94 protein-coding genes and 1 pseudogene (1 of these 95 running past the window's edge) are annotated in these 115,343 nt (G+C 75.2%); 56 read left to right on the plus strand and 39 right to left on the minus strand.

Going from position 1 to position 115,343, the window contains the following annotated elements:
* Positions 1-198 precede the first annotated feature (198 nt).
* From R3E88_11765 to R3E88_11775, 3 genes and pseudogenes are all read left to right on the plus strand, one after another.
* Positions 199-2,121: pseudogene (locus R3E88_11765) on the plus strand (DNA topoisomerase 3).
* A gap of 718 nt (positions 2,122-2,839) precedes the next feature.
* Positions 2,840-4,822 carry an ATP-dependent DNA helicase RecQ gene (locus R3E88_11770; protein ID MEZ4217148.1) on the plus strand — a complete coding sequence of 661 codons (1,983 nt, stop codon included), beginning with the start codon at positions 2,840-2,842 and terminating at the stop codon, positions 4,820-4,822.
* Between the two features lie 51 nt (positions 4,823-4,873).
* Positions 4,874-6,271, plus strand: coding sequence for an MATE family efflux transporter (locus R3E88_11775; protein MEZ4217149.1), 1,398 nt, complete (start codon positions 4,874-4,876; stop codon positions 6,269-6,271).
* 18 nt (positions 6,272-6,289) lie between these two features.
* Here the strand turns inward: R3E88_11775 and R3E88_11780 are convergent, their stop codons facing one another.
* From R3E88_11780 to R3E88_11815, 8 genes are all read right to left on the minus strand, one after another.
* Entirely contained in the window at positions 6,290-7,774 is a 1,485-nt protein-coding gene (locus R3E88_11780; protein MEZ4217150.1) for an alkyl sulfatase dimerization domain-containing protein, read from the minus strand.
* Between the two features lie 33 nt (positions 7,775-7,807).
* Positions 7,808-8,692 (minus strand): LLM class flavin-dependent oxidoreductase, encoded by an 885-nt coding sequence (locus R3E88_11785; GenBank protein MEZ4217151.1) that lies wholly within the window; start codon positions 8,690-8,692, stop codon positions 7,808-7,810.
* Between the two features lie 25 nt (positions 8,693-8,717).
* Positions 8,718-9,884, minus strand: coding sequence for a phosphoribosylaminoimidazolecarboxamide formyltransferase (locus R3E88_11790; GenBank protein ID MEZ4217152.1), 1,167 nt, complete (start codon positions 9,882-9,884; stop codon positions 8,718-8,720).
* Between the two features lie 96 nt (positions 9,885-9,980).
* Positions 9,981-10,970 (minus strand): glycosyltransferase, encoded by a 990-nt coding sequence (locus tag R3E88_11795; protein MEZ4217153.1) that lies wholly within the window; start codon positions 10,968-10,970, stop codon positions 9,981-9,983.
* Entirely contained in the window at positions 10,967-11,545 is a 579-nt protein-coding gene (locus tag R3E88_11800) for an NUDIX hydrolase (GenBank protein MEZ4217154.1), read from the minus strand. The genes R3E88_11795 and R3E88_11800 overlap by 4 nt, the downstream gene beginning before the upstream one ends.
* The gene (locus R3E88_11805; protein MEZ4217155.1) at positions 11,542-12,165 is read right to left on the minus strand and encodes a class I SAM-dependent methyltransferase; all 624 of its coding nucleotides are present in this window, start codon (positions 12,163-12,165) and stop codon (positions 11,542-11,544) included. The genes R3E88_11800 and R3E88_11805 overlap by 4 nt, the downstream gene beginning before the upstream one ends.
* A gap of 44 nt (positions 12,166-12,209) precedes the next feature.
* Entirely contained in the window at positions 12,210-13,559 is a 1,350-nt protein-coding gene (locus R3E88_11810; protein MEZ4217156.1) for a dihydroorotase, read from the minus strand.
* A 111-nt stretch (positions 13,560-13,670) separates the two neighbouring features.
* A complete protein-coding gene (locus tag R3E88_11815; GenBank protein MEZ4217157.1) occupies positions 13,671-13,958 on the minus strand; it encodes a hypothetical protein in 288 nt (95 codons plus the stop codon).
* A 562-nt stretch (positions 13,959-14,520) separates the two neighbouring features.
* Between R3E88_11815 and R3E88_11820 the strand changes: the two genes are divergently transcribed.
* Positions 14,521-15,612, plus strand: coding sequence for an ankyrin repeat domain-containing protein (locus R3E88_11820; GenBank protein ID MEZ4217158.1), 1,092 nt, complete (start codon positions 14,521-14,523; stop codon positions 15,610-15,612).
* A 22-nt stretch (positions 15,613-15,634) separates the two neighbouring features.
* On the opposite strand, the gene R3E88_11825 is transcribed toward R3E88_11820, so the two are convergent.
* Both R3E88_11825 and R3E88_11830 read right to left on the minus strand, forming a co-directional pair.
* Entirely contained in the window at positions 15,635-16,255 is a 621-nt protein-coding gene (locus R3E88_11825; protein ID MEZ4217159.1) for a hypothetical protein, read from the minus strand.
* A 142-nt stretch (positions 16,256-16,397) separates the two neighbouring features.
* Entirely contained in the window at positions 16,398-18,257 is a 1,860-nt protein-coding gene (locus R3E88_11830; GenBank protein MEZ4217160.1) for a hypothetical protein, read from the minus strand.
* 376 nt (positions 18,258-18,633) lie between these two features.
* On the opposite strand from R3E88_11830, the gene R3E88_11835 reads away from it, so the two are divergent.
* Positions 18,634-19,839: an FAD-dependent monooxygenase gene (locus R3E88_11835; GenBank protein MEZ4217161.1), complete on the plus strand. Its 1,206-nt coding sequence runs from the start codon at positions 18,634-18,636 to the stop codon at positions 19,837-19,839.
* A gap of 9 nt (positions 19,840-19,848) precedes the next feature.
* On the opposite strand, the gene R3E88_11840 is transcribed toward R3E88_11835, so the two are convergent.
* The 3 genes from R3E88_11840 to R3E88_11850 form a co-directional block, all read right to left on the minus strand.
* Positions 19,849-20,625: a DUF481 domain-containing protein gene (locus tag R3E88_11840; protein MEZ4217162.1), complete on the minus strand. Its 777-nt coding sequence runs from the start codon at positions 20,623-20,625 to the stop codon at positions 19,849-19,851.
* Positions 20,626-20,757: 132 nt separating this feature from the next.
* Positions 20,758-22,743 (minus strand): cation:proton antiporter, encoded by a 1,986-nt coding sequence (locus R3E88_11845; protein MEZ4217163.1) that lies wholly within the window; start codon positions 22,741-22,743, stop codon positions 20,758-20,760.
* Positions 22,744-22,762: 19 nt separating this feature from the next.
* Positions 22,763-23,674, minus strand: a complete 912-nt coding sequence (locus R3E88_11850) for a TIGR01777 family oxidoreductase (GenBank protein MEZ4217164.1) — start codon at positions 23,672-23,674, stop codon at positions 22,763-22,765.
* Between the two features lie 241 nt (positions 23,675-23,915).
* Here R3E88_11850 and R3E88_11855 point away from each other — a divergent pair, with 241 nt between their 5' ends.
* From R3E88_11855 to R3E88_11865, 3 genes are read left to right on the plus strand one after another with little or no spacing between them, the layout of a single operon-like run.
* Positions 23,916-24,920, plus strand: a complete 1,005-nt coding sequence (locus tag R3E88_11855; protein ID MEZ4217165.1) for a methyltransferase domain-containing protein — start codon at positions 23,916-23,918, stop codon at positions 24,918-24,920.
* 9 nt (positions 24,921-24,929) lie between these two features.
* Positions 24,930-27,110, plus strand: a complete 2,181-nt coding sequence (locus R3E88_11860) for a hypothetical protein (protein MEZ4217166.1) — start codon at positions 24,930-24,932, stop codon at positions 27,108-27,110.
* The gene (locus tag R3E88_11865; GenBank protein ID MEZ4217167.1) at positions 27,107-28,513 is read left to right on the plus strand and encodes a phospholipid carrier-dependent glycosyltransferase; all 1,407 of its coding nucleotides are present in this window, start codon (positions 27,107-27,109) and stop codon (positions 28,511-28,513) included. The genes R3E88_11860 and R3E88_11865 overlap by 4 nt, the downstream gene beginning before the upstream one ends.
* Positions 28,514-28,544: 31 nt before the next feature.
* On the opposite strand, the gene R3E88_11870 is transcribed toward R3E88_11865, so the two are convergent.
* Complete coding sequence (locus tag R3E88_11870; protein MEZ4217168.1) at positions 28,545-30,626, minus strand: hypothetical protein; 2,082 nt, start codon at positions 30,624-30,626, stop codon at positions 28,545-28,547.
* Positions 30,627-31,001: 375 nt separating this feature from the next.
* Here R3E88_11870 and R3E88_11875 point away from each other — a divergent pair, with 375 nt between their 5' ends.
* From R3E88_11875 to R3E88_11895, 5 genes are all read left to right on the plus strand, one after another.
* A complete protein-coding gene (locus tag R3E88_11875; protein ID MEZ4217169.1) occupies positions 31,002-31,517 on the plus strand; it encodes a cytochrome c in 516 nt (171 codons plus the stop codon).
* Positions 31,518-31,735: 218 nt separating this feature from the next.
* Positions 31,736-33,424 carry a glutamate synthase-related protein gene (locus R3E88_11880; protein ID MEZ4217170.1) on the plus strand — a complete coding sequence of 563 codons (1,689 nt, stop codon included), beginning with the start codon at positions 31,736-31,738 and terminating at the stop codon, positions 33,422-33,424.
* 128 nt (positions 33,425-33,552) lie between these two features.
* A complete protein-coding gene (locus R3E88_11885) occupies positions 33,553-34,614 on the plus strand; it encodes an AI-2E family transporter (GenBank protein MEZ4217171.1) in 1,062 nt (353 codons plus the stop codon).
* A 298-nt stretch (positions 34,615-34,912) separates the two neighbouring features.
* Positions 34,913-36,781, plus strand: a complete 1,869-nt coding sequence (locus R3E88_11890) for a hypothetical protein (GenBank protein MEZ4217172.1) — start codon at positions 34,913-34,915, stop codon at positions 36,779-36,781.
* 37 nt (positions 36,782-36,818) lie between these two features.
* Entirely contained in the window at positions 36,819-37,913 is a 1,095-nt protein-coding gene (locus R3E88_11895) for a hypothetical protein (GenBank protein MEZ4217173.1), read from the plus strand.
* Here R3E88_11895 and R3E88_11900 read toward each other — a convergent pair.
* Positions 37,838-38,437, minus strand: coding sequence for a methylated-DNA--[protein]-cysteine S-methyltransferase (locus R3E88_11900; protein ID MEZ4217174.1), 600 nt, complete (start codon positions 38,435-38,437; stop codon positions 37,838-37,840). The genes R3E88_11895 and R3E88_11900 overlap by 76 nt on opposite strands.
* Before the next feature lie 158 nt (positions 38,438-38,595).
* Between R3E88_11900 and R3E88_11905 the strand changes: the two genes are divergently transcribed.
* From R3E88_11905 to rarD, 13 genes are all read left to right on the plus strand, one after another.
* Positions 38,596-39,408, plus strand: coding sequence for an SIMPL domain-containing protein (locus R3E88_11905; GenBank protein MEZ4217175.1), 813 nt, complete (start codon positions 38,596-38,598; stop codon positions 39,406-39,408).
* A 32-nt stretch (positions 39,409-39,440) separates the two neighbouring features.
* Positions 39,441-39,902: a hypothetical protein gene (locus tag R3E88_11910; protein MEZ4217176.1), complete on the plus strand. Its 462-nt coding sequence runs from the start codon at positions 39,441-39,443 to the stop codon at positions 39,900-39,902.
* Positions 39,899-40,414, plus strand: coding sequence for a DUF1499 domain-containing protein (locus R3E88_11915; GenBank protein ID MEZ4217177.1), 516 nt, complete (start codon positions 39,899-39,901; stop codon positions 40,412-40,414). Before R3E88_11910 ends, R3E88_11915 begins: the two co-directional genes overlap by 4 nt.
* A gap of 70 nt (positions 40,415-40,484) precedes the next feature.
* Complete coding sequence (locus tag R3E88_11920) at positions 40,485-42,800, plus strand: carbohydrate binding family 9 domain-containing protein (GenBank protein MEZ4217178.1); 2,316 nt, start codon at positions 40,485-40,487, stop codon at positions 42,798-42,800.
* A gap of 81 nt (positions 42,801-42,881) precedes the next feature.
* A complete protein-coding gene (locus tag R3E88_11925; protein ID MEZ4217179.1) occupies positions 42,882-45,131 on the plus strand; it encodes a DUF3604 domain-containing protein in 2,250 nt (749 codons plus the stop codon).
* Positions 45,128-46,429, plus strand: a complete 1,302-nt coding sequence (locus R3E88_11930) for a hypothetical protein (GenBank protein ID MEZ4217180.1) — start codon at positions 45,128-45,130, stop codon at positions 46,427-46,429. Before R3E88_11925 ends, R3E88_11930 begins: the two co-directional genes overlap by 4 nt.
* Before the next feature lie 127 nt (positions 46,430-46,556).
* Entirely contained in the window at positions 46,557-47,576 is a 1,020-nt protein-coding gene (locus tag R3E88_11935; GenBank protein ID MEZ4217181.1) for an alcohol dehydrogenase catalytic domain-containing protein, read from the plus strand.
* Positions 47,577-48,027: 451 nt separating this feature from the next.
* Positions 48,028-48,771, plus strand: coding sequence for a TetR family transcriptional regulator (locus tag R3E88_11940; GenBank protein ID MEZ4217182.1), 744 nt, complete (start codon positions 48,028-48,030; stop codon positions 48,769-48,771).
* A 41-nt stretch (positions 48,772-48,812) separates the two neighbouring features.
* The gene (locus tag R3E88_11945) at positions 48,813-50,036 is read left to right on the plus strand and encodes an efflux RND transporter periplasmic adaptor subunit (GenBank protein ID MEZ4217183.1); all 1,224 of its coding nucleotides are present in this window, start codon (positions 48,813-48,815) and stop codon (positions 50,034-50,036) included.
* Positions 50,033-53,326: an efflux RND transporter permease subunit gene (locus tag R3E88_11950; GenBank protein ID MEZ4217184.1), complete on the plus strand. Its 3,294-nt coding sequence runs from the start codon at positions 50,033-50,035 to the stop codon at positions 53,324-53,326. Before R3E88_11945 ends, R3E88_11950 begins: the two co-directional genes overlap by 4 nt.
* The gene (locus tag R3E88_11955; GenBank protein MEZ4217185.1) at positions 53,323-54,054 is read left to right on the plus strand and encodes a glutathione S-transferase N-terminal domain-containing protein; all 732 of its coding nucleotides are present in this window, start codon (positions 53,323-53,325) and stop codon (positions 54,052-54,054) included. The genes R3E88_11950 and R3E88_11955 overlap by 4 nt, the downstream gene beginning before the upstream one ends.
* Complete coding sequence (locus tag R3E88_11960; protein ID MEZ4217186.1) at positions 54,051-54,437, plus strand: nuclear transport factor 2 family protein; 387 nt, start codon at positions 54,051-54,053, stop codon at positions 54,435-54,437. The genes R3E88_11955 and R3E88_11960 overlap by 4 nt, the downstream gene beginning before the upstream one ends.
* Positions 54,438-54,470: 33 nt before the next feature.
* Positions 54,471-55,409, plus strand: coding sequence for an EamA family transporter RarD (rarD, locus tag R3E88_11965; GenBank protein ID MEZ4217187.1), 939 nt, complete (start codon positions 54,471-54,473; stop codon positions 55,407-55,409).
* Here the strand turns inward: rarD and R3E88_11970 are convergent.
* From R3E88_11970 to R3E88_11980, 3 genes are all read right to left on the minus strand, one after another.
* The gene (locus R3E88_11970) at positions 55,393-56,166 is read right to left on the minus strand and encodes a sterol desaturase family protein (GenBank protein ID MEZ4217188.1); all 774 of its coding nucleotides are present in this window, start codon (positions 56,164-56,166) and stop codon (positions 55,393-55,395) included. The genes rarD and R3E88_11970 overlap by 17 nt on opposite strands.
* A gap of 96 nt (positions 56,167-56,262) precedes the next feature.
* Complete coding sequence (locus R3E88_11975; protein MEZ4217189.1) at positions 56,263-56,649, minus strand: hypothetical protein; 387 nt, start codon at positions 56,647-56,649, stop codon at positions 56,263-56,265.
* On the minus strand, positions 56,646-57,311 hold the full coding sequence (locus tag R3E88_11980) for a TetR/AcrR family transcriptional regulator (protein ID MEZ4217190.1): 666 nt from the start codon (positions 57,309-57,311) through the stop codon (positions 56,646-56,648). The genes R3E88_11975 and R3E88_11980 overlap by 4 nt, the downstream gene beginning before the upstream one ends.
* Positions 57,312-57,502: 191 nt before the next feature.
* Here R3E88_11980 and R3E88_11985 point away from each other — a divergent pair, with 191 nt between their 5' ends.
* Entirely contained in the window at positions 57,503-59,374 is a 1,872-nt protein-coding gene (locus R3E88_11985; protein ID MEZ4217191.1) for an ATP-binding protein, read from the plus strand.
* A gap of 10 nt (positions 59,375-59,384) precedes the next feature.
* Here the strand turns inward: R3E88_11985 and R3E88_11990 are convergent, their stop codons facing one another.
* The 3 genes from R3E88_11990 to R3E88_12000 are packed head-to-tail and all read right to left on the minus strand — an operon-like array spanning position 59,385 to position 61,750.
* Positions 59,385-60,104, minus strand: a complete 720-nt coding sequence (locus tag R3E88_11990) for a hypothetical protein (GenBank protein ID MEZ4217192.1) — start codon at positions 60,102-60,104, stop codon at positions 59,385-59,387.
* Between the two features lie 21 nt (positions 60,105-60,125).
* On the minus strand, positions 60,126-60,638 hold the full coding sequence (locus R3E88_11995) for a DUF2255 family protein (GenBank protein MEZ4217193.1): 513 nt from the start codon (positions 60,636-60,638) through the stop codon (positions 60,126-60,128).
* Positions 60,635-61,750, minus strand: a complete 1,116-nt coding sequence (locus R3E88_12000) for an MBL fold metallo-hydrolase (protein MEZ4217194.1) — start codon at positions 61,748-61,750, stop codon at positions 60,635-60,637. The genes R3E88_11995 and R3E88_12000 overlap by 4 nt, the downstream gene beginning before the upstream one ends.
* 229 nt (positions 61,751-61,979) lie before the next feature.
* On the opposite strand from R3E88_12000, the gene R3E88_12005 reads away from it, so the two are divergent.
* The 10 genes from R3E88_12005 to R3E88_12050 all read left to right on the plus strand — a co-directional run bounded on the left by R3E88_12005 (position 61,980) and on the right by R3E88_12050 (position 77,666).
* Positions 61,980-63,065, plus strand: a complete 1,086-nt coding sequence (locus R3E88_12005; GenBank protein MEZ4217195.1) for an alcohol dehydrogenase catalytic domain-containing protein — start codon at positions 61,980-61,982, stop codon at positions 63,063-63,065.
* A 267-nt stretch (positions 63,066-63,332) separates the two neighbouring features.
* Positions 63,333-63,806 (plus strand): hypothetical protein, encoded by a 474-nt coding sequence (locus R3E88_12010; GenBank protein ID MEZ4217196.1) that lies wholly within the window; start codon positions 63,333-63,335, stop codon positions 63,804-63,806.
* An 11-nt stretch (positions 63,807-63,817) separates the two neighbouring features.
* Positions 63,818-70,747 (plus strand): FG-GAP-like repeat-containing protein, encoded by a 6,930-nt coding sequence (locus tag R3E88_12015; GenBank protein ID MEZ4217197.1) that lies wholly within the window; start codon positions 63,818-63,820, stop codon positions 70,745-70,747.
* Between the two features lie 40 nt (positions 70,748-70,787).
* Entirely contained in the window at positions 70,788-71,537 is a 750-nt protein-coding gene (locus tag R3E88_12020) for a hypothetical protein (protein ID MEZ4217198.1), read from the plus strand.
* A gap of 114 nt (positions 71,538-71,651) precedes the next feature.
* Positions 71,652-72,554: an alpha/beta hydrolase gene (locus R3E88_12025; GenBank protein ID MEZ4217199.1), complete on the plus strand. Its 903-nt coding sequence runs from the start codon at positions 71,652-71,654 to the stop codon at positions 72,552-72,554.
* A 27-nt stretch (positions 72,555-72,581) separates the two neighbouring features.
* Positions 72,582-73,142, plus strand: coding sequence for a DUF2059 domain-containing protein (locus R3E88_12030; protein ID MEZ4217200.1), 561 nt, complete (start codon positions 72,582-72,584; stop codon positions 73,140-73,142).
* A gap of 54 nt (positions 73,143-73,196) precedes the next feature.
* Entirely contained in the window at positions 73,197-74,078 is an 882-nt protein-coding gene (locus R3E88_12035) for a GDSL-type esterase/lipase family protein (GenBank protein MEZ4217201.1), read from the plus strand.
* Positions 74,075-74,626: a GNAT family N-acetyltransferase gene (locus R3E88_12040; GenBank protein MEZ4217202.1), complete on the plus strand. Its 552-nt coding sequence runs from the start codon at positions 74,075-74,077 to the stop codon at positions 74,624-74,626. Before R3E88_12035 ends, R3E88_12040 begins: the two co-directional genes overlap by 4 nt.
* A gap of 151 nt (positions 74,627-74,777) precedes the next feature.
* Positions 74,778-75,932, plus strand: a complete 1,155-nt coding sequence (locus tag R3E88_12045) for a TIGR00730 family Rossman fold protein (protein MEZ4217203.1) — start codon at positions 74,778-74,780, stop codon at positions 75,930-75,932.
* 57 nt (positions 75,933-75,989) lie between these two features.
* On the plus strand, positions 75,990-77,666 hold the full coding sequence (locus R3E88_12050; protein MEZ4217204.1) for a SulP family inorganic anion transporter: 1,677 nt from the start codon (positions 75,990-75,992) through the stop codon (positions 77,664-77,666).
* Positions 77,667-77,694: 28 nt separating this feature from the next.
* On the opposite strand, the gene R3E88_12055 is transcribed toward R3E88_12050, so the two are convergent.
* Both R3E88_12055 and R3E88_12060 read right to left on the minus strand, forming a co-directional pair.
* The gene (locus tag R3E88_12055) at positions 77,695-78,093 is read right to left on the minus strand and encodes an MAPEG family protein (GenBank protein ID MEZ4217205.1); all 399 of its coding nucleotides are present in this window, start codon (positions 78,091-78,093) and stop codon (positions 77,695-77,697) included.
* A 95-nt stretch (positions 78,094-78,188) separates the two neighbouring features.
* Positions 78,189-79,379, minus strand: coding sequence for a GDSL-type esterase/lipase family protein (locus R3E88_12060; GenBank protein MEZ4217206.1), 1,191 nt, complete (start codon positions 79,377-79,379; stop codon positions 78,189-78,191).
* Positions 79,380-79,581: 202 nt separating this feature from the next.
* Here R3E88_12060 and R3E88_12065 point away from each other — a divergent pair, with 202 nt between their 5' ends.
* Positions 79,582-80,289 (plus strand): glutathione S-transferase family protein, encoded by a 708-nt coding sequence (locus R3E88_12065; GenBank protein MEZ4217207.1) that lies wholly within the window; start codon positions 79,582-79,584, stop codon positions 80,287-80,289.
* A gap of 46 nt (positions 80,290-80,335) precedes the next feature.
* Here the strand turns inward: R3E88_12065 and R3E88_12070 are convergent, their stop codons facing one another.
* Both R3E88_12070 and R3E88_12075 read right to left on the minus strand, forming a co-directional pair.
* On the minus strand, positions 80,336-81,778 hold the full coding sequence (locus R3E88_12070; GenBank protein ID MEZ4217208.1) for a LamG domain-containing protein: 1,443 nt from the start codon (positions 81,776-81,778) through the stop codon (positions 80,336-80,338).
* A 109-nt stretch (positions 81,779-81,887) separates the two neighbouring features.
* Entirely contained in the window at positions 81,888-83,282 is a 1,395-nt protein-coding gene (locus R3E88_12075; protein MEZ4217209.1) for a LamG domain-containing protein, read from the minus strand.
* Positions 83,283-83,415: 133 nt separating this feature from the next.
* Here R3E88_12075 and R3E88_12080 point away from each other — a divergent pair, with 133 nt between their 5' ends.
* The 4 genes from R3E88_12080 to R3E88_12095 all read left to right on the plus strand — a co-directional run bounded on the left by R3E88_12080 (position 83,416) and on the right by R3E88_12095 (position 87,101).
* A complete protein-coding gene (locus R3E88_12080; protein ID MEZ4217210.1) occupies positions 83,416-84,522 on the plus strand; it encodes a sterol desaturase family protein in 1,107 nt (368 codons plus the stop codon).
* Positions 84,523-84,602: 80 nt separating this feature from the next.
* Entirely contained in the window at positions 84,603-85,439 is an 837-nt protein-coding gene (locus R3E88_12085; protein MEZ4217211.1) for an SDR family oxidoreductase, read from the plus strand.
* A gap of 92 nt (positions 85,440-85,531) precedes the next feature.
* Positions 85,532-86,518, plus strand: coding sequence for an LLM class F420-dependent oxidoreductase (locus R3E88_12090; protein ID MEZ4217212.1), 987 nt, complete (start codon positions 85,532-85,534; stop codon positions 86,516-86,518).
* Between the two features lie 28 nt (positions 86,519-86,546).
* Positions 86,547-87,101 carry a nuclear transport factor 2 family protein gene (locus tag R3E88_12095; protein MEZ4217213.1) on the plus strand — a complete coding sequence of 185 codons (555 nt, stop codon included), beginning with the start codon at positions 86,547-86,549 and terminating at the stop codon, positions 87,099-87,101.
* Positions 87,102-87,118: 17 nt separating this feature from the next.
* Here R3E88_12095 and R3E88_12100 read toward each other — a convergent pair whose 3' ends face one another.
* Genes R3E88_12100 through R3E88_12110 form a run of 3 tightly spaced genes read right to left on the minus strand, consistent with a single transcriptional unit; the run spans position 87,119 to position 89,446 of the window.
* Positions 87,119-87,952 carry an SDR family NAD(P)-dependent oxidoreductase gene (locus R3E88_12100; GenBank protein MEZ4217214.1) on the minus strand — a complete coding sequence of 278 codons (834 nt, stop codon included), beginning with the start codon at positions 87,950-87,952 and terminating at the stop codon, positions 87,119-87,121.
* Positions 87,953-87,964: 12 nt separating this feature from the next.
* Positions 87,965-88,285, minus strand: coding sequence for a heavy metal-binding domain-containing protein (locus R3E88_12105; protein MEZ4217215.1), 321 nt, complete (start codon positions 88,283-88,285; stop codon positions 87,965-87,967).
* A gap of 39 nt (positions 88,286-88,324) precedes the next feature.
* Positions 88,325-89,446: an LLM class flavin-dependent oxidoreductase gene (locus R3E88_12110; GenBank protein MEZ4217216.1), complete on the minus strand. Its 1,122-nt coding sequence runs from the start codon at positions 89,444-89,446 to the stop codon at positions 88,325-88,327.
* 93 nt (positions 89,447-89,539) lie between these two features.
* On the opposite strand from R3E88_12110, the gene R3E88_12115 reads away from it, so the two are divergent.
* On the plus strand, positions 89,540-90,352 hold the full coding sequence (locus tag R3E88_12115; protein ID MEZ4217217.1) for an HAD family hydrolase: 813 nt from the start codon (positions 89,540-89,542) through the stop codon (positions 90,350-90,352).
* Here R3E88_12115 and R3E88_12120 read toward each other — a convergent pair.
* From R3E88_12120 to R3E88_12130, 3 genes are read right to left on the minus strand one after another with little or no spacing between them, the layout of a single operon-like run.
* The gene (locus R3E88_12120) at positions 90,349-90,975 is read right to left on the minus strand and encodes a YceI family protein (GenBank protein ID MEZ4217218.1); all 627 of its coding nucleotides are present in this window, start codon (positions 90,973-90,975) and stop codon (positions 90,349-90,351) included. The genes R3E88_12115 and R3E88_12120 overlap by 4 nt on opposite strands.
* A gap of 28 nt (positions 90,976-91,003) precedes the next feature.
* Complete coding sequence (locus R3E88_12125; protein ID MEZ4217219.1) at positions 91,004-92,458, minus strand: AMP-binding protein; 1,455 nt, start codon at positions 92,456-92,458, stop codon at positions 91,004-91,006.
* A gap of 14 nt (positions 92,459-92,472) precedes the next feature.
* Complete coding sequence (locus R3E88_12130) at positions 92,473-94,737, minus strand: DUF3604 domain-containing protein (protein MEZ4217220.1); 2,265 nt, start codon at positions 94,735-94,737, stop codon at positions 92,473-92,475.
* A 132-nt stretch (positions 94,738-94,869) separates the two neighbouring features.
* Between R3E88_12130 and R3E88_12135 the strand changes: the two genes are divergently transcribed.
* Positions 94,870-95,247, plus strand: coding sequence for a nuclear transport factor 2 family protein (locus R3E88_12135; GenBank protein MEZ4217221.1), 378 nt, complete (start codon positions 94,870-94,872; stop codon positions 95,245-95,247).
* Between the two features lie 23 nt (positions 95,248-95,270).
* On the opposite strand, the gene R3E88_12140 is transcribed toward R3E88_12135, so the two are convergent.
* On the minus strand, positions 95,271-96,446 hold the full coding sequence (locus R3E88_12140) for a CoA transferase (GenBank protein MEZ4217222.1): 1,176 nt from the start codon (positions 96,444-96,446) through the stop codon (positions 95,271-95,273).
* Positions 96,447-96,546: 100 nt separating this feature from the next.
* Between R3E88_12140 and surE the strand changes: the two genes are divergently transcribed.
* Positions 96,547-97,509: a 5'/3'-nucleotidase SurE gene (surE, locus tag R3E88_12145; protein MEZ4217223.1), complete on the plus strand. Its 963-nt coding sequence runs from the start codon at positions 96,547-96,549 to the stop codon at positions 97,507-97,509.
* A gap of 87 nt (positions 97,510-97,596) precedes the next feature.
* Here surE and R3E88_12150 read toward each other — a convergent pair whose 3' ends face one another.
* The gene (locus R3E88_12150) at positions 97,597-98,643 is read right to left on the minus strand and encodes an LLM class F420-dependent oxidoreductase (GenBank protein ID MEZ4217224.1); all 1,047 of its coding nucleotides are present in this window, start codon (positions 98,641-98,643) and stop codon (positions 97,597-97,599) included.
* A gap of 130 nt (positions 98,644-98,773) precedes the next feature.
* On the opposite strand from R3E88_12150, the gene R3E88_12155 reads away from it, so the two are divergent.
* The 6 genes from R3E88_12155 (at position 98,774) to R3E88_12180 (ending at position 103,924) form a co-directional block, all read left to right on the plus strand.
* Positions 98,774-99,604 carry an SDR family oxidoreductase gene (locus tag R3E88_12155; GenBank protein MEZ4217225.1) on the plus strand — a complete coding sequence of 277 codons (831 nt, stop codon included), beginning with the start codon at positions 98,774-98,776 and terminating at the stop codon, positions 99,602-99,604.
* A gap of 19 nt (positions 99,605-99,623) precedes the next feature.
* Positions 99,624-100,583, plus strand: coding sequence for an LLM class F420-dependent oxidoreductase (locus R3E88_12160; GenBank protein ID MEZ4217226.1), 960 nt, complete (start codon positions 99,624-99,626; stop codon positions 100,581-100,583).
* 21 nt (positions 100,584-100,604) lie between these two features.
* Complete coding sequence (locus R3E88_12165) at positions 100,605-101,570, plus strand: alcohol dehydrogenase catalytic domain-containing protein (protein MEZ4217227.1); 966 nt, start codon at positions 100,605-100,607, stop codon at positions 101,568-101,570.
* Complete coding sequence (locus R3E88_12170; GenBank protein ID MEZ4217228.1) at positions 101,567-102,427, plus strand: alpha/beta hydrolase; 861 nt, start codon at positions 101,567-101,569, stop codon at positions 102,425-102,427. The genes R3E88_12165 and R3E88_12170 overlap by 4 nt, the downstream gene beginning before the upstream one ends.
* Before the next feature lie 208 nt (positions 102,428-102,635).
* A complete protein-coding gene (locus R3E88_12175) occupies positions 102,636-103,400 on the plus strand; it encodes a DUF4336 domain-containing protein (GenBank protein ID MEZ4217229.1) in 765 nt (254 codons plus the stop codon).
* Positions 103,401-103,492: 92 nt separating this feature from the next.
* Positions 103,493-103,924 (plus strand): hypothetical protein, encoded by a 432-nt coding sequence (locus tag R3E88_12180; protein MEZ4217230.1) that lies wholly within the window; start codon positions 103,493-103,495, stop codon positions 103,922-103,924.
* Between the two features lie 18 nt (positions 103,925-103,942).
* Here R3E88_12180 and R3E88_12185 read toward each other — a convergent pair whose 3' ends face one another.
* Entirely contained in the window at positions 103,943-104,854 is a 912-nt protein-coding gene (locus R3E88_12185) for an alpha/beta hydrolase (GenBank protein ID MEZ4217231.1), read from the minus strand.
* A gap of 75 nt (positions 104,855-104,929) precedes the next feature.
* On the opposite strand from R3E88_12185, the gene R3E88_12190 reads away from it, so the two are divergent.
* From R3E88_12190 to R3E88_12200, 3 genes are all read left to right on the plus strand, one after another.
* Complete coding sequence (locus R3E88_12190; GenBank protein MEZ4217232.1) at positions 104,930-105,730, plus strand: SDR family oxidoreductase; 801 nt, start codon at positions 104,930-104,932, stop codon at positions 105,728-105,730.
* 130 nt (positions 105,731-105,860) lie between these two features.
* Positions 105,861-106,925 (plus strand): alkene reductase, encoded by a 1,065-nt coding sequence (locus R3E88_12195; GenBank protein ID MEZ4217233.1) that lies wholly within the window; start codon positions 105,861-105,863, stop codon positions 106,923-106,925.
* Positions 106,926-106,935: 10 nt separating this feature from the next.
* Positions 106,936-108,549, plus strand: a complete 1,614-nt coding sequence (locus R3E88_12200) for a tetratricopeptide repeat protein (protein MEZ4217234.1) — start codon at positions 106,936-106,938, stop codon at positions 108,547-108,549.
* On the opposite strand, the gene R3E88_12205 is transcribed toward R3E88_12200, so the two are convergent.
* Complete coding sequence (locus R3E88_12205; GenBank protein MEZ4217235.1) at positions 108,546-109,499, minus strand: alpha/beta hydrolase; 954 nt, start codon at positions 109,497-109,499, stop codon at positions 108,546-108,548. The genes R3E88_12200 and R3E88_12205 overlap by 4 nt on opposite strands.
* An 85-nt stretch (positions 109,500-109,584) precedes the next feature.
* Entirely contained in the window at positions 109,585-110,400 is an 816-nt protein-coding gene (locus R3E88_12210) for an enoyl-CoA hydratase (protein MEZ4217236.1), read from the minus strand.
* Between the two features lie 43 nt (positions 110,401-110,443).
* On the opposite strand from R3E88_12210, the gene R3E88_12215 reads away from it, so the two are divergent.
* Positions 110,444-112,384: an NAD(P)/FAD-dependent oxidoreductase gene (locus R3E88_12215; GenBank protein MEZ4217237.1), complete on the plus strand. Its 1,941-nt coding sequence runs from the start codon at positions 110,444-110,446 to the stop codon at positions 112,382-112,384.
* A gap of 10 nt (positions 112,385-112,394) precedes the next feature.
* Here R3E88_12215 and R3E88_12220 read toward each other — a convergent pair whose 3' ends face one another.
* Positions 112,395-113,687, minus strand: a complete 1,293-nt coding sequence (locus R3E88_12220; GenBank protein MEZ4217238.1) for a galactokinase family protein — start codon at positions 113,685-113,687, stop codon at positions 112,395-112,397.
* Positions 113,674-114,144: a nuclear transport factor 2 family protein gene (locus tag R3E88_12225; GenBank protein MEZ4217239.1), complete on the minus strand. Its 471-nt coding sequence runs from the start codon at positions 114,142-114,144 to the stop codon at positions 113,674-113,676. The genes R3E88_12220 and R3E88_12225 overlap by 14 nt, the downstream gene beginning before the upstream one ends.
* Positions 114,145-114,294: 150 nt before the next feature.
* Here R3E88_12225 and R3E88_12230 point away from each other — a divergent pair, with 150 nt between their 5' ends.
* The gene (locus R3E88_12230; protein ID MEZ4217240.1) at positions 114,295-115,146 is read left to right on the plus strand and encodes an SDR family oxidoreductase; all 852 of its coding nucleotides are present in this window, start codon (positions 114,295-114,297) and stop codon (positions 115,144-115,146) included.
* A gap of 30 nt (positions 115,147-115,176) precedes the next feature.
* Here R3E88_12230 and R3E88_12235 read toward each other — a convergent pair whose 3' ends face one another.
* A protein-coding gene (locus R3E88_12235) for an SDR family oxidoreductase (GenBank protein ID MEZ4217241.1) crosses the window boundary here: on the minus strand, positions 115,177-115,343 show its final stretch. 613 nt of this gene lie beyond the right edge of the window; only the last 167 of its 780 coding nucleotides appear in the window; the start codon falls outside the window, past its right edge; the stop codon is at positions 115,177-115,179.

Here is a 115,343-nt window from a genome sequence, read left to right on the forward strand (position 1 = left end):
TGCTCGGGACGCGCGCGCGGCGTTCGCGCCCGCGCGCGAGCGATCGCGCCGCGACGGCTCGCCGCGCCGCTCCTGCGTGTACCTTGCGGGCTCCATGCCCGCCACACCCACCGCCCGTCGACCGCGCGCGAGCGCCCCGCGGCGGCGCGCAGGCCCGCTCGGGCCCCGCCGCGCGCTCCGCCCGCCCGAGGCTGCGGCGTGACGGTCGCGATCGTCGCCGAGAAGCCCTCGGTCGCGCGCGACATCGCGCGCGTGCTCGGCGCGAAGCCGGCCGAGCGCGGCGTGCTGCGCGGCGGCGGCTTCGCGATCACGTGGGCCGTCGGGCACCTGGTCGGCCTGTGCGAGCCGCACGAGCTGCGCGCGGACTGGAAGCGCTGGCGCGCCGAGTCGCTCCCGATGATCCCCGAGAGCTGGAAGCTCAAGCCCGTCGGCAACGCGCGCGACCAGCTCGACGCGGTCGCGCGCCTGCTCCGCGAGCGCGACGTCGAGCGCATCGTGTGCGCGACGGACGCGGGCCGCGAGGGCGAGCTCATCTTCCGCTACGTCGTCGAGTATCTCGGCGTCGCGAAGCCCGTGCAGCGCCTGTGGATCTCGTCGCTCACGGAGGACGCGATCCGCGCGGGGTTCGCGCGCCTGCGCGACGGCGCCGCGTACGACGCGCTCGCCGACGCCGCGCGCGGGCGCAGCCGCGCCGACTGGCTCGTCGGCATGAACCTGACGCGCGCCTACACGGTCGCGCACGGCGACCTGCTCTCGGTGGGCCGCGTGCAGACGCCGACGCTCGCGATGCTCGCGGCGCGCGAGCGCGAGATCGAGGCGTTCGTTCCGCAGGACTACCTCGAGCTCGAGGCGACGTTCGAGCCCGCCGCGCCGCCGGACGGCACGCCGGCCGCCGCGCTCCGCTACGCCGGCACGTGGTTCCGCTCCGGGCCCGACGCGCCGGGCGCGCCCGATGCGCCGTCGACGCGCTCCGCGGCCGGCGACGGCGCCGATGCGGACGAGCGCCAGCGCGACGCGCAGCGCCTGCCCGCGGACGGCGAGGAGGCGGCGCGCATCGAGGCGCGCGTGCGCGCCGGCGCGGCGCGCGTCGAGTCGATCGAGTCGCGCGAGCGCCGCCTCGCGCCACCGCTCCTCTACGACCTGACCGAGCTGCAGCGACACGCGAACCGCCTGTTCGGCTTCTCCGCGAAGCGCACGCTCGAGGCCGCGCAGTCGCTCTACGAGCGGCACAAGCTGCTGAGCTATCCGCGCACCGACAGCCGCCACCTCTCCGCCGACGTCGCGAAGACGCTGCCGCGCATCGCGCGCGCCATCGCCGGCGCCTACGGCGACGCGGTCGCGCCGGGAACGGGCGAGCGCCCGCTCGGGCGGCGGTTCGTCGACGACGCGCGCGTGCGCGACCACCACGCGATCCTGCCGACCGACGTGTCGGCCGAGGGCCGGTCGCTCGGCGCCGACGAGGCGAAGCTCTACGACCTCGTGTGCCGCCGCCTGCTGTCCGCCTGGCACGACGACCACGTGTTCGAGTCGACCGTCGTCGTGACGCGTGTCGACGGCGCGGGCGGGACGGGCGAGCCGGCTTCGGTCGACCGCTTCCGCAGCCGCGGCACGCGCGTGCTGCGCGAGGGCTGGAAGCGGCTCGACCCCGTGCCCGCGCGCCGCGGTCGCGCGCGCGAGACCGAGGACGAGGCGCCGCGGATCCCGGCCGCGCTCACGCGCGGCCAGGCGCAGCGCGTCGTCGACGTCGAGGCGCTGCGCAAGCGCACGCAGCCGCCGCGCCGCTTCACGGAGGCGACGCTGCTCACGGCGATGGAGACGGCGGGTCGCACGCTCGACGACGAGGCGCTCGCGGAGGCGATGCGCGAGTCCGGCCTCGGAACTCCCGCGACGCGCGCGGCCATCATCGAGACGCTGCTCGAGCGCGGCTACGTCGAGCGCGACGCGAAGGCGCTGCGCGTCACGCCGAAGGGGCTCGCGCTCGTCGACGCCGTGCACGAGGACGTGAAGAGCCCGGCGCTCACGGGCCGCTTCGAGTCGCAGCTCGCCGCGGTCGAGCGCGGCGAGCTCGCGCTCGCCGACTTCATGCGCGGCATCGAGGCGTTCGTGACCGAGCGCTGTCGCGACGTGCGGCTCGCGGCGGGGCGGCGCGCGCGCCGAGGCGCCCGCCCGCACGCGGCCGCGGCGCGCTCGCGCGCCGACGGCCGCGCGCCCTCGCGTGCACCGGCGGCCACGGCGACCACGGCGACCGCTGCGGCGCGCGCGTCGGGGGCACCGCGGCGCGCCGCGCCGGCGCGCATCGGCGTCGCGTCGAACTCGCCGCCCGACGATCCCTTCGACGACGTGCCGCTGCCCGACGACGCGCACGCGCCGCGCGCGGACGACGACCCCGGCGCCGGCGAAGCGGGCTTCGCCGTGTTCGGCGACGACCTCCCGCCCGCGGCGCGGCCCCGCGCCGAAGCCGGCGCCGCAGGCGCGCCGCGCGCCCGCGCCGGACGAGCGCGGCGGCGCGCGCCCGGCCGCGGGCCGGCGCGCCCGTCCGGCGGCGACACGCTGCCGCTCTTCGACCTCGCGCCCGCATCCGCGCCCGCATCCGCATCCGCATCCGCGCCCGCATCCGCGCCCGCGCCCGCGGCGAGCGGCGACGCGCGTCGCGCGCCGAAGGCCGCGCGGGCCGCGCCCGCGGGCCGCGGCATCCGCGTCGTCGCCGGGCGGCGCGTCCGCGCCGCGCGCGCCCGACGCGCGGACGGGCTTCGCGCGCGCGCCGACGGGCGAGCGCGCGCTCGGCGCGCTGCTCGAGCGCACGTTCGGGTTCTCGGCGTTCCGCCCGCACCAGGAGGAGGTGTGTCGCGCGCTCGTGCGCGGCGAGGACGCGCTGCTCGTCATGCCGACGGGCGCGGGCAAGTCGCTCTGCTACCAGCTGCCCGGGCTCGCGCGCGCGGGCACGACGCTCGTCGTGAGCCCGCTGATCGCGCTGATGGAGGACCAGGTCGCGCAGCTGCGCGCGCGCGGGCTGCGCGCCGAGCGCGTGCACTCGGGGCGGCGCGGCGAGACGCGCGACGTGATGCGCGCGTACGCGGAGGGCGAGCTCGACTTCCTGTTCGTCGCCCCCGAGCGGCTCGCCGTGCCGGGCTTCGTCGACGAGCTCGCACGGCGCGCGCCCGCGCTCGTCGCGGTCGACGAGGCGCACTGCATCTCGCAGTGGGGACACGACTTCCGGCCCGACTACCGCATGCTCGGCGAGCGCCTGCCGCGGCTGCGCCCCGCACCCGTCGTCGCGCTCACCGCGACGGCGACGCCCGTCGTGCAGCGCGACATCGTCGAGCAGCTCGGGATGCCGGACGCGCACCGCTACATCCACGGCTTCCGGCGCACCAACATCGCGATCGAGCTCGTGCCGCTGCGCCCCGGCGCGCGCGACGCGGCCGCGGCGAAGCTGCTCGCCGATCCGCAGCGGCGCCCGGCGATCGTCTACGCGCCGACGCGCAAGAAGGCCGAGGCGCTCGCTGCGACGCTCGCGAAGCGGCTGCCGGCGGCCGTCTACCACGCGGGGCTCCCCGCGGCGAAGCGCGACGCCGTACAGGAGGCCTTCCTCGGCGGCGAGCTCGACGTGATCGTCGCGACGATCGCGTTCGGCATGGGCATCGACAAGGCCGACGTCCGCACCGTCGTGCACACGGCGCTGCCCGCGAGCATCGAGGGCTACTACCAGGAGATCGGCCGCGCGGGCCGCGACGGCGGGCCTTCGCGCGCCGTGCTCTTCCACGGCTGGAACGACCGCCGCACGCACGAGTGGTTCCTCGACCGCGACTATCCCGAGGAATCCGTGCTCGAGCGCGTGCACGCCGCGCTCGGCGACGCGCCCCAGTCGACGTCCGCGCTCGCGGCGCGCACGGGTCTCGACGGCGACCTGCTCGAGAAGGCGCTCGAGAAGCTCTGGGTGCACGGCGGCGCGAACGTCGACCCGGGCGAGGAGGCGACGCGCGGCGGTGCGACCGACTGGCGCGAGCGCTACCGCGAGCAGCGCGACCACAAGCGCGCGCAGCTCGACCTCGTGTCTCGTTATGCGGAGAGCCGCGGCTGCCGGATGCTCCACCTCGTGCGCCACTTCGGCGACCAGTCCGACGGCGGCGCGCCGTGCGGGACGTGCGACGTCTGCGATGCAGAGAGCGCGTCGGCGCTGCCGCTGCGCGACGCGACGGCGAGCGAGCGCGGCGCGATGGCGAGCGTGCTGAAGGCGCTCGCGGCCGCGCCGCGCGGGCTCGCCGCCGGGCGGCTCCTCGAGGAGTCGCTCGGGCGCGACTTCCCGCGGCGCGACTTCGACGCGCTCGTCGCCGCGCTCGCGCGCGCGGGGCTCGTCGAGGAGGAGGAGGCGAGCTTCGAGCGGGGCGGCGAGACGATCCGCTATCGCCGGCTCGCGCTCACCGAGGAGGGCGCGGGCGCGCAGGGCGGCGAGCTCGGCGCCCTGCGCGTCGTCGAGGAGGCGAAGCCCGCGCCCCGCCGGCGCAGGAGCGGCGCGTCGAGCGGCGGGTCGGGCGGCACGCGGGCGGCGCGCGGCGGGTCGGGCGGCGCGCGCGGCGGCGTCGAGCTCGACGGCGACTCGACGGCCGATCCGCGCGTCGTCGAGGCGCTGCGCGAGTGGCGGCTCGCGGAGGCGAAGGCGCGCCGGATTCCCGCCTTCCGGATCTTCCCCAACAGCGTGCTGCTCGCGCTCGCCGAGGCGCGGCCGTCCGACGAGGACGAGCTGCTCGCGGTGAAGGGGGTGGGCCCGGCGCTCGCGCGCAAGTATGCTGCGCGCCTCCTCTCGATCCTGAAGCGATCCTGAAGCGCCCCCGGAGTCGCACGCGCGCGCCGCGCGGGCGGCGAGTCGCACGCCATGCCGACGCCCGAACCCGTCGTGTTCGTCGCGCGCACGAACCGCGAGGAGCTGCGCCGCCTGCTGCAGCTCGCGCTGCCGACCGCGCTCGCCCAGCTGCTCGGCATGCTGATGGGCTTCGTCGACACGGTGATGCTCGGCCACTACTCGACGGACGCGATGGCGGCCGCCGTCACCGCGAACTCGATCGTGTTCGGCACGCTCATGTTCGCGAACGGCGTCCTGTTCGGGCTCGACCCGCTGATCGCGCAGGCGCACGGCGCGGGGCAGGGGTGGCGCGCGGGCCTCGCCGCGCAGCGCGGCGCGGTGCTCTCGCTCGTGCTGTCGGTTCCGATCGGCGTCGCGTGGCTCTTCATGGGCGACCTGTTCGTGCTGCTCGGGCAGGAGCCGCGGCTCGCGCCGCTCGCGCACACGTACGCGCTCGCGCTGATTCCCGGCATTCCCGCCTTCCTGCTCGCGAGCGTGGCGCGCTCCTTCCTGCAGGGGCGCGAGATCGTGCGCCCGGCGATGTACGCGACGGCGATCGCGAACCTCGTCAACGCGCTCGCGAACTGGGTGCTGATCTACGGGAACCTCGGCTTCCCCGAGCTCGGCATCCTCGGCGCCGGCATCGCGACGACGACGACGCGCATCTTCACGTTGCTGCTGCTCGTCGCGTGGATCCGCGGCTTCGACCTGCACGCGGGCGCGTGGGAGCCCTGGACGCGCCGCGCGCTCGACCCGGCGGGCCTGCGCGCGATCGTCGCGATCGGCGTGCCGATCGCGATCCAGGTCGGCACCGAGATGTGGGCCTTCAACCTGGCGATGCTGCTCGCGGGCACGATGGGGGCGACGTCGGCGGCCGCGCACGGCGTCGCGATCGGCATGGCGTCGCTCTCGTTCATGCTCGCGCTCGGCGTCGCGGTGGCGGCGACGACGCGCGTCGGCAACCTGCTCGGCGCCGGCCGGTCGCAGGAGGCGCAGCGATCGGCGCGCGTCGCGATGTCGATGGGTGCGGGCGTGATGACCGTCTCGGCCGTCGCGTTCGTCGCGCTGCGCGACGTGCTCCCGCTCCTCTACACCCGCGACGCCGAGGTCGTGGCGCTCGCCGCCGCCATCCTCCCGATCGCCGCGGCCTTCCAGGTGTTCGACGGCACGCAGGCCGTCGGCTGCGGCGTGCTGCGCGGCATGGGGCGGACGACGCCGGCCGCGGTGATCAACGGCATCGGCTACTGGCTGCTCGCCCTCCCGATCGCGTGGGTGCTCGGCGTGAAGCGCGACTCGCTCGAGGGCATCTGGTGGGGCATGGCGCTCGGCCTCGCCGTCGTCGCGGTGTCGCTCGTCGCGTGGATCCGCGTGCGCGGGCCGGCGAGCCTCGCGCCGGGCTCGCTGACGGTGCTCGAGGGCGAGCGCGCCTAGCGTCCGGCGACGGTGCGATCAGCGGCCCGCCGCGAGCTGCAGCTCGCGCGCGCGCGCCATGACGTCGAGGTAGGCGAGCATCTCCTGCGTGTTCGAGCGCGGGTCGACGATGCGCGCGAGATAGGCGTCGATCACGAGCTGCTGGACGCCGGGGTCGCCGGGCGCGGCGAGGAACGCCCAGTCCGCGAGGTGGCACGCCATGACGACGTCGCTCGCGACGAGCGCGTGGGCGCGCGCGACGAGCGCGTCGATGCCGCCGGCGAGCGACGCGATCTCCTCGGCCTGCGCCTCGAGCGGCGCGGGGCTCCAGTGGCTCGGGACGTCGTCCCACCAGCCCGTGTAGCGCTTGAGGATCATCTTCGAGACGTCCTTCGGCGTCACGTACTGCACGTGCAGCGTCGGGTGGTTCGCGAGCTCGGGCGGGAGCTCGACGCTCTGGAAGATCTGGTCCTTCCGGAGGCCTCGGTTCAACCCGTCGAGCGTGTGGTCCAGGATGTGCTCGAGCGCGTCGGCGAGCACGCCCAGGTTCTCGCGGATCGCGGCCGGGTCGGTGATCGCCTCGTTGTGCGCGGGCAGCAGGATCTTCGGCTCGAGCGCGACCATCTCGCGCAGCGCGACGATCCACTCCTCGACGTTGCGCTGCACGCGCTTGCCGTTGCCCGCGTTCGGCAGGAAGCCCTGGTAGTAGTCGGCGCTCGCGAGCGCGCCGCGCGACGGCACCCACACGTAGAGCTGGTCGTCCGTCTCGCCCTCGCGGTGCACGAGCACGAAGCGCTCGCCGCCGATCTCGAGCTCGAGGCGGTCGGAGAACGTGCGCGTCGGCCAGACGAGGTCGTCGCGCGTGCGCGGCAGCTCGTCCTCCGGCTGCGACATGTAGTGCGCGAGCGAGCCGCGCAGCCGGATGTAGCGCTCGAAGCGCGCGGGCAGCTTCTCGTTCGCGACCACCTCGATCGGGCGGCCCGGCGCGCCCTCGTCCATCAGCGCCCACGTTCCGTAGGCGTGGTCGACGTGGCCGTGCGTGTAGATGATGGTGTGCAGCGGCGCGCTCGAGACCTTGCGCATCTGCTCGCGCACGGCCGGGCCGGCCGGGCCCATGCCGGTGTCGACGAGCACGAGCCCCTCGTCGGTCTCGAACAGCACGGCGTTCACGATCGGGAGCCGGATCAGCCACGTGCGCGGCGCGACCTCGACGGTCTCGGCCATCGCGCGGGCGTCGTCGATGCCCGCGCCTTCGCGCGCGAACATGTGCTGCGCGATCGACGGCGACGTCTTCCCGCCGAAGGCGCCGCCGCGCGAGATCGCCTGCATGATCTCGGGGTGCTCGATCGCGAGGCGCGCGCGCGCGTCGAGGCCCGCGCGCGCGACGACCGCGTCGGCGACGCGCGCGCGGAGCGCGCGCTGCGCGCCGCGGCCCGCGTCGGTCGACGCGGCGAGCAGGCCGATCGCGACGCCGACCACGACACCCGCGAGCCCGCCCGCGACGGCGCCTCCGATCCGCTTCATCCCGGCTCCTCCTCCGGCGTCGCGCCGCGCCGTTCAGCGCTTCGCGACGATCTCGGCCGCGCGCTCGACCTCGGCGAGCTCGAGCGTCGCCGGGACGAGGAAGCACTCCTGGCAGCCCGTGGCCTCGATGTCGTCGAGCGCCTTGCGCACGGCGTCGGCGCTCGAGGTGCGCATCGTGCCGGCGACGGCCTTCGCGACCGCGTCGCCCTGGATCTTCATGTAGTCGTGCACGTAGCGAACGAGCTTGCCCTGCGCGTCGTCGGGCGAGAGCGAGTACCAGAAGCCCGTCGCGCGGAAGGGCGCGTCGCTGCGGCCGGCCGCCTTCCACGCGGCGTCGGCCATGGCGAAGCCGTTCTTCGCGGTCTCCGGGTTGCCGTTCAGCGTGAACCCGTAGACGCCGGCCGCCCACTTCGCGGCGCGCGCCATCGCCTTCGGCCCCATCGAGCCCGAGAGGAGCGGCGGCCCGCCCGCCTGCACGGGCGTGGGGCCGACCGGGTCGCAGCCCTCGAACGGAGGCTCGCCCGCCCACAGGCGCTTCATGTGCGCGACCTGTTCGTCGAGGCGCTGGTGGCGGCCCGCGAAGGGCGCGTTCACCGCGCGGTAGTCGTGCTCGCGTCCGCCGACGCCGACCGTCACGGTGAGGCGACCCCCCGAGAGCACGTCGAGCGTCGCGATCTCCTTCGCGACCCACGTCGCGTCGTGCGCGGGGAGCACGTAGAGCGACGGGTTGATGCGCACGCGCTTCGTGAGCGCGGCCGCGGCGGACAGGATCACCGTCATGTGCTGCGTGTACGAGGTGACGCGCTCGCCGCACGAGAGCGTGGAGAACGGGCCGTCGTCGACGAGCCGACACCAGTCGAGCGTCGTCCGGCGATCGTAGTCGCGCTCCATGTACGGAATGCAGATGGCGACGTCCATGCGTCGGTGCTCCTCGGGTGCCGGCTCAGTGGTGGAAGAGGCGAAGGTGCGTGTGCACCATCGCGATGCCGTACTCGCGGCAGGCGGCCTCGATGTCGTCGTCGCGCGTCGAGCCGCCGGGCTGCGCGACGAAGCGCACGCCGTGCTTCTGGGCCTGCTCGATGTTGTCGCGGAACGGGATGAACCCGTCGCTCGTGAGCGAGACGCCGTCGAGCTTCGCGATCCACTCCTGCTTCTCGTCGGGAGTGAGCCGCTCGAGCGGCTGGTCGAGGGCCTCGGCGAACGCCTTCTCCTCGGACGGCGTGAGGTCGCCCTCGATGAAGCGCACGCGCCAGTTGATGCGGTCCTGCCGCTTGACGCCGCCCTTGAAGCGCAGGCCGAGCACCTTCGGGTGCCGGCCGAGGTGCCACGTGTCGGCCTTCGCGCCCGCGAGCTTCGTGCAGTCGACGCGCGACTGCTGCCCGGCGCCGATGCCGATCATCTGCCCGCCGAGCGAGTAGCCGACCGAGTTGCTCTGCGTGTACTTGAGCGCGACGAGGCCGAGCACGAGGTCGCGCTTCGCGTCCTCGGTGAGCGCGCCGCACCGCACGTCGGCGAGGTCGGCGACGGTGACGGCGCGGTCGTTGCGGTCCTGCACGAGGCGCAGCCCGAAGAGCTCGCGCGACTCGCGCTCGGGCGGCGCGAACGCGGCGTCCGCCTCGATCACGATGAAGCTCCCGCCCTTCTTGGCCGCGAGCAGTGCGAACGCCTCGTCGTCGTAGCCGGGCGCGATCACGCCGTCCGAGACGACGCCGGCGAGGAACTTCGCCGTCGCCGTGTCGACGCGGTCGGAGAGCGCGACGAAGTCGCCGAACGAGCACTTCGGGTCGGCGCCGCGCGCGCGCACGTAGGCCGTGGCGAGCGGCGTGAGCGAGCGGCCCGCCACCTCGTAGGCGCGTGCGAGGTCCTCCGGGAGGTCGACGGCGACGGCCGCGCCGGCCGGCGAGACGTGCTTGAAGCTCGCCGCCGCGGGCAGGTCGAGCGCCGCGCGCAGCTCGGCGACGAGCTGCCAGGCGTTCAGCGCGTCGAGCAGGTTGATCATCGACGGCTTGCCGTTGCGAAGCGCGATCGGCGAGCGCTGGCCCGGCGGGACCTCGATCGCGGCGTACGCCTGGTGGGGGTTGCATCCGTACTTGAGCTCCATGCGATCCATCCTCGATGGGTCCTCCTCGAAGGGGGCCTCCGGCGTCGGGCCTGTGGGCGGGAGAGAGCGGGCGGAGCCTCGCCGTTCGCGGCCGCGAAGGCAAGCTCAGCGCAGGAAGAGATCCTGCGCGACGCTCTTCCAGCCCAAGGCATAACGTTCGTAGCGGCCGCTGCGCGCCTCGGCGACGACGGCGGGAAGGCGCGCGAGCAGGCCCGCGGGCAGCGCGTCGCGCACGCGCGAGTGGAGCGCCTTCTCGTCGACGGTCTCGAGCACGCCGCGCCGTACGGCGAGCCCGTCCGCCGCGGGCGAGCGCAGGCGCTCGCCCGCCTCCTCGAAGAAGCGCGCCGCGTAGTCGAAGGCGCGCGTCGCGACCTGGCGGCGCGCCGCCGCGACCTGCTCGCGCAGGCCCATCCGCCGCAGGCCGAGCTGGTTCGCGTCGTGGAGCCGGTAGTCGATCAGCGGCTCGGGCAGGAGCGCGAACTCGGCGACGGCCGCGACGAGGAACGCGACCCACGCGTCGTGCGCGCTGCGCAGGTCGGGGAAGGGCAGGACGAGGGGCGCGTAGCGGCGGCGGAACGCGAACGTCGTGCCGGCCGCGACGACGTGCCGCGCGAAGACCTCGTGCGCGCGCCCGGCCGCGACCGCCGCCTGCTCGCGCGCGTCGAAGTCGAGCGCCCGCCACAGGTCGTAGCCGAGCGGCGCGCCGGCCGCGTCGACGACGCGGCCGTTGCAGAGCACGGCGCCCGCCTCGGCGCGCGCCTCGAGCAGGCCCGCCATGCGCTCGACCTTCGCCTCGCGCCAGACGTCGTCCTGATCGGCGAGGAAGACGACGTCGCCCGTGCACAGCGCGACGGCGCGCTCGAAGTTGCGGGTGGTTCCGAGCCGCGCCGCGGCCGGCTCGACCCGCACGGCGAACGGCGCCCGCGCGGCGAACGCGCGCACGCGCTCGAGCGTGTCGTCCTCGGACGCGTCGTCGCACACGACGAGCTCGTCCGGTGGGCGCGACTGCGCGGCCAGGCTCGCGAGCTGCGCGTCGACGAAGCGCGCGCCGTTGCAGGTGGCCATCGCGACCGAGACGCGCGCGCGCGCGCTCACGAGCCGCCCCCCGCCTTCGCGACGCGCTCGGCTGCGAGCAGCACCGCGAGCGCGGTCGGCCCGTCGTGGATCTCGCCCGCGAGCGCCATCCGCCGGAGCGCGTCGAGCTCGTGCAGCTCGACCTCGATCTGCTCCGTCGGCTCGCGCTGCACGCGGCCGCCCGGCGCGACGTCGCGCGCGAGGAACACGTCGTAGCGCTCGTTCGTGTAGCCGTCGCTCGCCGCGAAGCGCCCGAGGTGCTCGAGCGCCGACGCGACGTAGCCCGTCTCCTCTTCGAGCTCGCGGCGCGCCGCGTCCTCGGGCGCGTCGCCGTCGAGCCCGCCGCTCGGGCACTCGAGCACCCACTCGTCGAGGGTCCAGCGGTAGACGCGCTCCATCACGACGCGGCCGTCCGGCGCCGCGAGCAGCGGCACGACCATCGCCCACCCCGCGTGCTCGACGACGTTGTAGGTGATCGCCTCGCCGCCGGGCAGCGCGACGTCGTCGACGCGCACGCGGAACCACGGGCACTCGAAGGCGACGCGCGTCGCGCGTCTTCGCCAGCGGGGGCGGCCGTCACCGCGCGCGTCGCTCATCCGCGCGTCGCCACCCCCCGGTACATCGTCGCGAAGATCGCGGGCGCGCCGTCGGCGACGAAGCGGTCGAGGCGCTCGATCGCGAAGCCCGCGTCGGACACGAGCGCGTCGATCCTGCGGTTCAGGTTGCAGCCGCAGCCGACGACGTTCTGGATCGGGTTGAGTCGGTCCTGCCAGCGCGCGACCGAAGCGACGTCGCTGCGTCCGTGCTCGATGAAGAGCAGGTGTCCGCCCGGCCGGAGCACGCGGCGCATGTCGCGCAGCGCGGCGGCGACGTCGGGGATCGTGCACAGCGTCCACGTCACCGTCACCGTGTCGAAGCGCGCGTCGTCGAACGGCAGGCCGCCGTCGGCCGCGAGCGCGTGGCGCTCGACGGGGAAGGGCGCGCGCGCGACGCGCTCGGCGACCTTCTCCGGGAGCGCGGTCATCGGGTCGACGGTCGACAGGCGCTTCACGGCCGGCGGGTAGTGGCGCAGGTTGAGGCCCGTGCCGAAGCCGACCTCGAGCACGTCGCCCTCGGCGAGCGCGAGCGTCTCGTCGCGCAGGTCGCCCATGCGCCGCATCGCGCGGTCGAGCACGTGCGGGAAGATGCGCCGTTCGTAGAACGAGTAGAGCCCCATCGCCGTCACTCCGCGCGCCGGACGGGCGCGTCCCGCTCGCGATTCTACGCGTCGCCGCCCGTGGCGACGGGCTCGAACGCCACCTCGCGGCCGCGCGGCGGGCCGACGACCTCGTCGTCGCGCATCGCGACGTGGCCGCCGACGACCGTCGCGACGGGCCACCCGCGCACGCGCACGCCGTCGAAGGGCGTCCAGCCGCAGCGGCTCGCGATCCAGCGGTTCTCGATCGTGCGCGCGGCGCCGAGGTCGACGAGCGCGAGGTCGGCGTCGTAGCCGGCCGCGAGCGCGCCCTTGCCGTGCGCGCGCCACACGCGCGCCGGCCCCGCGCAGCAGAGCTCGACGAGCCGCTCGAGCGAGAGCCGCCCCGCGGCCACGCAGTCGAGCAGCAGCGGGAGCGTCGTCTGCACGCCCGTCATGCCGGACGGGCTCGCGGGGTAGGGGCGCGCCTTCTCCTCGAGCGTGTGCGGCGCGTGGTCGGACGCGATCGCGTCGAGCGCACCGGAGGCGACGGCGCGCCAGAGCGCGTCGCGGTGGCGCGCCTCGCGGATCGGCGGGTTCATCTGCGCGCGCGTCCCGAGCCGCGCATAGCATTCGGGCGCCGCGAGCACGAGGTGCTGCGGCGTGCACTCGTACGTCGCGACGTCGCGGTAGGCGGCGAGGAGCTCGACCTCCTCGGCCGTCGTCACGTGCAGCACGTGCACGGGCCGCCGCGCCTCGCGCGCGAGCGCGAGCAGGCGCCGCGTCGCGCGGAGCGCCGTCTCGACGTCGCGCCACTCGGGGTGCAGGGCGACGCCGCCCGCGGCGAGGTCGAGCGCCGCCGCGCGCTCGCGCAGCCGCGCCTCGTCCTCCGCGTGCACGGCGACGCGCCGCCGCCCGCTCGCGAGCACGCGGCGCAGGTCGTCGTCGGTGTCGACGAGCAGGTTGCCGGTCGACTTGCCCATGAAGACCTTGACGCCGGGACACGCGGGCTCGCGCTCGAGCGCGCCGAGCGCGTCGGCGTTGTCCGGCGTCGCGCCGACGAAGAAGGCGTAGTGGCAGGCGGCGCGGCCGCGCGCGCGGGCGCGCTTGTCGGCGTGCGCCTCGCGCGTGGTCGTCGGCGGGTCGGTGTTCGGCATCTCGAAGACGCTCGTGACGCCGCCGAGCACGGCGGCGCGCGTGCCCGTCTCGAGATCCTCCTTGTGCTCGAAGCCCGGCTCGCGCAGGTGCACCTGCGGATCGATCAGGCCCGGCAGCACGCAGAGGCCGCGCGCGTCGAGCACGCCGTCGGCGTCCGCCCCGGCGAGCGCGCCGATCGCCGCGATGCGGCCGTCGCGCACGCCGACATCGGCGTCGCGCACGCCGTCGGGGAGCGCGCAGCGCCCGCCGCGCACGAGGAGGTCGAACCGCTCGCTCATTCCGCGCCCGTCTCCTCGCCCTCGCGACGCGCTCGCGCCGGCCTCGCCCGCGGCCGCCGCTCGGCCCGTCGCCGCCGTCCGCGGGGCCGTGCAACGTAGCCGCGCGCGCCCTCACGCGCGCCGCGCGTCGGGCCGAAGAGGCGCGCCGTGGAGCGGCAACCCGACGGCAGCGAAGCGGCAACGGCGAGCGACGGGCTCGCGCGCGAGCTGCTCGAAGCGGCGGCCGACGGCGATCGCGCGCGCGTGCGCGACCTGCTCGCGCGCCGCGCGCCGCTCGAGGCACACGACGCGTTCGGGCGCACGCCGCTCGGCATCGCGGCCGCGCACGGCGACACGGCGCTCGTGCGCGAGCTGCTCGCGGCGGGGGCGGCCGTCGGCGCCGAGGGCGCGGGCGCGCACGCGCAGGGGCTCGGCCCGGCGGCCGCGCGCCGCGTGGCCGCGCGCGAGGGCGACGCGCGCCGCACGCCGCTCACGTGCGCCGTCGAGTCGGGCGAGCTCGAGGTGGTCGAGGTGCTGCTCGAGGCGGGCGCGAGCCCGTACGGGGGCGGCGCGACTCCCGCGCTCGAGCTGGCCGTGCTGCTCGGCGACGCCGAGATCGTGCGCGCGCTGCTCGACGCGGGCGCCGACCCGAACGCGCGCGACTCCGAGGGCGACACGCCGCTCGGGATCGCGGCCGCCGCGGGCCAGGTCGAGCCCATCGAGGCGCTGCTCCAGTACGGCGCGATCGCGTCCGCCCGCAACGACGACGGCGCGAGCGCGCTCGCGCTCGCGGCGGCGGCCGGCCACGCCGAGGCGGTCGCCGCGCTCGCCCCGCACTTCTCGTGGCTCGAACGGCTGCGGGCGCGGCGCGCGCTCGCACGCGCGCGCCGCGGCGCGGCCCGCGCGGCGCGCGCGCCGCGCCGGGCTGCTCGCGCGCACCGAGCGCTTCCACGACGACGCGCTCCACGGACGGCTCGGCGCCGTGCGCAAGGCACTCGCGATGGGCGTCGCGCCCGACGAGCGCTGGCACGACGACGGCGACACCGCGCTCGCCCTCGCCGCGCGCGGCGGGCACGCAGCCGTCGTGCGCGCGCTCCTCGACGCGGGCGCCGACCCGGACCTGCTCGCGCGCGGCGAGCCGCCGATCGCGACGGCGGTCGGCCCGCTCGCGCTCGACCCGCGCGCCCGCCGCGACGTCGTGCGCGCGCTCGCGGCCGGGGGTGCCGACGTCGACCGGCGCGACGCCGACGGCCTCACGCCGCTCATGCGCGCCGTCCTGACGGGGCGCGGCGACGCGCGCGCGGCGCTCGCGCTGCTCGAGCTCGGCGCCGACCTCGATGCGGCGCATCCGTCGGGCCTCACCGCGCTCGAGCTCGCGCAGGGCGACCCGGCGAAGGCCGCGCTCGCGCGCGCACTCGCGGACTGGGCGGCGAAGGGCGAGGCCGCCGACGCGCGCGCGCGCGTCGACGTCACCGCGCTCCGCGGCATCGGCGACGCGGGCGCCGCGTGCGTCGCGCTCGCCGTGCGCGCGCCGATCGACGACGTCGCGCAGGCGCTCGAGCGCCGCCGCGGCGGCCGGCAGTGGAGCCGCGACGTCTACGGGCGCGACGGGTACTGCGCGGGCGACGAGGGCATCGTCGTGTTCCGCTTCCGCGGCCACGACTGGACGCTCGCGCAGAGCGCCTGCATGGACGCGCGCGCGCTCCGCGCGCGCGACGCCGAGGCGCTCTCGCGGCAGCTCGGCTGCGCGGCGCTGCTCTACGAGGCGTGCGAGGACATCGGGCTCCTGCGCTACGCGCTCTACGAGGGCGGCGAGCGCGTCGAGCGGCTCGGCCTGCGGCGCGACGGCGGCGTGGCGTTCGAGTCGTCGCGCGAGCCCGCGCCGGCCGCGCCCGAGCGCGACGGGCTCGTCGCCTTCCTCGGCGATCGCTTGCGCGCGCTCGGCCTCTACGTCCCGGGTGTCGGCGACGATCGGCTCGCCGACCTCGCGCGGCGCTTCGCACCGCGCGACTTCGAGCGCGTCGACTACCTGCGGCTCGACGTCGACGACGCGCCCGGCGGCGCCGCGCGCTGAGCGGCGGCGCGCCGGCGCGCCGCTACTCGGGCGACCAGGTGACGACGGTGCGCGAGATGCCTTCCTCTTCGTAGAGCACGACCGTGATGACGCGGTCGTCCTTCGCCGCGCGGATCATCGTGAGGCCTTCGCGCGTCGAGTCGCCCTCGATCGTCCAGCCCTGCGCGCCGAGCTCGTCGATGTAGTAGCCGCGCACCGCGTCGATCGGCTGCTCGCTCTCGATCACCGTCAGCGTGCCGGCATCGGCGCTCGAGGCGTACCGGACGGGGCGCGCGTCGGCGGCGACCGGGATGTCGGACGGGTAGCCGTCGGGGAGCGCGATCGCCGAGCCGTCGGGCGAGACGATCTCGGTCGCGGGCGCCCGCTTCGGATGCTTCGCCGCGTAGTCGGCGGCGACGCGCGCGAGCTTGTCCGCCTCCTCGGGCGAGAGGTCGAGCGCCGGCGCCGCGGCCTGGGCGGCGGTCGCGGCCTCGCTCCCGGGCGCGGTCGGAGCGGCCGCCTCGCCCGATCCCGACGCGCTCGGCGCCGGTGTGCCGGCCGCCTCCTCGCGGCCGCCGCACGCGGCGAGCAGGAGGACGAGTGCGAGCGGGGCGACGCCGCGGAGCAGCGGCGAGAGCGGGGCGCGGAGCGGCGAGCGGTTCATCGAGGCCTCCGAGGTTCGGCGCGCGGCCCTGGCCGCGCGCGGCGGCGCAGTATAGAGCCCGCCTCCGCGCGGCCGATGCCGGCGGGGCTCGTGCGGGCGATGCGGGCGGGTCTCGTGCGGGCGGTGCGGCGGGGAGCGGTCGTCAGCCGCGGCCGAGGAAGCGGTCGAGGCGGCGCCGGCGGCGCTCCTCCTCGGTCTCGCCGCGGTCGCCGGCGGCCGCGTCGGCGGCGCGCTCGCGGGGCGCCGGGCGTCCGCTCGGGTCGGCGCCGTCGGTGCCCTCCGCGTCGGGCGCGGGCGCCTCGGCCGCCCCCCCGAGCGCGCGCCGCGACAGCGCCTCGGCGTCGAAGTCGCGGAGCGGCGCGGGGAGCTCGTCGATCGAGAACTGCGGCGCCTTGTAGCGGGAGAGGAGCGCGGAGTAGCCGCTCTTGCCGACGGCGGCGACGGGCTCGGCGAGCGGGTCGTCCGCGGCGTCGGGCGGGCCGCCGATCGCGAGGTCCTCGTCGAGCGCTTCGGGCGCGGGCGCGGGTGCTTCGGCGCGGGGCGCCGGTGCGGGTGCGGCCGCCGTCGGAGGCGCGGGCGCCGGGCGCGGCGCCTCGGCCGCGCGCTCGCGCAGCGCGAGCGCGCGCTGCTCGAGCTCCTCGATCGCGTCGACGACGTCGCGGTCGGCGTGGAGGAGGGCGCGGCGCTCGGGCGCGGCGTCGTGCGCGGACGTCGCGGCCTGGCGGCGCAGCGCGTCGGTGCCGGCGACGAGCTGCTCGCCGATGCGCGCGACGTCGGTGCGCAGCGCGGCGAGCGCCGACGCGGCCGCGTCCTCGCCCGGTCGCTGCATCGCCTGCACCTGCTCGATGCGGATCGCGGCGCGCTCGATTGCGCTCGCCACCTCGCCGAGGTGGCCGACGAGCGGCTTGAGCTCGCCCGCGCTGCCCGCGATGGTGCCGGCCGCTTCGTCCATCGCCTCGGCCGCGCGCTCGAGCGTGCCCGCGACCCGCGCCGTGCTCTCGGCGCCCGCGCGCACCTGCGTCGCGGTCGCGGCCATGCGCTCGTCGAGCGCGCCCTGCTGCTCGGCCGCGCGCTCGAGCGAGCCGCGAAGGGCGCCGACGTGGTCCTCGACGCTGCGGCGCACGAGGCCCGACAGGTCGTCGATCACGAGCTCGAGCACGCGCCGCTGCTCCTCGCCGACGAGGCTCGCGGCGCTCGCGGTCGAGCGTTCGATGCGGCCGAGCCCGCGGTCGAGCGTGTCGCGCAGGTCCTGCGCGACCTGCACGAGCAGCGCCGAGACGCGCTCGAAGCCGAGCCGCTGCGCGTCGGCGTTGCGCAGCTGGGCCTCGACGGGCGTGAGCGAGCGGTGGCTGCGCTCGACGAATGCGCACAGGCGCGCGGTGAGCGCGTCGGCCGCGCCCTCGAGCACGCTCGCGAGCGCGGCGGCGAGCGTCGCGAGCACGAGGCCGACGAAGGCGCCGCGCAGCGCGAGGCCGGCGATGGGTGCGATGGCGGTCCCGGAGGCCGAGGCGCCGAGGCCGGCCGCGAGCATCGCGAGCGTCGCCGAGCCGCCGAGCGCGGCGAGCAGCGCCGGCAGCGAGCCCAGCAGACGGCGGCGCACGCCGAACGGGATCAGGGGGCGCTCGGCGAGCACGTCGGCGAAGCGCGCGGCAGAGCGCTCGTCGGGCGCCTGGGCCTGCGCATCGATCTCGCGGCGGCGGCGCGCGAGCTCGGTCCACGCGTCCGAGAGCAGCGAGCCGGTGAAGGTGCGGTCGAGGTCGCGGCGCAGCGTGCCGTCGCGGTCGGCGCGCGCGCGCGAGGCGTAGAGGTGCGCGACGTCGCGAACGAGCACGCCGACGCGCGCGAGGCGGGCGGCGAGCGAGCCGTGCACGCAGGCGATCGCGGCGAGCCCGATGCCGGCGACGGTCGCGACGAGCGCGTCGCCCGCCGCGTCGCCGCTCGCGAAGAGCAGCGACAGCGCGTCGCCCAGGCCGGCGACGGCGACCGATGCGGGCTCGTTCATGGCGCGACGACCTCTCGCCCGGCCGGGCTCGTTAGGCGATGCGCATTGGCGGAGCCGGGGAGTCTACCAACCGATCGCACGAGCGACAGCGCGGCGACGTGCCGCGCTGCATCGGCCGGAGCGCGCGGACGGATGAGCGGAAAGGTGAGCGCGCAGGAGGGGTCGAGGGGGCAGGCTGCGCGCGCGGGCGGCCGGGGCGGGTGCAGCGCGAGGGCGGGGAGCGGAACGGACGTTCGCGGCGCGCGCAGCCGGACCCTCATGCACGGCGCAATGCCGCCGGCGCGCCGGCGGGCACGTCCGCGCGGACGCCGCGCGCGGGTTCCGGCCGGACGCTCCCGTCCCGCCGCCGCGCGGGCGCGCTGCTAGCGTGGCCGGCATGCCCGACGTCGCCATCGCGGGAGCCGGCCCGGCGGGTGCCGCGCTCGCGCACGCGCTCGCGCGCAGCGGCCTCGAGGTCGCGCTCGTCGAGCGCCAGCGCGACTTCGAGCGCGAGTTCCGCGGCGAGGCGCTCATGCCGAGCGGCGTCGACGCGATCCGCCAGCTCGGCCTCGGCGCGCCGTTCGACGCGCTGCCCCACCGCACGCCCGAGGCCGTCGACGTCTACCGCGGCGGCGTGCGCGTCGCGCGCGGCGCGTTCCCGCGCGAGGGCGAGGGCGCCCCGCGCCTCGTTCCCCAGCCGCCGCTGCTCGAGATGCTCGTGCGCGAGTGCGAGCGCTTCCCGGGCTTCCGCTTCGTGCGCGGCGAGGCCGTGCGCGAGCTCGCGAGCGAGGGCGGGCGCTGTCGCGGGCTCGTGCTCGCGAGCGGCGAGCGGATCGCGGCGGACGTCGTCGTCGGCGCCGACGGCCGCACCTCGGTCGTGCGGCGCAAGGCGGGCCTGCACGCCGAGCGCGACCCCGAGCCCTTCGACGTCGTGTGGTTCAAGGTGCCGATGCCCGCCTACCTGGAGGCGCGCGGGCACCCGGTGAACGCGTGGCTCGGACGCGGGCACTTCGCGATCGCGTTCCCGACGGCCGACGGCCGCCTTCAGACGGGCTGGATCATCGACAAGGGCGGCTTCCCGCACCTGCGCGATCGCGGCGTCGACGCGTGGGTCGAGGCGATGGCCGACCACGTCGACGACGACTTCGCCGCGCACCTGCGCGCGCACCGCGGCGCGCTCGAGCGGCCCTTCGTGCTCGACGTCGTGTGCGATCGCATGCCGCGCTGGTCGGCGCCGGGCGTGGTGCTCGTCGGCGACGCCGCGCACCCGATGTCGCCCGTCGCCGGCCAGGGGCTCAACCTCGCGCTGCGCGATGCCCTGGTCGCCGCGAACCACCTGGTCGGGACGCTGCGCCGCACGCGCGACCCCGATGCGGTCGACGCCGCGTGCGCGGCCGTGCAGGCCGAGCGCGAGCCCGAGGTCGCGTGGGTGCAGCGCTTCCAGCGCGCGGCGCCGAACGTGCTGCTCCAGCGCCGCTGGTGGGGTCGCGTGCTGCTGCGCGCGCTCCCCTTCGTGGTGCGCGGCCAGGTGGCCCGACCGCGAGGCGGCTACTTCTTCCGCCGCCTCGCGTTCGGGGTCACCGACGTCCGCTTGCGCGTCTGATCGCGCCGCTCAGAACGCGTAGACGAGCGAGATGATGTAGTCGAGCTCGAAGCTCTTGCTCCCGCTCGGCGGCGTGTTGAAGTACTCGAGCGCGAGCGTGTTCGCGAACGACCAGCCGCTCGCGATCGGGAACGAGAGGCGCGTCGTGCCGCGCGCGATCCAGCCGCTCGTGTCGTTGAACGGGAGCAGGAACTCCGCGGACTGCCCGAACTCCGCGATGCCGAACACGCGCAGGAAGTTCGCCGCGACGCGGCCGTTCACGTCGTTGCGCGAGCGTTCGGGGATGTTGCCGGGAACGTCGCCGTAGTCCTCGTAGCGGTAGCCGACACCGGCTTCCGCTTCGAACAGGTTCTTGTCGTCCGCGTGCCAGAACCGGTAGCCCGGGCCGGTGTTCGCGAGCAGCCGCAGCTCGATGTTGCGGACCGTGTCGCGCGCCTGCTCGAGGTTGCCGTACCAGTACCAGGAGTCGCTCGGGATGAACCGGTAGTACTGCGTGAGCCGCTGCTCGTTCGCGGTCGTGACGGCCGAATCCTTCTTGCCGCCGTCGTTGTGGCTGTAGTTCGCGAAGGCACCGAGCTTCACGTTGTGCGGGCCCCAGCTGTTCTCGGTGCCGGCGTCGATCGTGCCGCCGTACGAGTTGATGGTGCCCGAGCTGATGTTGCCGCCGAGGGAGATCTTGCCGGTCCAGCCCGGGTCTTCCGCGGGCGCGGCCTCCTCTTCGGCGAACGAGGGCAGGGCGAGGGCGAGCGCGAGCAGCGCGCCGAGTGCGAAGCGAGCGATGGGCACGGGTGCCTCCTCCAGCACGGGTGAAGAACGGGTTCGCGCGGAACCCAATGCCGGGGGGCGGCGGGACGGTAGCGGCTCGCGCGCCGCGCGCAGCGGGGCCCCGGCGAAGGCGAGTGGCCGGCGTCGCGCCCGTCAGGCGGCCGGTGCGGCGAGCAGCTCCTCGAGGCGCGCCAGCGCGGGGGCGTCGCCGAGTACGAGCAGGCGGTCGCCGCCGCGGATCTCGAAGCCGGGCGGCGGGTTCGGCGTGGCGCCGCCCACGCGCTCCACGGCGAGCACGCTCACGCCCGTGCGCGCGCGCACGCCGAGGACGGCGAGGCTCGTCGGTGCGAGGTCGGCGGGCACGTCGACCCAGCTCGTGTCGACCTGCTCGAGCAGCTCGACGAGCCAGGGGTCGATCGGGACACCGGCGTTGCCGCGCAGCGCGTCGTAGCCCTCCTCGCGAAGGGCGTCGGTGAAGCTCCGCACGGCCGCGCTCGGCACGGCGAAGAACGCGAGCACGCGCGCGACCAGCTCGAGCGCGGCCTCGTACTCCTCGGCGACGATCGCGCGCGCCCCGGCGTCCTCGAGCAGCTCGATCTCCTTCACGTAGCGCACGCGCGCGAGCACGGGCGTGTGCGGCGCGAACGCGTGGATGCGCGAGACGATGCGGCGCGTGGCGAGCGGGTCGGAGATCGCGACGGCGACGAGCTTCGCGCGCGCGACGCCGAGGTGCGCGAGCACGACGGGCCGCGTCGCGTCGCCGTAGTGGATGGGCTCGCCGCGTTCGCGCGCCGCCTCGACCGCGCTCGCGTTCGATTCGACGACGACGTAGTCGATGCCGAGCGAGCGCAGCGTGCGCGCGATCGTGCGGCCCGCGTGGCCGAAGCCGATCACGACGGCGCGCTCCTCGGGTGCGGCGTCCGCGGCGCGCTCGCCTCCGTGCGCGGTCGGCGCGTTCGCCGCGTCCCGTGGCGCGCGGCCCGCGAGGCGGTCGGCGAGTGCGGGCGCCGCGCGCACGAGGAAGGGCGTCGCGAGCAGGCTCAGGATCGACCCGGCGATCACGACCTGATGGAGGGACGGATCGAGCGCGCCCGCCGCGCGTGCGGCGTCGGCGAGCACGAACGAGAACTCGCCCGTCTGCGCGAGCGCGGCGGCGGTGAGGACGCCCGTGCGCAGGTGCTCGCGCGCGAGCGGAGCGGCGACGAGTGCGATGAGCAGGCCCTTCGCGCCGACGGCGACCGCGAGGTAGGCCGCGACCGCGCCGGGCTGCGCGAGCAGCGCGGCCGGCTCGAAGAGCATCCCGACGGCCGTGAAGAACACGCCGATCAGCACGCCGCGCAGCGGCACGACCTCCGAGAAGAGCTGGTGCGAGTAGGGCGACGCGGTGGCCGCCACGCCGGCGAGGAAGGCGCCGACCGCGAGCGTGAGCCCGAGCATCTCGGCCGCCACGGCCGAGCCGAGCACGACGAGCAGCGCGAGCAGGCTGAACAGGTCGGGCGAGCGCAGGCGCGCCGCGCGGTCGAGCACGCGCGGCACGACGCCGCGGACGACGAGCAGCATCGCGACGAGCGCGAGCGCCATGCGTCCGACGACCGCCGCGACGTGGGCGAGCGAGCCGCCCGCGTCGCCGAGCAGCGGGATGGCGAGCAGGAACGGGACGATCGCGAGGTCCTGCAGCAGCAGGATGGCGACCGCGAGCCGGCCCTGCGGCGCGTCGACCGTGCCGCCCGCGACGAGCAGCCGCATCGCGAGCGCCGTGCTCGACATCGAGACGACGCCTCCCAGCACGAGCGCGCTCGCCGGCTCGAGGCCGAGCGCGCGCGCGCCGGCCGCGACGACGGCGACGGTGAGCACGACCTGCGCGCCGCCGGCGAGCAGCGCCGTCCGCCACAGCGCGCGCAGCCGCTCGAGCGGCAGCTCGAGCCCGATCTCGAACAGCAGGAACACGACGCCGATCTCGGCGAGCGCGCGCACGCTCTCGTTCGTCTCGACGAGCTCGAGCCCGCCCGGCCCGGCGACCGCACCGACGACGAGGAAGCCCGCGATCGACGGGAGCCGCAGCCGCTCGAAGAGCGCGAGCCCCGCGGCGGTGATCGCGAGCAGGACGAGCAGCTGGACGAGCAGGTGCGGCTCGTTCATCCCGCCCCCGGTGCGCGGCTCATGCGAGGCAGTCGTCGAGCGCGTCGCCGAGCGACGCGAAGCGGTAGCGGTAGCGCGCCCGCTCGAGCGCGCCCGGCACGACGCGCTTGCTCCCGAGCAGCTCGTCGGCGATCTCGCCGAACACGGCGCGGATCGCGAAGCCCGGCACGCGCACGAGGTCGCTCTGCAGGCGCGCGAGCAGGGGCGACGCGGCGAGGCGTTCGGCGAGCGCGGCCGTGAGCTCGCGATTCGTGACCGGCTCGGGAGCGACCACGTTGACCGCGCCCTCGAGCCGGCCCTCGAGCGCGAGCAGCAGCGCGCCGACCGCGTCGTCGAGGTGCACCCACGGCACCCACTGTCGCCCGTTGCCGAGCCGCCCGCCGACGTTCCAGGCGAACGGGCGGCGCATCGTCGCGAGCGCGCCACCCTCGCGCGCGAAGACGATGCCGAGCCGCATGCGCGCGACGCGCACCGCGTGCGCGCGCGCCTCGTCGGCCGCGGCCTCCCAGTCGCGGCACAGCTCGGCGAGCAGGCCGCGGCCGGGCGCGCTCGCCTCGCCGAGCCGCTCGTCGCCGCGCGAGCCGTAGAAGCCGACGGCGGACGCGTTGACGAGCGTGCGCGGGCGCTCCGAGGCACCGAGCTCGCCTAGCGTGCGCGCGATCGCGCGCGTCGAATCGACGCGGCTCGCGCGCATGCGCTCGAGGCGGCCCTGTGTCGGGAGCCCGCCGAAGATGGGCTCGCCGGCGAGGTGGACGACGGCGTCGCAGCCCGCGAGCGCGTCGGCCGGCACCTCGACGCCGTCCCAGACGACCCGCTCGACGCGCTCGTCGGCTGCGGCGCGCGCGCTGCGCGAGACGGCGCGCACCGCGGTGCCGCGCTCGAGGAGCCGCGCGACGAGCGCGCCGCCGACGAGCCCGGTCGCGCCGGTCACGAGCACGCGCGCGCGCGCGGGGTCCGCCCTGCGCGTCTTCTGCGCTCGCCGCTCCGTCGGGGTCCATCCGTCGCTCTCCGTTCCGGCGTCGGCCGTTCGCGCGTCAGATTGACTCGTGACGAGCGAGGGCGCACGCTCGCGCGCTCGCACGCGCCGGACCGGGAGCGCGCGGTGGCGGACGTCGCCGCACGGCATCCGGGCGCGCGCGACACGTGCACCCGACACGACACACGGAGTGGGCTTGGATCTCTACGATCGTCCGGTGCGGCGGATCGAGCCCGCGACCGCGCAGCCCGCGTCGCCGTGCCCGGTGTGCGACGCGCGGACCGCCGTTCCCACGTATCGCGTCGAGGGCGTCGCCGCGCCGATCGTCGTCTGCACGCAGTGCGGGCACGGCCGCTTCGACCCGCTTCCCTCCGACGACGAGATCGCGGCGTTCTACCCGGCCGACTACTACGGCGAGCCCGGCTCGAAGTTCCGGCCGGCGATCGAGGGGCTCGTGCGCGCGGTCGCCGCGCGCCACGTGCGCTTCCTGTGCGAGGGGCTCCCGGCCGGCGCGCGCGTGCTCGACGTCGGATGCGGGCGCGGCGTCATCCTCGGCCCGCTCGCGGACCGCGGCTACGAGGCGCACGGCGTCGAGATCAGCGCCGACGCGACGCGCGGAGTCGACCCGCGCGCGCACGTGCGCATCGCGCCGCGGCTCGCCGATGCGGGCTACGCCGCGGGCACGTTCGACCAGATCGTGATCTGGCACGTGCTCGAGCATCTGCGCGACCCGCGCGCGACGATCGAGGAGTGCCACCGCATCCTCGCTCCGGGCGGGCGGCTCGTCGTCGCCGTGCCGAACTTCGCGAGCTGGCAGGCGCGCTTCGGCGGGCCCGGCTGGTTCCACCTCGACGCGCCGCGGCACCTCCACCACTTCCCGCTGCCGGCGCTGCGCGCGCTCGTCGAGCGCTGCGGGTTCGCGTGCGAGCGCGCGCACCACTTCTCGCTGCGGCAGAACCCGTTCGGGTGGATCCAGAGCGCGCAGAACCGGCTCGACCCCGAGCACCCGAATCGCCTCTACACGGCGCTCCACCACCCGCGGCAGGGCGCGCGGCCACGCGCGGCGGAGCGGCTGCGCGCGTGGGCCTGGCTCGCCGCGCTCGGCGCGCCCGCGCTCGCGCTCTCCGTCCTCGAGGCCGTGTGCGAGAGCGGCGCGACCGTGCACGTCGTCGCGACGCGGCGCGACGGCGAGCGAGGCTAGGCGGGCGCGGTGGAGGCGCGCGACCCGGCGGAGGGGGCCGAGCGGCCGCGGCCCACGGCGCGCGGGGCGGGCGGAGCGGGCGGCCGCGACCGCCACTCCGCCGCGACGTGGCCGGCCGCGTGGGTCGCCGCGATCGCCGTCGTCGTCGGCGTGCGCGTCTGGAACGCGCTCGCCGGACCCGTGCTGCACGGCTACGACGCGTGGGCGCACGTCGCGTACGTGCTCTTCCTCGACACCTTCCACGCGCTTCCGCGGGCCGACCAGGGATGGTCGTTCTTCCATCCGCCGCTCTACTACCTCGTCGGGCTCGCGCTCGCGCAGTCGGGCTCGGCGGACGTGCTCGCGCGCGGGCTCGCGCTCTGGTCGAGCGCCGCGAGCGCGGGCGCCGCGGCCTGCACGGCGCTCGCGGTGCGGGCCGCGGTCGGACGCGGCGAGGACGCGGTCGCGCGCGCGGCGCCGCTCGTCGCGTTCGTCGCGGTGGGTCTCCTGCCCGTGCACGTCTACACGAGCCCGATGCCCGGCAACGAGACGACGGCCGCCTTCTTCGCGACGGCGACGGTCGCGCTGTACGCGGCGACGGCGCGGCGCACGGAGCGGCGGCTCGCGCTCGACGCGGCGATCGGTGCGCTCGGCGCGCTCGCGCTGCTGTCGAAGTTCAACGGCGCGCTCGCGCTCGGGACGGTGTTCGTCGTCGCGCTCGCGCGCGCGCTGCGCGCGCCGGTGCGCGCGGCCGCGGTGCGCGACTTCGCGCGCAGCGCGGCGACGGTCGGCGTCGTCGCGGTCGTCGTCGCGGGCCCGTGGTACGCGCGCAACCTCGCCGCCTACGGAACTCCCTTCCAGACGAGCCACGCCGTGCCCGAGGTCGCCGCGCAGGAGCGCACGCAGCCGCCGGGCGAGCGCGGGCTCCGCGACTTCGTCGCCCTCCCCGGGCCCGCCGCGCTGCTCGCCGACTCGCGCTTCGACGCCCCGCACGTCGTGCACTCGGTGTGGGGAACGCTGTACCTGAACCTGTGGTTCGACACGTTCCGCGGCGGCCAGTTTCCGAAGCTCGTGCGCGACGACGGCCCGTGGCGCGAGCGCCCGATCCACGTGCCGACGATCGCGATGGCGCTCGTCGGCGCGGGCCCGAGCGCGCTCGTGATCGCGGGCGCGTTCGCGGCCGCGCGGCGCGCGCTGCGCGACCGCGACGCGGTGCTCGACGCGTGCGCGCTCGTGCTGGTCGCGGCCGGCCTCGCCGCGTTCGCGGCCTTCGCGGTGCGCGTGCCGACCTTCGCCGCGGTGAAGGCTTCCTATCTATTGAACCTCTCGCTCGCCTGGGGCTGGCTCACGGTGCGCGGGCTCGGGCTCGTGCGCGCCCGGCTCGGACCGTGGGCCGCGCGTGCGGCGCTCGCGTGGGTGGCCTGCGCCGGGGCGGCGAGCGCGGCCGTGTTCACGAGCGGGCTCCTGTTCCCGATGGAGCGCGACCACGCGGACGTCTACGCGCTCCGCTCGTACTTCGGCGATGCCGACGCGGCGCGCGCGTGGTTCACCGACCCCGCGCTTCGCGACATGCGGTGGGCGATCGAGGAGATGGCGGCGATCGAGCTCGCGCACGGCGACGCACACGCGGCGCGCGCGCTCCTGCGCCGCGTGGCGGGAGAGGTGACGACGCCGCGCTTCGTCAACGCGCTCGCCGTCGCGACCGCGCTCGACGGCGGCGCGCGCCAGGCGCTGCGCATGTGGGACGGGCTGCTCGGCGCGGTCGAGATGCCGGAGGCGCGCATCAACCGCGCGCTCGTCCGGATGCAGGCGGGCGACCTCGACGGCGCGCGGCGCGACCTCGACGCGGCGCGCGCGCGCGCACCGGAGGTCGTCGCGCTCGCGCTCGCGACGGCCGAGCTCGAGCGACGCGCGGGAGACGGCGACGCGGCGCGCGCCGCTCGCGCGCGCGCGGAGGGCCTCGCGCGGAGTGCGCCGCGCGGCTACCCGCACGGCGTGGGCGACGGCGAGCTCCGCTACCCGGTGGAAGGCGACCGCTGGCTGCTCGTCGCCGACGGCGACGCGCTCGCGCTGTGGCGGCCCGCGCGCTCGCGCATCGCGCGGGTGTCCGGCGCGCGCGGACGAGCGGCGGACGCGGCCGCTGCGGCGAGCGCGCGACCCGCTCCGGCCGCGACGCCTGGGCCGGCCGCGCCGCGGCGGGCCGCGCCGTGACGCGATCGCGCGCGTGGTGGTCGCTCGGCGTGGCGCTCGCGGCCGTCGCCGTCGCGATGCGCGTGCACAACGCGTTCGCCTACCTGCTCCACTACGGGTTCGACGCGCTCTTCAACTGGAAGTACGTCGAGCTGCTCACCGAGTTCTTCGTGCTGCCCGACCCGGAGTACGGCTGGTCGACGGCGCGCCCGCCGCTCTTCTTCCACCTCGCCGGCGGGCTCGCGCGCATCTTCGGGCCGGCGGCGCGCGACGCGGTGCCCGTCATCCGGCTCGCGAGCAGCGCGGTCGGGCTCGGCGCCGTCGCGCTGTGTGTCGCGTGGGTGCGCGCGCAGGGAGGCGACGCGAAGCGATGCGTGCTCGCGGGCGCGCTCGTCGCGTTCCTCCCGGCGCACGTCTACCTCTCGGCGATGCTGAACGAGGAGATCCTCGCGGCGTCGCTCACGACGCTCGCGCTGTTCCTGTACCTGCGCGCCGGCGCGGCGGCAGGCGGGCCGGGGGGTGCGGAAGGCGCGCCGCGGCTGCGCCGCGCGCTCGCACGCGACGTCGCGGTGGGTGTCGCGGCGGGGCTCGCCTGGCTGACGAAGCTCACGGGCGTGCTGACGGCGCTGTCGCTCGCGGCGGCGCGCGTCCTCGCGGGCGCGCGCGAGCGGCGGGCGCGGCCCGCGCTCGCGGGGGCGTGCGCGATCGGACTGGCCGCGCTCGCGACCGGAGGCTGGTTCTACGTCCGCAGCTACGTGCTGTACGGCTACTTCTACCCGAGCAACCTCGCGGCGCACCGCATCATGTGGAGCATGCCGCCCGGCGAGCGCACGCTCCTCGACTACGTCTACGTGCCGCTCGCGACGTTCGCGAACCCGCGTCTCGACGACCCGGCCCTCCTGCACTCGGTCTGGGGCGGGACGTACGCGACGCTGTGGTTCGACGGGCAGCGCCACTTCACGCCGAGCGACGACGCCGTGGTCGATCGCGTCGGCGCGCTCGTCGCGTGCCTCGCCGTGCTGCCGTCGCTCGCGTTCTTCGCGGGGCTCGCGCGCGGCGTGCGGCGCGCGCTCGCCGACGCGCGCGCGCCCGACACGCCGATGCTGCTGCTCGTCGCCGCGACGCTCGCGGGCTACGCGGCGTACACGTGGGCGACGCCCTGGTTCGCGACCGTGAAGGGCTCGTACCTGCTCGGTCTCGCCCTCCCGTACGCGCACTACACGAGCGAGGTGCTCGCCGACTGGACCGACGCGGCCCGGCGTCCGCGCTGGCTGCGCATCCTGCTCTTCGTGTGGCTCGCCGCGCTGCTCGCGGCGATCGTCGCGGCGTTCACGTTCGGGACGCCGCTCTGGGAGATGCGCGGCGGCGACCCGCTGCCGGGCCTCCCCTGGGAGGGCGCGCCGCCGCCGGACCACGTCTGGTAGCGGACCGCGCCGCGCCGGGATCGCGCCGCGACTAACGAGTGTCGGGTCGGAGCGCGATGCGCGGGCTGCCGAACCAGGCGAGGCGGTGTCGCTCGTCGATGCGGCCCTGCGGGCGGACCTCGAGACGCAGCTCGACGCGCGCGCCCGCGAAGGCGGCGAGGTCGGCCTCGAGCGGGAGCCACGTGCGGCCCTGGTGCCGACCGTCGAGCAGGCTCGCGCGCGCGAGCTCGACGCGCGCGTCCTCGGGCTCTCCGGCGCGACGCAGCGATGCGATCGCGATCGTGCGCTCGGGATGGGCGTACTCGCTCGTGAGCCCGATCGTCTGCCACAGCCCGACGTCCGCCTGGAAGACGGCGTCGCGCGGCACGTCCACCTCGAAGTCGACGCCGCCGCCGTCGGCACCCGTCCAGAAGTCGAGCACGCGGCGGTTCATGCGCGCCGCGAGGCGCGGCGCGGGCGACGGCGCGGGCGCGGGCGGCGCGCCCGGCTCGCGCACCCACGCGCGCCCGCTCGCGCGGCGGTCGAACAGGTCGACCGCCGTCGGGCCGCGGTCCTCGCCGCGCTCGAGCAGTGTGAGCCAGCCGGGCGGCGCGCCGCGCGCGACGCGGAAGTAGCGCTCGAGGTGGGCCCACACGCCCGGGAGCTCGTCGCTGTAGTAGAGGTAGAGCGGCTGGTCGATGTCGCTCATCACGACGAAGCGCACGCGCTCGAGCGCGCGCGTGATGACGCGCTCCTGCTCCTCGCGCATGCCGGGGATCACGCCGCTGTAGGGCGTCGGGTTCGTCGTGCCGGTCGCGTAGTAGACGATGGGCTCGGCGCGCGCGACGAAGATCGGCTCGCCGGGCGCGGCGCGCTCGCGCAGGGCGCGGATGACGCGCGGGAGCGCGGGTGCCTTCAGCATCTCGTTGACGGGCCGCAGCGGGAGCTTCGGGCCGAAGGTCGCCGGACCGGCCGCGCGGTGGAGCCACACGCCCGTCGCGACGACGGCGACCGCGAGGCCCGCTGCGAGCGCGGCGGCGAGCGCGCGGCGCTGCGCGCGTGCGGCGGGCGCGCGCGCGACGAGGCAGAGCTGCACGACCGCGGCGGGCAGCACGTACACGAGGTGGCCCCAGTCGGTGCGCGGGAAGAGCCCGGGCACGAGCGCCGCCAGCAGCGCCGCGTGTACCCACGTGGCGGGCGCGAGCCCGCGGCGCAGCGCGGCGACCGCGGCGAGCGCGAGCGCTGCGAACGGCGCCGCGTACAGCGCTTGCGTCGCGAGCGAGGGCGTCGCGCCGAGCCGTCCGAACACGCCGTAGCGGAAGCCGTAGAGCGCCGGCACGTAGCGGCTGCGCTCGACGTACACGTCGCCGAGGAGCTCGCCCGGCGGCCACAGGTTCGGGTAGGCGGAGCCGAACGTGTCGCGGAACGAGAGCGGGAGGAAGACGAGCGAGTCGACGAGCGCCGCGAGGTCGCCCCGCCACGCGTAGAGCGCGAGCGTCGCGGCGGCGACGGATGCGCCGCCCGCCGCGTAGAGCGCGAGCCGCCGCGCGAGCGGAGCCGCGCCGCGCGCGAAGGCGAGGCACCCGAGGAAGGCGACGGCGAGGCCGGCGCCGAGGTTCTGCTTGCAGAGCGCGACGAGCGCGACGAGCGCCCCCGCCGCGAGCGCGAAGCGCGCATCGTCGAGCGCGCGCGCCGTCGCCCACGCCGCGATCATCGCGAGATGCAGCGCGGTGAGCGCGTAGAAGTACAGCGAGAAGAGCGGGAACAGCAGGACGGGCGCGGCCGCGAAGGCGGCGGCGGCGACGTGTGCGAGTGCGTCGCCGCGCGCCCGGTACGCGAGCGCGAAGCACGCGGCGGTCGCCGCGCCGTGCATCGCGGCGACCGCGCCGCGCGCGACGAAGATGCCGTCGCCGAACGCGCGGAAGAGCAGGGCGAGCAGCTCGAACGGGAGCGGCCCGGTGAAGCTCGCGAGATCGCGGAAGAGGTGCTCGCCGCCGACCATCCGCTGCGCGAGGTGCAGCGCGATGCCCTCCTCGAGCATGTTGGGCTCGAGCGGCGTCATCCACGCGCACGCCGCCGCTCCCGCCATCGCCCACGCGAGGGTCGGGACGAGCGGTCGGGCGTCGTCGTGCATGCGAGGCGCGCTCCTCGTCCGGCGTCGCACGGCGGCGACGGAGCCGCGGCGACGGAGCGGCGGCGACGGTATCACCCGCGCCCGAGCGGCGCGCACGCGCGCGAAGCCCGCGCGCGGGTGTCGGGCCGCGCGCGCGGCGAAGGGTGGAGCGGCGCGCGCGTGCGCCGCGGATAGACTCTCGCCGCAGTGGCTCGCGGCTCGTGGCTCGTGGCTCGCGTGCGCGCGCGAGGGGCGGCCGCGGTGCCCGGGAACCGGGGGCCGAACGGGTTCGGACCCGACGCGCGGAGGAGGGCGCACATGCGACGCGGAGCAGAGCGAGCGGTGGAAGCGGTTCGAGACCGGGCTCGCGATCGGGCCCGGACGCGCGGACACCGGGTGGCGGTGGCGCGCGCGTGCACACTGCTCGCGATCCTCGCGCTCGCCGTCGCCGCATGCGGCGGAGGGGACGAGCCCTCCGCGCCGCCGACGAGCCCGGCGCCGACGCCGGCGCCCGTCCCCACGCCGGCTCCCACTCCGCCGCCGCCGCCGCCGACCCCCGCGCCGACGCCGCCTCCCGCGTCCACCGAGCCGATCGCCGAGAGAGGTGATGCGCGCGTCGGGGCTCCGATCTATGCGACCTACTGCGCGACGTGCCACGGTGCGAAGGGCGACGGCGACGGGCCGCTCAGCCAGGGGCTGCAGCCGCAGCCCGCGAAGCACTCGGACGGCGCCTACATGAACGGGCTGAGCGACGAGTACCTGGCCAAGGTCATCCGCGAGGGCGGACCGGCGGTCGGGAAGTCGCCGCTCATGGCGGCCTGGGGCAACGTGCTCACCGATCAGGACATCGCGCACGTCGTCGCCTTCGTCCGCACGCTCGCCGACCCGCCGTACACGCCGCCGGCCGACTAGCACGCCGGCCGCGTGCGCTCCTCGCGAGGGGAGCGCGCACGCGCCTCGACGCTGCACCGCGCGCTGCCGGCGCGCTCGGGCATTCGCCCGAGCGCGGGCGCGTGAGTGCGTCGCGCGGGTCAGGCCCGGCCCCCGGCCCTCCGATAGCGCGGGCCGCACGCCCCCCGCGGCGTGCGCCGGCACGCGAGGGGCGTGCCTCGTTCCGCGAAGGAGTGGGCGTGGGCTACGAGCTCGGCGACGTCATCGCCGTCATCAATCTCGCTCTGCTGGTCGTGATGATCGGCGGGCCGCCGATCGTGATCCTGTCCCTCTACCTGTCGGATCGCAACCAGTCGCAGCACGCGGTGCTGCGCAACTTCCCGCTCCTCGGTCGCATCCGCTACGTGCTCGAGCACATCGGGCCGGAGCTCCGGCAGTACCTCTTCAACTCGGATCGCGAGGGCAAGCCGTTCTCGCGCGACGACTACCACACGGTCGTCTTCGCCGGGAAGTACCTCAAGAGCATCATGTCGTTCGGGTCGAAGCGCGACTTCGACCAGCCCGGCTGGTACCTGCGCAACTCGATGGTCGTCACGCTGATGCAGGACCTGCGCATCGTGCGCGAGCCGCTCCTTCCGACGCGCCGGTACGTGATCGAGAGCGAAGGGCTCATGTCCCGCAAGGAGAAGATGGGCGACCAGACCGTGTCGCCGTGGACGCTGCCCGACGAGGACGCGCTCGTGGTCGGCGCGGGCCTCGCGCACCCGTGGACGCTGCGCGGGCTGATCGGGATGAGTGCGATGTCGTACGGCGCGCTCGGTCGCAACGCCATCCAGGCCATGAGTCACGGCCTCGCGATGGCGACGGGCTCGTGGCTCAACACGGGTGAGGGCGGCCTGTCCGAGCACCATCTGGTCGGCGGCGGGGACGTCGTGTTCCAGATCGGGCCGGGCCTGTTCGGCGTGCGCACCGAGGCCGGCGAGTGGGACTGGGACGAGTTCCGCAGCAAGGCGGCCGTGCCGCAGGTGAGGGGCTTCGAGCTCAAGATCCACCAGGGCGCGAAGATCCGCGGCGGGCACGTCGAGGCGGAGAAGGTGACCGAGGAGATCGCGCGCATCCGACGCGTGCCCGCGTTCACGACGATCGACGCGCCCAACCGCTTCGAGATGTTCGCGACGATCGACCAGCTCTTCGATCACGTGAGCCGCATGCGCAGCGAGGCGCAGAAGCCCGTGGGCATCAAGGTCGTCGTCGGCGGGCCCGGCTCGTGCGACGACATCGCGGCGGCGATGGCGCGGCGGGGCGACGGGCCGGACTGGATCACGGTCGACGGCGGCGAGGGCGGGTCGGGCGCGATGTACCAGGAGATGGCCGACACGATGGGCCTCCCGGTGCGCTCGGGGCTCGTCGAGATGGACGACGCGCTGCGCCGCCACGGCGTGCGCGACCGCGTCCGGATCTTCGCCTCGGGCATGATGTTCTCGGCCGACCGCATCGCGATCGCGCTCTCGCTCGGGGCGGACGCCGTCAACATCGCGCGCGGGCTGATGATCTCGGTCGGCTGCATCCAGGCGCAGAAGTGCCACAGCAACCAGTGCCCGGTCGGCGTCGCGACGACCGACGAGAAGCTGATGAAGGCACTCGTCGTCGACGAGAAGAAGTTCCGGGTGATGAACTACATCGTGACGTTGCGCGCTGCGCTCGCGTCGCTCACCGCCGCCGCGGGCCTGCGCTCGCCGACCGAGTTCACGCGCCACCACGCCGTGTACCGCGACGCCTACGGCCGCGTCGCGTCGGCCGCCGACATCTTCCCGAGCCCGCGGCCCGGGTCGGCGCGCCGCCCCGCCGTGCTGCCGCGCATCGACGTGCTGCGCGGCGACGGCGCGCTCGTGGGACTCGGCGACGAGGAGAAGCCCGAGGCTCGCTAGGCGCGCGGAGGGAGTTCGCCGCCCGCCGCCCGCCCGCGCGCGGGCCGCGCCGCGCGCGGTATGCTGCGCGCGCCCTCGCGGCGCGCACACCGCGCGGCGCGCGCACGGCGAAGCAGACGGGAGCCGCGATGGACCGCGACGCGCAGGAGCGACGGATCCAGACCGCGTGCCTGCTCATCCTGAGCGCGGTGGCGCTCGGGTTCGCGCTCTACTGGCTGCGTCCCGTGATGGTCCCGTTCGTGCTGGCCGTGTTCTTCGCGCTCGGCCTCGCGCCCGCCGTCGACGTCCAGGTGCGGGCGCTGCGGCTGCCGCGCGCCGTCGCGATCGTCACGACGCTCGTCCTCGGCGGCGGTCTCCTCACCGGCATCGCGGCGTTGATCCAGATCTCCGTGCGACAGCTGACGGCCAACGCGCCCGCCTACGAGGCGCGCCTCACCGAGCTCATCGCGCGCACGGCGAACGCGCTCCCGCTCGAACGGATCGGGCTCGACACGAGCCGCATTCTCGACGCGCTCTCGTCGATCCCGGTGAGCTCGATCGGCGGCATGCTGCTCGGCACGACGAACGCGATCGTCGACCTCCTCTCGCGCTCGCTGCTCGTGCTGATCTTCATGATCTACCTGTTGATCGGTCGCGAGACGCGACTCCCCGGCGCGGCGCGGCGCGGCATCTGGCTCGACATCGAGAGCCGCATCGAGCGCTACATCGTGACGAAGGCGTTCGTGTCGGGCGCGACGGGCCTGCTCGTGGGCGGGATCCTCGCCGTCCTCGGCATCGACCTCGCGCTCGTGTTCGGGCTGTTCGCGTTCCTGTTGAACTTCATCCCGAGCGTCGGGTCGGTGATCGCGACGCTGCTCCCGCTGCCGGTCGTGCTCGTGAGCCCGGACACGAGCCCGCTCGCCGCGGCGCTCGCGATCGCGCTCCCCGGTCTCGTCCAGTTCGCGATCGGCAACGTGCTCGAGCCCAAGATCATGGGCGACGCGCTCGACCTCCACCCGATCGCGATCCTGATGGCCCTGATCCTGTGGGGGATGCTGTGGGGCGTCGTCGGCATGCTGCTCGCGACGCCCATCACGGCGATGATGAAGCTGCTCTTCGAGCAGCTCGAAGCGACCCGGCCGGTGGCCGCGCTGCTCGCCGGGCGCGTGAGCGGCGCGCCCCGCCCGGCCGCTCGCGCCGAACCGGCCTGAGGCGCCGCTTCCCGCCGCAGGCCGCTGTGCCATCCTCGCCGCGCGCCCGCCCGCTCGTGGGGCCACCGGCGCGCGAGCGCCTCGAGGCGCCGCCTGCGCGGTCCCGCGCAGTGTGAACAAGCGCGCGGGTCGCCCGTCGGACGCCGCCGTCTCGCGAGGGCCGGTGCGCCGGCCGGAGGTGGTTGCGATGTCCCAGTCCGCGTCTCGCCTGTCGTCCGTTCCGTCGCGCTCGCCGTCCCCGTCCCCGGCGAGCCTCCCGTCCGCGTCCGCTTCCCATCCGCTCCGTTCCTCCGCTGTCGTGCGCGCTCTCGCGCTCGCCCTGGCGTTCGCGCTCGCAGGCGTTCCCTCGGTCGCCGGCGCGCTCTCCGAGCCCGACGACGCCGGCGCCTCCCCGCGCGACCTCGTCGACCTCGTCGCGTCGCGCCCCGCGGCGGTTCGCGACGCCGCGCTCGAGGCCTCGCTCTACCCCGACACCCTGGTCCGCATGGAGCTCATCCAGGCGCGTTCGAGCGCGGCGTTCGAGGTGCGCGCCGAGCGCCTCGACCGCGAGCACGAGGAGGAGCTCTGGGAGCTCGTCCGCTACCCCGGGCTCCTCTCCGACATCGTCGAGGGCGGCGCGAAGTCGGACGCCGCGCTCGAGGACATCGCCGACGCCTACCCCGACGACGTGCGCGACATCGTGCTGCACCTCGGCGGTGAGCACTTCGCGACGCTCGAGGAGGCACACGCGATCCGGGCCGCGGCGGACGTCGAGTTCGACGACGCGATCGCCGGCCTTCCCGACGACGCGCGCGCCGCGTTCCGCGAGCTCGTCGACGATCCGGAGCTGCTCGCCGCCATGGGCCGCAGCCCGAGCGCGGTCGCGCAGCTCGCCGACGAGTACCGCGCGAGCCCGCGCGCCGCGCGCCAGCACCTCGACGCGGTCGCGGCCGAGCAGGAGGCCGAGACCGACCGCGCCGAGGCCGCGTGGCGCGAGACGGTCGAGAGCGACCCCGAAGCGCGCCGCGAGCTCGAGGCGGCGGCGCGGCGCTACGCCGACGAGTACGGCTACGACTACGACGGGCTCACGCGCCCGGACGTGAACGTGACCGTCAACGTCTACCACCACGCCTATCCCTACTGGTTCGGCTATCCGCGCTGGTACTCGCACTGGCATCCGTGGGGTGTGTGGTATCCGGTGGTTCCGCACTTCGGGTTCGCCTATCGATCGCCCGGCGTCTCGTTCTTCTTCGGGCTTCCCTCGCCGCACTTCGTGAGCTGGTACTTCGGCGGCTACTACGACGCCTACCCGCGCCTCTCGAACTGCTTCGACCGCTACTACGTCCACCGCTATCCGACCTATCGCCCGAGCTACCGCTACGCCCGCTATGCGCGCTACCACCGCGCGCCGCGCGGCGGGCTGATCGCGCGCGTCCGCCGCGACCGGCCGGCCTACGTGGCGCCCGCGACCTGGCGCGCCGAGCACCGCGAGCGGGGCATCGAGCGCCGCGCGGAGCGGCGCGCCCTCGGCATCGAGCGGCGCGACGACCGCCGCGACCGCGGCATCGAGCGGCGCGCGGAGCGGCGCGACAACGGCCTCGATCGGCGGGAAGAGCGCCGCGCGAACGGACGCGAGCGGCGCGACGAACGGCGCGACAACGGCATCGAGCGCCGCGACGAGCGGCGCACGCGCGGCGTCGAGCGCCGCGAGGAGCGACGCGACAACGGCCTCGAGCGCCGCGAGGAACGGCGCGCGAACGGCGCCGAGCGCCGCGACGAGCGCAGGGCGAACGGGCAGGAGCGGCGCGAGGAGCGCAGGACGAACGGCGTCGAGCGCCGCGCGGAACGTCGCGACGACGGACTCGAACGGCGGGAGGAACGGCGCGACGCGGGCATCGAGCGGCGCGACGAGCGTCGCACCAACGCGGAGGCGCGCCGGGACGAGCGCCGCGACGCGACGGCCGAGCGCCGCGACGCGCGCGCGGAGGCGGCTTCGCAGCGGCGCGCGCCGGGCCTGCGCCGCGTCGAGGTCCGCCGGGACACGGGCGAGGCGCGCCGCACCGAGCGTCGCGAGGCCTCGCAGCAGCGCGTCGAGCAGCGCCGCGAGCGCTCGCAGGAGCGCGTCGAGCAGCGGCGGAGCCGCGCCGAGGAGCGCCGCAGCGGACGTCGCGGCGACGGCGAGCGTTAGTCGTCGCGCGCGCGCGGCACTCTGATACCGTGCGCGCGTGTCGTCGAACCCGGCTCCCGACACGCCGCCCGTGCGCCGCGCGACCGCGCGCGTTGCGGGCTCGCTCGGCGACCGGCTCTTCACCGCGACGCCGCTCCCGCCCTTCGCGGTCGGCGCGTTGCTCGCCGCCGCGCTCCTCGCCGCGCTGGTGATCGCCGCGTTCGCGGCGGGCCGCGGCGAGGCGATCCGCGAGCTCGGCCCGGCCGGGCTCTACCTCGACCGCGATGCGCGCACGGTCGTCCTGCTGGTCGTGCTGCTCGCCTACGTCGTCACCGCGCGTCGCTACGTCGCGATGGGGGCGCGCGCCGCGTTCGACGCGCTCGCCCCCGTGCTCGACGCATCTGCGGCGACGCCGGCCGAGCGCGAGCGCGTGTCCCACCCGGAGAGCGCGTCTTCCGTGCGGCGCCGGCGGATGGCGGGCGCGCTCCTCGTCGTTCCCCTCGTGGCCCTGGCGATCGACCGCGACCCGGGCTTCTACCTGCGCCGCGACTACTGGAGCTTCGAGCACCTCACGCAGTGGATCTCGGGCTTCGTGCTGTGCGCCAACCTCGGGCTCCTCGCCGACGCGTCGATCGTGTGCGCGCAGCGCTTCGACGCGCTCGCGCGGCGCCGCGCGCGCGTCGACCTGCTCGACCTCGACGGGCTCGGCCCGTTCGCGTGGGTCGGGATGCGCATCGCACTCGTCTGGCTGCTGCTCGTCGCGATCTTCGCGCTGAACCTCGTCGACGTCGGCTACTGGGTCTCGTTCGCGGGGCTCGGCGTCGCCTCGCTCGCGATCGCGGGGGCGACCTTCGTGCGGCCGCTGCTCGGCGTGCGGGAGCGCGTGCGCCGCGAGAAGCAGGCGGAGCTCGCGCGCGTGTCCCGCGCCCTTCGCGGCGAGCTGCACGCGCTCGACGGCTCGCCGCTCGCCGCGCGCGCCTCCGCGGTGAGCGTCGCCGACCTGCTCGCCTACCGGACGTTCGTCGCCGAGCGCCCCGAGTGGCCCTTCGACGCACCGACGCTGCTGCGCCTGCTCGCCTACGTCGCGATTCCCGTCGGCTCGTGGGTCGGCGGCGCGTTCGTCGAACGGCTGCTCGCCGCGACGCTCGAGTGAGCGCGCGGACGCGCGCCCTCGTGCTCGAGCAGCCAGCGCTTCGCGGCGAGGCCGCCCGCGAAGCCCGTGAGCGAGCCGTCGGCGCCGACGAGGCGATGGCATGGAATCGCGATCGCGATCGGGTTCCGGCGCGCGGCGGCGCCGACCGCGCGCGCGGCGCCCGGCGAGCCGAGCGCGCGCGCCACGCCGCCGTAGTGGTGGGTCGCTCCCGGCGCGATCGCGCGCAGCGCGCACCAGACCGCCTGCGCGAATGCGCTCCCCACCGCGACGAGGGGGAGCGCGGCGAGGCGGGCCGCGGCATCCGCCTCGCGCGCGAAGTAGGCCGCGAGTGCGCGCGCGGCGGCGTCGGCGTGGCGGCGCGCGCGCGCGTCGCGCGCGGGCTCGACGCGCGCGCTCCCGGGCCGCGCGCGCCCCTCGCGCGCGGGCGCGTCCAACCAGGCGACGCGGGTCACGCCGCGCGTCTCGGCCGCGATGCCGAGCCTCCCGACCGGCGAGTCGACGACGAGTGCGAAGCGTTCCTCCACGGCCGTCCTCCTCTCGCGAGCGTCGCCGGGAGCGACGGAGCGCCGTCGCCCGTCGAGCCCGCGCTCGTCACGCCCTAGCATTCCGCGCGGCCGCGGAACGGACTCGCGGTTTCCGGACACGGATGCACGCGGCCGCGTGCCGCGAGGAGGGCGGATCGATGGGCGACCCGAAGGACGAGATGGCGGACGGCGGTCGGCTTCGCGTGCACGCGCGGAGGGCCACGTCGCGCGCTGCGGCGATGCGGGGCTCGGCGCTCGGACGGGTGCGCGCGATCGCGCGATCGTCGGCGATCGCGCTCGGGCTCGCGCTCGCCGTGCCCGCCCACGCGGACGACGCCGCGCGTCCGGTGATCCGCGTCGCGGGGGCGGCCACGCTCACGGCTCCCGCGGACGTGGCGACGCTCTCGGTCGCCGTGGTCACCGAGAGCGCGGAGAGCGCGCCCGCCGTCGAGGAGAACGCGCGGCGCAGCACGGCCGTGATCGCCGCGCTCCGCAAGGCCCTCGGCGACGCGGGCGAGATCTCGACGCTCGGGTTCTCCGTCGCGCCGCAGTACGACTACGGGAAGGCGAGCTCGGGCAGCCCCATCCTGCGCGGCTACGTCGTGCGCAACACGGTGCAGGTGCGGCTCGGGGCGATCGCGCGCGTCGGCGAGGCGATCGACGCGGCGACGCGCGCGGGCGCGAACGAGGTCCAGTCGATCGTCTTCGGCCTTCGCGACGACGCGCCGCTCCGCCTGCGGGCGCTCGCGGCCGCCGCCAAGGACGCGCGCGCGAAGGCCGACGCGGCGGCCGAGGCGCTCGGCGTCGAGGTGCGCGAGATCGTGTCGCTCGACGAGGGCGGGGGTGGCGTGGAGGTGCCGCGCATGCGGATGCAGGCCGAGTTCGCCGCGTCCAAGGCCTCGACGCCGATCGAGGCGGGCGGCGTCGACGTGCGCGCCGAGGTCGTCCTGACGGTCGCGATCGGCGACTAAGGCCCGCGTCCCGCCGCGCTATCGTGCGCGCCATGTCGAGCCCGGCGTCGACCGACGATGCGCTCCGCTCCCGGCTCGAGCGCCGCCACCTGCGCGCCGGGTGGACGCTCGTGCTCGTCTTCGGGGTCGCCGGCCTCGCGCTCGAGGCGCTGCACGGCTTCAAGGCGGGCTTCTATCTCGACGTGTCGAACGAGACGCGGCGGCTCATGTGGTCGCTCGCGCACGCGCACGGAACGCTGATCGGGCTGCTCAACCTCGCATTCGCAGCGGGGCTCGGCCGGCTCGCGCTCCCGGTCGCGCAGCTGCGCGCGGCGTCGGCGTGCTTCGTGGCGGCAGGCGTCGCGATGCCGGCCGGCTTCGCGCTGGGCGGGGTCGTCGTGTACGGCGGCGACCCGGGGCCCGCCGTCGCGCTCGCGCCGCTCGGCGCGTTGCTGCTCCTCGTCGCGGTCGCGCTGGCGGCGCGCGGCGCCTGGCGCGCGCGGGAGCCGGCGTGAGCGCGGCGCGCGCAGCGGGGCCGAGCGCGCGCGGACGCGCCGCGGCGGCGGCGCGCGCGCCGTGGCTCCTCGCCGTGCTCGTGCTCGTGCTCGGCGCGTCGTGCGCGGCACCGCGACCCACCACGTTAGGCGTGCGGCCCGGGACGAGCGCGCTCGCGCCGTGTCCGTCGAGCCCGAACTGCGTCTCGAGCACCGCGGACGACGCGGCGCACCGCACGGAGCCGTTCGCGCTCGCGGGCGACCCCGCCGCGGCGTGGGCCGGCGTGCGCGAGGCCGTCGCGTCGACGCCGCGCACGGAGGTCGTCGCGGCGACGGACCGCTACCTGCACGCCGAGGCCACGACGCGGCTCATGCGCTACGTCGACGACCTCGAGCTCCTGCTCGACCCGGCGACCGGGCGCGTCGAGGTGCGCTCGGCCTCGCGCATCGGGTACGGCGACATGGGCGCGAATGCGGCGCGCGTCGAGGCGCTCCGGGCGCGGCTGCGGGCCGCGGGGCTGCTCGCGCCGTAGGTCGCGTCCCGCGCCGCCTCGCGCGCAGGCCTTTCCGCGGCGCTCGCGTTGTCCGAAGATGCGGCCCGCCATGTCCCGCCGCTCCCGTGCCCTCGGGTCGCAGCGTCCGCTGCGCATGCCCCTCCTCGCGCTGTCGCTCGCCGTCGCCGCCGCGTTCGCGCCGCGCGTGGCGCTCGCATCGCTCGACCCCGCGCCGCACGTCGAGATGGTCTGGACCGAGACGCCGCCCACGCTCGACGGCCGGCTCGACGAGGAGGTGTGGAAGACGGCGGCCGTGATCGACGACTTCCACACGGCCGAGCCGCGCGCCGGCGGGCGGCCCTCGCAGCGCACGGTGATCCGGATCCTGAGCGACCGGGACGCGATGTACGTCGGCATCGAGTGCTACGACGACGAGCCCGACGGCATCGTCGTCAACCACATGCTGCGCGACGACGTCGACACCTACTACGACGATCGCCTGAACATCGTGATCGACCCGTTCCTCGACCGCCGCAACGGCTACCTCTTCCAGGTGAACCCGGTCGGCACGCGGCGAGACGGGCTGATCGAGGGGCCGAACTTCGAGCCGAACTGGGACGGCATCTGGGCGGCGAAGGCGCGCGTCGGGCGCGACGGCTGGTTCGCCGAAGTGCGCATCCCGTACAAGACGCTCTCGTTCGATCCCGCGGCGAAGACGTGGGGCCTCAACTTCTCGCGCGGCATCCGGCGGCGCAACGAGGACATCCGCTGGGCCGATCCGGTGCCGCACCGCATCGTGACGAACACGGCGCGCGCCGGCTTCCTCGACGGGATGGGGCGACAGGTGCAGGGCGTCGGGCTCGACGTCGTGCCGGCCGCGACCACGCGTCGCGTCGACGACCGCCTGCGCGACAAGCACTACTTCCTGTTCGACCCCTCGCTCGACGCCTTCTACCGCATCACGCCCGGGCTCACCGGTTCGCTCACCGTGAACACGGACTTCGGCGAGACGGAGGTCGACGAGCGCCAGATCAACCTCGACCGCTTCCAGCTCTTCTTCCCCGAGAAGCGCGACTTCTTCCTGCAGGACGCGCTGATCTTCGACTTCGGCGCGCTGTCGGCGAACGTCGAGGACATCGAGCCGAACGGGCGCCCGTTCTTCTCGCGGAAGATCGGGCTCGACGCGGACGGCAACCCGGTGGCGATCCGCGCGGCCGCGAAGGTCACGGGCCGCGTCGGGCGCTTCAACGTCGGGCTGCTCGACGCGCAGGTCGAGGGGCACACGCTCAAGCGCGAGGACGCGCTCGGGCGCTTCGTCGAGCGCGTCCCCGGGCGACCGGACGCCGACCAGCACGTGGGAACGACGAACCTGCTCGTCGGCCGGGCGACGATGAACGTGCTGCGCGAGTCGCGCGTGGGGTTCATCGTGACGAACGGCGACCCGCGCACGAACCGGAGCAACTCGCTCGCGGGCGTCGACTTCGACTTCCGCGACAGCGACTTCCTCGGCACGGGCCAGGTCGTCCAGGGCAACGTCTGGGCGCAGAACAGCTTCACCGAGGGCGGACACGGCACGGAAGCCGCCTACGGCGGCGAGCTCCAGCTGCCCAACGACCACCACTTCGTCTTCCTCAACTTCCGCGACATCGCGAAGGACTTCTACCCGGCGCTCGGCTTCGTGAGCCGCGCGGACATCCGCCGCTACGAGGGGCGCTACCGCTACCGGACGCGCCCGCCCTCGCGCCTCGTGCGGACGTTCGACAACTTCGTCTGGGGCATCCTCGTCACGGACCGCGAGAACGAGGTGCAGTCGCTGCGCGTCGACCTGCGGCCGATCGACATCGAGACGCACACCGCGGACGGGCTCGAGATCGCCTACCGACGCGGCTTCGAGCGCGTGCTCGTGCCCTTCCCGCTGCCGGTCATCCCGCAGCTCATGATCCCGGCGGGCACCTATCACACGGACGAGATCGTCGTCGAAGCGGAGTCGAGCAAGCACCGCAGGCTCTCGACCTACGTCGAGGCGCGCTACGGCGGCTTCCTGAGCGGGCGGCGCGCGAAGGTGCTCGCGCGCGTCGACTGGCGACCGAGCCGCTTCGTGCGGTTCGGGCTCGAGTACGACCACAGCGAGCTGTGGCTCGACGTCGTGAACGCGGCGAACGCGCGCTCGGAGGTGCGGACGGCGGCGCGCATCGCGCGCGTGCGCGTCAACTTCCAGTTCACGCCCGACGTCTCGTGGCTCACGTTCGTCCAGTACGACAATGCGAGCGATCGCGTGGGCGTGAACTCGCGGCTGCGCTGGATCGTCTCGGACGGCCGCGAGATCTTCCTCGTCTACAACCAGCTCCTGCTCGCCGACGACGGAGACGTCACGAGCGTCCGCACCGAGCCGCTCGCGAAGGTGGGCTGGACCTTCCGGTTCTGACGCGCTGCGGCCCGCGCAGCGCGCGCGGCCCGTGCTCGCCGCCCGCGCACCGCGCGCGGCCCGTGCTGATAGGATGGGCGCATGCGCCGCCTCCTCGCGTGGGTCGCCGGCTCCGCGCTCGCGCTCGTCGCCGCCATCGCGATCGCGGCGGCCCTGCTCGTCGCTTCCGGGACCTGCGGCGAGAGCGACCGCGGGCCGGGCACGATCGCGGGCCCGCCGCGCCCCGTGCCTCCGCGCGCGCCGGCGGCCGGCGGGGCGGCGCCCGCCGAGCGCCTCGTCCTGTTCGGCGACCTGCACGTCCACACCACGTTCTCGATCGACGCCTTCCTCCAGGGGCTCCCGCTCTTCGGCGGCGAGGGCGCGCACCCGCCGGCCGACGCGTGCGACTTCGCCCGCCACTGCGCGCAGCTCGACTTCTTCTCGCTCAACGATCACGCGGAGAGCCTGTGGCCCGAGCGCTGGACGGAGTCGGTCGAGACGGTGCGCCAGTGCAACGCGCGCGCGGGCGACGCGAGCGACCCCGACCTCGTCGTCTACGCGGGCTACGAGTGGACGCAGGTCGGCGCGACGCCCGAGACGCACTTCGGGCACAAGAACGTGATCTTCCGCGGAACGGGCGACGACGAGGTCGCGAGGCGGCCGATCGACGCGCTGCCCGACGACGTGAACGCGCGCGCGCGCGGGCTCGACGTCGTGGAGACGCTGGCCGGCATCGACGCGCTCGGCATGTACTCGGACTTCTTCTTCACGATCGACCGTCTCGCGCGCAAGCGGACGTGCGAGGCGGGCGTCGACACGCGCGCGCTCCCCGACGACTGCCGCGAGAACGCGACGACGCCGCGCGCGCTGTTCGAGAAGCTCGCGCAGTCGGGCCTCGAGACGCTCGTCATCCCGCACGGGCTCGCGTGGGGCGAGCACGCGCCCGTCGGCGCGCGCCTCGACGCGCAGCTCCTCGACGGACAGCACGACCCCGCGCGGCAGCGGCTGATCGAGATCCACTCGGGACACGGCAACGGCGAGGAGTTCCGCGCGGTGCACGCCGCGGGCGTCGCCGACCCGGACGCGCCGCTCGCGTGCCCGGCGCCGACGGACGACTTCCTGCCGTGCTGCTGGCGCGCGGGCGAGATCATGCGCGCGCGCTGCGGCGACCTCCCCGAGGCGGAGTGCGACGCGCGCGTCGAGGAGGCGAAGCGGCTCGCGCTCGCCGCGGCGACGTCGCCCAACCTCGTCTTCCCGGAGGTGCCGGCGGAGGAATGGCTCGACTGCGACCAGTGTCGCGACTGCTTCAAGCCCGTCTTCAACCCGCGCGCGGGAATGACCGCGCAGTACGCGACGGCGATCACGAGCCCGGTCGACGGCGCGCGCTTCCGCTTCGGCTTCATCGCCTCGTCCGACAACCACGCGGGCCGCCCCGGCACCGGCTACAAGCAGCTCGCGCGCCACGGCACGACGGACGTGCGCGGCTTCCCGAGCGAGACGGTCGCGAAGCTCGTGCGGCCGCTCGCGCTCGGGAGGTCGGACGACCCGCGGCGCGCGCAGCCCGTGCCGAACGAGCCGCAGGGCTTCCGCGACCTGTTCAACAAGGAGCGCGCCGCGAGCTTCCTCTACCCGGGCGGGCTCGTCGCCGTGCACGCGGACGCGCGCGATCGCGACGCCATCTGGCGCGCACTCGTGAGTCGCGAGGTCTACGGGACGAGCGGCCCGCGCATCCTGCTGTGGTTCGACCTGCTCGACGCGCCGGGCCGCGCGCGCGTGCCGATGGGCGGCGAGGTCGCGCTGCGCGCGGGCAGCACGCCGCGCTTCGAGGTGCGCGCCGTCGGGAGCTTCGTGCAGGAGCCCGGCTGCGCGCCCGAGACGGTCGAGGCGCTCGGGCAAGCGCGCATCGACGATCTGTGTCTCGGCGAGTGCTACCACCCGAGCGACGAGCGCCATCCGATCGAGGCGATCGAGGTCGTGCGCATCCGCCCGCAGCGCGTGCCCGGCGAGGACGTCGCGCCGCTGATCGAGGATGCGTGGAAACGCTTCGAGTGTACGCCCGACCCTTCCGGCTGCGTCGTGCGCTTCGAGGACGACGCGTTCGAGCGCGACACCGCCTACTACGTGCGCGCGCTGCAGGCGCCGACGCCCGCGGTGAACGGCGGGGGCTTGCGCGCGACGTTCACGGGCGGCGAGGATGGCGCGCCGCGCCGCGCGACGAGCGTCGACCCGTGCCACGCCGGGTGGCCGACGCCCTGGGACGACGACTGTCTCGCGCCGGTGCGCGAGCGCGCGTGGTCGTCGCCGATCTACGTCGACGTCGCGCCGCGAGTGGACACCGAGGAGGCTCCGTGACGTCGCCGTCGCTCCGCGATTCGTATGCAGGCGCGTTCGATCCCGCGCTCTCGCCGGGCGCGTTCTCGCGCGCGGCGCTCGCGGTGCTCGGCCGCGAGTACCTGCTGATCGGCCACCTCGTCGATCGCGTCGGCCTTCCGCTCGTGATGCAGAAGTTCGGCGAAGAGGCGCAGGTGCGGTTCTCGATCGAGGAGTGGATGGGCGCGAGCCCGATCTACTCGAAGCGCATGCAGCGCGCGCTCGGCTTCGAGGGGAGCGACGTCGGCACGGTGTTCAAGAACCTGCAGCTCGACATCGGGGCGCCGCCGCAGTTCATGGACTTCCAGTTCCGCCTCGACTCGCCGGAGTACGGCGAGTTCTGGCTCTGTCACTGCGGCGCGCTGCTCGACGTCGAGCCGTTCGGCGAGCACCGCGTGAAGCTCATGTGCCACGACATCGAGGACCCGACGTTCGATGCGACGGCGGCCGCGACGCACCCGTGCATGAAGATGCGGCCGATCCACCGGCCGCCGCGCGTGCCGGCGGGGCGCTACCCGCACTGCCGCTGGAGGGTGTTCATCGACGGCGAGGGCACACCCTACGAGCAGCACCCGAACCTCGCGATCGTCGCGAAGTCGAAGCTCGCGAACCTGCCGATCGACGTGCCCGCGGACGACGCCGAGCCGGGCGGCTGGCGCGACTACTCGGGCGCCTTCGACCCGGGCTTCCAGCTCGAGGATCTCTCGCACCGCGCGCTCGTCACCGTCGCACGCGAGGTGCCGATCCAGACGCACCTGCTCGTGCGCGCGTACCTGCTGTGCGTGGCACAGCTCTTCGGCGACGACGCCGCGCTCGAGCTCGGGCGCCGGCAGCTGACGGGCATGGCGGCGCTCGCGTCCCACCGCATCCGCCGCGCGTTCGGCATCGCGGGCGACGACGCTTCCGCCGTCGCGAAGGCGTTCCAGCTGAACCCGTGCTTCGCGCCCGCCTCGTACGTCGACCTGCGCGTCGAGGTCGCGGACGCGCGGCGCGCGCGCATCGCGTTCGGCGACGCGCCGGCGTTCGCCGAGGGCGACGCGCACTCGTGGTTCGCGGGCATCGGCGGCGAGCCGCATCCGGCCCTCGACGCGGCCGCGGCGGCCGTCTCGCCGCGCGCGCGCTGTCACCCGGCGACGCCGCGCGCGGGCGAGCGGCTCGCGTTCGACGTGGTGATCGACCCGGCGGTCGAGCCGCTCGCCGACCCGCCCGAGCTGCGGCTCGCGCGCGTGAGCCGCGGCGCGGAGTTCGAGCTCGAGGTCCGGCGCGCGGTGCGCGCCTGACGGGCGAGCGGCGCGCGGTGCGCGCCTGACGGGCGAGCGGCGCGCGGTGCGCGCCTGACGGACGAGCGGCGCGCAGTGCGCGCCTGACGGACGAGCGGCGCGCCGAGTGCGCGGCGGGAGGAGCGCGATGCGGGCGGCGACGTTCGAGACGGTGGGGGCGCCGATGCGCATCGAGAGCGTGCCCGACCCGACGCCGGGGCCGGGCGAGCTCGTGCTGCGCGTGCGCGGCTGCGGCATCTGCGGGAGCGACCTCCACGTCTCGCAGCTCGCGGGCGCGCTTCCGCGCGGCGCGGTGATGGGCCACGAGTTCGCGGGCGAGGTGGCGGCCGTCGGCCGCGACGTCGAGGGCGGCTTCCGCGAGGGCGAGGCCGTGTGCGCGCTGCCGGCGATCGGGTGCGCGCGCTGCGCGCCGTGCCTCACCGGCGACGTGATGGGCTGTGCGTCGCTGCGCGCGACGGGCTTCGGCGACGTCGGCGGCGCCTACGCGGAGTACGTGCTCGTCGGCGCGCGCGAGACGCTGCGCCTCCCGCCCGTCGTCGCGGCGTCGGACGGCGCGCTCGTCGAGCCGCTCGCCGTCGGGCTGCACGCGGTCGACGAGGCGCGCCTGCGGAGCGGCGAGGACGTGCTCGTGATCGGCGCCGGGCCGGTCGGGCTCGCGGTCGCGATGTGGGCGCGCCAGCTCGGCGCGCGCGAGGTCGTCGTCAGCGACTTCGTCGCGTCGCGCCGCGAGATGGCCGGCCGGATGGGCGCGACCGTGCTCGTCGACCCTGCGAAGGAGGACCCGGGCCAGGCGTTCGCACGCGCGACGGGCCACGCGCCGCACACGATCTTCGAGTGCGTCGGCGTTCCCGGCCTGTTGCAGCAGTGCATCGGGCTCGCGCCGCGCGGCGCGAAGATCGTGGTCGCGGGCGTGTGCATGCAGCCCGACACGATCGTGCCCGTCGCGGCGAGCGTGAAGGCGCTGTGCCTGCAGTTCGTGAGCTACTACCGGCGCGGCGACTTCGAGCTCACGCTCGCGATGCTCGCGACCGGCCGCATCGACCCGCTCCCGATGGTCACGGACCGCATCGGGCTCGACGCGCTGCCCGGCGCGTTCGAGGCGCTGCGCACTCCCGCGCAGCAGTGCAAGGTGATCGTCGAGCCCTGACGGCGCGGCGGCGGTTCGCGCGCGTCCTCGGTCCGAAGACGAGGAGGGCGGCGGCGCCGCGTCGCGACCCCGCCGCCCCCGACAGCCGAAGCCGGCGATCGACGTCGCCGGCTTCCCCTTCCCAGAGCGCTGCCCCGAGAGCGCGGCTCCGCGCGCTGCGGCCCGGCTCGCCCGGTGCCCGCCGCTTCGCGAGAGCCGCGTATCGACGTCGCCTTCCTACGGGCTCGGCCCCTCGCCTGTCAAGGCGCCGACGGTGGCGCGGCCCGCGCGCCGCGGTGCGCCGTCGCGCAGGCGAGCGAGCGAAGCCGCCGCGCCCGCTGCCGAAGCGCGCGCACCGGCGAGCGGCCCGATCTTTTCGCGCACGCCCGCCGCCGGCTGTCGCAGAATCCCGGCCGAACGAGCGTTTCGAACGCCCGTTCGGCGGCGCGCCCCCGCCGTCGCGAGGTCCCCGATGTCGAGTCGCGTCCGCTCCCTTCGCCTGCCGTCCGTCGACGAGCCGGAGCGCACGGCCCGTCTCGCGTCCGCGCGCGACCGGCTGCTCGACGCCGCGGAGGCGCTCTTCGCCGAGCGCGGCTACGCCGGCACCTCGATGCGCGCGGTGACGCAGGCGGCCGGCCTCTCCGTCTCGGCCGCCAACTATCACTTCGGGTCCAAGCCCGAGCTCCTGCGCGCGGTGTGTGCGCGCGCGCTCGCGCCGCTCGAGGCCGCGCGCAACGAGGCCTTCGACGCCCTCGAGGCGCGCACGCGTGCGACCGGGTGCGCGCCGAGCGTCGAGGACGTCGTGCGCGCATTCGTCGCGCCGGCCGCGGCGCCGAGCGACGCGCTGCGCGCGGGCTCGCGCAGCGTCGCGGCGCGGCTCTTCGCCGACCCGCCCGACGTCGTCGTCGCGCTGAAGGAGCAGCTCTTCGGGGAGACGTCGCGGCGCGCGATGGCCGCGCTCGCGCGCGCGCTTCCCGAGTGCGGGGAGCGCGACGTCGCGCTCGCGTTCCAGCTGATGGTCGGCTCGTTCGTGCACGTCGTGTCGGGACAGCTCGACGTCGCGCCCGGCCTCGCGGCGCCGTTCCCGCGCGACGCCGCGCTCGGCGAAGCGCTCGTGCGCTACTGCGCGGCCGGCATCCGCGCGGCGGTGGTGCCGTGCGCACCGGACCGCGCGCGCGCGAACGAGCACGCGCCCGCGCTGGAGGTCGCGCGATGACCGAGCACGCGCGGCGCGCTCCGCTCCGACGTCAAGCGGCGTTGTCGCTCGCCCTCCTGGGGGGCCTCGTCCTCTCCATCCTCCTGCTCTGGGCGTGCAGCGGGGCGCCGCCCGAGGCCGAGCGGCCCGAGGCCGCGCCGCTCGTGCGCGTCGAGGTCGCGCGACCGGTCGCGCACCGCTACGTCGTGAACGCGCACGGCACCGTCTCGCCGCGCACCGAGAGCGACCTCGTTCCCCAGGTGTCGGGCGAGGTCGTCGCGGTGTCGCCCGCGCTCGCCGCGGGCGGGTTCTTCTCGAAGGGCGACGTGCTCGCGCGCATCGAGCGCGCCGACTACGAGGCCGAGCTCGAGAGTGCGCGCGCCGCCGTCGAGCGCGCGTCGAGCGAGTTCGGGCGCGCGAGCAAGGAGCGCGATCGCCAGCGCAGCCTGGCCGACCGCTCGGTGGCGAGCCAGGCGCGCATCGACGACGCCGAGAACGCGTACCGCGTGGCCGACGCGTCGCTGCGCGAGGCGCGCGCGCGCCTCGCGCGCGCCGAGCGCGACCTCGAACGCACGGATCTGCGCGCGCCGTACACCGGGCGCGTGCGCAGCGAGAGCGTCGACGTCGGCCAGTTCGTCCAGCGCGGAGCGCCGATCGCGAAGCTCTACGCCGTCGACTGGGCGGAGGTGCGGCTGCCGCTTCCCGATCGCGAGCTCGCCTACGTCGACCTGCCGCTCGCGCCGCGCTCGACGCCGGAGCTCGACGGCACCGACCCCGGCAGCGAGGCACACGGGGGCGGGCCGTCCGCGCCCGCGCGCCCCGTCGTGCGGCTGCACGCGGAGTTCGCGGGTGCGATGCGCTCGTGGGAAGGCGAGGTCGTGCGGACCGAGGGCGAGCTCGACCCGCGGAGTCGCATGGTGCACGTCGTCGCGCGCGTGGCCGACCCGTACGGCATCGCGCGCGGAGACGCCGACGCGACGCCGCTCTCGGTGGGCCTCTTCGTCGACGCGGAGATCCTCGGCCGCGAGGTGCGCGACGTCTTCGTGCTGCCGCGCACGGCGCTGCGCGGCGAGTCGCGCATGTACGTGGTCGACGGCGACGGCGCGCTCCGCATCCGCGACGTCGACGTGCTGCGCATCGAGGGCGAGCAGGTGGTCGTCGGCGGCGGGCTCGCGCCGGGCGATCGCGTGTGCACGTCGCCGCTCGCGGCGGCCGTCGACGGCATGGCCGTGCGCGTCCAGGGCGAGGCGCCCGTCGCGGCCGCGGCCGACGGGGGCGCCGCGTGACGCGCATCGTCGCGTGGTTCGCGCGCAATCACGTCGCCGCCAACCTGCTCATGGCGCTGCTCGTCATGGGCGGTGCCACCGCGTTCCTGCGCGTGCAGGTGAAGACGTTCCCCGACGTCGACGTTCCGATCATCACGGTCGGCGTCGTCTATCTCGGCGCCGCGCCGGAGGAGGTCGAGGAGGGCGTCTGCATCCGGATCGAGGAGGAGATCCAGGGCATCACGGGCATCGAGAAGGTCACGTCGAGCTCGGCCGAGGGCGCGTGCGGCGTGACGATCGAGGTGATGCAGGGCTACCCGATCGATCGCGCGCTGTCGGAGGTGAAGAACGCGGTCGACGGCATCTCGACCTTCCCCGAGGAGACGGAGAAGCCGCTCATCAGCTACGTCTCGCCGCGCCGCACGGCGATGCAGATCGCGCTCTCGGGCGAGGCGGACGAGCGCTCGCTCAAGGTGCTCGGCGAGCGGCTGCGCGACGGCGTCACCGGGCTTCCCGACGTCACGCAGGCCGAGCTCAGCGGCGCGCGCGACTACGAGATCTCGATCGAGGTCGCCGAGTCGGCGCTGCGGCGCTTCGGGCTCTCGTTCGACGAGGTCGTGCGCGCCGTGCGGCGCGGCTCGCTCGACCGGCCCGGCGGCTCGGTCAAGACGGCGTCCGGCGAAGTGCTGCTGCGCACGAAGGGCCAGGCGTACGTCGGCCCCGAATTCGAGCGCGTCGTCGTCCGCACGAACCCCGACGGCACGCGTCTCCTGCTCGGCGACGTCGCGCACGTCGTCGACGGCTTCGACGAGGACGACCGCTACGCGACGTTCGACGGGAAGCGCGCCGTCGTCGTGAAGGTCGACCGCGTGGGCGACCAGAACGTGCTCGACGTGACGCGCGAGACGAAGGCCTACGTCGCGCGCGCGATGCTGCCGTCGGGCATCGACGTGGCGGTCTGGCGGGACGACGCGCAGACGCTGCGCGACCGCCTCGACATCATGTTCCGCAACGGTGCGAGCGGCTTCGTGCTCGTGTTCGTCGTGCTCGCGCTCTTCCTGCGGCTGCGGCTCGCGCTCTGGGTGAGCCTCGGCGTCCCGATCTCGATGCTGGGTGCGCTCTACCTGTTCCCGGGCCTCGGCATCTCGATCGACGTCATCTCGCTCTTCGGGTTCATCATGGTGCTCGGCATGCTGGTCGACGACGCGATCGTCGTGGGCGAGAACGTGCACCGCCACCAGACCGCCGGCGAGGACATGCTCGACTCCGCGATCGCGGGGACGCAGGAGGTCTCGGTCCCGGTGATCTTCGGCGTGATGACGACGATCGCGGCCTTCCTGCCGATGGTCCTCGCGCCCGGCGAGATGGGGCAGATCTTCGGCGCGATCGCGATCACCGTGATCCTGTGCCTCGTGTTCTCGCTCGTCGAGTCGCAGCTCGTGCTGCCCGCGCACCTCGGGCACATGAAGCGCGAGTCGGACGAGCGGCCGGCGGCGCCCGGCTCGGTGCGCGCGCGCTGGCGCGCGCTGCAGGCGCGCGCCAGCGCCGGCCTCGAGTGGCTCGCGCGCGACGTCTACCGGCCGCGCCTCGAACGCTGGCTCGAGTGGCGCTACGTCGTCGTCACGGCGGGCGTCGTGATCCTCGCGCTCTCGATCGCGTCGATCGTGTTCGGCTTCGGATCGCACAAGCTGCGCTTCTCGTTCTTCCCGCCGATCGAGAGCGACTACATCATGGCGCACCTCGCGATGCCGCTCGGCACGCCCGTCGAGCAGACGGCGAAGGCGGCGGCGGAGCTCGAGGCCGCGGCCTATCGGATGCGCGATGCGCTCGAGGCCGAGGGCGTCGACGCGGACGGCGAGCCGATCGTGCAGCACGTCATGGTGTCGATCGGCGAGCAGCCGATGAACACGTCGGGCTCGGCCTTCGACGTGAGCACGAGCTCGGGCAGCCACCTCGCCGAGGTGGTCGTCAAGGTCGCGAGCGGCGACGTCCGGCCGGTGAGCGCGAAGGACCTGACGCTGCGCTGGAAGGCGCAGTCGCCGCCGATCCCGGGCGCCGAGACGCTCACGTTCCGCTATGCGCTCTTCTCGCTCGGCGACCCGATCGACGTGCAGTTCGCATCCGCGAACGTCGACCACCTGCGCGAGGCGGCCGACCGGCTCAAGGCGGAGCTCGCGACCTACGGCGGCGTCACGGACGTCAACGACTCGTTCAGCGAGGGCAAGCTCGAGCTCGAGCTCGCCATCCTGCCGGCCGCGCAGACGCTCGGGCTCACGCTCGACGACCTCGCGCGCCAGGTGCGACAGGCGTTCTACGGCGAGGAGGCGCAGCGCATCCAACGCGGGCGCGACGACGTGCGCGTGATGGTCCGCTATCCGGAGGACGCGCGGCGTTCGCTCGCGCAGCTCGACGACCTGCGCATCCGCACGCCCGACGGCGGCGAGGTTCCGTTCTACACGGTCGCCGAGGCGAAGCTCGGCCGCGGCTACTCGACGATCAAGCGCAGCGACCGCCGCCGCGTGATCGACGTGACGGCGGACGTCGACGAGAAGCAGGTCAGCGCCGACGAGGTGCTCGCGCAGCTCGGGCGCGACTTCCTCCCGGGCCTGCTCGCCGACTACCCGGGGCTCTCCTACTCGCTCGAGGGCGCGCAGGCCGAGCAGTCGCAGTCGCTCGGCAGCCTCAGGTCGGACTACGTGATCGCGCTCGCGCTGATCTACGCGCTGCTCGCGATCCCGCTGCGCTCCTACCTGCAGCCCGTGATCATCATGGCGGTCATCCCGTTCGGCCTCGTCGGCGCGATCGTCGGGCACTGGTTCATGTACGCCGTGCGCGAGATCTTCACGGACTGGACCTTCAACTACAGCATGATGAGCATCTTCGGCGTCGTCGCGCTGACGGGCGTGGTCGTGAACTCGAGCCTCGTGCTCGTGCACTACGTGAACGAGTGCCGCGCGGCGGGGGCGTCGCTCGTCGACGCCGTGCACGAAGCGGGCGTCGCGCGCTTCCGCCCGATCGTGCTGACGTCGCTCACGACGTTCGCCGGCCTCGCGCCGATGATGCGCGAGACGAGCGTGTCGGCGCAGTTCCTGATTCCCATGGCGGTGTCGCTCGGCTTCGGCGTGCTGTTCGGCAGCGCCATCTCGCTCGTGCTCGTGCCGAGCCTCTACCTCGTGTTCGAGGACCTCCGCGAGGGGGCGGCCGGGCTGCGCGGCGGCGCGGCCGCCGCGCGGCTCGCGCTCGTCCGCGGCGAGCGGCGCGAGGCGGGCCGGCGCAGCGAGTCCGAGGATCGACGGGAGGCCGCCCAGTGATCGAGCTCCACACGTTCCCGACGCCGAACGGCTGGAAGGTGAGCATCGCGCTCGAGGAGCTCGGACTCCCCTACGAGACGCGCGTCGTCGACATCGCGCGCGGCGCCCAGTTCGCGCCCGGGTTCCTGCGCATCTCGCCCAACAACCGCATTCCGGCGATCGTCGATCGCGCGCCGGCCGGAGGCGGAGAGCCGGTGTCCGTGTTCGAGTCGGGCGCCATCCTGCTGTACCTGGCCGAGAAGACTGGACGCCTCCTGCCCGCCGATCCGCGAAGGCGCGTCGCGGCGCTCGAGTGGCTCTTCTGGCAGATGGCCGGGCTCGGCCCGATGTGCGGGCAGGCCGGGCACTTCCGCAACTACGCACCGGAGCCCGTGCCCTACGCGATCGAGCGCTACGGCAACGAGGTGCGGCGGCTCTACGGCGTGCTCGACGCGCGCCTCGAAGGGCGCGCGTTCGTCGCCGACGAGTACTCGATCGCCGACATCGCGTGCTGGCCGTGGATCGCGCTCCACGGCCACCACGGCATGGATCCGCAGGCCTACCCGCACCTCGCGCGCTGGTTCGCCGAGGTCGGCGAGCGCGACGCCGTGAAGCGCGGTACGGGTGTCGGCCTCGATGCGCTGCGCGGCGGGCAGCCGATCGACGACGAGGCGAAGCGGCACCTGTTCGGCCGCCGCTACGACGCGGCCGCCGCGGCGACCGGCGCGCAGGAGGAGAGCGGGGGATGAAGGTCGCGAAGGAGTTCCGCGCCGCGGTCGAGCGCTTCGACCTCGACGCCATCATGGAGACGTTCGCGGACGACGCGCGGCTGTTCAGCCCGGTCGTGTTCGCGCCCTTCGAGGGCAAGGACGCGATCCGCGTGCTCTTCCGCATCCTCCTCGAGGTGTTCGAAGACTTCCACTACGTCGACGAGCTCGAGGGCGACGGGACGCATGCGCTGATCTTCCGCACGCGGGTCGCCGGCCGCGACGTGCAGGGCCTCGACTACTTCCGCGCCGGGGCGGACGGCCGGATCGACGAGTTCACCGTCATGGTGCGGCCGCGCTCCGCGAGCGACGCGCTGATGCAGGAGGTCGGCTCGCGCCTCGCGAAGCTCGGCGTCTCGCACTGACGCCGCCACCGCGAGCGCGAGCCTCGCCACCCCGTGGAAGCGAGCGCGCGCACGAACGAATCGTCGGGCTTCGCGTTCGGTGTCGCGGCCTACGGGCTGTGGGGCCTCGCACCGGCCTACTGGAAGCTGCTCGCGGACGTCTCGCCGGTCGAGCTGCTCGCGCACCGCATCCTCTGGTCGCTCGTCGTCGCGGCCGTGCTGCTCGTCGCCACGCGCTCGCTCGGGGCGTGGCGGCGCGTCATGGCGTCGCCGCGACACGCGCTGCCCGTCGCGCTCGCGGCCGCGCTGCTCGCCTCGAACTGGCTCGTGTTCATCCACGCGGTCGCGACGGGACAGGTGCTCGCGACGAGCCTCGGCTACTACCTGAACCCGCTCCTCAGCGTCGTGCTCGGGCTCGCCGTGCTCGGCGAGCGGCTGCGCCGCGTGCAGTGGATCGCGGTCGCGATCGCCGCGGCGGGCGTCGCCGGCTATGTCGTCGCCGTCGGCGAGCTGCCGTGGATCTCGGTGTTCCTGGCGGGCACGTTCGGGCTCTACGGCCTCGTCCGGAAGCTCGCGCCCGTCGAGCCGATCGTGGGCTTCGGCGTCGAGATGGCGGTGATGGCCGCGCCCGCGGCGGCGCTCGTCGCGTGGCTCGCGCACGGCGGCGAGGCGCGGCTTCCCTTCGCCGCGTGGGGCGCGCCTTCGCCCGCGCGCGACGCCGTCGTCGCGGCGTCCGGGCTCGTCACCGCGGCGCCGCTCCTGTGCTTCAACGCCGCCGCGCGGCGCCTCCCGCTCGTGATGGTGGGCATCCTGCAGTACATCGCGCCGAGCATGACGCTCGCGCTCGCGGTCGGGGTCTACGGCGAGCCGTTCGGCGGCGCGCAGGCGGTGACGTTCGGGTGCGTGTGGGTGGCGCTCGCGATCTTCACGGTCGACTCGATCGCCGCGTCGCGCGCGCGCGGGCGCGCGCTCGCCGCTACCCGCGTTCGCTGAGCTTCGTCATCGCGCGGCCGTCGAGCACGCGCGCGTGGAGCGCCGGCCAGTCGCTCCACTCCGTGCGCAGCGAGCGATCCATGAACGTCGAGCCGAAGCCGTAGTGGTTGTCGAAGCGCGCGTGGTGGAGCGCGTGGTACGTGATCGGGTGCGCGATCCACGAGAGCGGCCGTCGCGCGACCGGCGCGCCGAGCACCTCGGCGTTCGAGTGGCCGACGACGTTGCCCGAGACGTGATAGGCGAGGTAGGCGAGCCAGCCCTCGATCGAGAGCGGCACGACGAACGAGAGCAGGAGCGGCGGCCCGACGAGCGCGACCAGCCAGCCGAGCGCCTCGACCGTGCTCATCGAGTAGCCCGTGAGCGGCGTCGTGACGCGCGAGTCGTGGTGGTAGCGGTGGAAGCGATAGCCCGCGCGCGTGTGCATCGCGCGGTGCAGCATCCAGTAGAGCACCTCGAACGCGAGCCAGCAGACGAAGAACGTGAGCGCGAAGCGCGGCGCGTCGCTCGGCGCGTGCGGGGCGAAGTGCAGCATCGCCGCGAACGCGGGCACGGCGAGCGCGACGAAGCGCGCGTTTCCGACCGCCTCGCGGAAGAGCTGCCCTTCGCGCAGCGGGACGTCGAAGATGCGGCGCCGCGGGCCGAGCACGCGCTCGGCGGCGAAGCCGAACGCGAGCGAGACCGCGACGAGCCCCCCGAGCACGAGCGCGACGAACCCGAGCAGCTCGGCGAACGAGAGCGCGTCGACGAACTCCGACATGGGCGGGCCTCCCGGGCGACGGGACCCTATCGGACGCCGCCGTGCCGCCCCGCGCATCCGATGGTTGCGGCAGCGCCTCCCGCGGGCGGTCGCTTGCTAGGCGGCGCGGCGGAGGCCCGCCGCCTGCCAGACGGCGAGCCCCGCGACGACGAGCGCGACGAGCGCGACCGCGGCGGCGCCGAGCGTCGGGAGCGGGGCGGCGAGGAGCGCGACGGCGCTTCCGACCACCCAGACCGCGTCGGCCACCACGACGGCCCGCGCCGCGGCCGCCGGTATCGCCGCGCGCCGCGCGAGTGCGACGAGCACCGCGGCGAACGCGACGAGCCCCGCGCCGACGAGCTGCACCTCGCCCACGTGCTGGAAGGCGCCTAGCAAGGCCGCGAAGAAGCCGTCGCCCGCGAGCAGCGCGAGGCCCGAGCCGCCCGAGAAGGCGGCGTTGGCGCGCAGCGCCGTGCGCAGCGTGCGGAAGCGATCCTCGGTCATGACGTCCTCCCGGAGCGAGTGGCGGCGGAGCGCGCGGCGGACCGCCTTCGTGGGCGCGCGGAGCGAGGGGGCGGGGCGCCGGCCTCGGCGAGCGCCGCGCGCACGGCGTCGCGCGCGCGGTCGAAGGCGTCGGGGGCGCCGAGGAGCTGGCGCTGCCAGTTCGCCTCCTGCACGTAGGCGTGGAGGCGGAACGCGAGCAGCTCGGGGCGCGCGTCGAGCTCGCCCGTGCGCACGGCCGTGCGCGCCTCGCGCTCGAGCAGGCGGAGCCAGGCGCCCGTGGCCAGGGCGAGCGCGTCGCGAACCCGGCCCGTCCGTCCGGCGTACTCCGCGGAGGTGGCGAAGAAGAAGCAGCCGCCGCGCCGGGGCGCGCGCTCGACGTGGTCGATCCAGGCCTCGACGAGCGCGCGCAGGCGCGCGAGCCCGGGCTCGGCCTCCTCGGTCGCCGCGACCACGCGCTCCTCGAACTCCCGCGCCGCGGCGCGCACCGTCGCGAGCTGCAGCTCCTCCTTCGAGCCGAAGTGCGCGAAGACGCCGCTCTTGCTCAGGCCGGCGCCGGCGGCGAGGCGGCCGAGCGAGAGCGGGCCGAGACCCTGCTCTGTGGCGATTTCTGCTGCGATGTCGAGGACTTGCGATCGAGTCCGGGCGCCCTTGCCGCGTTCCATGGCCGCGCAGACTAGCACGAGCGTTCACTTTTATACGATCGATCGTTCGGGTTCGCGGTGCCGGCCGTCGCGCCCATCGCGCGCGGGCCCATCGCGCGCGGGCCGGCGCCCATCGCGCGGCGGCGCGTCGCCGCGCGTCGCCCGGGTGCGCGAGCCTCAGCGCACGCGCGCGCGGAGCCGAAGAGGCGCGCATGCCGCAGGCCGAGCACACGTCGGGGAGCGAGCCCGCCGCGTCCTTCACGACGCGCCAGCGGGTCCGCGCCACGCGCATCGCGACCTGGGCGCTCCTCGCCGTCGGCCTCCCGCTCGCCGTCCGCAGCTGGGTGATCGACGTGACCCCCGCCGCGTTCGCGATCGGCGGCGCGATGCTCGCCGGCGCGGCGACGCTCGCGTGGTTCGAGCGCGCGCCCGAAGCGCGCGTCGGCGCGGCCGGACAGATCTCGCTCGGCATCCTGTTCGCGCTCTTCACCTACGTCGCCTGCACGACGGGCGGCTTCGGCGACCCCTCGTTCGCCTGGTTCTTCGTGCTGCCCGTCGCGGCGATCAGCCTGAGCGGGCTTCGCAGCGGACTCGTGTGGGGAGGCGTCGCGGTCGTCGCGACGCTCGTCTTCTGGTGGCTCGATGTGCGCGGCGTCCCGCTTCCCACGCTCGTCGACCCGGACCTCCTCCCGAGCCACGGCGTCGTCACGCGCCTGAGCCTGATCGCGACGCTCACGCTGCTGACGTCGTCGCTCGTGTACGCGCAGCGCAGCGTCGAGCGCGAGCTCGTCGCCGCGAACCGCGACCTCCGGCGCGAGGCGATGTGCGTGCAGCTGCTCGAGCACGGCGCTGCGGCCGCGAACGAGGCGAGCACGTTCGCGGCCGCGCTCACGAGCTGCAGCGAGCGCGTCATGCGCACGACGGGCTGGCGCATCGCGCACGTCTGGCTCCCCGCTCCCGACGACTCGGGCGACTTCGTCTCGGCGTCGATCTGGATCACGGACGAGCCCGACCGCTACGCGCGCCTGCAGGATCTCTCGTTCGCGATGCGCATCGCCCGCGACGACGCGCACGACGCGATCCGCTCGATCGTCGCGAGCGGGGCGCCGCGCTGGGCCGGCGCGGCCGAGCTCGCCGCCGACCCGTCGCCGCGCGCGCGCTGCGCGACCGAGCTCGGCCTCGGCTGTGCGGTCGGGCTCCCCATCTGCTCGCACGAAGGCGTGATCGCCGTGCTCGAGTTCTTCGGCCCCGACGACGACGCCGTCGACGAGCGGCGCATCCGCGTGCTCGCCGACGTCGGCCGCCAGATCGGGCGCGTCGCCGAGCGCCTCCGCCTGCAGGAGAAGCTCCGCCAGTCGCAGAAGCTCGAGTCGGTGGGCCAGCTCGCCGCCGGCATCGCGCACGAGATCAACAACCCGATGGCCTACGTGCGCTCGAACCTCGGGCTGCTGCGCGAGGAGTGGGCCGCGCTCGGCAAGGACGCGGCCGAGCAGGGCTGGCCGGCCGCGACGCGCGAGCGCCTCGCCGACTGCGAGGAGCTGATCGACGACGCGCTCGAGGGCGTGAACCGCACCGTCGCGATCGTGCGCGACGTGCGCGAGTTCTCGGGCGGCGGCGAGGCGCGCTTCGAGCTCGCCGACCCGAACGAGCTCGTCGAGAGCGCGCTGCGCGTCGCGACGCCGCAGCAGCCGAGCGGCGTCGAGGTCGAGCGCGGCTACGGCTCGGTGGCGCCGCTCGAGTGCCTGCCCGGCCAGCTCCGGCAGGTCTTCCTGAACCTGATCGTGAACGCCTTCCAGGCCATGGGCGCGCACGGCCGGCTCGCGATCACGACGCGCGTCGCCGGCTCGCGGCTCGTCGTCGCGTTCGAGGACGACGGCTGCGGCATCGAGGAGGGCGCGCTCGGCCGCCTCTTCGACCCGTTCTTCACGACGAAGCCCGCGGGCGAGGGCACGGGCCTCGGCCTCTTCATCTCCTACGAGATCGTGCGCGCGCACGGCGGCGAGATCGCCGTCGACTCGCTGCCCGGCAAGGGCGCCCGCTTCGAGGTGCAGCTCCCGCTGCGACAGGCGCGCGCGGAACGCTAGGCGCGCGCCGTCAGCGGGCCGGGCGGGCGCGGCAGGCGTCGTCGTCGCGCGGGCCGCCGTCGATCGGCAGCCGGCAGACGAGCTCGACGTCGCCGAGCGTCTCGGCGAGCGAGGCGGCGACGGCGTGGCCCGCGTCGGCCTCGGCCACCCGCCACAGGCACACCCACTCCGTGCGCTCGCGCTCGACGCACGCGCGCGGCGCGGCGCCGAGCAGGTGGGAGAGGTCGGCGAGCGTGCGCGCCGCGGCGAACGCGGCGGCGCCCTGCGCGCGACGCGCGCGGGCCGCGCCCGTGCGCACCGCCTCGCGGCGCTCGAACGCGGTCGGCGCCGCGTGCACCGTGCAGCGCGTGCCGACCGCGGGCGGTGCGCCGGCCCGCGCGCGCGGGAACGAGCACACGAGCTGGACGTACGGCGCGTCGTCGCGCCCGGCGGCGAGCGGCGCGAAGCCCGGCTCGCCGCGCGCGACGCGCCAGCTGCAGACGTCGAGCGCGAGGCCGCTCGACGCGCACGCATCCGGAGGTGCGCCGAGCTCGCGCTGCAGGCTCTCGCGCGTCGCGCCTTCCTCGAAGGCGGCCGTGGCCGGCGCCGGTGCGAACGCGAGCGGCGCGGCGGCGACGAGCGCCGCGAGTGCGCAGGCCGCTCGCCGCGCGCAACGCGCTCCGACGGGGCCGCGCGCGCTGCGCGCGTCGCGTGCCCGATCCCGTCTTCGCGCCGTCCGGCTCGCCCGCACGCGCGGACGCTAGCAGCCCGCTCAGCGCTTCGGGACGAGGCGCAGGATGTCGGCGGGCTCGCCGCCGATGCGCAGCGCGCGGCCCGCGCGCAGCAGCGTCTCCTGCCAGCCGTACTTCGCGGCCGAAGCGGCGTCGACGGCGGCGACGATCGCGTCGCCGCGCTCGACGCGCGCGGCCACCTCGTACTCGAGCCCTTCGATGCGCACGATGACGCGGCTCCCGCGCTCGATGTTGGCGAGCCAGCGCGATGCGCGCGTGCGCAGGTAGGGCGCGCCGTCGACGAGCACGAACCACACGGGCGTGTCGCGCACGTCGCCGTCGTCGTCGAGCGTCAGGACGTCGATCACGTCGACGTCGGCGAGCGCCTCCCAGTCTGGGAAGCCCGGCTGCACGAAGCCGGTCTCGGGGAAGCCCGGCTCGGCGGAGCCGGACGCCTCCGCGCCGGGCTCGCTCGCGCGCGCGGACGGCGCGAGCACGGGCGCGAGCAGCGCGGCGATCGCGAGCGGAGCGGCGAGCGGGCGGGTGCGGGTCACGGGGCGTCCTCCGGAGCGGGCGCGCGCGGCGCGCCGGCGTCGAGTGCGGGCGGGAGCGCGATGCGCTCGCCGACCGCGGGAACGTGCACGCGCGCCGCATCGATGCCGGCCTCGCGCGCGGCCGCGCGCAGCTCGACGGGCCCCTGGCCCGGCGGCTCGTCGGTGAGATCGAAGGTGCCGAAGTGCATCGCGAAGAGATGGCGCGCGCCGAGGTCGGCGAAGGCGCGCACGGACTGCTGCGGATCCATGTGTTGATAGGCCATGAACCACCGCGGCGCGTAGGCGCCGGCCGGGAGCAGCGCGGCGTCGATGCCGGGGAAGCGCCGTCCGAACTCGGCGAACCCCGCGAAGTAGCCCGTGTCGCCGGCGAAGAAGTAGCGGCGCTCGCCCGAATCGACGAGCCACGCGCACCACAGCGTCGAGCCCGCCGGCTGCCCGAGCCGCAGCGACCAGTGCTGCGACGGCAGGCACGTGATCGCGAAGCGCCCGCGGTGCGCCGTCTGCCACCAGTCGAGCTCGGTCACGTCGTCGCGCCCGCGCTCGCGGAACCAGTCGGCGAGCCCGAGCGGCACGTACCAGCCGACGCTCGCCGGCAGTGCGCGCACCGTGTCGTCGTCGAGGTGGTCGTAGTGGTTGTGCGAGACGACGGCGAACGCGTCGGGCGGGATGGCGTCGACGGGGAGGCCGGGCGGCACGAGGCGGCGGGGCAGCAGCGCGCGCTCGCCGAAGTGCGGGTCGGTCAGGAACACGTCGGCGCCGTCGGCGACGACGTAGGTCGCGTGGCCCACCCACGTGAGCGACGGCGCGTCGCCCGCGCGCGCGCTCCGCAGGTAGGCGCCGTCGTTCGGCACGACGCGCGGCGGCGGCGCGTCGACGTCGGCGTAGGGGTTCCGCGAGAGCCGCCAGCGCACGAACTTCAGGAAGGAGCGGTCGGCGCGCGCCCACGGCGTGAAGAAGCGGCCGTCGGCATCCGCGTGCGCGGCGTAGAGCGGAGCGGCCTCGGCGGGTGCGCCGTCGGGAGCGAGCGCGACCGGGCCGCCGTCGGAGGCGAGCGCGAGCGGGGCGAGCAGGAGCGCGGCGAGCGCGAGCGCCGCGCCGCGCACTGCGGGCACGCCGCGCGAACCCGCGCCGCGGCCGGCGCGGGTCGTCGCGTCGCGCGTGCGCATGCGCGCGAGCAAAGCTCGCAGCCGCGAGCGCGTCAATCGACGCCGGCGTCGCCGCGCGGCGGCGACGTCGGTGCGCGCGACGGCAGTGCGCGCAGCCGCCGCGTGCGGAGCGCTCCGCGGCCCGGGTCGCGCTCGCGCACGCGACGCGCTCGCGTTTGCCGGCGGGTCGCGCAGGGTGATAGAAGACGGCGCCGGCGCGTGCGGCGCGCCGATCGCCGACCGGCGCGGGGCGATCGCCGATCGACGCTCGGAGAGCGGGGAGGTGCGCGTGCGCGCGGTGCGCTGTCGCGAAGGGCGGGTCGAGGTCGTGGACGTCGCGGCGCCCGCCGGCCCGGGCGTCGCGGTGCGCATCGCGTCGGCCGGCATCTGCGGCTCCGACCTCCACCTCGTGCGCTCCGACGTCTTCGCCATCGGCGTCACGCTCGGCCACGAGATCGCGGGCACGGCCGAGGACGGGACACCCGTCGCCATCGAGCCCGTGCAGCCGTGCGGCGCGTGCGCGCCGTGCCGCGGCGGCGACTACCAGCGCTGCGTGCGCGGCCCGGCCATGGTGATGGGAACCGGGCTCGACGGCGGCATGGCCGAGCGCGTCGTCGTGCCCGCGCGCTGCCTCGTGCGCCTGCCCGCCGGCGTCGCACCGCGCGACGCGTGCCTCGTCGAGCCCCTCGCCGTCGCCGTGCACGGCTTCGCGCAGGCCGGGCTGCGCGGTGGAATGCGCGTCGCCGTCGTCGGCGGCGGCAGCATCGGCCTCGCGGCCGTCGCCGTCGCGCACGCCGCGGGCGCGAAGGTCGACCTCGTCGCGCGCCACGACCGCCAGCGCGAGGCGGGCGAGCGCCTCGGCGCCACCGCGCTCACCGCCGACGCGCGCGCCCCCGCCGACGCGGGCGCGCCGGGCGCGCCCGGTGAACAGGGCGGCTACGACCTCGTCGTCGATGCGGCCGGCACCGCGAGCGCGCTCGCGCACGCCGTCGCGCTCGCGCGCCCGGGCGCGACGCTGCTGCTCCTCGCCTCCTACTGGGAAGGGCTCGAGCTGCCGGGCTTCCTGCTGTGCATGAAGGAGGTGCGCGTCGTGCCCGCCATCATGTACGGCCGGCGCGGCGCGGCGCGCGACATCGACGTCGCCGCGGCCCTGCTCGCCGACGCGCCCGAGATCGCGCGCGCGCTCATCACGCATCGCTTCCCGCTCGACGCGGCCGTCGCGGCGTTCGACGCGGCGGCCGACCGCGCGAGCGGGGCGATCAAGGTGGTGCTCGAGCCGTAGGTCGCGCGCGGCGCGCAGCGACCGCGAGGAAGCGCGCGCGGATCGCGAAGCGACGCGCCGCGACGTCCGCGACGCGATCGGCCGCTCGCGGTCGTCGCGCGCCCGCCGACGAACGTGCACGCTGGGGGCCCCGGTCCCGCGGACGTCTCCTTCGTGTCGCAGTCCGCGCTCGCCTCGACGAGATGGCGCACTCTCCGTGCCCGCGTGCGCGCACTCGACCGCGCGCGCTCCGCGAAGCGGGCGCTCCGCGCCTGCGCTCGCATCGCCGTGCTCGCGCTGCTCGCCGCCTTCGCGCCGCTCGCAGCGTCGCGGGCGGACGAGGCGATCCCTTTGCCCGCGGCGCGCGCCTCCGCGCCCGACGCCGACGCGATCGCGCGCGCCGACGCCGCATTCGTGCGCGATGCGCTCGCGCGCCTGCTCTCGGAGCTCGGAGTCGAAGGCGGCGCGCCGCGCGCGGAGGCCGATGACGAGGCCGCTGCGGCCTCCGGCGCCGCCGCGCCGCGCGAGCGCCCCGCGTTCCATCTCTCGGTGAGCGACGCGCGCGAGCTGTGCCTCGCGATGTGCGAGCGCTTCCGGCGCGGCGGAATCGTGACGTCCGCATGTGCGCCGTCGTGTGCGCGCGCCGTCGTGCCCGCGCGCGACGACGGCGCTCCTCCTCGAACCGGTCCCGCCCCCCAGGCCGTCCCCGCGGCCGATGCCCGCCGCCCGCGCGCGCCCGACGCCGCGCGCGGTGCGCGCTGATCGGAGTCGCCATGGGCTCTCGCCTCCCGCTCGTCGCTCGGCCCGCCCCGGCTCGCGCCTGCGCGCCCGTCCGCGCCGCATCCGTCACGTCCGCCGCCGTCGCCGCGCTCGCGGTGACGATCGCGCTCGCACCCGCACTCGCGCTCGCATCGACGCAGACGAGCGAAGGGGGAGGCGGCGGCGAGGGCTCGACGCAGTTCAGCGGGCTCGCCCAGTCGGCGTCCGCGAACCTGTTCACGGGCGCGATGCGCGCGTCGATCGAGATCCCCGTTCCGCCCGGCCGCGCGGATGCGACGCCACAGCTCGCGCTCGTGTACTCGAGCGATGCGGGGAGCGGCTCGTTCGGCCACGGCTGGACGCTGCCGCTCGGATCGATCTCGCGCAGCACGCGCGCCGGCGTTCCGCGTTGCCGCGGCGACGTCGCGACGGCCGCGTTCGCGCTGAGCCTGCCCGGCGCGAGCGTCGAGCTCGTGTGGATCGAGTCCGAGGGGCTCTTCCGCGCGGAGACCGACGAGGGCTACCTCGAGGCGTACGCGGACGTCGTCGCCAACCGCTGGGTCGTGCACGACCTCGCGGGCAATCGGCTCACGTTCGGCGACGTGCCCTCGGCGCGCGTCTTCCGGACGGCCGACGCCTTCCTCGACGAGAGCGCGTGCGCGTTCACGACGACCTGGGCGCTCACGGAGCTGCGCGCGCCGAGCGGCAGCACGATCGAGGTGCACTACGCGAAGGACGGCGACGTCCTGCATCCGAGCGAGATCCTGTACGGCGGAAGCCGCGACGACGCGGGCGCGCTCGTCGTCGAGCACGCGTTCCGCGTCGCCTTCCGCACGGCGCCCCGCCCGCGCGCGCGCACGAGCGCGCGGCGCGGTGTCGTCGAGACGCTCGCGCTCGAGGTCGACGCGATCGACGTCGAGTACCGGCCGGACGCGGCGAGCGGCTTCGCGCCCGTGCGCACGCTCGAGCTCGGCTACGCGTCGTCGCCCGCGGCGGGACACCGCCTGCTCGTGTCGGTCGCGCAGGAGGGCCGGCCGACGCGCACGTTCGACTACGCGACCGACGACCTGCGCTTCGGCGAGCTCGCGACGTTCGCGCCGCCCGATGTGCCGGGCGAGGGCGAGGGCTACTTCCGCGACTGGGCCGACGGCCGCAAGGTCACGCGCAGCGTGATGGACATGAACGGCGACGGGCGTCTCGACCTCGTCGATACGAACTCGTCGAGCGCCTGGAACGTGTACCCGGGCCTTGCGGGCGGCGGGTTCGCGGCGACGCCGATCGCGTGGGACGTGAGCGCGACCGACCCGGCCTGGGTCGACTCGATGCAGCGCACGACGAACGGCGACGTCGCGAAGTTCCAGCTCGACACGCTCGACCTGACGGGCGACGGCCTCCCCGACTGGGTGGACGCGCGCGGCGACGGCGCGTGGGCGGTGTACCCGGGCGTCTGCACGGGGCCCGCGACGTGCGGCTTCGGCGCGCCGATCGCGTGGCCCGCGCCGGAGAAGCACCTCCGGCAGTCCATCCCCGCGCGCACGGCGAAGGACCTGATCGATCTCGACGCGGACGGGCGCGTCGATCTCGTCGTCGCGGCGGGCGGCGGGCCGTGGGCGGTGTACTGGAACGACGGGGCGGGGTTCGCGACCGAGCCCGACCCGACCTTCGTCGCCGACGGCTACCTGCACCGCTCGGCCGCCGAGGCGAACCCCGCCTCGCTCGTCGAGCGCGCCGTCTTCGACATGAACGGCGACGGCGTGCCCGATCTCGTCGAGTCGCCGGCCGACGAGCTCGCCGCGGTCGATGCGGCGGGCGCGATCCTGGGCTTCGTCGCCGAAGCGCCGGGCTGCGAGCTCCACCACACGACCGGGTCGAGCGACACGTCGGCCTGCGTGGGTCCGCCGGGCGCGGTCGCGTTCACCGGCTTCCTGTCCGTGCGGGTCGGCGACGGACACGGGTTCGCCGCGCAGCCCGTCTACTCGGTGCTGCAGACGCAGGGCGTGCGGCTCTCGAGCCTGAACCGCACGCGCATCGATTTCGCGGACGTGAACGGGGACGGGCTCCCCGACTACCTGCTCACCACGCCGTTCAGCTCGGTGGGCGGCAACGATCCGTGGCGCGTCGCGCTCAACCGCGGCGACGGGACGCTCGAGCCTCCGCAGATCGTTCCCGGCGCGGGGGCGCCGGACGACGTCGTCTTCCCGCGCACCTGGCTCGCGCCGAGCGGCGCGCCCGCCACGAACTACGCGCGCCGCGGCACGGCGACGTCGAACGCGACGCGCACGCATCTCGACCTCCTCGACTGGGACGGCGACGGCCTGCTCGACCGCGTCGACGCGTCCGATGCGCAGACCTGGCAGGTCGAGCTCGCGCGCGCGGTGGACGGTGCCCACGACGCGCGCCCGCTCCAGCTCGTGCACATGGACGACGGCGCGCGCGGCGAGACGTTCGTCCGCTATGCGCCGACGACGCTCGGCGAGCACGCCGACGCGGCCGGCGTGCCGTCGCTGCCCTTCGTGCGCTGGGTCGTCGCGGGCATCCGCTCGACGTCCGGCCTGTGCGACGGGCCCGCGCCGTCCGCCGGCGTCGACGCGTTCGACCCCGTTGTGAACGCGTGCATCGAGGCGGGCCACGAGCGCGTGCGCAGGTTCGCCTACGAAGGTGGCGCCTTCGACGCCGCGAGCCGCGAGCTCCGCGGCTTCCGTCGCGTCGTCGAGCTCGCGCCCGACGCGAGCCGGACGGAGACCACCTTCCACCAGGGCGATGCGCTGCGCGGGCGCGTCGAGCTCGTCGAGACGTTTCCGCGCGCGTCGGCCGAGCCGGTGCGCCGCGTCGAGAACGTCTGGCAGACGCGCACGTCGTCGCTCGATGCGCGGCGCACGCAGGTCTTCCTCGCGGAGACGCGCACGAGCGACCTCGCGCTGCCGAACGCGGCGGGCCCGCCGCGCTGTCTGGCGAGCCGCAACGAGCCGCCGGACGACTTCGGGCGCGTCGCGCGCACGTGCTCGTTCGACTGCGCACTCGCGAGCGGGCCGCCCGCGAGCTGTGCGGACGCGATCGAGGGAAAGGTCGAGACGCTCACGGCGTGGGCCGAGCCGGACGGCGCGAGCCCGCGGCGCGTGCGCGACCGCCCGGCGCGGGTCGAGACGCGCTGGGTGCCCGAAGCGGGCGCGGCCTCCGTCCTGCTCGCGCGCAAGCACTTCACCTACGACGCGCTTCCGAGCGGTGCCGTCGATCGCGGGTGGCTCACGCAGACGCGCGACGAGCTCGATCGCTCGTTCGCCGGCGGCGCCGGCGATCCGGTCGTGACGACGAGCTACGACGCGGTCGGCAACGTCGTCGCGCAGCGCACGCGGGACGCGAACGCGCCATCGGGTGCTGGCGAGCTCACGACGTTCGCGTACGACGATGCGTTCTTCCGGCTTTACGCGACGCGGCGCACGCTCCCCGACGCGGGCACCGCGGCGAACACGGTCGAGATCGAGACCGACCTCCGTTTCGGCGAGCCCGTGCGCACCGTCGACGCGAACGGCCAGGTCTCGGCGCGCGTGTACGACGCGCACGGACGGCTCGTGTGCCAGGCCGGGCCGCTCGAGGACATCGGCGGGTGCGGCACCGGAAGCTTCACGCACGGCCTCGAGGTGGAGTACGTCGACGCGGTGGCGGGCGCCGGCGCGAGCTTCGCCGAACGTCACGCGCGCGTCGTGACGCGCACGCGGGGCGGGCAGGGCGCGATCGTCCGCGCGGTCGCGTACCGCGACGCGCTCGGCCGCGAGCGCTTCCGCGAGATCGAGCAGGTCGTCGGTGGCAAGGCCGCGCCGCTCGTCGCGGTCGTGCGCGATCAGGTGGTCTACGACGCGTCGGGCCGCGTCGTCGCGAGCTACGGGCCCTACGTCGGGCCCGTCGTCGACCCGGGCGTCGCGTCGCCGCCCGTCGCGCCGACGGTGACCGACTACGCACTCGGCGGCGCGCAGGCGGGCGGTGCGCCGGTGCTCGACCCGCTCGCGCGACCGTTCCGCATCGCGGCGCCCGATGGCAACGCGACCACCTTCCACTACGAAGGTCGCGTCACGCGCACGCTCGACGCGCTCGGCAACGAGGCGACGTCGATCGCCGATGCCTTCGGCAACGAGGTGCGCCGCGAGCTTCGCGACCAGGGCGTTCTCGTGCAGGAGGTCGACACGCGCTACGACGGCGCGCGGCGCGTCCTCGCGACGACGCTCGCCGGGGACGCGTCGACGACCGTGACGCGCGTCTACGACACGCTCGGCAACCTCGTCGAGCTCGACGACCCCGACTCCGGTCTCTGGCGCTACGCCTACGACCACCGCGGCAACCTCGTGTACGAGGACTCGCCGCGCCCCGCGATGCACGTGCAGGCGACCTACGACGCACAGTCGCGCCGGCGCCTGCGCTGTACGTACGCCGGCGACGAATGGGTCGCGACGAGCGAGGGCGACTGCGGCGCGGGCGGCGTCGTCGAGTCGAGCCTCGCGTACGACGAGGGGCCGTTCGGCGTCGGGCGGCGCACGAGCGCCGTCGACGCGAGCGGGAGCGAGACGCTCGTCTGGGACGCGCGCGGACGGCTCGCCGTGCGGACGAAGGTCGTCGCGGGCATCGCGGCGACGCTCGCCTACACCTACGACGCGGGCGACCGCATCGCGACGACGACGTATCCGGACGGCGAGGTCGTCGCGCACGGCTACGACGCGGCCGGCGCTCCGGTCTCGCTCGCGAGCGACGACGGCACCGTCTACCTCGAGGACGTCGAGCACGATGCGCTCGGGCGCGCCGTGCGGCTCGTGCGCGGCAACGGCGCGGTCGACGCACTCGAGTTCCTGCCCTCCGCGCAGGGCGATCGGCTCGCGAGCCTGCGCGTCGACGACGCGGGCGGCGAAGCGCTCCTCGATCTCTCCTATGAATGGGGGGCGCGCGGCAAGCTCGCAGCGATCTCCGACCACCGCGACGCGGGCACGCCGCGTTCGCAGAGCGCGACCTTCGGCTACGACGGCGTGGGGCGGCTCGTCGCCTACGACTGGGACGACGCGGCGACGACCGCCGCGCTCGACCACGACACCGCGTACGCCTACGGGGCGAAGGGCAACCTCGTCGCGCGCGGCGACGACGCGTTCGCGTACGGGGAGGATGGCGCGGGTCCGCACCAGCTCACGAGCGCGGGCGCGAGCTCGCTCCTGTACCTGGAGGACGGGAGCCGCCGTCTCCGCATCGACTGGAACGGCTTCCCCTTCGCGCCGGCCGGGCGCTGGCAGCTGTGCGCCTACGACGCGCTCGGGCGCCTCGTGACGGTCGCGATGGGTGAGGGGAACGGCGGCGCGGCGATCGTGGTCCGGCACGCGTACGACCACGAGGGCGTGCGCGTCGCGAAGACCTTCGATCGCAAGCACGTGTACCGCTACTTCGACCGCCGCGCGGAGGCCGACGGCGGGCGGCTCGTGAAGTCGTACTGGGCGGGCGAGATGCGCATCGCGGTGCGCGAGGTCGATGCGATCGCGTTCTCGGAGACGCCGGGCGGCGGCATCCAGCGCGACGTGTACCGGCTCCCTCCAGTCGGGGTGGCGTCGCTCGGTGCGGCGGTCGCCGCGTTGCTCGCGGCCGGCGCCGCGCGACCGCGCGCGGGGCGGCGCGGCGCGCCGCGCGCCGTCGGCGCCTGCGTGCTCGCCGCGGTCGCCTCGACGCCGATCGCGCTGCTCGTCGCGCGTCCCGCCGAGGCGCTCCCGCTCGACCGTCTGCGACACGTGCACGTCGACCATCTCGGATCGACACAGGCCGTGACGGATGCGGACGGCCTGCTCGTGCTCCAGGTCCGCTATCGACCGTACGGCGCCGTGCGCGGTCGCTGGGACGCGAGCGGCAACGAGGTGTGGCAGCCCGCAGCCTTGCAGCGGGAGTTCGCCGGCCACGAGACCGAGATGTTCTCGGGGCTCGTCGACGCCGGCCTGCGTCACTACGACCCCGACCTCGCGCAGTTCCTCACGCTCGATCCGGTGCGTCAGTTCGCGAGCCCCTACGCCTACGGTGCGGGCGATCCGCTGGCGGGTGTCGACCCGACGGGCGGCTGCTTCCTCGGCATCGACTGCGCGCTCGTCGCGACGCTCGGCAAGGTGCTGCTCGCGGTGAGCGCGGCGCTCGTCGTCGCGCGCGCGGTGCAGGTCGGCATCCAGACGGGAAGCGTCGGTGCGGCGGTCGAGGCGCTCGCGACCGACGGCGCGGCGCTGATCGCGGGCGTCACGCTCGTCGGAGGCCTGATCGCGCAGCTCGCCGACACCGTCCAGGTGCTGGTCGGGCTCGGTGCGGCGGGATACTCGGGCTACGAGGCGGCGGAGAGCGCGCGAAGCGGCGACGTGATCGGCGCCCTGTCCGCGAGCCTCGGTGTCGTCGCGGCTGCCGCGGGCGCGACGCTCGCGGCGGGACGCGCTGCGCGCGCGGCCGCGCCCCCTCCGGACGTGCCGCAGGTGATCGAGGTGAACGACGGGTCGGGCGAGGCGCGACCCACGGGCGACGTGTCGTCGAGCGGGTCGACGGTGCCGCCCGTCTCGGGGCCGCCTCCGATGCAGGCCCCGGCGCGCGCGCCGCGCGCCGGTGGCCTCGCGGCCGCGATCGAGGCGGCCGCTCGCTATGCGGACGATGCGGCGCGCGCGTTCCTCACCGCGCGCCTTCGCAGCGAGCAGCACCAGCACTGGCTCGAGCTCCAGCGCTCGGCGAGCTCGGTCGGTGGCCCCAAGGTCTGGGCGTTCGAGGTCTTCCGCATCCGCACGTTTCCGGCGACCGGGCAGACGGCGATCGTCGATGCGTTCAACGTGTTCGTGACGGCGCCCGCGTCGGCCGCCGCGGGGGACGTGCGCTTCCCCGGCGTCGTCGCGAGCGGCGACGCGGCCACGCGCTTCGACACCTTCGACGTTCGCGGGCCGTACCGGCTGCCGCGCTGACGCGCTGACGCGCCGACGCGCGATGGAAGGAGCAGACGAGATGGCGATGCATCGTCCGCCGACCCGACGGGCGCGGGTCCGCGCGCTCGAACTCGCGCTCGCACCGGCCGCGCTCGGGCTCGCACTCGCGTGCTCGCCGAGCGAGGACGGCGCGACGCGCGCGCGGCTCGCCTACCGGCTCGCGGCGGTTCCCGAGCGCGGCGTCGAGGAGCGCGCGGCGTGCGCGCCGCGCGACGCGCAGCCCTTCGCCTACCGCACACCGTCGGGGCGCGCGGTGGCCGTCGCCGCCTCGCGCGTTCCCGAGCTCTCGATCGGCCTGGCAGAGGGGGCGCGTGCGATCGCCGTGCGCGTGCCGCCGATGGCTCCGGCCTTCGTCGAGGCCTGGGTGGTCGAAGTGGTTCCCGCGGCGCGCGACGCCGGCGCCGCGCGCGCCTTCGTCGCGGAGCACGAGACGTGCAACGCATCGGTCCACGTCGGCGAGCGGGTCGTCGGAATCGGCGAGCTGCGCGCTTCGAGCGACGGGCGTCTTCCGGGCGGGACGTTCGCGAGCCGCGCGGAGGTCGAAGCCGCGCTCGGCGCGATTCCGATCGAGGTCGCGGCGCTGTCCGGCGAGGAGCTGCGCGCCATCGCGAGCGCCGCCGTCGAGCGCGCGGGGGACGTGATCCGCCGCGTCGCATGCGATGCGCGCGCGCTCCGCGCGTTCGAGCGCGACGAGCCGGCGGCGTTCGCGCAGCTGCGCGGTGCGCTCGACGCCGTCGACTGCGCGGCCGGCGCGGCGCGCGCACCGTGAGCGCCGGAAGGGGCCGGCGCTCGTGTATGCTGCGCGCTCCCTCGGCCCCGGCCGGCGTCGATGCGCCGCGGCGCGGGCCGAGGCGCATCGAGCCCAGCACGACGAGGAGCCCCCATGGCGAGCAAGGAGTACGCGAAGGTCCGCGAGCTGTTCAAGCCGGGCCTCGCCGTCGCGAGCGATCCGACGATGCTCGTTCGCGAGAAGATGACGGCGACGCACCCGACGGCGAAGCCGAAGGACATCATCGAGCGGCTCGAGACGATCGCGGGCGTGCCGTGCGCGTGGGTGACGACGCCCGACGCCGGCGACACCGATCGCGTCGTGCTGCTCGTGCACGGCGGCGCCTTCGTGTCGACGAAGCTCCCGCACTACATCCCCTACTGCGCGGGCCTCTCGCGGCACATCCCGGCGCGCTTCCTCGTGCACGAGTACTCGCTCGCGCCCGAGGCGCGCTTCCCCACGCAGATCGACGAGACGTGCGCCGTCTACCGCGGCCTGCTCGACCAGGGCATCGCGCCCGAGCGCATCGCGTTCGCGGGCGACTCGTGCGGCGGCGGCATCGCGGTGGCGTCGCTCTGCACGCTGCGCGACGCGGGCACGCCGCTGCCCGCGTGCTTCATGGGCTTCACGCCGTGGTTCGACCTCGAGCAGGAGGGCGAGGCCGCGACGAAGCCGATGGGCGTCGACCCGTTCGTGAACCGGGACTGGATCCGCGCGCGCGGGCGCGACTACGTGGGGCCCGACGGCGACGTGCGCGCGCCGCTCGTGTCGCCGCTCCACGCCGACCTCTCGGGCCTTCCGCCGATGTTCCTGTCGGTGGGCACGGTCGACACGACGGCCGACGATTCGACGCGGCTCGCGCAGCGCGCGGGGCGCGCGAACGTCTCGGTCGTGCTCGACGTGAACGCCGAGATGATCCACGGCTTCCACGGCCTCGCGGCGATGTTCCCGGAAGGGCGCGCGTCGCTGCGGCGCGCGGGCGCATTCCTGCGCGAGCACGTGCCGGACGCCGCCTAGATGCGCGCGGCACGTTCCGGACGCGCGGTGCGGATCGCGGCTCGGCGCGTCTCCGCGCGCGCGCGCGCGCTCATGCTCGCGCTCACGTTCGTGTTCGCGCTCGCGCCCGCCGCCGCGCGCGCGCAGGGCGAGGCCGCGGCGAACGGTGCCGGCGGCGGCGCGGCCGCGCACGACCCGGCGAAGATCCGCGCGCTGATCGCGCAGAGCGGGGCGGGCGCGCTCGGCGACCAGCTCGTCGGCATCGTCGAGCAGCAGATCCTCGACGGCCTCCGCGACGCGCAGGGGCGCGTGCCCGACGCGGCGCCCGCCGTCGTGCGCGAGGTCGTCGGCGAGGTGCTCGGCGAGCGCCAGCCCGAGCTCGTCGCGCGGATGGTCGACGTGTACGCGCGCGCGTTCTCGCCCGCGGAGATCGACGAGCTGCTCGCGTTCTACGGCTCGCCCGTCGGCGGCAAGCTCGTCGCGCAGCTCCCGACGCTGATGAACGCGTCGCTCGCGGAGGGCCAGGCGTGGGTCGGCGCGCGGCGCGCCGAGATCAACGACCGCCTCGTCGCCGCGCTCCGCGACGCCGGCGTCGAGGTCGCGCGCTAGGCGAGCGGGCCGGCCCGCACCCGCGTGCGCGCGACGAGGACGAGGGCGACGGCGATGTCGGACGGCGAGCGCACGCGAGCGGGGAGGGGCGCGAGCGCGGTCTCGCTCGGCGCGCGCATCGGGTTCGCGGCGCTCTTCGCATCGGTGCTCGGCGTCGTCTGGCTCGCGGTGCGCGGCGCCGACGAGCTGCACCGCTTCCGCAGCGACGACCCGACCGTCTGGGAGGCGGACATCGCGGCGTTCGAACGCGCGGCGGCCGCGCACCCGCCGCCGCGCGACGCGGTGCTCGTCGTCGGTGCGTCGACGGTCCGCTTCTGGGAGACGGCCGCGGAGGATCTCGCGCCGCTCTCCGTGGTGTGCCGCGGGTTCGGCGGCGCGAAGGTGGGCGACGTCGCGCACTACGCGGAGCGGCTCGTGCGCCCGGCGCCGCGCGCGCTCGTCGTGTCGATCGGCGGCAACGATCTCTTCGACCTCGCGGGCAGCGAGCCGCGCAGCGCCGACGAGGTCGCCGTCTCGCTCGAGGTGCTGCTCGCGCGGCTGCGCGCGCTCGTCGCGCCGGCACCCGTCTACTTCGTCTCGATCCGCCCGCCCATCCTCGATCCCCAGGGACGCGACCCGTCGTCGCAGGTGAACGCGCGCGTGCGCGCCTTCGCGCAGGCGACGGAGGGCGTCGAGTACGTCGACGCGAACCGCGACCTCTACGCGACGAGCGGCCACCTGCGCGAGGGGATGCGCTCGTGGGACCGAAGCCAGCTCTCGCGCGAGGGCTACCGCGCCTGGTCGGCGCCGATCCGCGAGCGCCTCGTGCGCGATCTCGGTCTCGGGCGCGACCGCGCCGCGCCCGCCGACCCCGACGACCCCGACGACCCCGACGCGCCGCGCGCCGACGACGTGCCGCGCGCCGACGACGCGCCGCGCGCGAGCGAAGCGGGATGAGCGACGCTCCGGCGGATCGCGGTGCGGCGCCGGAGACCGCGCCCGAGGCGATCGAGACGGAGCGCCTGCGCGGCGAGCGCGCGACGCCGGCGCACCTGCCCGAGTTCCTGCGCGTCGCCGAGGATGCTCTCGCGGCCGCGACGTTAGGCGGGCGCGCGCCGCGCCCCGTGCTCGAGGAGCGCTTCGCGCGCTGGCTGCGCGAGTGGGACGAGGCGGGCTTCGGCCTGTGGATCTGGCGCGAGCGCGCTTCGGGCGCGCACGTCGGCCACGCAGCACTCCGCCGCGACTCGCGCTTCGGCCCGCGCGACGTCGAGCTCGGCTACGCCCTGCACCCCGACGCCTGGGCGCGCGGCTTCGCGACCGAGGCGGCGCGTGCGCTCGTGGCGGTCGCGTTCGAGCGGCTCGCCCTTCCCGAGCTCGTCGCGTTCACGCTGCCGACGAACGCGGGCTCGCGGCGCGTGATGGAGGCCGCCGGCTTCCACTACGAGCGCGACATCGAGCACGCGGGGCGCACGCACGTGCTCTACCGCCGGTCGCGCGGCGGGTGAGCGTCGGGCGCCGCTAGCGGCGCGCGCGCCGGCATCCCTGTTCGCCGCGCGGCGCCGCGCCGCGCCCGGCCGCGCTCCGTGCGACGCTGCGCGCCGTTCGACGCCGCGCGCACCCGATGCGGCGCGCGCGCGCCCCGGTATGCTCCCGGCCGTGCCCCGCTCGAAGCGCACGTACACCCTCGACGACGCGAACCTGAACGACGCGCTCGACGGGCTGCTCGCCGGCGCCGCCGCGCGCTACGGCAACGACGCCGGTCTCGACCTCGTGCGCGAGATGGTCGTGACGTCGCTGCGCCTGCTGCGCGACGGCGCCGACCGCGGCGACCTGCGGCTCGTGAACAGCGCGCTGAAGGAGCTGCGGCACAGCTTCCGCGTGTTCCGCCCCTACGAGCACGTGCGCAAGGTGGCGGTGTTCGGGAGCGCGCGCACGGCGCCGTCGTCGCCCGAGTGGAAGCAGGCCGAGGCGTTCGCCGAACGCATCGTCGACGCGGGCTGGATGGTCATCACGGGTGCGGGGGGCGGCATCATGGCCGCCGCGCAGGGCGGAGCGGGCCGCGAGGCGTCGTTCGGCGTGAACATCCGGCTGCCGTTCGAGCAGGTCGCCAACCCGACCATCGCGGGCGACGAGAAGCTCATCAACTTCCGCTACTTCTTCACGCGCAAGGTGACGTTCGTGCGCGAGTCGCACGCGATCGTGCTGCTGCCGGGCGGCTTCGGCACGCTCGACGAGGGCTTCGAGGCCCTGACGCTCATCCAGACGGGCAAGAGCGAGCTCCTGCCGGTGGTGTTCCTCGATGCGCCGGGCGGCCGGCACTGGCGCGACTGGCTCGCATTCGTCGAGGGCGAGCTCGCGGCGACCGGGCGCATCGACCGCGACGATCTCGCGCTCTTCCGCGTGACGGACGACGTCGACGAGGCGCTGCGCGAGATCCGGAACTTCTACAGCAACTATCATTCGAGCCGGCACGTGCGCGACCAGCTCGTCCTCCGTCTGCGCAAGGCGCCGACGGCCGCGCAGCTCGCGGAGCTCGAGCGCGAGTTCGCGCCGCTGCTCGGCGGCGAGGGCCTCGCGGTCGGGCCGCCGCACCCGGACGAACGCGGCGAGGTGCCGGACTACGCGCGGCTCTTCCTGCGACCCGACCGGCGCCGCGTGGGCCTGCTGCGCAAGCTCGTCGACCGGCTGAACGAGGAGGTCGCCGAGACGGAGAGCCCGGCGGGCGACGCCGTCGCGCACCAGATCGTGCCCGCCGCGTTCGGCGGCGACGAGCGGCGCTCGCTCGACGACGTCGAGGAAGAAGAAGGGTAGTCGAGGTCCGCCTGCCGGCGCGCCGCGCGGCGCCCGGGGGCGAGGTGATCGCAGTCGATGGGGTGGTGGTCGACCGACCTCGAGCCCAAGCTCGTCACGGTATTCCGGGAAGGCTATTCGGCGCAGGACTTCGGGCGCGACGCGCTCGCGGGCGTCGTGGTCGGCGTCGTCGCGCTGCCGCTCGCGATCGCCTTCGCGATCGCGAGCGGCGTGCGTCCGGAGGCGGGGCTCGCGACGGCCGTCGTCGCGGGCTTCGCGATCTCGGCGTTCGGCGGGAGCCGCGTGCAGATCGGCGGCCCGACGGGCGCCTTCGTCGTGCTCGTCGCCGACGTCGTCGCGCGCCACGGCGTCGAGGGCCTCGCGGTCGCGACGCTGATGGCGGGTGGCCTGCTCGTCGCGATGGCGTTCGCGCGGCTCGGCGACGTGATCCGCTTCATCCCCTATCCGGTGACGGTCGGCTTCACGACGGGCATCGCGGTGATCATCGCGGGCGGCCAGCTGGGCGACGCCCTCGGCATCGCGCTCGACCCGGCGCCGCCGGGCTTCTTCGCGCGCTGCGCGGCCCTCGCCGCGCACGTCGGCGACGCGAACCTCGCCTCCGTCGCGCTCGCCGCCGCGACGGTCGCGATCGTGCAGCTGTGGCCGCGCCTCGTCCCGCGCGTGCCCGGCCCGCTCGTGGCCCTCGTCGCGACGACGATCGCCGTCCACGCCGGCGGCCTCGACGTCGAGACGATCGGGAGCCGGTTCGGCGAGGTGCCGAGCGGGCTGCCGGCGTTCCGCCTGCCCGCGGTCGACCCCGCGATGCTGCGCGAGCTCGCCTCGCCGGCGATCGCGATCGCGCTGCTCGCCGCGATCGAGTCGCTGCTGAGCGCGCTCGTCGCCGACGGCCTCTCGGGCGGCCGACACCGCTCGAACGCGGAGCTCCTCGCGCAGGGCATCGCGAACGTCGCGTCGCCGCTCTTCGGCGGCATCCCGGCGACGGGCGCGATCGCGCGCACGGCGACGAACGTGAAGAACGGCGCGCGCACGCCCGTCGCGGGCATGGTGCACGCGGCGACGCTGCTCGTCGTGCTCGTCGGCGCGGGGCGGCACGCGGGGCTCATCCCGATGCCGACGCTCGCCGGCATCCTGCTCGTCGTCGCCTACAACATGAGCGAGTGGCGCGTCTTCCTGCGGCTCTTCCGCGCGCCGCGCAGCGACGTGCTCGTCCTGCTCGCGACGTTCGCGCTCACGGTCGCGGTCGACCTCACCGTCGCGATCCAGGTCGGCGTCGTGCTCGCGTCGCTCCTCTTCATGCGGCGCATGGCGGAGGTGAGCCGGATCGAGTCGCTGCGCGACGTCGTCGACTACGGAGCGGAGGGCGAGGAGCGGCCGCGCGCGCTGCCGCCCGGCGTCGAGGTCTTCGAGGTGAACGGCTCGTTCTGCTTCGGCGCGGCGCGCACGTTCACGGAGGCGCTGCTCGCGATGCGCGAGCGACCGCCCGTCGTCGTGCTGCGCATGCGCCACGTGCTGGCGATCGACGCGACCGGGCTCCACGCGCTCGAGGACGTCGAGGCGCGCTTGCGCGCACGCGGCGTCGAGCTGCTGCTCTCGGGCGTGCACGCGCAGCCGCGCGAGGCGATGGAGCGAAGCGGCGTGCTCGCGCGCATCGGCGGGGAGCGCGTGTTCGACCGCTACGAGAGCGCGCTCGCGCGCGCGGAGGCGATCGCCTCCGCGGCGCGCGAAGCTCGTTAGTCGAGCGCGCCGCGCGCCGTCGCGTCGACTACCCGCGCATCCACTGCAGCACGAGCATCGCGGTCGCCACGAGCGTGAGCAGCAGCGTGCCGCCGGCGCCGACGAGCCGGAAGATCGACTCGATCGAGTCGGACTTCAGGCCGAGCGCGTGCGCGACGCGCGCCGCGACCATCGCCCCGCCGAGCGCGTGCAGCGAGGTCGCCGACGCGCCGTTCAGCTCGAGCGCGAGCATCATCGTCATGAAGTACGGCACGTACTCGAGGAAGTTCCCGTGCCGGCGCATGGCGAGCAGGAGCTGCGGGTTGCCGGCGTCACCGATCGAGACGCCCGTGCGCCCGCGGATCTGCGCCGGCAGGAACGAGAGCACGCTTCCGAAGACGGCGAACACCGCGAGATAGAGCGTCGTGACGGGGATCGGAACGGGCATGGCAGGACCTCCGGTTCGGCGGCCGCGAGGCGTCGCAGCCGCGAGCGCGCATTCTGCGCTCGAACGAGGCGCGTGGAGAAGCGCCGTCGCGCGGGTCAGTCGAGGGGCGGGTTCCCCGCCACACGTGCCGCGAGGCGCTCGTCGAGCGCTCGAGCGACCAGCGGCGTGATCCGCGCGGCGATCGCGGCGTTGGCCTCCTCCCCGACGTGGCAGTAGTCGAAGAAGCTCGTTCCGACCTCGTCGTCGAGCGCGTCGCGGACATCGTGGAAGGCGGCAAGCCTGTCGAGGTCGGGCCGGCCGGTGACCTCGTCGTAGACGGCCTGGTACAAGGGCTCGAGCGGCGAGAATGCGCTGCGGATCTCGGACTCGACGCGCGTGGGCCGTGCCTTCGACCAGACGACCGGCTGCCAGAAGTGGAGCGCGTCGAAGTCGAAGCGATTCGCCAGCGCTTCGACGATGCGGATGTTGCCCGCGTAATCATCGACGACCGCGCGGGCGAGCGCGGCGCGCTCCGCGGCCGTGCGGGTGGAGGGCGGCGAGAGTGGGTCGCGGCGGCCGAGCCTGCGCAGGATCCGGACGATCGACGAGCGGTCCGCGACGCGTGCGAGCAGCCCGAGCTCGAACCGTTCGAAGTCGATCTGCCGCTTGATCTCGTTCTGCGGGATGCCCGCAACCCCGGACTGATAGGCGGCGAATACGTCGTTCACGCCGTCGTAGAAGACGGCGACGTCGGGGATGTCGCCGCGCCGCAGTTCGAGCGCGAGAGCGATTCGCTCCTGCGTCGACACCCAACCGCTCTGCCCGAAGTTCACCACGCGGACCGGCGGCCCCCCGCGCCGGGCGAGCTCCTTCGCGACGAGCGACGGAATCGTGAAGTCGTCGCGCGCGCCGCGACCCCACGCGGTCGACCCGCCGAAGAAGAACACGCGCAGAGGTGGTTGGCTCGCGGACTTCGGGGGGGGGGGAGACCAGGTGCGACGAATGCCGCGCTCGTCGATGCGGATCAGCTCGCCTTCGAAGGGTCGGGTGACCCAGTACACGTACGGCTCCCACCGCGTCTTCCAAGCCCGCGAGAGCTCGTTGCGGTACGAGGCGAACCAGACGGGCGGCGGATCGGAATCGAAGAGCACGCGCTCGTCGAAGCGCGCGCGATCGAAGCTCGTGCGAACGAGCCCCGCGCGCAGAGCGAGTGACGCGCAGCTCTCGAGCAGCGCAGTGCACGCGAGCGTCGCGCCGGCGAGCAGCCATGCCGTGCGGACGAGCGAGATCCCCGAAGCGAGTCGCATGCCGGGAAGGAGTCTATGCGCACCCGCGGTGGTGGGCGCCGAGAATGTGGCCACCCGGGAGGTATGGGCGCGCCCTGCGGGGTCCGCGCGTGCCCTGCGCGGTCCGCGTGCGAAGTGGCCTGCCTCCCAGGTGGCGAACCGGCTCTGACGGGCTTCCGGGGTGCTGGCTAGGTTGCGCGCCGCGCCCGCTCCGGGAGGTCGCATGTCGCTCACGCTCTACTCGGGCCCGCTCAGCCTGTTCACCGCGAAGGTCCGCATCGCGCTCGACGAGAAGGGGCTCGACTACGAGCGCATCGAGGTCGGCTGGAGCCTGCGCGACCGCTACGAGCCGCATCATCCCGACGTCGTGCGCTTGAATCCGAGGAAGCAGGTGCCCGTGCTCGTCGACGGGGACGTGGTCGTCTGGGACTCGACGCAGATCCTCGAGTACCTCGAGGATCGCTTCCCCGCTCCGGCGCTCTACCCGCGCGACGTCGCTCTGCGCGCGCGCTGCCGCAGGCTCGAGGCGGTGGCCGACGAGCTCGTGTTCCCGCACGTGTGGGCGCGCATCGAGGAGGTCTTCTATCCGGCGCCGCCCGGCGGGCGCGACCCGGAGCGCGCCGCCATGGCCGAGCGCGCGCTGCGCGCGCACTGGGCGGCGCTCGACGCCGAGCTCGGCGAGCGCGAGTGGCTGTGCGACGCGTTCGGCGTGGCCGACATCGCGGTCGGCGTCTTCGCGTTCGCGGCGTCGACGCTCGGCGTTCCGATCGACGAGCGCACGCCGCGTCTTCGCGCGTGGAGCGAGCGGCTCGCGGCGCGAGAGGCCGTCGCGCGCGAGCAGCGGGCGACGAGCGAGTACGTCGCGTCGCTCTTCGCGGGGGGCGGCGCGGCGAGCGCGACGGACGGCGCCGCGGTGCCCGCGCGCGCATGAGCTCCGAGTGCGGGCGGCGCGCTCGCGCGGCGTCGCCTCCGTCGCCTCAGTCGCCGATCGCCCACGCGAGCGGCATGCCCGCGCCGGCGTCGTAGAGGTCGAAGATCTCGAGGCTGCTGAGCGCGCGCTGCCACACCGCGACCTCGTCGATCTCGCCGTCGAACCACTGCGCCTGGTTCTGGCGACCGCCGATGCGGAACTCGTCCTCGCCCGGGTGCGCGTCGCCGAACGGGAACGTCGTGTAGTTCGTGCCGAGCGCCGAGTAGAAGTCGAACTGGAAGGTGACGACGCCGCTCGCGTTCACGACGAGGGCGACCATCCTCCACTCGTCGAGGGGGGCGGGGCCGCCCGCGCCGCGCCACGTCCAGAAGTGCGCGGGTGTCGCGAGCGCGTAGTTCATCGATGCGTCCGCGAAGCGGGCGATCTCGTACTCGCCTTCCTTGCTGACGACGATGCCTCCCGCCGTCGCGTCCGAGCCGGGGCCCGCCGCCCGGAGCCAGGCCACGATCGTGAAGCTCCCCGTCGCCGCGAGCTTCGCGGTGCCGACCGCGTTCGCGACGCGCGCGTAGTCGCCGTTGCCGTCGACGGAGAGCGCGCCGCCGAACGCCCCGGCCGCGACGTGCGCCTGGCCGTGGAACGAGAGGTCGAGCGTCGCGTCGCCGTTCGGCGCGCGGTTCGCGCCCGGCGCGTCCTCGTCGAACGGCCAGTAGGCGAGGAGCCCGGGAAGGGAGCGCTCGAGCGCGTGCGTCCCGACGCGATCCGCCCCGTAGCGGATGCTCGCCGCGATCTGCGCGGGCAGCGACGCGAAGGCGCCCGCCGGGAGCGGCGTGCCGCGCCGCGCCTCGCGCGCCGCGAGCGCGTCGAGGCCGCGCTGCCAGGCCGCCGTCGCCTTGGCGATGCGCTCGTCGCGCCGCGTGTCGTCGCGCTTGCGCAGGTACGCCGACTCGGCCGCATACGCCTTGCGCGCGAGCGCGGCGCCGAGCGCGAATAGCTTCGCGCGCGCAGCGGAGCCGACCTGGCTCTGCACCGGCAGGATGGCGAAGTCGATCGAGCTCGCGACGGCGCCGCTCGCGCTGAAGCGGAACGGCTGCGCGCCGTGGCAGCCGCCGTCGCGCTGGGCCTTCGCGTCGGCGCGGGCGACGCGCGCGTCGAAGCGCGCGGTGGCGTCGGCGAGGCAGGTCGTCTGCTCGGCCTGGGCGGCGCCGGCGCCGGTGCCGCGCGCGAGCGCCTTGTGGTAGGCGGCAGAGCAGCGGATGGCGTCGTTCGTGCGGCGTGCATCGGCCGCGAGACGCCCGGCCTGGCACGCGCGCTGCGCGTCGACGGCGCGCGCGGGCGCAGGCACGACGGCGAGCCCCATCGCGAGCGCGAGCGCGAAGGCCAGACCGCGCAGCGCGAGCGACGACGCGCGGGGAGCGAGCGCCGATGCATGCGGAGCGGGAGCCGGGGTGCGGGGAGCGGGAGCCTGGGCGGGACGGTGCGAGCGCGGCACGATGCCTCCTCCGGTGGACTCCCGAAGCTTCGGTCGAGGTCGCGCCCTCCGGAATCCGCCGGCGGGGCTAGGCCGAACGGCCGACGGGCCTGCGAACGGCCGGGCCCGACTAGCCTCCGAGCCCCCACGCGAGCGGCATGCCCCGGCCGCCGTTGTAGAGGGCGGCGACCTCGTCGCGCTCGAGCGGTCGGTTCCAGACGGAGACCTCGTCGATCTGCCCCTGGAAGAACTGCGGCTGGTTCTGACGACCGCCGATGCGGAACTCGTCCTCGCCCGGGTGCGCGTCGCCGAACGGGAACGTCGAGAGGAAGCTCGTGATGATCGATCCCGATTGCAGGTAGTGGACGGAGACGGAGCCCGCCTCGACCTCGAGGACGACGAGCTTCCACACCTGGAGCGGCGCGACGTCGCCGGCGACGCTCCACGTCCAGAACCTCCCGGGCGCGGCGATCGCGAACTGCGGCCGTCCGTCCGGGAAGCGCGCGATCTCGTACTCGCCTTCCTTGTTGACGATGATGCCGCCGGCGCCCGCGCTCGAGCCCGGCCCGGTCGCGCGGAACCACGCGGCGATGGTGAGCGCGCCCTTCGCCTCGAGGGCCTTCGTGCCGGCCGCGCTCGCGACGCGCGCGTAGTCGCCGTTGCCGTCGAGCGTGAGCGACTCGCCGAAGAGCCCCGGCGACACGCCCGCGTTGCCGTGGAACGTGAGGTCGAGCGCGGTGCCGCCGCCCGAGGGCGAGCGGTTCGCACCGGGCGCGCTCGCATCGAACGACCAGTGCGCGACGAGCCCCATCGCCAGGCTCTCGAGCGCGCGCGTGCCCGCGAGGTGTGCGGCGTGCTCCACGCCGCGGGCGATGTCCGACGGCGCCGACTGGAAGTCGTGCAGGTCGAACGGGGTGCCCTGCTTCGCAGCCTGCTTCGCGAGCGCGTCGAGGGCGCGCTGGTAGCTCGCGAGGGCCTTCGCCGACTTCGCCGAACGCCGCGCGTCGTCGCGCTTGCGCAGGTCGGCGGCTTCGACGGCGTAGAGGGAGCGGGCGAGCGCCGCGGCGATCTTGTGCGCCTTCTCCCCGATCGGGTCCGGCGTCGGCGTGAACGTGTATGCGTAGTAGAGGGCGGACTCGGTCGCCGTCACGATCGCGGCGGCGCGGGTGAACACGCCAGGGTCGGCGCCGCGGCAGCCGCCGTCGCGCGCGGCCTTCGCATCGGCGACCGCGACCTCCGCGTCGAAGCGCGCTCGCGCGGCGTCGCGGCAGGCCGTGGCCGCGGAGTTCGCCTGCGACGAGCTCGCGCCGCGCGAGCGCGCCTTGTAGTAGGCGGCGCGGCACTTCGCGCTGTCGTTGGTATGGCGCGCGTCGGCCCGCAGGCGCGCCGTCTGGCAGGCGAGCTGCCGGTTGCTCGCCTCGGCCGGCGCGGGCAGCAGCATCGCTGCGATCGCGAGCAGGGCGGCGAGCGGCGCGAGGGACGGCGCGAGGGACGACGTTGCGGGGAGCCGGGTCGAGCGGGTCATGGCAGCACCTCCAGGGTCGAGCGGAGGCTATGGGGCGGCCCGGCCCTCCGGAACTGGCGGAGGGGTCTAGGCCGAACGGCCGGGTCGCACTTGCCGCTCGACTGCCGGGCGCGGCTGGCCGAGACGCCGGGCCATGCCTTCGCCGCCCGAGTTCCGCTTCGGTGAAGGGCGCATCAGCGGCGTGCTGTCGTTCGCGCTCGGCGCGCTGTCCGTGCTCGCCGTGCTGTGCTTCCGCTTCCCGGCGCTGCTGACGACGCCCGACGTGCGCGCGGCGGTGCCGGTCGACGCGCTGCGCGTCGTGCTCCTCGTCGCCATCCTGCTCGCCGCCGTGCTCGGCGCGCTGTCGTTCGCGCTCGGCGGCCGTCGGCGGCTCGCGCTCGGCGGCGTCGCGCTCGCGGCGCTCGCCGTCGTGCTCGGTGGCGCATGGGTCGAGACGCCTTCGAGCGTGCCCGCGCGGCGCGGGCTCGGGCTCGACTGGTTCGTGCTGAACCTGCTCGTGCTGGCGCTCGTGTTCGTGCCCGTCGAGCGGCTCTTCGCGCGACGCCCCGCGCAGCGCATCTTCCGCAAAGGCTGGCGCTGCGATCTCGCCCACTTCTTCGCGAGCCATCTGCTCGTGCAGGTGACGGTGCTGCTCGCGATGGCACCCGCGGCGTGGGCGCTCTCGGGCGTCGTCGTCGCGCCGCTGCAGGCGAGCGTGCGCGCGCTGCCGTGGGCCGTGCAGCTCGTGCTCGCGATGCTCGTCGCGGATCTCTTCCAGTACGCCGGGCACCGCGCCTTCCATGCCGTTCCGTTCCTGTGGCGCTTCCACGCGGTGCACCACTCGCCCGAAGAGCTCGACTGGCTCGCCGGCTCGCGCCTCCACCTCGTCGACATCGTGGCGATCCGCGCGCTCGCGTTCGCGCCGCTCTTCTGGCTCGGGTTCGACCCCGAGCCCGTCGCCGCCTACCTCGTCTTCGCGTCGTTCCAGGCCGTCTTCAACCACGCGAACGTGCGCTTCGAGGGGCGCGCGCTCCGCTGGCTGATCGCGACGCCCGCCTATCATCACTGGCATCACGCGAAGGACGCCGACGCCGTCGACGTGAACTTCGCCGCGCACCTTCCGGTGATCGACCTCGTGTTCGGAACGGCGCACGCGCCGGGCGGCTTCCCGCGCGCGCTCGGCGTGCTCGGCGAGGCGCCGCCGCCGACGTGGTGGGGCCAGCTCGTGTGGCCCTTCCGCCGCCCGCGCCGGGCGCGCTGACCGCGCGGTTCGCGCTTGCTCGCGGCCGAGCCTCTCGCCTAGGGTGCGCGCCACACACCCGGCGGGAGTACACATAAGTAATGGGAACGCTCGAAGGACGCCGCGCGCTCGTGACGGGCGGCGGGACGGGGATCGGGCTCGGCATCGCGCGCGAGCTCGCGCGCGCGGGTGCGCACGTCACGCTCGCCGCGCGCCGCGAGGACGTGCTCGCGGGCGCCGTCGAAGCGCTCGAGCGCGAAGGGCTCGGCGGGCGCGTCGCGCGCGTCGCGTGCGACGTGACGAACGAGGACCAGGTCGCCGCGGCCGTCGCGCGCGCGGCCGACGGCGGCAATCTCGACGTGCTCGTCAACAACGCGGGCTCGGCGATGCCGGGCGTCGTGCTCAACATGACGGCCGACGCCTGGCGCTTCTGCAGCGACATCAACCTCGTCGGCCCCGCGCTCTGCACGAAGCACGCCGCGCTCGTGATGAAGGAGCACGGCGGCGGCAGCGTCGTCAACATCTCCTCCGTCTCGGCGACGAAGTACCAGCCCTGGCTCATCGGCTACAACGCGACCAAGGCCGCGCAGGACATGTTCACGCGCTCGGCCGCCGTCGAGCTCGCGCAGCACAAGGTGCGCGTCAACGCCGTGTCGCCGGGCTTCGTTCCGGTGAACGACTTCATGAACGACGTGCGCGACGGCTACCTGCAGATCACGCCGCTGCGCCGCCACGGCCGCCCCGACGACGTCGCGCGCGCGGTGCTCTTCTTCGCGTCGCCCGAGAACGACTGGGTGACGGGCCAGGTGCTCGCCGTCGACGGCGGCCTCTCGGTGCCGCTCATGCTCGACATGGGCGGCACGGCGAAGCTCCTCTACGGCGAGGAGACGATCGCCGCCTACGCCGTCGAGGACTACCGGAGCGCGCCGAAGCGCTGACGCGCGGGCTTCGCTTTACGCGCGGCGGCCCCGCGGCGTAGGGTGCGCGCGCGCCCCTCGCACGGTTCCGCCCGCGGAACGGAGGCCCGCCCATGCCCATCCGGATGGCGCTCCAGATCCCGAACTTCACCTATCCCGGCACCGCGACGTCCGAGATCTTCGATCGCGTGGCGACCAGCGCGCAGACGGCCGAGGCCGCGGGCTTCGATGCCGTGCTGGTGATGGACCACTTCTACCAGCTGCCGATGCTCGGCCCGCCGCACAACGAGATGCTCGAGGCCTATCCGCTGCTCGGCGCGATCGCCGCGCGGACCGAGCGCGTGCGGCTCGGCACGCTCGTCACGGGCAACACCTATCGGAACCCCGCGCACCTCGCGAAGCTCGTCACGACGCTCGACGTCGTCTCGAAGGGCCGCGCGATCTTCGGCATCGGCGCCGGCTGGTTCGAGCCCGAGCACGCGGGCTACGGCTTCGACTTCCCGCCGATCGGCGAGCGGCTCGGCCGCCTCGACGAGGCGCTGCAGATCGCCCGCGCGATGTTCCGCAGCGAGCAGCCGACCTTCAAGGGCCGCTACTACACGACGGAGAACGCGCTCAACGTGCCGCCGCCCGTGCAGGCGGGCGGGCCCGCCGTGCTCGTCGGCGGCACGGGCGAGAAGCGCACGCTGCGGCTCGTCGCGCAGTACGCGGACGAGAGCAACTGGACGTGCGACCCCTCCGAGTTCCCGCGCAAGATGGAGGCGCTCGAAGGGCACTGCGCGGCCGTCGGGCGCGACCGCAGCGAGATCGGCGTGTCGTGGCTCGGCACGCTCGTGGTCGGCGAGACGACGGCCGCGGCCGAGTCGGCGCGCAACGCGTTCCTCGCGGAGCGCGGCATGGACTGGGCCACGCTTCCCGCCGCCGCGCAGGACGCCATCTCGCAGCGGCTCGTGCTCGGCGATCCCGACACCGTCGGCGAGTTCGTGCAGACGAGGATCCGCGGCCAGGGGCTCGACGGCATCGTCGTCAACCTGCCCGCGAACGGACACCGCCCCGAGGCCGTCGAGCTCGCCGCGCGCGTGCTCGCGGCTGCGCTCTGACACCCCCGCCGCACCCGAGGAGGCCCGCATGGCCTACGTGATCGACCCGCGCAAGAACTGGGAGCTTCCCGAGAAGATGCTCGTCGACGAGCGCGACCCGCGCCGTCGCCAGATCCTCGAATGCCTGATCGCGCACTCGAAGGCCGAGTCGAAGCCCGACTTCGAAGCGTTGATGGCGACCGTCTCGCCGCGCGCGCACTACCACAACTACTCGGACACGGCCGACCCGGTGCACAGCCCGAAGGGCAAGGACGGCGTCGCCGCCTACTATTCGATGATCGTCGGCTCGGGCATGAACCACATCGAGCACGCCATCGAGCGCATGTCCGTCGGCCGCGACGTCATCACTACCGAAGGCCGCATGCGCATGGCCTACCCCGGCGCGGTCCTGAAGCTGCAGGGCATCGACGTCCCCGACGAGAACGCGCTCTACGTCTACGAGACCCGCCTGCTGATCGTCTGGGAGTTCGACGACGACGGCCTCGTGCTGTGCGAGGACAGCTACGACGGCGGCGGCCCGAAGTTCGACGGCATCGCGGGAAGACGCGTGAAGCTCGAGGAGATCTGGCGAGCGGGGGCGTAGGCCGCGCGCAGGCCCGCCTACTCCTCCTCCAGCCCGTACACCGCCCGCGCTCCCGCGCTGAGCGCCTTCACCGCCGACTTGCGCGGCAACCCGCGCAGCATCTCGAACGACTTGCGATTGGCTTCGCCGGCGACCCAGCTCGGGCCGTGCGGGAGCCGTTCGAGGCCTTCGCGGGCGACGTCGTCCGCGTCCATTCCGGGCAGGGGGTCAGTGCCGATGAGGGCGCCGCTGCGCTCCATGGCGGGCGTGCGCGTGGCGCCGGCGACGAGGCCGAGGACGTCGACGCCGAAGGGCCGGAGCTCGGCCCAGAGGCCTTCGGCGAGGACGAGGTCGAAGGCCTTGCAGGCGGAGTAGGCGGCGGTCAGCGCCGATCCGACGGTTCCCGAGACCGACGAGAGCAGCACGATGCCGCCGCGTCGGCGCTCGCGCATGCGGGCGCCGAAGTGGTGCGCGAGGCGGACGGGCCCGATGCAGTCGAGCGCGACGAGCGACAGCGCGCGCTCGACCGGCGCGTCGTGGAAGCGCGCGACGCCGTGCGTGGCGCCGGCGTTGTAGACGAGCAGGCCGACGTCGAGGTCGTCCGTCCCGGCCCGGATGCGCGCGAGCGCGTCGTCGGCGGTGAGGTCGAGCGCGAGCGTGCGGACCTCGACGTCGCGGTGTGCGGCGGAGGCCACAGCGCGCAGCTCGCGCGCCGCGGCGTCGAGCGTCTCGGCGCGGCGGGCGACGAGCGCGACGCTCACCCCGGCCGCGGCGATGCGGTGCGCGAACGCGAGGCCGATGCCCTCGGACCCGCCTGCGACGAGCGCCCAGGGGCCGTAGCGGGCGGCGAAGGAGACGGGCTCCGCACTCATGCGCCGACGCGCCTAGCGAAGCGTGACGGCGGTGCCGCTCACGCTGACCATCATCATCCCGCCCTGGGCGCCGACGGTCTCGTAATCGATGTCGATGCCGACGATGGCGTTGGCGCCGAGCTCGTGGGCGCACTGCTCGAGCTCGCGCAGCGCGATCTCGCGCGCGCGGCGGAGCTCCTTCTCGTAGGCCGCCGAGCGGCCTCCGACGATGTCGCGGATGCCGGCGAAGAGATCCTTGAAGATGTTGGCGCCGAGGATCGCCTCGCCGGCGACGACGCCGTGGTACTGGGCGATCGAGCGGCCCTCGATCGTGGGCGTGGTGGAGAGCAGCACGGGCTTCGAGACCTCCTCGTCGCGCGCGGCGCGCGACGCCTAACGGAACTCCGGGATCACCTTCTCGCCGAGGTTGCGGATCGTCTCGAGCGCGGCCCACTGCGGGACGGTGCCCATCTGGATCAGGAACATGATCTCGTCGGCGCCGGCGTCGACGAGGCGGCGGACGTAGCCGCGCGCGTCCTCGACGGTGCCGTAGGCGTGGTTCGGGTTGTAGAGGCCCGTCGACTCGGTGCCGACCGAGATCTTCTCCTCGTGCAGGTAGGCGACGAGCTCCTCGCCGGCGGCCTCGAGCACCTCGCGGTCGTCCATGTCGGCGATCTCCGCGCGCGGCGGCGGCGCCTGGCCGGTGATGTCGTACCAGTGCCGGATGGCCTCGGTGAAGTAGCGCTGCCCGCGGTAACCGATGGCGCGCGCCTTCGCGTTGTCGTCGAGCACGATCGCCGGGCACAGCGCCGAGAGGTGCTCGACGGGGAAGGCCGGGATCTGCGACCGGGGCGTGCGGCGCGCGACGGCCGCGCGGTAGATCTCGTTCTTCCGGGCGACGTCCTCGGGCCCGCCGAAGCCCATGACGAGCGCGCCGAGCCCCCACTCGCCCGCCTGGTTGAGCGTCTCCTCGCGCGTGCACGCGAGGTACATGGGCGGGTGCGGCTCCTGGTAGGGCTTGGGGATCACGGGTCGGGGCGGGATCCGCATCGTCGGGCTGTCGTGCTCGAACACGTCGCTCGCCCACATCTTCGGGATGATGCGCGCGCTCTCCTCGAGCTGCGCGGCGATCTCGTCCATCTCGGTCTGGAAGGCGCCCGCTTCCTGCGGCGTTCCGCCCTTGCCGATGCCGAACTCGACGCGGCCCTTCGACAGGATGTCGAGCATGGCGATGCGCTCGGCGACCTTCACCGGGTGGTTCATGCGGAAGGGCAGGCACACGACGCCGTGCCCGATGCGGATGCGCTCCGTCTTCCCGGCGACGAAGGCGAGGAAGGTCTCGGGCGCGCTCATGTGCGCGTACCACTGCAGACAGTGATGCTCGACGGCCCAGACCTTGTCGAAGCCCATCTCCTCGCCGAGCACGGCCTGCTCGACGCACTCGTGCATCACCTGGAACTCGCCCTTGCGCGAGGCGTCCACCACCTGCGCCTCGAAGATCATCGAGAACTTCATCGCCCGTCGTCCTCTCGTCGGAGGCGAGCGCGTCGACGCCGCGCGACGCGCGTCCGGCTCGCGGCGGCGATCCTACCAGCTAGGCTCCCGCGCATGGCAAGCGGGGGCGCGTCGAACGGTGCGGGCGCGGTCGCCGACGTGCTGCGCGACGTCGAGGCGATCTCGTTCGACCTGTTCGACACGCTGGTCGACCAGGACATGGGCCGGCTCCCGTTCGTCGACTGGGAGGGGCGGCGCGTCCCGTCGACGGCGCTGTCGCTCCACGCGCTCGTCGCCGCCGCGCGCCCCGTTCCCGCCGACGACTTCCTGCGCGTGATGCGCGAGGTCGACCGCGACCTGCGCGAGCCGCGCTTCGCGCAGGGCCGCGAGCTCCCGACGCTCGAGCGCTTCCAGGAGGTCGTGGCGCGGCTCGGCATCGCCGACGAGGCGCTCGCGCACGCGATGACCGACGAGCACATGCGCTGGATCCGCTCGTGCACGACGGCGCCCGCGCACCACGCGCCGCTCCTCGCGCGCCTGGCCGCGCGCCGCGCGCTCGCGCTCTGCTCGAACTTCTCGCACACGGGGACGGCCGTGCGCGTCGTCGAGGAGATGGGCGTGCGCCCGCACCTGCGCGTCGTCGTCGTCTCCGAGGCCGTCGACGCGCGCAAGCCGTTCCCGGCGATCTTCGAGGCCGTGCTCGCCGGCCTCGGCGTCGCGCCCGAGCGCGTGCTGCACGTGGGCGACAGCCTGCGCGCCGACGTCGTGGGCGCGGCGCGGGCCGGCATGCGCACGGCCTGGATCACGCGCCGCGTGAAGGACCGCGCCGCGGCGCTCGCCGCGCACGAGGGCCCGCCGCCCGACGTCGAGATCGCCGACCTCGCCGAGCTCGAGTCGCTGCTCGCCGACTCGGCCGTCGACGCCTAACGAGGCTCGAGCGTCGCGCGGAAGCGGATGGGGATCTCGTTCTCGAGCGACAGCGGGTTGTACCAGCTCTTCGGCTCGCCGATGCCCCACTGCGTGCGGTCGACCGTGAGCTCGCCCTCGACGGTCAGCGGCGACTCGCCGAGCACCGTGAACGCGCCGTCGACGCTCTTCGTCGTGCCGAGCAGCGTGAGGTCGAAGGTGGCGGCGTAGCGCGGATGGCCGCCGGCGTCGGCGCCGTTCGGGCGCGCCGAGTGGACGCGCACCGTCGCGGTCGGGAAGCGCTCGACGTCGAAGAAGTCGGCCGTGCGCAGGTGCTCGTCGCGCTGCTCGATGCCCGTGTCGACGCTCGCGACGTCGACCTCGACGACCACGAAGCTCGCGGGCAGGTCCGCGAGGTCGACGTTCTGCTCGGCGATCGCGAAGCGGTGGAACGCGCCGTTCGCCGTGAGCACGGCGTTCTGGCCGATGAAGGTGATCTCGCCCGGCGGGTCGGCGGCGACGCTCGGCGAGGCGAGCGCCAGGGCGAGGGCCGCGAGGCACGCGCCGACGAGGGCGGTGCGCCCGCGCGAAGTGCGAGCGAGCGGGCCGGGAACGGGGTTCGACGTGCGACGGATCGGGCTCAACGGTGGGCTCCTCTCGGGGGAGGGGGGACTAGCATCCGCGCGCGATGCGCTCCTCGCGAAGCGCGCTGCGGCGCACCTTGCCGGCGTCGTCGCGCAGCGGGCGGTCGACGAGCTCGAAGGTGCGCGGGATCTTGTAGCGGACGAGGCGCTCGGCGAGGTGGGCGCGCAGCGCGTCTTCCGGAATGGGCGGGTGGGCCTCGACGATCGCGTGCAGGCGCTGACCGAGGTCGTCGTCGGGCAGGCCGATCACCGCGCTCGAGTGCACGTTCGGGTGCGCGTCGAGCGCGGCCTCGACCTCGGCCGGGTACACGTTCGACCCGCCCGTCACGATCATGTCGTTGCGGCGGTCGGCGAGGAAGAGGTAGCCCTCGTCGTCGAGGTACCCCATGTCGCCGAGCGACTCCCAGCCGTCGCGCGTCGCGCGCGCCTCGGCGCCGATGTAGCGATAGGTCGAGCCCTGTCCGCCGGGCGGCAGCATGTAGACCTCGCCGATCGTGCCGGTCGGAACGTCGCGCCCCTCTTCGTCGAGGATGCGGATGCGTCGCCCGTGCGTCGGCTTGCCGACGGAAGACGGTCGCACGAGCAGTTCGGTTCCCGTGATCATCGTGCCGCCGATGCGTTCGGTCGCACCGTAGGCCTCGAAGAAGTGCTCGGGGCCGATCCAGCCGATCCACGCCTGCTTGAGCCAGACGGGGCAGGGCGCCCCGCTCGTGTAGACGCTGCGCAGCGACGAGAGGTCGTAGCGGTCGCGCACCTCGGGCGGAAGTCGCCAGATGCGCTGCAGCATCGTCGGCACGAGGTTCACGAACTCGATGCGGTGCTCCTCGATCAGCGCGAGCACGCGCTCGGGGTCGAAGCGCGCCATCAGCACGACGTCGCCGGCGGTGAGGAGCGCGACCATCGCGTTGATGAACGGGCCCGCGTGGTAGAGCGGGCCCGGCACGAGCGCGGTGGTTCCCGGCTGCAGGCCGTAGAAGGGCTCGGACGGGTCGATCTCCGCGGGCACGGCGTCGACGATCACCTTCGGCGTTCCCGTGCTTCCGCCCGACGCGAGCGCCTGCCGGCTCGGCGGCAGGACGTCGGGGAGCGGGCCGTCGTCGAAGCCGCTCGTGTCGAGGCCGGCGGGCAGGCACGGGAGCGCGCCGTGCGCGCCGGGCTCGACACCGACCACGACCTTCGGGTTCGCGCGCTTGAGGATGGCGGCGCGCTCGATGGCCGGCAGCCGCGACGACACGGGCTGCGGTACGGCGCCGAGCTTCCACGCGCCGAACGCGGCCTCGAAGAACCCGATGCCGTTCGGCAGCGCGATGGTCACGAAGTCGCCGCGCTCGACGCCGTGCGCGGCGAGGCAGCGCGCCATGCGGCGCGCCGCGCGTTCGAGCTCGTCGCGCGTCGTCGTGCGGCCCTCGAACACGATCGCGCGCGCGCCCGGGTCGCGCTCGGCGTGCAGCGTCAGGGCGCGACCGTAGGAGTACGTGGGCATGCGCGTCTTCCCGGCTAGAGGACCTCGTCGGGAGCGTCCGACGTCGGCCACGGGGGCGGCGCAGCATAGTCGACGTAGATGGGCGAGGACCACGCGCGCTGCTCGCTCGGCGCGAGGCAGTCGTCGGCGGGATCCATGCCGCACGCGTGCACGCCGGTGCAGCGGCCGGCCTCGTCGACGTCGCAGCGCAGACCGCCCGCGTCGACGACCGGGCTCGGCGCCTCGATCGCGCGCACGTAGTAGAGCGCGTCGCGGGCGGCGCTCGCGAACTCGGGGTCGCCGAAGCGCACGCGGCAGCCGGCCGCGTCGCCGTCGCACGGCAGCACGCGCCACGGATCCTCGACGAGCGCGGTCGGGTCCTCGCCGGGGCGCTGCTGCGGGCGGATGCGCACGACCTCGATGCGCGTGATGGGCCGGCGCACGTCGGTCGGGTTGTAACACTCGTTCGCGCACAGGCGCAGCGCGCGGTCGGCGCCGAGGTCGGCGAGCACGTGCTCGGGGCAGCCGGGGGCCTGCTCGAACGAGCCGACCGCGCGCACCTCGAAGCGCGGCGCGCGGCCCATCGCGACGTGCCCGCCCATCGGCACGCGCGCGCCCGCGTCCGGCGCGTTCACGAGGTCGAACCAGAGCAGGATGCGCGGGCCGCTCGTCGCGTACGTCTCGCGCCGCATCATCGCGTCGAAGACGTCGCCGCGTTCGCGCGAGCGCGCGTGCACGGCGGCGAGCCCCCCCGTCACGAAGAACGAGCCCGAGCGCTCGCCCTCGAGCCAGCTCACGGGGTTCGCGGTGGCGAGGTCGACCGGGCGCGCCTCGGGCGGGCGCTCCGTCGACGGGCGCGCGAGCCGCTTCGTCGACGCCTGCATCGCGGCGTCCGTCATGCGCAGCCGCGCGACCTCCTTGTAGCCCGTGCCCGCGCGCGCGGTGTGCGTGTCGCTCGAGCCGATGAAGCCGAAGCGGAAGCGGTCGAGTCCGCCGTGCGCGTCGCCGCCCTCGAAGTCGCGCAGCGCGAGCATGTACTGCACGGAGCCGCGCGGTCGATAGTTGAACGCGGGCTGGAAGCAGTCGCGACACTGGCCGGCGTCGAGCCACTCGTCCGGGCGGGCGCCGGGAACCGCGAGGTGGCCGGCCGCGCTGCCGGCCTCGGCGTAGTAGCGGCGCGCGTCGGCGGCGCGCTCGTCGCACACGGCGTCGGTCTCGCCCGCCTCGATGCAGCGCGCGCGCACGAGCTCGCCCGCGCGCTGGCAGCCGGGGAGGTAGTCGCGCGTCGCTTCGGGGCACGACGCGCGACCGTCGGCGTCGAGGTCGACCTCCTTCCACCGACGCAGCTCCTCCGAGTTGCCGTGCCCGGAGTACACCTCGACGAGGCGCTGGCGCGACGGGTCGCGGAAGTGCGCGGCGACCTGCTTGTCCCAGCTCGCGCCCTGCGGCGTGTACATGCCCCACGTCGTGCCATGCGGGACGACGAGCGACGGCACGTTCCAGTCGTCGAGCTTCGCGAACAGCTCGGCCGGGTCGGCGGCGGACTCGCGGCAGTCGAGCGGGAGCTCGCGCTCGGGCACGTCGCTCGGGCACGCGGGCGTCGCGGCCACCTCGCGGTTGAACGCGATCAGGTCGTTGTACTCCCAGCCCGCGACGAACGGGAAGAGGCCGACCTGCAGCGGCCCGGGCCGCGCGCGCTCGAAGAAGTTCGCGGGCGAGCTCGCCGAGATCGGGCGCGCGGGGATCGACGCGTCGTCGAGGTCGCGCAGCACGACGTTGCGGTGGCCGAAGTGGTTCTCGCGCGACGTCCCCATCTGCGTCCACTCCCAGCCGAGGAACGGAACGAGGTCGGGGGCGTCGCCGGCGCGCGCGACGGCGTCGCACTGGCGGATCGCGTCGATCGTCTCGCGCCACTTGCGCGGCGTCGAGGCCTCCGCGTGATCGTTGATCGAGAAGAAGTCGAGCGCCGAGCAGAAGCGCGCGAAGTCGCAGGCGTCGGACACGGTGCTCGCGCCCTCGCCGACCATGCCCGGCAGCCCGAGCAGGAACGCGTCGTTCGAGAAGCCCGTGTGGACGTGGAGGTCACCGAAGACGATCTGGCCGTCGTCGTCTCGCGCGCCGACGCCGCGCGCGCTCGCCTGCTGCGCTTCGATGCGCGCGGTGACGACGGCGGCGGGCCGCGCGGCCGCCGTGGGCGAGCCCGCGTGCACGAGCCGTCCGAAGCGCCCGGTTCCGACGAGGTAGAGGAACGCGACCGCCAGGACGACGACGGCGATCGCGACGCGCGCGACGATTCGCATGGCTTGCTCCTGGAGCGACGAGCGACGAACGGCCGGGCCGCGAGGCGGCGCGCGCGCCCGGTGCCACCGCGCGGCGGCTCCGCTCTGCGCGCGCGATTGACACTGCGGAGCCGCGTCGCTTCACTGCGCGGCATGACGACCGAGGGCGACGCCGCCTCCGTGGCGCGACGGCTGATCGACTGCGTGACGCGCGGCGACCTCGACGGCGTCGACGCACTCTATCACGACGACATCCGCTGCTGGCGCAACCTCGACGGGCGCGAGCTCGTCAAGAAGCAGGCGCTCAAGATCGTGCGCTTCCTCGGCACGCTGCAGGGGCTCCGCTACGACGACGTGCGCATCGCACCGACGCCCGGCGGCTTCGTGCAGCAGCACACGCTGTGCTGCACCGGACCGAAGGGCGAGGACGTGCGCGTGCCCGCGTGCCTCGTCGCGCGCGTCGACGGTGGGCGCATCGTGCGCATCGACGAGTACGTCGACTCGGCGGCGATGGCGCCGCTCATGGGCTGAGGCGCGGCGCGCGCCGCGGCGCCTCACGCGACGACGCCGTCCCTCCGCAGCGCGGCGACCGCCTCGGCGCCGATCCCGATCTCGCGCAGCACCTCGTCGGTGTGCTCGCCGAGCGCGGGCGCGAGCCGCCGGACGCTCGCGGGCGTCGCCTCGAAGCGCGCGACCGGTCGCGCGTGACGCACGCGGCCCGATGCCGGGTGGTCGCTCACCAGCAGCGTCTCGTTCCACCGCACCTGGTCGAGCGCCTCGACCTCCTCGAGCGCGGTCACCGGCGCGTGCGGGACGTCGTGGTCGCGAAGGCGGGCGCAGAGCGCGGCCGTCGTCGCGCCCGCGGTGCGCGCCTCGAGCTCGTCGCAGAGCGCGCCGAGGTGCGTCATGCGCTCGGCCGCGCGCGCGAAGCGCGGGTCGCGCGCGAGCGCCTCGTCGTCGAGCGCGCGCGCGCACGCCGCGAACATCGCGTCCTGCACGAGCGAGATCATGACCCAGCCGTCCCGCGTGCGGAGCAGGCGCAGCCAGGCGTTCTTCGCCGTGCGCTCGTCGCCGACGAACGTGCGGTGCTGCATGACGTCGATCCACAGGAACGCGACGCCCGTGTCGAGCATGTTGAGGCGCACGTGCTGGCCGCCCGCGCCTCGTTCGCGCGCGAGCAGCGCGGCCGTGATCGCCTGCGAGGCGACGAGGCCCGTCACCTTGTCGACCACGGAGTTGTGCACGAGCTCGGGGCGCCCGTCGTCGCCGGCCTGGCTCGCCGCGTAGCCCGCCGTCGCCTGCAGGATGCTGTCGAAGGCCGGGCGCCGCGCGAGCGGCCCGCTGTCGCCCCACGCCGAAAGCGACACGTAGACGAGGCGCGGGTTGCGCGCGCGCAGCGCGTCCGCGCCGATGCCGAGGCGGTCGGCGACGCCGGGTCGATAGTTCTCGACGAACACGTCGGCGCCGTCGGCCAGACGGTGGACGACGTCGACGCCGCGCGGATCGCGCAGGTCGACGACGATCGATCGCTTGTTGCGGTTGACGGCGTGGAAGGTCGCGGCGATGCCGCCGCGCGAGATGCCCGAGACGCGCATCGTGTCGCCCGTGCCGCCGGGCACCTCGATCTTGACGACGTCGGCGCCCTGGTCGCCGAGGATCATCGTGGCGAGCGGGCCCGAGAACATCGCCGTCGTGTCGAGGATGCGGATGCCGTCGAGCGGGCCGGGCACGGGGAGCCTCCCTTCGCAGGCTATCACGCGCTCGACGGCGCGTGATAGCCTGCGGCCGCGCCGCGCGCGCGGCGAAGCGAGACGAGGGGGGTACCGCGCCATGACCGAATGCATCGACGCCGGAGCGAGCCGCTCGCGGTCGCACCGGCGTCGCCTAACGATCGCTGCGGCGCTCGCGCTCGCGTTTGCCGCGGTGGCGTGCGCCTCGCCGGGCCCGCGCACCGGTGCCGCCGCGCCGCGCGGCTCGCTGCTCGTCCTGCTCACGAACGACGACGGCTACCTCTCGCCCGGCATCCGCGCCGTGCGCGAGGCGCTCGAGGCCGCCGGCCACGACGTCGTGATGGTCGCGCCGCTCGAGAACCGCAGCGGCGCCGGCTCGAGCACGACGACGGGCGGCACGCTCGAGCTGCGCGAGCAGGGCCCGAAGACCTGGTCGGTCGGCGGCACGCCCGCCGACTCGGTGCGCGTCGGCCTCGACGTCGTCCTGCGCGGCCGCACGCCCGACCTCGTCGTCTCGGGAGCGAACTTCGGCCAGAACGTCGGGCCGTCGACGCTCGCCTCGGGAACGGTCGGCGCCGCGCTGACGGCGATGCAGGCCGGGATCCCGTCGATCGCCGTCAGCGTCGCGATCGATCCCGAAGAGGCGCGCGCCGAGCCGCGCTTCGCGAGCACGCTCGCCGCGTTCGACGACGCCGCCGCGCTCGTCGTCCGCCTCGTGCGCAGGCTCGACGCGTCGCGCGCCGACGACGGGTCGCTCCTTCCGCCCTTCGCGTCGCTGAACCTCAACTACCCGGCGCGCGAAGCGTCCGCGGTGGCGGGCCTCGCATGGGCGGCGATCGGTCGCAGCGAGGGCTTCCGCTTCGGCTACGAGCGACAGGAAGGCGCGGCCGACACGCTGCGCGTCGTGTTCCGCCCGACGAACGACGGAGAGTCCGTCGCGCGCGCCGACACCGCGCTCCTCGCCCGCGGCTATGCGACGCTCACCGTCCTCGACGGCGACCTCGCCGCGCCCGACGAGGTGCGCGAGCCGGTGCGACTCCGACTCGAAGGCATCGCGCCCTAGCACCGCACCGCGGCGCCGCGCTCCGCATTCGCACGGCCGGGGCCCGATGGCCGCCCGGCCGGACGCGATGCGAGATCGACACCGTCGTCAGACGGCGTCGCGGGCGCCCGCGAGGTCGGCCATGAGGGCGAGCGCCTCGTCCTGGCGCGCGCGCACGGTGAGACCCGTCGCGCCGCAGCCCTCCCAGCGATCGCGATAGAGCTGCTTGATGCGATCGACCGGACCGATCAGGCCGCCTTCGTCGACGTAGTCGTCGGGCACCGCCTCGATCGCCTCCTGTCGCTGGCCCGCGAGGAAGAGCTCCTGGATGCGCTGCGCCGCTTCGGGCCAGCCCTCGCGCTCCATGCGCTGCTTGTGGAAGTTCATCTTCTCGTGCCCCATGCCGCCGACGTAGAGCGCGATGAACGGCTTCTGCGCGGCGAGCGCGGCCTTCACGTCGTTCGTGATCTCGACCGAGCAGCCCGCCTGGATCTCGAAGTCGGCGAGCGACTTGCCGCCGCCCGCGCGCGCGAAGCCCTCCTCGAGGAGCGGGCGGAAGCGCTCCATCGCGCCGGGCCGGAAGCCGAACGGGAGCCAGCCGTCCGCGAGCTCGGCGGTGAGGCGCACCGTGGCGTCGCCGCCCGTGCCGAGCCAGATCGGGATGTCCGGGTTCGCGTGCAGGATCGACTTGAGCGGCTTGCCCATGCCCGATGCGTCGGGGCCCGCATAGGGAAGCTGGATCTGCCTGCCGTCGTGGCGCACGGGGCCTTCGCGCTTCCAGACCTTGCGGATGATCTCGACCGTGTCGCGCAGCTTGTGCACCGGGCTGCCCCACGGCCGTCCGTACCAGCCCTCGACGATCTGCGGGCCCGAGAGCCCGAGGCCGCAGATCGCGCGTCCCGGCGCGAGCGCGTCGAGCGTCGCGAAGGACATCGCGGTCGAGGCCGGCGTGCGCGCGTCGACCTGCGTGATCGCGCTGCCGAGCCGGATGCGCGTCGTGTGCGCGGCGAGGAACGCGAGCGGCGTGATCGCATCGGAGCCGTAGGCTTCGGCCGACCACACGGAGTCGTAGCCGAGCGACTCGACATAGCGAATGCGCTCGAGCGGGATGCGAAGCGTCTTCTCGTCCCACTGGATCTGGATGCCGAGCTTCATGGCGTGCTCCTCCGCGCGTGGCGGCGCATGGTACAGTGCGGCGCTCGCGGCCGGGCCGGCGAACGCGCCGTCGTCGGAAGTCGCGAAGGAATGCAGCGAAGGGACGCCGCGAACGCGGAGGGCGCGCGCAGTGCCGGGGCAGCTCGAGGGCAGGGTCGCGCTCGTGACCGGCGGGAGCCGCGGCATCGGCGCGGCCATCGCGCGGCGCTTCGCGGCCGAGGGCGCCGCCGTCGCCGTCACCGCGCGCAGCCTCGACACGAACCCCGATCACCTTCCCGGCAACCTCGCCGACGTCGTCGCGGACATCGAGGCGCGCGGCGGCCGCGCGTTCGCCGTGCGGGCCGACCTCTCCGATCGCGACTCGCGCCTGCGCATCGTGCCGCAGGTGCGCGAGGCGCTCGGCGAGGTGGACGTGCTCGTGAACAACGCGGCGGCCTCGCTCTATCGCCCGTTCGACCGCCTCTCGCATCGCTCGCGCGCGATCGCGTTCGAGATCAACTGCCACGCGCCGTGGGATCTGTGCGAGCAGGTCGTGCCCGCGATGCGCGAGCGCGGCCGCGGCTGGATCGTCAACGTGTCGACGGACGTCGCGCGCGCGCCCGACGGCCCGCCGTATCCCGCGTTCCACGAGAGCGGCGGCGTGCTCGCGTACGCGACGAGCAAGGCCGCGCTCAACCGGCTGACCGTCGGGCTCGCGGCGGAGCTCTTTCGCGACGGCATCGCCGTCAACGCGATCGAGCCGGTCGCGATCGTGATGACGCCGGGCGTCGCCGCGCAGGATCTCCCGCTCGAGGGCCACGTCGTCGAGCCCGTCGAGGCGATGGCGGAGGCCGCGCTCGCGATGTGCACGGAGCCCGCGAGCGCGCGAACCGGGCTCGTCGTGAAGGCGACGCCGTTCCTCGAATCGATCGGGCGCGCGGTGCGCGCGCTCGACGGCGGCGCGTTCCGCGCGGAGGGCTGAGCACGCGATGCGCTACGGCATGACGATCCCGCTCGAGAAGGTGCCGCTCGTCGCGCAGCGCGAGTGGGTGCAGGAGACGGAGCGGCTCGGCTTCCAGGACGTGTGGTCGAGCGAGGCGACGCAGTTCGACGGCTTCACGCCGCTCGCACTCGCGTCGCAGTGGGTGTCGACGCAGCGGCTCGGCTGCGCGGCCTTCCCGGTGCAGACGCGCGGCCCGGGCCTGCTCGCGCAGAGCGCGGCGACGATGACCCACGCGGCGCCCGGGCGCTTCGTGCTCGGGCTGTGCGGCTCGTCCGAGCCGATCGTGTCGTGGTGGAACGCGCGCCCGTTCGAGCGCCCGTACTACCACGTGCGCGACACGATCCGCTTCCTGCGCCGCGCGTGGACGGGCGAGCTCCTGACCGAGGACTTCGGGAGCTTCGCGGTCCGGTACTACAAGCAGCGCATCCTGCCGGTCGAGCCGCCGCGCATCCTCGTCGCGGGCCTGCGGCAGGGGATGATCGAGCTCGGCGCGCGCGAGGCCGACGGCGTCATCCTCAACATGATGTCGCCCGAGGACGTCGCGAAGGTGGTGCCGCTCGTGAAGGCGCACGGCGCGGACAAGGAGGTCGCGCTGCGCGTGACGATGTGTCCGACCGACGACTACGCGCGCGGCATGGCCGTCGCGAAGGGTTGGTCGGTCGGGTACGTCACGGTCTCGACCTATCGCGCGCAGCAGGAGTGGCTCGGCCGCGGCGACATGATCGCCGAGACGAACGCGCGCTGGGCGAAGGGCGACCGCAAGGGCGCGTTCGAGGCGCTGCCGGACGAGATGGTGCAGACGGGCTGGTTCGTCGGCACGCGCGCCGAGTGCCGCGCGCGCCTCGACGCCTACGCGAAGGCGGGCCTCGACACGATCATCCTCTCCTACCTCGAGGCGGTGAGCGACCCGTGGGACGTCGTCCGCGACCTCGCACCGCCGGCGCCCGGCGCCGACTAACAAGGACGCGGAGGAGCGCGCGTGCGAGCCGTCCGCCGCACCGAGGCCGGCATCGAGGTCGTCGACGTCCCCGCGCCCCTCGCGGGCGAGGGCGTCCGCGTGCGCGTCCGCGCCGTCGGCATCTGCCAGACGGACGTGAACCTCGCGCGCCTCGGGCCGCTGCCGCAGACGCTCGGCCACGAGTTCGCGGGCGAGCTCGCGGACGGCACGCCCGTCGGCGTCGAGCCGCTCGTCCCGTGCGGCGCCTGCGAGCCCTGTCGCCGGGGCGACTACCAGTGGTGCGAGCGCGGCTTCGCGATGATCGCCGGCATCGGCTTCGACGGCGGCATGGCCGACGAGGTCGTCCTTCCCGCGCGCTGCCTCGTCGCGCTGCCGCGCGGCCTCGAGGCGCGCGACGCGTGCCTGATCGAGCCGCTCGCCGTGAACCTGCACTCGCTCGCGCTCGCGCGCTTCGAGCCCGCGCAGCGCGTGTGCGTCGTGGGCGCCGGCATCACGGGCTTCGGCCTGCTCGCGGCGGCCGCCGCGAAGGACCGCGGCGCGCGCGTCGACTTCGAGCCCGCCGGCGACTCGGGCGGCGGGGCGATGCGCGACGCGGCGTGCGCGGCCGCCGCGGCGCTCGGCGTCGGCACGGCGCCCGAAGGCGCGTACGACCTCGTGATCGAGGGCGACGGCGACGAGTCGTCGATCGCGCGCGCCGTCGAGCGCTGCCGGCCCGGCGCGACGCTGCTGCTCGTCGCCGGCTACTACTCCGACAAGACGTTCCCGACCGTGCCGTGCGCGATGAAGGAGCTGCACATGGTCTGGGGCACGCTCTACGGCCATCACGCCGCGGGCCGCGCGGTCGAATCCGCCGCGGCGCTGCTCGCGCGCACGCCTGCGATCGCGCGCGCGCTCGTCACGCACCGCATGCCGCTCGACGCCGCGCGCGACGCGTTCGCGCTCGTCGAGAGCGACGCGCCGAGCCTCAAGGTCGTGCTCGAGCCGTGAGCGCGCGCGACACGAGCGACGCGCGCGACGCGCGCTCGGCGCGCGAGGTGCGAGAGGACGCGCTCGCTCCGCTCGTGTCGCTCGTGCGGAGGGGCGACGACTGGGCGCACCCCGACCCGGGCGGCGAGGTCACCGTCTACGTGAAGGGCTTCCTCGCGCGCGGCGAGGAGCCCGACCACTTCGAAGGCTGGCTCGCGAGCCACGGCGAGGCCGCGACGCGCTGTCGGTGGTCGCCCGATGCGCTCGGCTATCGCTGGCCCTCGGGCCGCGTCGGCCCGCCGCCCGTCCCGCTGGCATCCGCCGCGAAGATCGCCGTCGACGTCGTGCGCAGCCTGTCGAAGGCGCGGCGCTTCCACGTCGGCGCGGCCGTCGCGATGACCGCGGGCGAGGAGCTCGCGCGCCTCGCGCTGCGCTTCGTCGGCGAGTACCGCGCCGCGGAGCGCGCGGCCGCCGAGCGCGCCGACGCGCTCGCTGCGGCGCTCGGCGCGCTCGCCGAGCGGCACGCGCGCGTGCGCGTCGTCGCGCACTCGCTCGGTGCGCGCCACGCGATCGAGGCCATCGCGAGCCTGCCCGCGAGCGCCCGCCCGCACGAGGTGCACCTGTGCGCGCCCGCGTGTCGCGAGGACGACGTCGCCTCCGCGCTCGGGTCGCTCGCGCGCGAGCGCGCGCACGTCTACTTCGCACCCGGCGACCTCGTGCTGCGCACGGGCTTCGCGCTCCTCTCGGGCGGCGCGGCCATCGGCGCCGCGGGCCTCGCGCGCGCGCACCCGGGCCTCGAGGCCTGGGACGTCTCCCAGCACTTCGAGTTCTGGGTCCACGGCCAGTACCAGCGCGCGTTCGGCGCGATGGCGCGGTAGGCGAGCGCGCGCGAAGACGGGCCCGACGCGCCTCTGCACCGAGTGCATGCCGCGGTTGGCTGCAGCGCGCATTCCTCGCACTCGGATACGGTTGGATCGCAGGGCTGCGTGTCGCGGCGTTCCGGCGGATCGCTCCGGGAGCGGACGCCGCAGGGATCGCAGCGCACCGAGTGATCGCCCGCCGCACGCGCCCGTGCCGGAGGCCGCGATGTCCGACCGCACCTCGCTCTCCGATCGCATGCTGAAGCGCGCCGTGCCGCGGCCCGTTCCCGGGTTCGCGCCGGAGCCCGTCGCGCTCGGCGACGGCCTCTTCGCGCTCGACCGGCGGCTGCGGCACTTCGGTGTCGCGCTGCTGCCGACGCGCACGACGATCGCGCGGCTCGCGGACGGCGCGCTCGTCGTGATCTCGCCCCCGCCGCTCGCCGACGGCGCGACGCGACGCGCGATCGACGCGCTCGGGCGCGTCGCGTGGATCGTGGCGCCGAGCTCGTTCCACTACCTCTACGCCGGCGACTTCGCGCGCCACTACCCGGATGCGCGGCTCGTCGGTGCGCCCGGGCTCGGCGCGCGCGCGCCCGGGCTCGCACTCGACGCGGAGCTCGTCGCGCCGCCCGCCGCGTGGTCGGGCGTGCTCGACACGGCGCTGCTGCGCGCGCCGCGCGGCGTCGCCGAAGTGCTCTTCTTCCACGCGCCGTCGCGCGCGCTCGTGCTGACCGACCTGGCCTTCCACGTGACGCACTACCCGCGCGCGCTCGATCGCCTCGTCTGGCGGCTCTCCGGCATCCCGCGCGGCTTCGGCCCGGGTCGGACGACGCGAGGCCTCCTGCTCGGCGATCGCGCCGCCGCGCGCGAAGCGCTGCGGCGCGCGCTCGCGTGGCCGTTCGAGCGCATCGTCGTCGCACACGGCGAGGTGCTCGAGCACGGCGCGCGCGCGGCATTCGAGCGCGCGTTCGCGGCGTGGCTCGAGGACTAACGAAAAGTCTTGCCTTCGGGCTCTCGCCGTCGTCAGGCTGTGCGGCCGCGACGGTTCGCGGTCGACGCCCGTCGGCGAGGGTGCGAATGCGCATGGCCTTCCCGAGGATCGCGATCCGGCTCGCCGCGGCGACGACCGTGTCCAGCGTACTGCTCGGCTGCGTGGCCGCCGGCCCCTCCGACCCGCCGGGATGGATCCGTCGCTGCGAGCGCGACCTCCAGGATCCCGCCGCCGACGAGTTCCAGAAGGCCGCCGCCGCCGCGATGATGCAGGCGCTCTACGACGACGTGGGCGCCTGTCGCAGCACGTATCCGGAGCACGAGCCCTTCCTGCTGTACCTGCTCTACGGGCGGGACGGAAAGCTGATCGACAGCTACGCGGATCCTCCGACGGTCGCGTCGCGCTGCTTCCGGTTCCGGGCGCCGGACGTCGATGCGCGTCCGCCGGGCAACCAGCACTGCTTCCGATTCGGGCTCAGCGGAGAGCGCGGTCCGCGACACCACGAGCCCGAGTCGCGCGAGTGAGCAAGCGCGCCGAAGCTCTCACGAGATCGCCGACCGGACTGCGCGCGCGCGCGTGAGGTGCGCGGACATGGCGTCGAGCCAGCCGTCCGTGTCCTCGCGGTGCGGGTGGTGGCCGGCGTCGGCGAGGTCGACGCGGACGGCGCCCGGGATGCCGCGGGCGAGCGCGTCGGCCCCGGAGAGGAAGCCCTCGTCGTCGAGGCCGACGAGGACGGTCGTCGGCAGCGCGAGCTCGTGCAGGCGCTCGACGACCGGGGCCTGGCGCACCATCGCCAGGCCGAGCGCGCCGTAGGCGACCGGGTCCATCGAGCGGTAGCGGTGGCGCTGGTGCGGCACGTACGCGTCGGCCCACTTGCGCGCCTGGCGGTCGGACGGCGCATCGGACGGGCGCTCGCGCGCGATGCGCTCGACGAGCGCCTGGAAGAACGCCATGCCGCGCTCGACGGCGATCGCGCCTCCCTTCTCGAAGGTCGCGGCCGCATAGCCCTCGGGCGCGAACGGCGCCGTGCTCATGAGGACGAGCGATGCGAGCCGGCGCGGGTGCGCGAGCGCGAAGCGCAGCGCGACCATGCCGCCGAGCGAGTGCCCGAGCAGGTGGCAGCGCGCGACGCCGAGGCCGTCGAGGAAGCGCGCGAGGTCGGCGACGAGCCGGTCGAACGAGTAGGCGGCGGCGTCGCCCGCGTGCGTCGAGTCGCCGTGCCCGCGCAGGTCGGGCGCGAGCACGCGCAGGCCCGGCTCGCGCAGCGCGAGGAGCGGCATCGCGGGCAGGAAGTCGTCGCGGTGGCCGGTGAGACCGTGCACGAGCACGAGCGGCGCTCCGCCACCGGCGTCTTCGCCGGCTCCGATCTCCGAGTACGCGACCTCGACGTCGCCGAGATCGGCGCGGCGGACCCGGGGAACGAGCGCTCGACGCGGGGCGCGGTCGTCCGGCATGATGCTCCCTTCGGTGCGAGCGGCGCATGATAGGCGATGGCCGCGCCCGCGTGACGAGGTGTCGGGAGCCGCGCGATGAGTCCGTCCGATCGATCCCTGCGCGGCAAGGTCGCCGTCGTGACGGGCGCCGGCCCGGGCATCGGGCGCGCGACGGCGCTCGCACTCGCGGCCGACGGCGCGAGCGTCGTGGTCGCTGCGCGCCGCGCCGCACGGCTCGGCGCGCTCGCGGACGACGTCGCGCGGGCGACCGGCGCCCGCTGCCTCGCGGTGCCGACGGACATCGCCGACGCGGCGTCGCGCGCCGCGCTCGTCGAGCGCGTCGCGGCGGAGCTCGGGCGCGTCGATGCGCTCGTCAACGTCGCCGCCCACGGCGGGCCGCGCGCGCGCGTCGCCGAGACCGACTGGGACGCCTACCTCGAGGCGGTGCGCGTCAACGTCGTCGCCACGATGTCGCTCTGCGGGCTCGCCGCGGAGCGCATGCGCGCGGCGGGGACGGGCGGGTCGATCGTCAACATCGGCGCGCTCAGCTCGACGACGATGCTCGCGAAGATGGCGAGCTACACGACGACGAAGGCCGCGATGGTGGTCGCCTCGAAGACGATGGCGCGCGAGGTCGGGCCGGCGGGCATCCGCGTGAACGTCGTGACGCCCGGGTTCACGACGGGCGCGCCCCTCGACGCGATGTTCGCGCAGATGGCGGCGCGCACGGGCGGCGACGCGGCCGAGCTGTCGGCGCGCGCCGCGCGCGAGGCCGCGCTCCACCGCCACGTCGACCCCGAGGACGTGGCCGAGGCCGTGCTGTTCCTCGCGTCGGAGCGCGGGCGCGGCGTGACGGGCGTCGAGCTGCACGTGAACGCGGGGCTCTGGATCGGCTAGCGGGCGCGCCGCGCTCGCGACCGCCCGGCGCGCCGAGCGGCTGCCGCGCACGCCGGCGCCGCGGCGCTTGTGGAATCGCCGCGGCGCGCGAGAATGCGCGCCGCCCGACGCACCGGAGGAGCCGACGCCCGTGACGACCCTGTTCGATCCCGTGACCCTCGGCCGCATCGCGCTGCGCAACCGCGTCGTGATGGCGCCGATGACGCGCTCGCGCGCGGGCGCCGACGACGCGCCGACCGACCTCGTCGTCGAGTACTACCGGCAGCGCGCGGGCGCGGGCCTGATCGTCACGGAGGGCATCTATCCGAGCGTCGACGGCAAGGGCTACTGCCGCACGCCCGGGCTCGTGACGGCGCCGCAGGTCGCGGGATGGCGGCGCGTGTGCGAGGCCGTGCACGGCGAGGGCGGGCGCATCGTCGCGCAGCTCATGCACTGCGGGCGCGTCTGCCACCGCGACAACAAGCCCGCCGGCGCCGAGACGGTCGCGCCCTCGGCGGTGCGCGCGCGCGGCGAGATGTTCACGGACACGGCCGGCATGCAGCCGTTCGACGAGCCGCGCGCACTCCGCTCCGACGAGATCCCGGGCGTCGTCGCCGAGTACCGCCGCGCGACCGAGCGCGCCTACGAGGCGGGCTTCGACGGCGTCGAGCTCCACTGCACGAGCGGCTACCTGCCCGCGCAGTTCCTGTCGACGGGCACGAACCGCCGCGACGACGCCTGGGGCGGCTCGCTCGCGAACCGCATCCGCTTCCCGGTCGAGGTGCTCGACGCGATGGCGGGCGTCGACGGCGCCGACCGCGTGGGCTTCCGCATCTGCCCGGGCAACCCGTTCAACGACCTCTCGGACGACGACCCCGAGGAGACGTTCCGCGCCTTCCTCGGCGCCGTGCGCGGCAAGGGGCTCGCCTACTGTCACGTGATCCGCCTGCACGACACGCCGCTCGACAACGTCGCGCTCGCGCGCGAGTGCTTCGGCGGGCCGCTCGTCCTGAACGACTCGTACGAGCTCGCCGAGGCGCAGCAGGCCGTCGCGAGCGGCGTCGGCGAAGCGGTCGCGTTCGGACGCGCCTTCATCGGGAACCCGGATCTCGTCGAGCGCCTCCGCACGGGCGCCGAGCTCGCGCGCTTCGACCCGAAGCGCCTCTACACGCCCGGGCCGGAGGGCTACACCGACTATCCGCCGCTCGGCGGCTGAGGCGGTGGGCGTGCGCGGCGCCTGCGCGACGGCCGCGCCGGGGGCGTCGCTCTCGCGCACGGCCGCGCTCGCGACGGCCGTCGGCGTCGCGGTCGCCGCCGCCTTCGCCCGCGCCCTCGCTTGCGACTTCTTCCAGATCGACGACTACGACCTCGTGCTCCACAACGAGCACGTGATGCGCGGGCTCTCGCGCGAGGGCGTCGCGTGGGCGTTCGCGAGCCCGCTCGTCGGCAACTGGACGCCGCTCGCGTGGCTGTCGCACATGGCCGACGTGTCGCTCTTCGGCGCTCGCGCGGCCGGCCACCACGCCACGTCCGTGCTGCTGCACGCGGCGACGGCGGCGCTCGTGTTCGCGTTCCTCGCGCGCGCGACCGGCGCACCCGTGCGCAGCGCGCTCGCCGCGCTGGCGTTCGCGCTGCACCCGATGCGCGTCGAGTCGGTGGTGTGGATCGCCGAGCGCCGCGACGTGCTCTCGGGCTTCTTCGGCGCGGCGACGCTGTGCGCGTGGGGCGCCTACGCGCGGGCGCGCCACGCGCGCGCCTATGCGGCCGCCCTCGCGCTCGCGGCCATGGCGATGGCCTCGAAGGCGACGCTCGTGACGCTCCCGTTCCTGCTCCTGCTCGTCGACGTCTGGCCGCTCGGGCGCGCGCCGCTCGCGGCGCCCGCGCGCGAGACGGCGCGCGCGCTGCTCCGGCTCGCGGTCGAGAAGCTCCCGTTCTTCGCGCTCGCGGCCGTCGCGAGCGCGGCGACGCTCGTCGCGCAGGGCGATGCGGGCGCCGTCGTTCCGGCCGACGTGCTGCCCCTCGGCGCGCGCCTCGCGAACGCGGTGATGGCGACGTCGCACCATCTCGAGACGACGCTCTGGCCATCGCGGCTCTCGGTGATGGTGATGCATCCCGCGCTCTTCGGCGGCGTCGGTCACGCGCCTGCGGCCGTCGCGCTGACGGCCGCCTTCCTCGCCGGCCTGACCGCGCTCGCGGTCGCGGCGCGCGCGCGCGGCTACGCGCTCGTCGGCTGGCTGTGGTTCGCGGGTGCGCTCGTTCCGACGCTCGGCCTCGTGCAGGCGGGCCTCCAGGGGCTCGCCCATCGCTACACCTACCTGCCGCACGTCGGGCTCGCGATGCTCTTCGCGTGGGGCGCGTGCGACGGCGTCGAGCGCGCGGCGCGCGCCGCGCCGCCGCGCGCCCGGGCTGCGCTCCGGAGCGGCGCGGCGGTCGCCGGCGCGCTCGTGCTCGGCGCGCTCGCCGCGCGCACGTTCGTCGAGATCGGCCACTGGCGCACGACCGAAGCGCGCTTCCGCCACGAGGTCGCGATCGACCCCGGCGCCTGGAACCACCGCTTCTACCTCGGCAACGCGCTGCTCGTGGAGGGGCGCCCGGCGGATGCGATCGCACCGCTCGAGGCCGCGCGCGAGCGCCTCCCGCGCGCGGGAGGGCGCGAGCTGCGCGAGGCCTGGGCGAGCGTCGAGCTCGCGCGCGGGAAGGCGCTCGACGGTGCGGGCCGGAGCGCCGACGCGATCGACGCCTTCCGCCGATCGCTCGCGATCGCGCCGCGCGAGGAGACGGCTCGCCGGCTCGCCGAGGCCGCGCGGCGCGCGTCCGCGCGCGCGCCGCGCGCCGACTAACGTCGCGCGAGCGCGCGGCCGAGCGCGGCGAACGACTCCGCGGACACGCGCTTCGAGATCTCCGCCGTCGTGATCAGGCCCGAGCCGTGGAAGGTGCCGGGGAAGGCGTGGAGCTCGACCGACACGCCCGCCTGCAGCATGCGCGCCGCGTAGTCGATGCCCTCGTCGCGCAGCGGGTCGAACTCCATCACCGAGACGTAGGCGGGCGGGAGGCCGGCGAGGTCGGTCGCGCGCGCGGGCGCGGCGTACGGCGGGACGTCGCCGCCGAGGAGCGGCCCGAGGTAGTGGCGCCAGCTCCAGATCGCGTTCGGCCGGTTCCACAGCGGCGTGTCGGTGAACGCCTTCATCGAGGGCGTCTCGAGGCGGTCGTCGAGCTCGGGGATCTCGAGCAGCTGGAAGCAGAGCGCGGGGCCGCCGCGGTCGCGCGCGAGGAGCGCGGTCGCCGCGGCGAGGCCGCCTCCCGCGCTCTGCCCGGCGACCGCGATGCGCGCGGGATCGACGCCGAGCCCGGCCGCGTTCGCGGCCGTCCACCGCAGCGCCGCAAGGCAGTCCTCGACGCCGGCCGGGTAGGGGTGCTCGGGCGCGAGGCGGTACTCGACCGACACGACGACCGCGTCGTGCTGCAGCGCGACCGCATCGCACCACGCGTCCATCATGTCGACGTTCCCGAACAGGAAGCCGCCGCCGTGGATCTCGACGACGGCCGCGCGCGGCGCGGAGGCCGCGGCCGCCGGCGCGTAGACGCGCACCGGCACATCGGGGTCGCCGTCGCGCCCGGGGACGGCGACGTCGCGGCGCGCGACGCCGGGAAGGGGATCCGTCGCCTGGCCCATCATCGCCGCGCGCGTCGCGCGTCCCTCGACGATGCCCTGCGGATCGGCGAGGTCGGAGATCGTGGGAAGCGCGTCGAGAAAGGGGAGGTACTCGGGGTCGTAGGCGTACTTCGGCATGGGTGGGGTCCTGTTCGGTGCGTCGCTCGTTGCGTCGTCGGTGCGTCGCTCGCGGGGGTCCCGCGCGCGGTGCGGTTCGCGCGCGTCAGCGCTTCGCGGCGTCGGGCGTCTGCTGGGCGCGACCGCGATCGCGCACGCCCTCGAACGACGCGCCCGCGCCGGCCCACGCATTCGACTTCGCGATGTGCGCGGCCGAGCGCTCGGCCTCGAGCGCGAGCGCCTCGCCGAGCGGGAGCGCGAAGCCATCGTCCATCACGCGCTTGATCGCACCCAGCATGGAAGGCGGCGCCGAGGCCATGTCGGCCGCGATCCGCAGCGCGGTCGGCAGGAGATCCTCGGGCGCGACGACGTGGCTCACGAGCCCCCACTGCGCGGCCTGCTCGGCGGACAGGAAGTTGCCCGTCAGCGACAGGTACTTCGCGCGGTAGATCCCGACCGCGCGCGCGAGCAGCTGCGATGCGCCCGCGCCCGGCACGATGCCGACGCGCACGTGCGTGTCGGCGAAGCGCGCGTTCGTCGACGCGACGAGCACGTCGCACGCGAGCGCGATCTCGAGCCCTCCCGTGACGGCCGGCCCGTTGATCGCGCCGATGATCGGGCCCTCGAAGGCGGCCATCGCATCCCAGCAGGCCGGGCGGCGCCAGGGCTCCGCGCCGTCGCGCGGTGCGCTCGGGGCCTCGGCCGCCTCGCGCAGGTCGACGCCGGCGCTGAACGCCGCGCCCGCGCCCGTCAGCACGACGATGCGCACGTCCGCGTCGGCCTGCGCGCTCCGGAACGCGTCGTCGAGCTCGGCGAAGAGCGCGCGCGAGAGCGCGTTGCGCGCTTCGGGGCGGTTGAGCGTGAGGAGGAGCGTTCCGGGGACGTCGTCGCGGTGCTCGCGGAGCACGAGGGGCTCGGCCAAGAAAGACTCCTTCTCGCGGGGCGGCGCTCATTATATTGGGCTCATGACGGCTCCCGGGGCGACTTTCGACCGCGCGGCGCTGGCCGCTCTCGACGACGCGGAGCTCGAGCGCGCGCTCGGCGACGCGCAGCTCGCGTCACTGCTCGCGGCGCTCGCGTACGCGACGGGTGACGACGCGATCCTCGCCGACGACCTGCGCCCTGACGGCTCCTTCCTCGCCGGTCCCGATGCGGGCTACGACGAGGCGCGCAAGCAGCGCGCGCGCGCGCGCAGCTTCGAAGCGCTGCGCGCGTACCGCGCCGCGGGCTGCCCGGCGCCGCCGCCGCTCGACGACGCGCGCCTGCGCCGGCTGCTCGGCTTCCTGGCCGGCGAGCGCAACGTCGACGCCTACTTCCCGCTCCTGCGCGAGGAGCTCGCGCTCGACGGCGCCGACGCGCGCGCGCCGCGCTTCCGCATGAGCGAGCTCGCGCCCGGGCGCGACTTCCGCGTCGCCGTCGTCGGCGCCGGCATGTCGGGGCTCGTCGCGGCGCTGCGGCTGCAGCAGGCGGGCATCCCGTTCGTCGTGCTCGAGAAGAACGCCGACGTCGGCGGAACGTGGTACGAGAACACCTATCCCGGCTGTCGCGTCGACGTCCCGAACCACTTCTACAGCTACTCGTTCGCGCAGCGCACCGATTGGCCGAGCGTGTTCTCGACGCAGGAGGTGCTGCTCGAGTACTTCCGCTCGGTCGCGCGCGACTTCGGGCTGCGCGACGCCATCCGCTTCGGGACGGAGGTGACGGAGGCCGCGTTCGACGAGGCGACGGGGCGCTGGACGCTCGCGCTGCGCCGCGAGGACGGCGGCGCCGAGTCGCTCGTGGTCGACGCGGTCGTCGCCGGCGTCGGCCAGCTGAACCGGCCCGTGCTTCCCGACATCCCGGGCGTCGACGACTTCGCGGGCCCGTCGTTCCACTCGGCGCGCTGGGACGCGAGCGTCGACCTCTCCGGCAAGCGCGTCGCGGTCGTCGGCACCGGCGCGAGCGCCGCGCAGCTGATCCCGTCGATCGCCGACGTCGCGGGCTCGCTCGCCGTCTTCCAGCGCACGCCGCCGTGGATCCTGCCGACGCCCGACAACCGCGCGGCCGTGCCCGAAGGGCTCGCGCTGCTGCTGCGCGTCGTGCCGGGCTACGCGCAGTGGTACCGGTTCTGGCTCTTCTGGACGATGTCCGAAGGGCTCGTCGACGCCGCGCGCGTCGACCCCGCGTGGCCGCACCCCGAACGCTCCGTCGGCCCGATGAACGACGGGCTGCGCGAGGCGTTCCTCGCGATGCTGCGCGCGCAGTGCGGCGGCGACGACGATCTCTACCGCAAGCTCGCGCCGTCGTACCCGCCGTTCGCGAAGCGCTTCGTGCGCGACGACGGCTGGCTCGTCTCGACGCTCGGGCGCGACGACGTCGAGCTCGTGACCGACGCGATCGAGCGCGTCGAGCGCGACGGCGTGCGGCTCGCGAGCGGCCGGCTCGTCGAAGCCGACGTGATCGTCTACGCGACGGGCTTCTCGGCCTCGCAGTTCCTCGTGCCCATGAAGGTGACGGGGCGCGGGGGGCGCGACCTGCACGCGCACTGGGCGGGCGACGCGCGCGCCTACCTCGGCATCACCGTCCCGCACTTCCCGAGCCTGTTCCTGATGTACGGCCCGAACACGAACATCGTCGTGAACGGCAGCATCATCTGGTTCTCGGAGTGCGAGGCGAGCTACCTGGTCGACTGCCTGCGCGAGCTGCTCGCGCGCGGAGCGCGCGCGCTCGACTGCCGGCCCGAGGTGCACGACGCCTACAACGACTGGGTGGACGCCGAGAACGCGAAGATGGCCTGGGGCGCCGCGAGCGTGAGCACGTGGTATCGCAACGCGCGCGGGCGCATCTCGCAGAACTGGCCGTCGACGCTGCTCGCCTACTGGCAGCGCACGCGCGCCGTCGACCCCGACGACTACGAGTGGCTCTAGGCGCCGCGTCTCAGGCGAGGAGCGACGCGCCGTCCGCGGCCTCGACGGGGAAGAGCGCGCCCTCGCGCCCGGACGCACGCGCGTAGGCGCGCGCCGCGTGCGCGGCGAACGCGTCGACGCGGTCGCGCTCGACGAGCGCGACCAGGCAGCCGCCGAAGCCCGCGCCCGCCTGGCGCGCGCCGACGCAGCCCGGCGCCGCGCGCATCGCGGCCTCCATCGCCTCCATCTCCGGGATGCAGATCGAGTAGAGGTCGCGCGCGCCCGCGAACGACGCGGCGAAGTGCGCGGCGAGCGCGCCGCGGTCGTCGCGCTCGAGCGCGTCGGCGGCCGCCGCGACGCGCGCGTGCTCCTCGAGGGCGAAGCGGCAGCGCCGCGCGACGAGCGGCGGCAGGGACGGGGCGAGCCGCTCGAACGCGGCGAGCGGAACGTCGCAGAGGTCGCGCACGCCGGGCCGCGCGGCGGCGAGGTGGGCGGCGCCCGCCTCGCACTGCGCGCGCCGCTCGCCGTAGGCCGAGGCCGCGAGCGCGCGCGGCGCGCGCGTGTCGCCGACGACGATCGCGAGCGAGCGCGGGAGCGCGACCTCGCGATGCGCGAGCGCGCGGCAGTCGATCGCGAGCGCGCGACCGGCGCGGCCGAACACGGCGCAGTACGGGTCGAGCACTCCGCACGCGACGCCGACGTAGCGGTTCTCGGCGCGCTGGCAGCGGAGCGCGCGAGCGAGCGCCGACGCGTCGGCCGCGGGTTTCGCACGCTCCGCGCCCGCGTGGCCTGCATCGGCCGCCTCGGGCACGTCGCGCTCCGCGAGCGCCTCGACGACGAGCGCCGTCGCCACCTCGAGCGCGGCCGACGAGCTGAGCCCGCTCCCGAGCGGGACGCGCCCGTCGACGACCGCATCGAAGCCCGCGCACGCGATGCCGTCGTCGAGGCAGGCGCGCGCGACGCCGAAGACGTAGCGCCCCCACGTGCGGGCGCCGGAGAGTGCGGAGAGCGCGTCGCCTTCGAGCGGCGCGTCGACGGTCGCGTCGAGCGCGAGCGAGTGCACGCGCACGCGGCCGTCGCCGCGCGGCGCGGCGAGCGCCCAGGTGTCGAGGTCGATCGCGAGCGCGAGCACGGCGCCGCCGTTGTAGTCGGTGTGGCTCCCCATGAGGTCGATGCGGCCGGGCGCGCGTGCGAGTGCGCGCCGCGCGCCGTGCGGCGACGGCCCGAAGTGCGCGTCGAACGCGCGCTCGAGCCGCGCGCGTCGGTCCGCGACGCGAGTCGCGCCTGCGTCGTGCTCGGCGCTCGCGCCCTCAGGCGGGGACATCGCCCCAGCCGCCCGGCACGCCCGCGTCGACCGTCACGCGCCGTCGCGCGAACAGCCAGCGCCCGTCGACGCAGCGATAGCCGTCGACATAGCGTCCCCAGTGGTCGAGCCCGCGGTCGGTGAGCACGGCGTAGTAGCAGCGGCCGCTCGCCTCGTGCGGGCTCGCGACGTCGATCGCGTGCGTCGCCGTGAAGTGCCGCACGAAGCGCGCGCGCGGGGGCGCGGCGCCGGGTGCGTCCGCGCCGCCGCCGGCCGCGCCCGCGGTCCGCTGCGCCGCGCCCTCGAAGAGCGCCCGGATCTCGCGCGTGCCGCGGCAGGTGCCGAGCGAGGTCTCGACGACCGCGTCCGGCGTGAAGAGCGCGAGCAGCGCGTCGAAGCGCCCCGCGTCGCCGCACGCGTTGTAGCGGGCGACGAGGTCGCGGATGGCCTCGCGCGCCGCGACCTCCCACGGGTCCATGCCACCTCCTCGCGCTCCTCGCGCTCCTCGCGCTCTGCGCGCTCTCCGCGCCCGCCGGCCGCGTCGCCCGGCGGCGATTGCCGCGGGGCCGCCCACTCTGGGAGAATCGCCGCCGATCGCGTCCCGACGCAAGGATCGAGGAGGTGTGCGATGCGGAACCGGTTCTCCTACGAGGGCAAGCGCTGCCTCGTCGTCGGCTGCTACTCGGGCATGGGCGAGGCGACGGCGCGCGTCGTGCGCTCGCTCGGCGGCCGCGTCGTCGCGGCCGACGTGAAGCGGCCCACGACGTTCGAGCACGAGTCCTTCCACGAGCTCGACCTGCGCGACACGCGCGCGATCGAGCCGATGGTCGCCGCCGTCGCGAAGGACGGGCCGATCGACCGGCTCTTCTACTGCGCGGGGCTGCCCGGCACGAAGCCGAAGGTCGACGTCATGCTCGTCAACTTCATCGGGCTGCGACACGCGGTCGAGACCTGCGCGCCGCACATGCCGCGCGACGGTGCGATCGCGACCGTCTCGTCGGCGGGCGGCATGGGCTACCTCGGCGCGATGGCGAACATCCTGCCGCTGCTCGCGACCGCGACGCCGGAGGAGGCGCGCAAGTGGGTCGAGGAGCACCAGCAGCAGCCGTGGCTCGATGGCTATGCGTACTCGAAGATGTGCACGATCGTCTACACGCTGCGGCGCGGGCCCGTGCTGACGCGCGACACCGGCGTGCGCCTCAACTGCATCTCGCCCGGCCCGACCGACACGCCGATGATGCCCGCCTTCGTCGAGCAGACGAGCCAGGCGTTCATGGACGCCTATCCGAAGCCCGTCGGGCGCAACTCGACGCCCGAGGAGCAGGCGTGGCCGCTCGCGTTCCTGAACAGCGACGCGGCGAGCTACGTGTCGGGCGAGAACGTGTACACGGACGGCGGCGGTGCGGGCGGCCTCATGACGGGCGTGCTGACCGTCGACCTCTCCGGCGTGCAGAACGCGGCGAAGCTCGTTCCGGAGTAGGCGTCGCGACGGCTCGCGGCGCGCGGCCGGCTACTTCATCAGCTCGCCCGAGTTCACCATCAGGTGCTGGCCGGTGACGGCGCTCGCGCGGTCCGATGCGAACCACACGGCGGCGTCGGCGACCTCGCGATCCTCCGTCATGCGGCGCAGCGGGAAGCCGCCGACGATGTCGTTCAGCACGTCGGCCTCGCTGCGGC

Source organism: Myxococcota bacterium (assembly GCA_041389495.1).
GTDB lineage: Bacteria > Myxococcota_A > UBA9160 > UBA9160 > UBA4427 > JAWKRT01.

What these genes read in the sequence shown, in the direction of transcription:
- R3E88_11775 (MEZ4217149.1), top strand. Translation starts at nt 4,874, where the DNA reads ATGCCGACGCCCGAACCCGTCGTGTTCGTCGCGCGCACGAACCGCGAG.
- R3E88_11780 (MEZ4217150.1), bottom strand. Translation starts at nt 7,774, where the DNA reads ATGAAGCGGATCGGAGGCGCCGTCGCGGGCGGGCTCGCGGGTGTCGTG.
- R3E88_11785 (MEZ4217151.1), bottom strand. Translation starts at nt 8,692, where the DNA reads ATGGACGTCGCCATCTGCATTCCGTACATGGAGCGCGACTACGATCGC.
- R3E88_11790 (MEZ4217152.1), bottom strand. Translation starts at nt 9,884, where the DNA reads ATGGATCGCATGGAGCTCAAGTACGGATGCAACCCCCACCAGGCGTAC.
- R3E88_11800 (MEZ4217154.1), bottom strand. Translation starts at nt 11,545, where the DNA reads ATGAGCGACGCGCGCGGTGACGGCCGCCCCCGCTGGCGAAGACGCGCG.
- R3E88_11805 (MEZ4217155.1), bottom strand. Translation starts at nt 12,165, where the DNA reads ATGGGGCTCTACTCGTTCTACGAACGGCGCATCTTCCCGCACGTGCTC.
- R3E88_11810 (MEZ4217156.1), bottom strand. Translation starts at nt 13,559, where the DNA reads ATGAGCGAGCGGTTCGACCTCCTCGTGCGCGGCGGGCGCTGCGCGCTC.
- R3E88_11825 (MEZ4217159.1), bottom strand. Translation starts at nt 16,255, where the DNA reads ATGAACCGCTCGCCGCTCCGCGCCCCGCTCTCGCCGCTGCTCCGCGGC.
- R3E88_11830 (MEZ4217160.1), bottom strand. Translation starts at nt 18,257, where the DNA reads ATGAACGAGCCCGCATCGGTCGCCGTCGCCGGCCTGGGCGACGCGCTG.
- R3E88_11835 (MEZ4217161.1), top strand. Translation starts at nt 18,634, where the DNA reads ATGCCCGACGTCGCCATCGCGGGAGCCGGCCCGGCGGGTGCCGCGCTC.
- R3E88_11845 (MEZ4217163.1), bottom strand. Translation starts at nt 22,743, where the DNA reads ATGAACGAGCCGCACCTGCTCGTCCAGCTGCTCGTCCTGCTCGCGATC.
- R3E88_11870 (MEZ4217168.1), bottom strand. Translation starts at nt 30,626, where the DNA reads ATGCACGACGACGCCCGACCGCTCGTCCCGACCCTCGCGTGGGCGATG.
- R3E88_11885 (MEZ4217171.1), top strand. Translation starts at nt 33,553, where the DNA reads ATGGACCGCGACGCGCAGGAGCGACGGATCCAGACCGCGTGCCTGCTC.
- R3E88_11905 (MEZ4217175.1), top strand. Translation starts at nt 38,596, where the DNA reads ATGGGCGACCCGAAGGACGAGATGGCGGACGGCGGTCGGCTTCGCGTG.
- R3E88_11910 (MEZ4217176.1), top strand. Translation starts at nt 39,441, where the DNA reads ATGTCGAGCCCGGCGTCGACCGACGATGCGCTCCGCTCCCGGCTCGAG.
- R3E88_11920 (MEZ4217178.1), top strand. Translation starts at nt 40,485, where the DNA reads ATGTCCCGCCGCTCCCGTGCCCTCGGGTCGCAGCGTCCGCTGCGCATG.
- R3E88_11925 (MEZ4217179.1), top strand. Translation starts at nt 42,882, where the DNA reads ATGCGCCGCCTCCTCGCGTGGGTCGCCGGCTCCGCGCTCGCGCTCGTC.
- R3E88_11935 (MEZ4217181.1), top strand. Translation starts at nt 46,557, where the DNA reads ATGCGGGCGGCGACGTTCGAGACGGTGGGGGCGCCGATGCGCATCGAG.
- R3E88_11940 (MEZ4217182.1), top strand. Translation starts at nt 48,028, where the DNA reads ATGTCGAGTCGCGTCCGCTCCCTTCGCCTGCCGTCCGTCGACGAGCCG.
- R3E88_11960 (MEZ4217186.1), top strand. Translation starts at nt 54,051, where the DNA reads ATGAAGGTCGCGAAGGAGTTCCGCGCCGCGGTCGAGCGCTTCGACCTC.
- R3E88_11970 (MEZ4217188.1), bottom strand. Translation starts at nt 56,166, where the DNA reads ATGTCGGAGTTCGTCGACGCGCTCTCGTTCGCCGAGCTGCTCGGGTTC.
- R3E88_11975 (MEZ4217189.1), bottom strand. Translation starts at nt 56,649, where the DNA reads ATGACCGAGGATCGCTTCCGCACGCTGCGCACGGCGCTGCGCGCCAAC.
- R3E88_11980 (MEZ4217190.1), bottom strand. Translation starts at nt 57,311, where the DNA reads ATGGAACGCGGCAAGGGCGCCCGGACTCGATCGCAAGTCCTCGACATC.
- R3E88_11985 (MEZ4217191.1), top strand. Translation starts at nt 57,503, where the DNA reads ATGCCGCAGGCCGAGCACACGTCGGGGAGCGAGCCCGCCGCGTCCTTC.
- R3E88_12015 (MEZ4217197.1), top strand. Translation starts at nt 63,818, where the DNA reads ATGGGCTCTCGCCTCCCGCTCGTCGCTCGGCCCGCCCCGGCTCGCGCC.
- R3E88_12020 (MEZ4217198.1), top strand. Translation starts at nt 70,788, where the DNA reads ATGGCGATGCATCGTCCGCCGACCCGACGGGCGCGGGTCCGCGCGCTC.
- R3E88_12025 (MEZ4217199.1), top strand. Translation starts at nt 71,652, where the DNA reads ATGGCGAGCAAGGAGTACGCGAAGGTCCGCGAGCTGTTCAAGCCGGGC.
- R3E88_12035 (MEZ4217201.1), top strand. Translation starts at nt 73,197, where the DNA reads ATGTCGGACGGCGAGCGCACGCGAGCGGGGAGGGGCGCGAGCGCGGTC.
- R3E88_12040 (MEZ4217202.1), top strand. Translation starts at nt 74,075, where the DNA reads ATGAGCGACGCTCCGGCGGATCGCGGTGCGGCGCCGGAGACCGCGCCC.
- R3E88_12050 (MEZ4217204.1), top strand. Translation starts at nt 75,990, where the DNA reads ATGGGGTGGTGGTCGACCGACCTCGAGCCCAAGCTCGTCACGGTATTC.
- R3E88_12055 (MEZ4217205.1), bottom strand. Translation starts at nt 78,093, where the DNA reads ATGCCCGTTCCGATCCCCGTCACGACGCTCTATCTCGCGGTGTTCGCC.
- R3E88_12060 (MEZ4217206.1), bottom strand. Translation starts at nt 79,379, where the DNA reads ATGCGACTCGCTTCGGGGATCTCGCTCGTCCGCACGGCATGGCTGCTC.
- R3E88_12065 (MEZ4217207.1), top strand. Translation starts at nt 79,582, where the DNA reads ATGTCGCTCACGCTCTACTCGGGCCCGCTCAGCCTGTTCACCGCGAAG.
- R3E88_12075 (MEZ4217209.1), bottom strand. Translation starts at nt 83,282, where the DNA reads ATGACCCGCTCGACCCGGCTCCCCGCAACGTCGTCCCTCGCGCCGTCC.
- R3E88_12080 (MEZ4217210.1), top strand. Translation starts at nt 83,416, where the DNA reads ATGCCTTCGCCGCCCGAGTTCCGCTTCGGTGAAGGGCGCATCAGCGGC.
- R3E88_12085 (MEZ4217211.1), top strand. Translation starts at nt 84,603, where the DNA reads ATGGGAACGCTCGAAGGACGCCGCGCGCTCGTGACGGGCGGCGGGACG.
- R3E88_12090 (MEZ4217212.1), top strand. Translation starts at nt 85,532, where the DNA reads ATGCCCATCCGGATGGCGCTCCAGATCCCGAACTTCACCTATCCCGGC.
- R3E88_12095 (MEZ4217213.1), top strand. Translation starts at nt 86,547, where the DNA reads ATGGCCTACGTGATCGACCCGCGCAAGAACTGGGAGCTTCCCGAGAAG.
- R3E88_12100 (MEZ4217214.1), bottom strand. Translation starts at nt 87,952, where the DNA reads ATGAGTGCGGAGCCCGTCTCCTTCGCCGCCCGCTACGGCCCCTGGGCG.
- R3E88_12110 (MEZ4217216.1), bottom strand. Translation starts at nt 89,446, where the DNA reads ATGAAGTTCTCGATGATCTTCGAGGCGCAGGTGGTGGACGCCTCGCGC.
- R3E88_12115 (MEZ4217217.1), top strand. Translation starts at nt 89,540, where the DNA reads ATGGCAAGCGGGGGCGCGTCGAACGGTGCGGGCGCGGTCGCCGACGTG.
- R3E88_12125 (MEZ4217219.1), bottom strand. Translation starts at nt 92,458, where the DNA reads ATGCCCACGTACTCCTACGGTCGCGCCCTGACGCTGCACGCCGAGCGC.
- R3E88_12130 (MEZ4217220.1), bottom strand. Translation starts at nt 94,737, where the DNA reads ATGCGAATCGTCGCGCGCGTCGCGATCGCCGTCGTCGTCCTGGCGGTC.
- R3E88_12135 (MEZ4217221.1), top strand. Translation starts at nt 94,870, where the DNA reads ATGACGACCGAGGGCGACGCCGCCTCCGTGGCGCGACGGCTGATCGAC.
- surE (MEZ4217223.1), top strand. Translation starts at nt 96,547, where the DNA reads ATGACCGAATGCATCGACGCCGGAGCGAGCCGCTCGCGGTCGCACCGG.
- R3E88_12150 (MEZ4217224.1), bottom strand. Translation starts at nt 98,643, where the DNA reads ATGAAGCTCGGCATCCAGATCCAGTGGGACGAGAAGACGCTTCGCATC.
- R3E88_12160 (MEZ4217226.1), top strand. Translation starts at nt 99,624, where the DNA reads ATGACGATCCCGCTCGAGAAGGTGCCGCTCGTCGCGCAGCGCGAGTGG.
- R3E88_12175 (MEZ4217229.1), top strand. Translation starts at nt 102,636, where the DNA reads ATGTCCGACCGCACCTCGCTCTCCGATCGCATGCTGAAGCGCGCCGTG.
- R3E88_12180 (MEZ4217230.1), top strand. Translation starts at nt 103,493, where the DNA reads ATGGCCTTCCCGAGGATCGCGATCCGGCTCGCCGCGGCGACGACCGTG.
- R3E88_12185 (MEZ4217231.1), bottom strand. Translation starts at nt 104,854, where the DNA reads ATGCCGGACGACCGCGCCCCGCGTCGAGCGCTCGTTCCCCGGGTCCGC.
- R3E88_12190 (MEZ4217232.1), top strand. Translation starts at nt 104,930, where the DNA reads ATGAGTCCGTCCGATCGATCCCTGCGCGGCAAGGTCGCCGTCGTGACG.
- R3E88_12205 (MEZ4217235.1), bottom strand. Translation starts at nt 109,499, where the DNA reads ATGCCGAAGTACGCCTACGACCCCGAGTACCTCCCCTTTCTCGACGCG.
- R3E88_12215 (MEZ4217237.1), top strand. Translation starts at nt 110,444, where the DNA reads ATGACGGCTCCCGGGGCGACTTTCGACCGCGCGGCGCTGGCCGCTCTC.
- R3E88_12220 (MEZ4217238.1), bottom strand. Translation starts at nt 113,687, where the DNA reads ATGTCCCCGCCTGAGGGCGCGAGCGCCGAGCACGACGCAGGCGCGACT.
- R3E88_12225 (MEZ4217239.1), bottom strand. Translation starts at nt 114,144, where the DNA reads ATGGACCCGTGGGAGGTCGCGGCGCGCGAGGCCATCCGCGACCTCGTC.
- R3E88_12230 (MEZ4217240.1), top strand. Translation starts at nt 114,295, where the DNA reads ATGCGGAACCGGTTCTCCTACGAGGGCAAGCGCTGCCTCGTCGTCGGC.